Source organism: Pseudomonas sp. CBS (assembly GCF_024734645.1).
GTDB lineage: Bacteria > Pseudomonadota > Gammaproteobacteria > Pseudomonadales > Pseudomonadaceae > Aquipseudomonas.
On the sequence record NZ_CP102929.1, the window covers coordinates 2865489 to 2980831 of the forward strand.

103 protein-coding genes and 5 pseudogenes (2 of these 108 cut by a window edge) are annotated in these 115343 nt (G+C 57.3%); 60 read left to right on the plus strand and 48 right to left on the minus strand.

From position 1 onward, the window contains the following. Together NVB75_RS12985 and NVB75_RS12990 are read right to left on the minus strand one after the other, a co-directional pair. Window positions 1-398 carry the 5' portion of a mechanosensitive ion channel family protein gene (locus NVB75_RS12985; protein ID WP_201139987.1) on the minus strand. 445 nt of this gene lie to the left of the window's left edge, so only the first 398 of its 843 coding nucleotides appear in the window; the start codon lies at window positions 396-398; the stop codon falls past the left edge of the window. 135 nt (window positions 399-533) lie between these two features. Continuing rightward, window positions 534-1019: a YajQ family cyclic di-GMP-binding protein gene (locus NVB75_RS12990; protein ID WP_017475669.1), complete on the minus strand. Its 486-nt coding sequence runs from the start codon at window positions 1017-1019 to the stop codon at window positions 534-536. A 125-nt stretch (window positions 1020-1144) separates the two neighbouring features. On the opposite strand from NVB75_RS12990, the gene NVB75_RS12995 reads away from it, so the two are divergent. Genes NVB75_RS12995 through NVB75_RS13005 form a run of 3 tightly spaced genes read left to right on the plus strand, consistent with a single transcriptional unit; the run spans window position 1145 to window position 4726 of the window. Continuing rightward, window positions 1145-2062: a putative 2-dehydropantoate 2-reductase gene (locus NVB75_RS12995; protein WP_258347424.1), complete on the plus strand. Its 918-nt coding sequence runs from the start codon at window positions 1145-1147 to the stop codon at window positions 2060-2062. Window positions 2063-2108: 46 nt separating this feature from the next. Then, window positions 2109-4145 carry an ATP-binding protein gene (locus NVB75_RS13000; RefSeq protein ID WP_258347426.1) on the plus strand — a complete coding sequence of 679 codons (2037 nt, stop codon included), beginning with the start codon at window positions 2109-2111 and terminating at the stop codon, window positions 4143-4145. A 2-nt stretch (window positions 4146-4147) separates the two neighbouring features. Next, a complete protein-coding gene (locus tag NVB75_RS13005; RefSeq protein ID WP_063027599.1) occupies window positions 4148-4726 on the plus strand; it encodes a cob(I)yrinic acid a,c-diamide adenosyltransferase in 579 nt (192 codons plus the stop codon). A 137-nt stretch (window positions 4727-4863) separates the two neighbouring features. On the opposite strand, the gene NVB75_RS13010 is transcribed toward NVB75_RS13005, so the two are convergent. The 3 genes from NVB75_RS13010 to secA all read right to left on the minus strand — a co-directional run bounded on the left by NVB75_RS13010 (window position 4864) and on the right by secA (window position 10035). Further along, window positions 4864-5808 (minus strand): Nudix family hydrolase, encoded by a 945-nt coding sequence (locus tag NVB75_RS13010; protein ID WP_258347428.1) that lies wholly within the window; start codon window positions 5806-5808, stop codon window positions 4864-4866. A gap of 152 nt (window positions 5809-5960) precedes the next feature. Further along, entirely contained in the window at window positions 5961-7178 is a 1218-nt protein-coding gene (gene argJ / locus NVB75_RS13015) for a bifunctional glutamate N-acetyltransferase/amino-acid acetyltransferase ArgJ (protein ID WP_003209777.1), read from the minus strand. Between the two features lie 121 nt (window positions 7179-7299). Then, window positions 7300-10035: a preprotein translocase subunit SecA gene (secA, locus tag NVB75_RS13020; RefSeq protein WP_258347431.1), complete on the minus strand. Its 2736-nt coding sequence runs from the start codon at window positions 10033-10035 to the stop codon at window positions 7300-7302. A gap of 305 nt (window positions 10036-10340) precedes the next feature. Here secA and NVB75_RS13025 point away from each other — a divergent pair, with 305 nt between their 5' ends. Beyond that, entirely contained in the window at window positions 10341-10796 is a 456-nt protein-coding gene (locus tag NVB75_RS13025) for a DUF721 domain-containing protein (RefSeq protein ID WP_026077754.1), read from the plus strand. Between the two features lie 122 nt (window positions 10797-10918). On the opposite strand, the gene NVB75_RS13030 is transcribed toward NVB75_RS13025, so the two are convergent. Then, on the minus strand, window positions 10919-12397 hold the full coding sequence (locus NVB75_RS13030; protein WP_258347433.1) for a DUF853 domain-containing protein: 1479 nt from the start codon (window positions 12395-12397) through the stop codon (window positions 10919-10921). Between the two features lie 197 nt (window positions 12398-12594). Here NVB75_RS13030 and NVB75_RS33380 point away from each other — a divergent pair. Further along, window positions 12595-13626: pseudogene (locus tag NVB75_RS33380) on the plus strand (cache domain-containing protein); the annotation flags it as partial. A gap of 93 nt (window positions 13627-13719) precedes the next feature. Then, window positions 13720-14484: a methyl-accepting chemotaxis protein gene (locus NVB75_RS33385; RefSeq protein ID WP_375378943.1), complete on the plus strand. Its 765-nt coding sequence runs from the start codon at window positions 13720-13722 to the stop codon at window positions 14482-14484. Between the two features lie 10 nt (window positions 14485-14494). On the opposite strand, the gene NVB75_RS13040 is transcribed toward NVB75_RS33385, so the two are convergent. Further along, on the minus strand, window positions 14495-14695 hold the full coding sequence (locus tag NVB75_RS13040) for a hypothetical protein (protein ID WP_258347437.1): 201 nt from the start codon (window positions 14693-14695) through the stop codon (window positions 14495-14497). An 84-nt stretch (window positions 14696-14779) separates the two neighbouring features. Beyond that, the gene (gene purU, locus NVB75_RS13045) at window positions 14780-15628 is read right to left on the minus strand and encodes a formyltetrahydrofolate deformylase (protein ID WP_003209762.1); all 849 of its coding nucleotides are present in this window, start codon (window positions 15626-15628) and stop codon (window positions 14780-14782) included. 350 nt (window positions 15629-15978) lie between these two features. On the opposite strand from purU, the gene mvaT reads away from it, so the two are divergent. Next, a complete protein-coding gene (gene mvaT / locus NVB75_RS13050; RefSeq protein ID WP_005790963.1) occupies window positions 15979-16353 on the plus strand; it encodes a histone-like nucleoid-structuring protein MvaT in 375 nt (124 codons plus the stop codon). Between the two features lie 91 nt (window positions 16354-16444). Here the strand turns inward: mvaT and sbcB are convergent, their stop codons facing one another. Beyond that, a complete protein-coding gene (gene sbcB / locus NVB75_RS13055) occupies window positions 16445-17872 on the minus strand; it encodes an exodeoxyribonuclease I (protein WP_258347440.1) in 1428 nt (475 codons plus the stop codon). A gap of 189 nt (window positions 17873-18061) precedes the next feature. Here sbcB and NVB75_RS13060 point away from each other — a divergent pair, with 189 nt between their 5' ends. The 14 genes from NVB75_RS13060 to NVB75_RS13125 all read left to right on the plus strand — a co-directional run bounded on the left by NVB75_RS13060 (window position 18062) and on the right by NVB75_RS13125 (window position 32506). After that, complete coding sequence (locus NVB75_RS13060) at window positions 18062-18754, plus strand: RDD family protein (RefSeq protein WP_258347442.1); 693 nt, start codon at window positions 18062-18064, stop codon at window positions 18752-18754. Further along, the gene (locus tag NVB75_RS13065) at window positions 18751-19731 is read left to right on the plus strand and encodes a stage II sporulation protein M (protein ID WP_258347444.1); all 981 of its coding nucleotides are present in this window, start codon (window positions 18751-18753) and stop codon (window positions 19729-19731) included. Before NVB75_RS13060 ends, NVB75_RS13065 begins: the two co-directional genes overlap by 4 nt. Beyond that, window positions 19718-21247, plus strand: a complete 1530-nt coding sequence (locus NVB75_RS13070; protein WP_258347445.1) for a DUF4129 domain-containing protein — start codon at window positions 19718-19720, stop codon at window positions 21245-21247. Before NVB75_RS13065 ends, NVB75_RS13070 begins: the two co-directional genes overlap by 14 nt. Next, window positions 21244-22401 carry a DUF4350 domain-containing protein gene (locus NVB75_RS13075; RefSeq protein WP_258347447.1) on the plus strand — a complete coding sequence of 386 codons (1158 nt, stop codon included), beginning with the start codon at window positions 21244-21246 and terminating at the stop codon, window positions 22399-22401. The genes NVB75_RS13070 and NVB75_RS13075 overlap by 4 nt, the downstream gene beginning before the upstream one ends. Window positions 22402-22534: 133 nt before the next feature. After that, a complete protein-coding gene (locus NVB75_RS13080; RefSeq protein WP_258347449.1) occupies window positions 22535-23680 on the plus strand; it encodes a site-specific integrase in 1146 nt (381 codons plus the stop codon). Beyond that, window positions 23680-25359, plus strand: a complete 1680-nt coding sequence (locus tag NVB75_RS13085; protein ID WP_258347451.1) for a hypothetical protein — start codon at window positions 23680-23682, stop codon at window positions 25357-25359. The genes NVB75_RS13080 and NVB75_RS13085 overlap by 1 nt, the downstream gene beginning before the upstream one ends. Further along, on the plus strand, window positions 25356-27236 hold the full coding sequence (locus NVB75_RS13090; RefSeq protein ID WP_258347452.1) for an integrase: 1881 nt from the start codon (window positions 25356-25358) through the stop codon (window positions 27234-27236). The genes NVB75_RS13085 and NVB75_RS13090 overlap by 4 nt, the downstream gene beginning before the upstream one ends. Then, on the plus strand, window positions 27233-27673 hold the full coding sequence (locus NVB75_RS13095) for a TetR family transcriptional regulator (RefSeq protein WP_258347454.1): 441 nt from the start codon (window positions 27233-27235) through the stop codon (window positions 27671-27673). Before NVB75_RS13090 ends, NVB75_RS13095 begins: the two co-directional genes overlap by 4 nt. A 375-nt stretch (window positions 27674-28048) precedes the next feature. Next, window positions 28049-29080, plus strand: a complete 1032-nt coding sequence (locus tag NVB75_RS13100; RefSeq protein ID WP_258347455.1) for a hypothetical protein — start codon at window positions 28049-28051, stop codon at window positions 29078-29080. Between the two features lie 227 nt (window positions 29081-29307). Beyond that, a complete protein-coding gene (locus tag NVB75_RS13105; RefSeq protein WP_258347457.1) occupies window positions 29308-29625 on the plus strand; it encodes a hypothetical protein in 318 nt (105 codons plus the stop codon). 15 nt (window positions 29626-29640) lie between these two features. Further along, a complete protein-coding gene (locus tag NVB75_RS13110) occupies window positions 29641-30243 on the plus strand; it encodes a hypothetical protein (RefSeq protein WP_258347459.1) in 603 nt (200 codons plus the stop codon). A 220-nt stretch (window positions 30244-30463) separates the two neighbouring features. Further along, complete coding sequence (locus NVB75_RS13115; protein WP_258347461.1) at window positions 30464-30655, plus strand: hypothetical protein; 192 nt, start codon at window positions 30464-30466, stop codon at window positions 30653-30655. Between the two features lie 305 nt (window positions 30656-30960). Continuing rightward, window positions 30961-31887: a DUF6685 family protein gene (locus tag NVB75_RS13120; RefSeq protein WP_258347463.1), complete on the plus strand. Its 927-nt coding sequence runs from the start codon at window positions 30961-30963 to the stop codon at window positions 31885-31887. Between the two features lie 316 nt (window positions 31888-32203). Then, window positions 32204-32506 (plus strand): hypothetical protein, encoded by a 303-nt coding sequence (locus tag NVB75_RS13125; protein WP_258347465.1) that lies wholly within the window; start codon window positions 32204-32206, stop codon window positions 32504-32506. Between the two features lie 100 nt (window positions 32507-32606). Here NVB75_RS13125 and NVB75_RS13130 read toward each other — a convergent pair whose 3' ends face one another. From NVB75_RS13130 to NVB75_RS13145, 4 genes are all read right to left on the minus strand, one after another. Then, window positions 32607-33611 (minus strand): hypothetical protein, encoded by a 1005-nt coding sequence (locus tag NVB75_RS13130; RefSeq protein WP_258347466.1) that lies wholly within the window; start codon window positions 33609-33611, stop codon window positions 32607-32609. A gap of 418 nt (window positions 33612-34029) precedes the next feature. Next, on the minus strand, window positions 34030-34398 hold the full coding sequence (locus tag NVB75_RS13135) for a histone-like nucleoid-structuring protein, MvaT/MvaU family (RefSeq protein WP_258347468.1): 369 nt from the start codon (window positions 34396-34398) through the stop codon (window positions 34030-34032). Window positions 34399-34476: 78 nt separating this feature from the next. Further along, on the minus strand, window positions 34477-34878 hold the full coding sequence (locus tag NVB75_RS13140; RefSeq protein ID WP_258347470.1) for a hypothetical protein: 402 nt from the start codon (window positions 34876-34878) through the stop codon (window positions 34477-34479). Beyond that, window positions 34871-35407: a 3'-5' exoribonuclease gene (locus NVB75_RS13145; RefSeq protein WP_258347472.1), complete on the minus strand. Its 537-nt coding sequence runs from the start codon at window positions 35405-35407 to the stop codon at window positions 34871-34873. The genes NVB75_RS13140 and NVB75_RS13145 overlap by 8 nt, the downstream gene beginning before the upstream one ends. Window positions 35408-35619: 212 nt before the next feature. Here NVB75_RS13145 and NVB75_RS13150 point away from each other — a divergent pair, with 212 nt between their 5' ends. The 4 genes from NVB75_RS13150 (at window position 35620) to NVB75_RS13165 (ending at window position 38841) form a co-directional block, all read left to right on the plus strand. Then, on the plus strand, window positions 35620-35892 hold the full coding sequence (locus NVB75_RS13150; RefSeq protein WP_258347473.1) for a hypothetical protein: 273 nt from the start codon (window positions 35620-35622) through the stop codon (window positions 35890-35892). A gap of 237 nt (window positions 35893-36129) precedes the next feature. Beyond that, on the plus strand, window positions 36130-36264 hold the full coding sequence (locus NVB75_RS13155) for a hypothetical protein (protein WP_258347475.1): 135 nt from the start codon (window positions 36130-36132) through the stop codon (window positions 36262-36264). Continuing rightward, complete coding sequence (locus tag NVB75_RS13160; RefSeq protein WP_258347477.1) at window positions 36261-36896, plus strand: GntR family transcriptional regulator; 636 nt, start codon at window positions 36261-36263, stop codon at window positions 36894-36896. Before NVB75_RS13155 ends, NVB75_RS13160 begins: the two co-directional genes overlap by 4 nt. A 1135-nt stretch (window positions 36897-38031) precedes the next feature. Next, window positions 38032-38841: a DUF5677 domain-containing protein gene (locus NVB75_RS13165; RefSeq protein WP_258347479.1), complete on the plus strand. Its 810-nt coding sequence runs from the start codon at window positions 38032-38034 to the stop codon at window positions 38839-38841. 3 nt (window positions 38842-38844) lie between these two features. Here the strand turns inward: NVB75_RS13165 and NVB75_RS13170 are convergent, their stop codons facing one another. Beyond that, entirely contained in the window at window positions 38845-39609 is a 765-nt protein-coding gene (locus NVB75_RS13170) for a hypothetical protein (protein WP_258347481.1), read from the minus strand. Between the two features lie 674 nt (window positions 39610-40283). Here NVB75_RS13170 and NVB75_RS13175 point away from each other — a divergent pair. After that, on the plus strand, window positions 40284-41810 hold the full coding sequence (locus tag NVB75_RS13175; RefSeq protein WP_258347482.1) for a hypothetical protein: 1527 nt from the start codon (window positions 40284-40286) through the stop codon (window positions 41808-41810). Between the two features lie 136 nt (window positions 41811-41946). On the opposite strand, the gene NVB75_RS13180 is transcribed toward NVB75_RS13175, so the two are convergent. Both NVB75_RS13180 and NVB75_RS13185 read right to left on the minus strand, forming a co-directional pair. Continuing rightward, window positions 41947-42108: a hypothetical protein gene (locus tag NVB75_RS13180; protein WP_375378920.1), complete on the minus strand. Its 162-nt coding sequence runs from the start codon at window positions 42106-42108 to the stop codon at window positions 41947-41949. 39 nt (window positions 42109-42147) lie between these two features. Further along, entirely contained in the window at window positions 42148-43038 is an 891-nt protein-coding gene (locus tag NVB75_RS13185) for a hypothetical protein (RefSeq protein ID WP_258347484.1), read from the minus strand. Between the two features lie 270 nt (window positions 43039-43308). On the opposite strand from NVB75_RS13185, the gene NVB75_RS13190 reads away from it, so the two are divergent. From NVB75_RS13190 to NVB75_RS13205, 4 genes are all read left to right on the plus strand, one after another. After that, window positions 43309-44310 (plus strand): hypothetical protein, encoded by a 1002-nt coding sequence (locus NVB75_RS13190; protein WP_258347486.1) that lies wholly within the window; start codon window positions 43309-43311, stop codon window positions 44308-44310. After that, window positions 44307-45371, plus strand: coding sequence for a hypothetical protein (locus NVB75_RS13195; RefSeq protein ID WP_258347488.1), 1065 nt, complete (start codon window positions 44307-44309; stop codon window positions 45369-45371). The genes NVB75_RS13190 and NVB75_RS13195 overlap by 4 nt, the downstream gene beginning before the upstream one ends. 10 nt (window positions 45372-45381) lie before the next feature. Beyond that, window positions 45382-46056 carry a hypothetical protein gene (locus NVB75_RS13200; protein ID WP_191960268.1) on the plus strand — a complete coding sequence of 225 codons (675 nt, stop codon included), beginning with the start codon at window positions 45382-45384 and terminating at the stop codon, window positions 46054-46056. Between the two features lie 93 nt (window positions 46057-46149). Continuing rightward, window positions 46150-46740 (plus strand): hypothetical protein, encoded by a 591-nt coding sequence (locus NVB75_RS13205; protein WP_258347490.1) that lies wholly within the window; start codon window positions 46150-46152, stop codon window positions 46738-46740. A gap of 124 nt (window positions 46741-46864) precedes the next feature. Here NVB75_RS13205 and NVB75_RS13210 read toward each other — a convergent pair whose 3' ends face one another. Beyond that, window positions 46865-47563 (minus strand): hypothetical protein, encoded by a 699-nt coding sequence (locus NVB75_RS13210; protein ID WP_258347492.1) that lies wholly within the window; start codon window positions 47561-47563, stop codon window positions 46865-46867. Between the two features lie 279 nt (window positions 47564-47842). Here NVB75_RS13210 and NVB75_RS13215 point away from each other — a divergent pair, with 279 nt between their 5' ends. After that, a complete protein-coding gene (locus NVB75_RS13215; protein ID WP_258347493.1) occupies window positions 47843-48322 on the plus strand; it encodes a hypothetical protein in 480 nt (159 codons plus the stop codon). A gap of 282 nt (window positions 48323-48604) precedes the next feature. On the opposite strand, the pseudogene NVB75_RS33135 reads toward NVB75_RS13215, so the two are convergent. The 5 genes and pseudogenes from NVB75_RS33135 to NVB75_RS13245 form a co-directional block, all read right to left on the minus strand. Beyond that, window positions 48605-48727 (minus strand): annotated as a pseudogene (locus tag NVB75_RS33135) (transcriptional regulator); the annotation flags it as partial. A 154-nt stretch (window positions 48728-48881) separates the two neighbouring features. Continuing rightward, window positions 48882-49607 carry a DUF4365 domain-containing protein gene (locus NVB75_RS13230; protein WP_258347495.1) on the minus strand — a complete coding sequence of 242 codons (726 nt, stop codon included), beginning with the start codon at window positions 49605-49607 and terminating at the stop codon, window positions 48882-48884. Between the two features lie 292 nt (window positions 49608-49899). Further along, on the minus strand, window positions 49900-52545 hold the full coding sequence (locus NVB75_RS13235; protein WP_258347497.1) for an AAA family ATPase: 2646 nt from the start codon (window positions 52543-52545) through the stop codon (window positions 49900-49902). A 289-nt stretch (window positions 52546-52834) separates the two neighbouring features. After that, the gene (locus NVB75_RS13240; protein WP_258347499.1) at window positions 52835-54502 is read right to left on the minus strand and encodes an ATP-dependent helicase; all 1668 of its coding nucleotides are present in this window, start codon (window positions 54500-54502) and stop codon (window positions 52835-52837) included. Further along, complete coding sequence (locus tag NVB75_RS13245; protein WP_258347501.1) at window positions 54499-56454, minus strand: ATP-dependent endonuclease; 1956 nt, start codon at window positions 56452-56454, stop codon at window positions 54499-54501. The genes NVB75_RS13240 and NVB75_RS13245 overlap by 4 nt, the downstream gene beginning before the upstream one ends. A 442-nt stretch (window positions 56455-56896) precedes the next feature. Between NVB75_RS13245 and NVB75_RS13250 the strand changes: the two genes are divergently transcribed. Further along, a complete protein-coding gene (locus NVB75_RS13250; protein ID WP_122595320.1) occupies window positions 56897-57655 on the plus strand; it encodes a hypothetical protein in 759 nt (252 codons plus the stop codon). Window positions 57656-57682: 27 nt separating this feature from the next. Here NVB75_RS13250 and NVB75_RS13255 read toward each other — a convergent pair whose 3' ends face one another. From NVB75_RS13255 to NVB75_RS13280, 6 genes are all read right to left on the minus strand, one after another. Continuing rightward, the gene (locus tag NVB75_RS13255; RefSeq protein WP_258347504.1) at window positions 57683-58321 is read right to left on the minus strand and encodes a hypothetical protein; all 639 of its coding nucleotides are present in this window, start codon (window positions 58319-58321) and stop codon (window positions 57683-57685) included. 187 nt (window positions 58322-58508) lie between these two features. Continuing rightward, the gene (locus tag NVB75_RS13260; RefSeq protein ID WP_258347505.1) at window positions 58509-60344 is read right to left on the minus strand and encodes a DUF4209 domain-containing protein; all 1836 of its coding nucleotides are present in this window, start codon (window positions 60342-60344) and stop codon (window positions 58509-58511) included. 351 nt (window positions 60345-60695) lie between these two features. Then, entirely contained in the window at window positions 60696-60974 is a 279-nt protein-coding gene (locus NVB75_RS13265) for a hypothetical protein (RefSeq protein ID WP_258347507.1), read from the minus strand. A gap of 72 nt (window positions 60975-61046) precedes the next feature. Beyond that, on the minus strand, window positions 61047-61430 hold the full coding sequence (locus NVB75_RS13270) for a hypothetical protein (RefSeq protein ID WP_177071326.1): 384 nt from the start codon (window positions 61428-61430) through the stop codon (window positions 61047-61049). 90 nt (window positions 61431-61520) lie between these two features. Beyond that, the gene (locus NVB75_RS13275; RefSeq protein WP_258347510.1) at window positions 61521-61811 is read right to left on the minus strand and encodes a hypothetical protein; all 291 of its coding nucleotides are present in this window, start codon (window positions 61809-61811) and stop codon (window positions 61521-61523) included. A 210-nt stretch (window positions 61812-62021) separates the two neighbouring features. Beyond that, window positions 62022-62417 carry a DUF6957 family protein gene (locus NVB75_RS13280; protein ID WP_191960278.1) on the minus strand — a complete coding sequence of 132 codons (396 nt, stop codon included), beginning with the start codon at window positions 62415-62417 and terminating at the stop codon, window positions 62022-62024. A 257-nt stretch (window positions 62418-62674) separates the two neighbouring features. Between NVB75_RS13280 and NVB75_RS13285 the strand changes: the two genes are divergently transcribed. The 3 genes from NVB75_RS13285 (at window position 62675) to NVB75_RS13295 (ending at window position 65654) form a co-directional block, all read left to right on the plus strand. After that, a complete protein-coding gene (locus NVB75_RS13285; RefSeq protein WP_258347513.1) occupies window positions 62675-63181 on the plus strand; it encodes a helix-turn-helix domain-containing protein in 507 nt (168 codons plus the stop codon). Between the two features lie 153 nt (window positions 63182-63334). Continuing rightward, window positions 63335-64315 carry a MoxR family ATPase gene (locus tag NVB75_RS13290; RefSeq protein WP_258347515.1) on the plus strand — a complete coding sequence of 327 codons (981 nt, stop codon included), beginning with the start codon at window positions 63335-63337 and terminating at the stop codon, window positions 64313-64315. Between the two features lie 7 nt (window positions 64316-64322). Beyond that, complete coding sequence (locus NVB75_RS13295; protein ID WP_258347516.1) at window positions 64323-65654, plus strand: DUF58 domain-containing protein; 1332 nt, start codon at window positions 64323-64325, stop codon at window positions 65652-65654. 17 nt (window positions 65655-65671) lie between these two features. On the opposite strand, the gene NVB75_RS13300 is transcribed toward NVB75_RS13295, so the two are convergent. Next, a complete protein-coding gene (locus NVB75_RS13300; protein WP_258347518.1) occupies window positions 65672-66031 on the minus strand; it encodes a PilZ domain-containing protein in 360 nt (119 codons plus the stop codon). A 226-nt stretch (window positions 66032-66257) separates the two neighbouring features. Further along, entirely contained in the window at window positions 66258-66632 is a 375-nt protein-coding gene (locus NVB75_RS13305) for a tol-pal system YbgF family protein (protein ID WP_258347519.1), read from the minus strand. A gap of 175 nt (window positions 66633-66807) precedes the next feature. Between NVB75_RS13305 and pyk the strand changes: the two genes are divergently transcribed. Continuing rightward, window positions 66808-68259 (plus strand): pyruvate kinase, encoded by a 1452-nt coding sequence (pyk, locus tag NVB75_RS13310; RefSeq protein ID WP_017475648.1) that lies wholly within the window; start codon window positions 66808-66810, stop codon window positions 68257-68259. A gap of 196 nt (window positions 68260-68455) precedes the next feature. Here pyk and NVB75_RS13315 read toward each other — a convergent pair whose 3' ends face one another. Further along, entirely contained in the window at window positions 68456-69205 is a 750-nt protein-coding gene (locus tag NVB75_RS13315) for an enoyl-CoA hydratase-related protein (protein WP_258347520.1), read from the minus strand. Window positions 69206-69235: 30 nt separating this feature from the next. Beyond that, a complete protein-coding gene (locus tag NVB75_RS13320) occupies window positions 69236-70168 on the minus strand; it encodes an iron-sulfur-binding ferredoxin reductase (protein WP_258347522.1) in 933 nt (310 codons plus the stop codon). Window positions 70169-70467: 299 nt separating this feature from the next. On the opposite strand from NVB75_RS13320, the gene NVB75_RS13325 reads away from it, so the two are divergent. From NVB75_RS13325 to NVB75_RS13345, 5 genes are all read left to right on the plus strand, one after another. Next, window positions 70468-71991: a fumarate hydratase gene (locus NVB75_RS13325; RefSeq protein WP_003214142.1), complete on the plus strand. Its 1524-nt coding sequence runs from the start codon at window positions 70468-70470 to the stop codon at window positions 71989-71991. 232 nt (window positions 71992-72223) lie between these two features. Beyond that, the gene (locus NVB75_RS13330; protein ID WP_258347524.1) at window positions 72224-73990 is read left to right on the plus strand and encodes an ATP-binding protein; all 1767 of its coding nucleotides are present in this window, start codon (window positions 72224-72226) and stop codon (window positions 73988-73990) included. Further along, window positions 73984-75309 carry a sigma-54 dependent transcriptional regulator gene (locus tag NVB75_RS13335; RefSeq protein ID WP_258347525.1) on the plus strand — a complete coding sequence of 442 codons (1326 nt, stop codon included), beginning with the start codon at window positions 73984-73986 and terminating at the stop codon, window positions 75307-75309. The genes NVB75_RS13330 and NVB75_RS13335 overlap by 7 nt, the downstream gene beginning before the upstream one ends. A gap of 288 nt (window positions 75310-75597) precedes the next feature. Beyond that, on the plus strand, window positions 75598-76917 hold the full coding sequence (locus NVB75_RS13340; RefSeq protein ID WP_258347527.1) for an MFS transporter: 1320 nt from the start codon (window positions 75598-75600) through the stop codon (window positions 76915-76917). 123 nt (window positions 76918-77040) lie between these two features. Beyond that, on the plus strand, window positions 77041-77673 hold the full coding sequence (locus NVB75_RS13345) for a flavin reductase family protein (RefSeq protein WP_258347529.1): 633 nt from the start codon (window positions 77041-77043) through the stop codon (window positions 77671-77673). A 140-nt stretch (window positions 77674-77813) separates the two neighbouring features. Here the strand turns inward: NVB75_RS13345 and NVB75_RS13350 are convergent, their stop codons facing one another. Both NVB75_RS13350 and NVB75_RS13355 read right to left on the minus strand, forming a co-directional pair. Beyond that, entirely contained in the window at window positions 77814-78062 is a 249-nt protein-coding gene (locus NVB75_RS13350; RefSeq protein ID WP_063027568.1) for a hypothetical protein, read from the minus strand. Window positions 78063-78105: 43 nt separating this feature from the next. Continuing rightward, window positions 78106-78447 (minus strand): antibiotic biosynthesis monooxygenase family protein, encoded by a 342-nt coding sequence (locus NVB75_RS13355; RefSeq protein ID WP_003214130.1) that lies wholly within the window; start codon window positions 78445-78447, stop codon window positions 78106-78108. Between the two features lie 327 nt (window positions 78448-78774). On the opposite strand from NVB75_RS13355, the gene NVB75_RS13360 reads away from it, so the two are divergent. Beyond that, complete coding sequence (locus NVB75_RS13360) at window positions 78775-79704, plus strand: AraC family transcriptional regulator (RefSeq protein ID WP_076017457.1); 930 nt, start codon at window positions 78775-78777, stop codon at window positions 79702-79704. A gap of 150 nt (window positions 79705-79854) precedes the next feature. On the opposite strand, the gene NVB75_RS13365 is transcribed toward NVB75_RS13360, so the two are convergent. From NVB75_RS13365 to edd, 4 genes are all read right to left on the minus strand, one after another. Continuing rightward, complete coding sequence (locus tag NVB75_RS13365) at window positions 79855-81324, minus strand: ATP-binding protein (protein WP_258347532.1); 1470 nt, start codon at window positions 81322-81324, stop codon at window positions 79855-79857. Continuing rightward, window positions 81314-82045, minus strand: coding sequence for a response regulator (locus NVB75_RS13370; protein WP_003214124.1), 732 nt, complete (start codon window positions 82043-82045; stop codon window positions 81314-81316). Before NVB75_RS13370 ends, NVB75_RS13365 begins: the two co-directional genes overlap by 11 nt. 155 nt (window positions 82046-82200) lie before the next feature. After that, the gene (locus NVB75_RS13375; RefSeq protein WP_258347534.1) at window positions 82201-83157 is read right to left on the minus strand and encodes a glucokinase; all 957 of its coding nucleotides are present in this window, start codon (window positions 83155-83157) and stop codon (window positions 82201-82203) included. Continuing rightward, window positions 83154-84980, minus strand: a complete 1827-nt coding sequence (gene edd, locus NVB75_RS13380) for a phosphogluconate dehydratase (protein ID WP_167664441.1) — start codon at window positions 84978-84980, stop codon at window positions 83154-83156. The genes NVB75_RS13375 and edd overlap by 4 nt, the downstream gene beginning before the upstream one ends. A gap of 221 nt (window positions 84981-85201) precedes the next feature. Here edd and gap point away from each other — a divergent pair, with 221 nt between their 5' ends. The 8 genes and pseudogenes from gap (at window position 85202) to NVB75_RS33395 (ending at window position 94225) form a co-directional block, all read left to right on the plus strand. Further along, window positions 85202-86203: a type I glyceraldehyde-3-phosphate dehydrogenase gene (gap, locus tag NVB75_RS13385; RefSeq protein ID WP_003214117.1), complete on the plus strand. Its 1002-nt coding sequence runs from the start codon at window positions 85202-85204 to the stop codon at window positions 86201-86203. A 184-nt stretch (window positions 86204-86387) separates the two neighbouring features. Continuing rightward, window positions 86388-86906 carry an RNA polymerase sigma factor gene (locus NVB75_RS13390; RefSeq protein WP_003214115.1) on the plus strand — a complete coding sequence of 173 codons (519 nt, stop codon included), beginning with the start codon at window positions 86388-86390 and terminating at the stop codon, window positions 86904-86906. 61 nt (window positions 86907-86967) lie between these two features. Beyond that, window positions 86968-87936, plus strand: coding sequence for a FecR domain-containing protein (locus NVB75_RS13395; protein WP_258347537.1), 969 nt, complete (start codon window positions 86968-86970; stop codon window positions 87934-87936). A 118-nt stretch (window positions 87937-88054) separates the two neighbouring features. Further along, the gene (locus tag NVB75_RS13400; protein WP_258347539.1) at window positions 88055-90634 is read left to right on the plus strand and encodes a TonB-dependent receptor; all 2580 of its coding nucleotides are present in this window, start codon (window positions 88055-88057) and stop codon (window positions 90632-90634) included. A 131-nt stretch (window positions 90635-90765) separates the two neighbouring features. Continuing rightward, a pseudogene (locus NVB75_RS13405) lies at window positions 90766-91373 on the plus strand (biliverdin-producing heme oxygenase). A gap of 185 nt (window positions 91374-91558) precedes the next feature. Further along, window positions 91559-91960: a YbaN family protein gene (locus tag NVB75_RS13410; protein WP_258348602.1), complete on the plus strand. Its 402-nt coding sequence runs from the start codon at window positions 91559-91561 to the stop codon at window positions 91958-91960. A 267-nt stretch (window positions 91961-92227) separates the two neighbouring features. Then, window positions 92228-93367, plus strand: a pseudogene (locus tag NVB75_RS33390) (HAMP domain-containing protein); the annotation flags it as partial. Window positions 93368-93469: 102 nt separating this feature from the next. Next, entirely contained in the window at window positions 93470-94225 is a 756-nt protein-coding gene (locus NVB75_RS33395; protein ID WP_371916670.1) for a methyl-accepting chemotaxis protein, read from the plus strand. Between the two features lie 148 nt (window positions 94226-94373). Here the strand turns inward: NVB75_RS33395 and NVB75_RS13420 are convergent, their stop codons facing one another. Further along, window positions 94374-94937 (minus strand): NAD(P)H nitroreductase, encoded by a 564-nt coding sequence (locus NVB75_RS13420; RefSeq protein ID WP_258347541.1) that lies wholly within the window; start codon window positions 94935-94937, stop codon window positions 94374-94376. A 139-nt stretch (window positions 94938-95076) separates the two neighbouring features. Between NVB75_RS13420 and NVB75_RS13425 the strand changes: the two genes are divergently transcribed. The 4 genes and pseudogenes from NVB75_RS13425 (at window position 95077) to NVB75_RS13440 (ending at window position 99977) form a co-directional block, all read left to right on the plus strand. After that, a complete protein-coding gene (locus tag NVB75_RS13425) occupies window positions 95077-96504 on the plus strand; it encodes a di-heme oxidoredictase family protein (RefSeq protein WP_258347542.1) in 1428 nt (475 codons plus the stop codon). 31 nt (window positions 96505-96535) lie between these two features. Next, window positions 96536-97600: an imelysin family protein gene (locus NVB75_RS13430; RefSeq protein WP_076017468.1), complete on the plus strand. Its 1065-nt coding sequence runs from the start codon at window positions 96536-96538 to the stop codon at window positions 97598-97600. Window positions 97601-97602: 2 nt separating this feature from the next. Continuing rightward, window positions 97603-98700, plus strand: a complete 1098-nt coding sequence (locus NVB75_RS13435) for a DUF1513 domain-containing protein (RefSeq protein WP_258348604.1) — start codon at window positions 97603-97605, stop codon at window positions 98698-98700. Window positions 98701-98869: 169 nt separating this feature from the next. Next, window positions 98870-99977 (plus strand): annotated as a pseudogene (locus NVB75_RS13440) (IS481 family transposase). An 889-nt stretch (window positions 99978-100866) separates the two neighbouring features. Here NVB75_RS13440 and NVB75_RS13445 read toward each other — a convergent pair. The 5 genes from NVB75_RS13445 to colR form a co-directional block, all read right to left on the minus strand. After that, window positions 100867-101097, minus strand: a complete 231-nt coding sequence (locus NVB75_RS13445; protein WP_008433604.1) for a hypothetical protein — start codon at window positions 101095-101097, stop codon at window positions 100867-100869. Next, window positions 101097-101813 carry a lipopolysaccharide kinase InaA family protein gene (locus tag NVB75_RS13450; protein WP_134327248.1) on the minus strand — a complete coding sequence of 239 codons (717 nt, stop codon included), beginning with the start codon at window positions 101811-101813 and terminating at the stop codon, window positions 101097-101099. Before NVB75_RS13450 ends, NVB75_RS13445 begins: the two co-directional genes overlap by 1 nt. A 4-nt stretch (window positions 101814-101817) precedes the next feature. After that, on the minus strand, window positions 101818-102498 hold the full coding sequence (locus NVB75_RS13455) for a class I SAM-dependent methyltransferase (protein ID WP_008433602.1): 681 nt from the start codon (window positions 102496-102498) through the stop codon (window positions 101818-101820). Between the two features lie 188 nt (window positions 102499-102686). Beyond that, complete coding sequence (locus NVB75_RS13460; RefSeq protein ID WP_102369809.1) at window positions 102687-103967, minus strand: HAMP domain-containing sensor histidine kinase; 1281 nt, start codon at window positions 103965-103967, stop codon at window positions 102687-102689. Continuing rightward, complete coding sequence (gene colR / locus NVB75_RS13465) at window positions 103957-104640, minus strand: two-component system response regulator ColR (RefSeq protein WP_003208587.1); 684 nt, start codon at window positions 104638-104640, stop codon at window positions 103957-103959. The genes NVB75_RS13460 and colR overlap by 11 nt, the downstream gene beginning before the upstream one ends. Before the next feature lie 201 nt (window positions 104641-104841). On the opposite strand from colR, the gene NVB75_RS13470 reads away from it, so the two are divergent. From NVB75_RS13470 to NVB75_RS13490, 5 genes are all read left to right on the plus strand, one after another. Further along, a complete protein-coding gene (locus NVB75_RS13470; RefSeq protein WP_258347546.1) occupies window positions 104842-106791 on the plus strand; it encodes an LTA synthase family protein in 1950 nt (649 codons plus the stop codon). A gap of 54 nt (window positions 106792-106845) precedes the next feature. Then, window positions 106846-107589, plus strand: a complete 744-nt coding sequence (locus NVB75_RS13475; protein ID WP_258347548.1) for a phosphatase PAP2 family protein — start codon at window positions 106846-106848, stop codon at window positions 107587-107589. A 74-nt stretch (window positions 107590-107663) separates the two neighbouring features. Beyond that, window positions 107664-108362, plus strand: a complete 699-nt coding sequence (locus NVB75_RS13480; protein ID WP_258347550.1) for a response regulator transcription factor — start codon at window positions 107664-107666, stop codon at window positions 108360-108362. Further along, on the plus strand, window positions 108352-109647 hold the full coding sequence (locus tag NVB75_RS13485) for a HAMP domain-containing sensor histidine kinase (RefSeq protein WP_258347552.1): 1296 nt from the start codon (window positions 108352-108354) through the stop codon (window positions 109645-109647). The genes NVB75_RS13480 and NVB75_RS13485 overlap by 11 nt, the downstream gene beginning before the upstream one ends. Before the next feature lie 85 nt (window positions 109648-109732). Further along, window positions 109733-111160 (plus strand): glycosyl hydrolase family 8, encoded by a 1428-nt coding sequence (locus NVB75_RS13490; RefSeq protein ID WP_258347554.1) that lies wholly within the window; start codon window positions 109733-109735, stop codon window positions 111158-111160. Between the two features lie 131 nt (window positions 111161-111291). Here NVB75_RS13490 and groL read toward each other — a convergent pair whose 3' ends face one another. From groL to NVB75_RS13510, 4 genes are all read right to left on the minus strand, one after another. Beyond that, the gene (gene groL / locus NVB75_RS13495; protein WP_003208597.1) at window positions 111292-112935 is read right to left on the minus strand and encodes a chaperonin GroEL; all 1644 of its coding nucleotides are present in this window, start codon (window positions 112933-112935) and stop codon (window positions 111292-111294) included. Window positions 112936-112985: 50 nt separating this feature from the next. After that, entirely contained in the window at window positions 112986-113282 is a 297-nt protein-coding gene (gene groES, locus NVB75_RS13500; RefSeq protein ID WP_003208599.1) for a co-chaperone GroES, read from the minus strand. A 248-nt stretch (window positions 113283-113530) separates the two neighbouring features. Then, window positions 113531-114007 (minus strand): FxsA family protein, encoded by a 477-nt coding sequence (locus NVB75_RS13505; RefSeq protein ID WP_008433587.1) that lies wholly within the window; start codon window positions 114005-114007, stop codon window positions 113531-113533. Between the two features lie 66 nt (window positions 114008-114073). Then, on the minus strand, window positions 114074-114805 hold the full coding sequence (locus NVB75_RS13510; RefSeq protein WP_076015367.1) for a HugZ family protein: 732 nt from the start codon (window positions 114803-114805) through the stop codon (window positions 114074-114076). Between the two features lie 75 nt (window positions 114806-114880). On the opposite strand from NVB75_RS13510, the gene NVB75_RS13515 reads away from it, so the two are divergent. Next, window positions 114881-115343, plus strand: the 5' portion of a protein-coding gene (locus NVB75_RS13515) for an SDR family oxidoreductase (RefSeq protein WP_258347556.1). It continues 296 nt past the right edge of the window; the window shows 463 of its 759 coding nt (coding positions 1-463); its start codon is at window positions 114881-114883; its stop codon lies off the right edge, out of view.

Sequence of the window (115343 nt, forward strand, 5' to 3'; positions counted from 1 at the left end):
ATCCAGTCGCCAATGCGGAACGGACGGAACAACAGAATCAGCACGCCGCCGGCGAAGTTCGCCAGGCTGCCTTGCAAGGCCAGACCGATGGCCAGGGTAGCGGCACCGATCGCGGCAACGAACGAAGTGGTTGCCACCCCGATCATCGAGGCCACGTTGACCACCAGCATGACTTTGAGCGCAATGTTCGCCAGGTTGGTAATGAAGTGTTGCAGCGCCAGGTCAGCATTACGCAGTGCCAGCAAACGCCCCACTCGGTGGGTCAAGACGTTGATCAGCCACCAACCGATGGCCAGGGTGACCACAGCCAGCAAAAATCGGCTGCCGTATTCCATGATCATCGGTAACCACGACTCCGAGCTCTTGATCAGGTGATCCACTTCAGCGTTCAAATCCATCTACATTCTCCTGTTTACCGGATGCTCGGCCTATTGATTGGCCCTGAATACAATTGAGCCCCGTAGGGCTCAATGGTGGGCGCAGGTTCTGGGGCGTGGGACGTCAAAAACGCCCACAGGTTCCCCAACGTGCTATCAGTCGCGGAAGTTGTTGAACTGCAGCGGCATGTCGAAGGTCTTGGCGCGCAGGGCAGCAATGGCCTCTTGCAAGTCGTCACGCTTCTTGCCGGTGATACGCACCTGTTCACCTTGAATCGAGGCCTGGACCTTGAGCTTGGCGTCCTTGACGTGAGCGACGATTTTCTTCGCCAGCTCCTTGTCGATGCCTTCCTTGAGCACGGCTTCCTGCTTCATCAGCTTGCCGGAGGCATACGCATCCTTGATTTCAAGGCATTGCGCATCGATCTTGCGCTTGACCAGCGACAGCTTGAGGATCTCAATCATCGCTTCCAGCTGGAAATCGGCTTCTGCGGTCAGGTTGACGGTCAGCTCCTTTTCCTTGAACTCGAAGCTGCCCTTGCCCTTCAAGTCATAGCGACGATCCAGCTCCTTGACGGCGTTCTCGACGGCGTTGGTGACTTCGTGTTTGTCCAGTTCGGATACCACGTCGAACGACGGCATGTAATTTCTCCAATAAAAAGGGGCGCGGCTCAGTAGAGATGGAGCACGCCCAGGCTAAAATGCCCGGGCATTATAGCGGTTCTTTCGCCTCGTTCACTGCGGGCAGCCTTACGGAGTAAAAACTGATGTCGACCACCTGGCATGTCCTCGGCGCTGGCAGCCTCGGAACATTGTGGGCTGCCCGCCTGGCCCGCGCCGGGTTGCCCGTGCGCCTGATCCTGCGGGACCACACGCGGCTGGCCAGTTATCAGGCCGCCGAGGGCCTGACCCTGGTTGAGCAAGGCGTGGCCCACACTTACCCGGTCGTCGGCGAAACATCCGACAGCCCAGGGCCGATTCATCGCCTGCTGGTGGCGTGCAAGGCCTACGACGCCCAAAAAGCCGTCGCACAGCTTGAACATCGACTGGCGCCGGACGCCGAACTGATCCTGCTGCAAAACGGCCTGGGCAGCCAGGACGCCGTCGCCGCCCAACTGCCCCAGGCACGCTGCATCTTCGCCTCCAGCACCGAAGGCGCGTTTCGCGAAAGCGACTGGCGGGTCGTGTTTGCCGGCCATGGCTACACCTGGCTGGGAGATGCGAGCCACCCTACCCCGCCGCTGTGGCTGGATGACCTGCAAGCCGCCGGCATTCCCCATGAATGGAGCACCGACATCCTTACCCGCCTGTGGCGCAAACTGGCTTTGAACTGCGCCATCAACCCGCTGACCGTGCTCTACGAATGCCGCAATGGCGAGCTGCAAGCCCATCAGTGCGAAGTGGCCACCTTGTGCGCCGAACTCGCCGACCTGCTGGAATGCTGCGGCCAACCCGCTGCCGCGCAGGACCTGCAGAGCGAAGTGGAACGGGTGATCCAGGCCACGGCAGCCAATTACTCGTCGATGTACCAGGACGTGGCCAGTGCCCGACGCACCGAAATCAGCTATTTGCTGGGCTACGCCTGCCAAGCGGCCGCACGCCACCAACTGACCTTGCCGCACCTGCAACAACTCCAGGCCCGCCTGGTACAGCGACTGTCTGCACGCGGATTGCCCAGCGACTGAAGCACGCGCTACCCTGCCTGCCTGTTCCTTTGCAGCGAAAACCTTGATGCCACTGCGCCAGCGTCTCGAAAATCTACCGGTTGGGCAAAAACTGCTGGCGGCCCTGCTGGTTTTGTTGACCACCGTCTTGCTGGTGGCCAACCTGACCTTTATCAGCGCCGCCTACTGGATCTCCCAGGAAAGCATGGCACCCCAGGCTTTGCAGGCCATCGGCCGGCTGGTGTCCAACCCCTCGCTCGCCGCCGAGTCCCTGGACTCACCGCTCAAGGCGCAAACCCTGCTGGATGAACTGACCAGCTACTCACCCTTGCGGGCCGCAGCCTTATATGACGGCGAAGGCACGCGCCTGGCCCAGCTGCAACATCCCAATCGCCTGCACCTGCCAGACAATTACCGGGATATTGAAACCTGGCGCGCCACCGAGTTTCGCAGCAACCAGGTGATCACCCTTCCCCGGGCCGGCCAACCGTCCGGGCATTTGTTGCTGGTGGCCAGCAGCGAACTGCCCGTGGCCTTTTACACCGGGACCTTCACCGCCAGCCTGGGCATCCTGATTTTCAGCGTGCTGCTATGGCTGCTGATTGCACGGCAGATCAAACGCCTGATCACCCGACCAATCCATGAACTGGAAGAATTGTCGCGCCAGGTAACCCGGGAAGAGAACTACGCCCTGCGCGCCGGCCGTGGCAACCACGATGAAATCGGCAGCCTCGCCGAAGCCTTCAACACCATGCTCTCGCGCATCGAAGCCCGCGAGCAGCAGCTCAAGCGCGCCCGGGACGATTCCCAGGCCGCCTACGATCAAGCCCAGGGCCTGGCGGAAGAAACCCGCCATACCAACCGCAAACTGGAGCTGGAAGTCCAGGTGCGCAGCAAGATCGAGAAAAAACTCACCGGCTTCCAGAATTACCTCAACAGCATCATCGACTCGATGCCCTCGGCGCTGATCGCCCTCGACGAGCAGCTCTACGTCACCCAATGGAACCAGGAAGCCACTGCGCTTTCCGGCACCCGCCTGGACGAGGCGTTGAACCAGCCGATCTACCTTGCCTTCCAGCCGCTCAAGCCGTTCCTGCCGCAAATCAAGGCCACGGTGGAGCAACACACCGTGGAGCGGATTGAGCGGGTCACCTGGATCAAGGATGACGAAGCCAAGCACTACGCCCTGACTTTCTACCCGCTGATGGGCGGTGCCGGGCGCGGCGTGGTGATCCGGATCGACGACATCACCCAGCGCCTGTCCCTGGAAGAAATGATGGTGCAGTCAGAGAAGATGCTCTCGGTCGGCGGCCTGGCCGCCGGCATGGCCCACGAAATCAACAACCCGCTGGGGGCAATCCTGCATAACGTGCAGAACATCCGCCGCCGGCTGTCCAACGAACTGCCGAAAAACCTCGAGCATGCCGAACAGGTGGGCATCGACCTGGACATGGTCAACCGCTACCTGCAAAGCCGCGAAGTGCCGCAACTGCTCGACGGCATCCAGCAGGCGGGAGCCCGGGCGGCAAAAATTGTCACCCACATGCTCAGCTTCAGCCGCCGCAGCAACCGCCAGATGGCGCCCTGCGACTTGCCGGCCTTGATCGACCAGGCCGTGGAAATCGCCGGCAACGACTTCGACCTCATCGTCGGTTTCGACTTCAAGGGCCAGGCGATCATCCGCCAGTTCGACCCACAACTGGGCCCGGTCCCCGGCACCGCCAACGAACTCGAACAAGTGCTGCTCAACCTGCTGAAAAACGCCGCACAGGCGATTCACCAGCGTGAAAATGACAGCGAACCAGGCCGTATCATCCTGCGTACCCGGCTCAACCCGCCGTGGGCGGAGATCCAGGTGGAAGACAACGGCATCGGCATGAGCGAGAACGTGCGCAAACGCACATTTGAACCCTTCTTCACCACCAAGGAGATCGGCCAGGGCACCGGGCTTGGCCTGTCGGTTTCGTATTTCATCATCACCAACAATCACAAGGGCCAGATGGAAGTCCAATCGACCCTCGGCCAAGGCACCTGCTTCACCCTGCGATTACCTTTGGCGGGCAGCCAATTGCCCCCTAACGAACTCACTCAACTGGAGCGCTAACCATGGGCTTTCGCCTGTCGAAGATTTACACCCGAACCGGCGACAAGGGCGAAACCGGCCTGGGCGATGGCCGCCGCGTGCCCAAGGACCATCCACGGGTTGAGGCGATTGGCGAAGTCGATGCGTTGAACAGCCAGCTGGGTTTGTTGTTGGCGGGTCTTGAGGAACAGAGCGGGCAGCATCCGGCGTTGAAAGATGTGATCGAGGTGCTGACGCCCTGCCAGCATCGACTGTTTGACCTGGGCGGCGAGTTGGCGATGCCGGTGTACAAGGCGCTGAATGCGGCGGAAGTCGACCGGCTTGAAGCGGCGATCGATCGCTGGAATGAAGAGGTCGGGCCGCTGGAGAACTTCATCCTGCCGGGTGGTTCGGCGTTGATTGCCCAGGCTCATGTGTGCCGCAGCCTGGCCCGCAGTGCGGAGCGTCGGTGTCAGCACCTGAATGCGGTGGAACCGCTGGAAGGCGTGGGGTTGGCGTATATCAACCGGCTGTCGGACTTGCTGTTTGTGGCTGCCAGGGTGATCGCCAAGCGTCAGGGCGTTGCGGAGATTTTGTGGCAGGCGGCGGCAAAGCCGCACTGATACTTACTGACCGATTGCAACCTGTGGCGAGGGAGCTTGCTCCCGCTGGGCTGCGTAGCGGCCCCAAAAAAGCGGGAGCGCTGCGCACTCCAGCGGGAGCAAGCTCCCTCGCCACAACAAGCTCACCAGCCTGGTCCTTACACCTCAGGCCAGAACGCCCGAATCCCCGCCACACCTTGAGCCCCGGCTTCCCAGGCCTTTTCCCGCTCAGCAGGGCCAACCCCACCGAGCAAGAACACCGGTTTGCTGAAACCACTGATCAACTGCTGCGCCTGCTCCCAACCCAATGGCTGGGCATCCGGGTGAGTCTGGGTCGGCTGCACCGGTGACAAAGTGACGAAATCCACGTCCATCAACTCCGCCAAGGCTAATTCCTCAGCATTGTGGCAAGACGCCGCCAACCAGCGATCCTTCGGCAAAGGTCGCCCCTTGCTCGCGTATTTGCGCAGTTGCGCCGAGGTCATGTGCCAGCCGGCTGCGGGAAAATCCCCCAGCCATTCAAACGGCCCTTTCAGCATAAGCTGAGCCTTGCCCGCACACAGGCCCACGGCGTCCACCGCCAGGTCACGGTACTTGGGGTCGTAACCGTTGGGGGCACGCAACTGAACCAGCTTGATGCCGCCAGCGATGGCCTTTTGAATCCCGCGCAGCAGTGTCGGCGTTTCCAGCTCACCCGGAGTGATCAGGTATTCAGCCGGCAAACGCGCTGCCGCGACGATCGGCGCGTTGGCCGCCGGAAACTCATAGTTAGGCAGGTCCCGTTGGGCCACCCACTCAAGGGGTTGCCCTTCGGCACCGTGAGGTTCGCCGGTAAAGGCCGAGACTTCCCAGACATCCAGCAACACCTGCTTGTCCGGGTAATCATGCTGCACCTTGATCAACGGACGAGCTGCCGTAACCTCGATACCCAGCTCTTCCTGCAATTCACGGGACAGCGCGGTAGCAACCGACTCATCGGCCTCCACCTTGCCACCCGGAAACTCCCAGAGGCCGCCCTGATGCTGGGTATCGGCGCGGCGCGCCAGCAGAATCCTGCCGTCGACACCCCGGATGACCGCTGCTGCTACATGAACTCGTTTCACCGCATTGTTCCTCTAAACGTAAATCCACCTGTAGGAGCGAGCTGGCTCGCGAAGGTCGTTAACGATAACGCGGGCTTCCTGACTCAGCGGGGCGCCCTCTGGTTTTTCGCGAGCAAGCTCGCTCCTACAGTGATACCCGCAATACCTGCGTATCAGGTGCGGTATTCCGCGTTGATCTTCACGTACTCGTGGGACAGGTCGGTGGTCCAGATGGTTTCGCTGCACTCACCGCGGCCCAATTCGATACGGATGGTGATTTCTTCCTGCTGCATCACCGCAGAACCCTGGGCCTCGGTGTACGTTTCGGCACGGGCACCACGGCTGGCGATGCACACCTCGCCAAGGAATACGTCGATCTTGCTCACATCCAGGTTCGGCACACCGGCACGACCTACCGCAGCCAGGATACGGCCCCAGTTCGGGTCGGAGGCAAACAGCGCGGTCTTGATCAACGGCGAGTGGGCCACGGTGTAGCCCACATCCAGGCATTCCTGATGGTTGCCGCCACCGTTGACTTCAACCGTCACAAACTTGGTAGCGCCTTCGCCGTCACGCACGATGGCCTGGGCCACGTCCATGCACACTTCGAACACCGCCTGCTTCAAGGCTGCGAAATACGCGCCGTTGGACGAGGTAATTTCCGGCAGGTCGGCCTGGCCGGTGGCGATCAACATGCAGCAGTCGTTGGTCGAGGTATCGCCGTCGATGGTGATGCGGTTGAACGACTTGTTGGCACCATCGAGCATCAGGTTTTGCAGCACATCGCGGGAGACTTTGGCGTCGGTGGCAATGTAGCCAAGCATGGTCGCCATGTTCGGGCGAATCATGCCAGCGCCTTTGCTGATACCGGTAACAGTGACGGTGACGCCTTCGTGCACAAACTGGCGGCTCGCGCCTTTGGGCAGGGTATCGGTAGTCATGATGCCGGTAGCCGCAGCCGCCCAGTTATCCACCGACAAGTCATCCAGTGCGGCTTGCAACGCGCCTTCGATTTTCTCGACCGGCAACGGCTCACCGATCACGCCGGTGGAGTACGGCAGCACTTGGCTGGCATCTACGCCGGTCAGCTCCGCCAATTTGGCGCAAGTGCGGGCAGCGGCAGCCAGACCAGGCTCGCCAGTGCCGGCGTTGGCATTGCCGGTGTTGGTCAGCAGGTAGCGCACCGGGCCTTCAACCCGCTGCTTGGCCAGAATCACCGGAGCCGCGCAGAACGCGTTCAGGGTGAACACACCCGCGACGGTCGAGCCTTCGGCACAGCGCATCACCACCACATCCTTGCGCCCCGGGCGTTTGATGCCGGCCGAAGCGATACCAAGTTCAAAACCGGCAACCGGGTGCAACGTGGGCAAAGGACCAAGACCAACAGCCATGAATGCGCTCCTAACAATAGTGGATGTGTATTCCGTCGTTATCGACGGTGACAAAATGGCAAAACGCCGCGACGGCTGATGCCGGTCGCGGCGCGGGGTGTTGCAGCGTCAGGCGAAAATCTTAGTTGATTTCGCCGTGGCAGTGTTTGAACTTCTTGCCCGAACCGCACCAGCACAGCTCGTTGCGACCCAGCTTCTGCTCATTGCGCACTGGCGCCTGGGCCAAGGCCACATCGACCTCTTCACCCAAGACTTCCGGAGCTTCAAGACCCGGTGCTTCGTCGTGCTGGAACTGCATGCGCGCAGCCAGTGCCTCGGCTTCCTGACGCAGGCGGGCTTCTTCCTCGATCGGGTCTTCGCGACGCACCTGAACGTGGGACAGCACACGAATCGAATCGCGCTTGATCGAATCCAGCAGCTCGGAGAACAGCGTGAACGACTCGCGCTTGTACTCCTGCTTCGGGTTCTTCTGGGCGTAGCCGCGCAAGTGGATGCCGTGACGCAGGTGATCCATGGTCGACAGGTGGTCTTTCCACAGATCGTCCAGTACACGCAGTACGATTTGCTTCTCGAAGGTGCGCAGTGCTTCGGCACTCGCCTGCTCTTCTTTTTCGTTGTACGCGGCCAGCAGCTCGGTCATGAGCTTCTCGCGCAGGGTTTCTTCGTACAGGTGGTCGTCATCGTCGAGCCATTGCTGGACCGGCAAATCGACACCGAAGTCGCTCTTCAACGCGGCTTCCAGACCGGCAACATCCCACTGCTCAGGCAGGGACTGTGGCGGAATGTGTGCGCTGACGGTGGCGTTAAGCACATCCTGGCGGAAATCGGCAATGGTCTCGCCGATGTTGGTGGCAGCCAACAAACTGTTACGCATGTGATAAATCACTTTACGCTGTTCGTTGTTGACGTCATCGAACTCGAGCAGTTGCTTACGAATGTCGAAGTTGCGGCCTTCTACCTTGCGCTGTGCCTTCTCGATGGCATTGGTCACCATGCGGTGCTCAATCGCCTCACCGGACTGCATGCCCAGGGCTTTCATGAAGTTCTTCACCCGGTCCGATGCGAAGATACGCATCAGGCTGTCTTCCAGGGACAGGTAGAAACGGCTGGAACCGGCGTCACCCTGACGACCGGCACGACCACGCAACTGGTTGTCGATACGGCGCGATTCGTGACGCTCGGACGCGATCACCTGCAAGCCGCCGGACTCCAGCACTTGCTGGTGACGCTTCTGCCAGTCGGCCTTGATCTGCGCGATCTGCTCTGGGGTCGGGTTGTCCAGGGAGGCGACTTCCACTTCCCAGTTACCGCCCAACAGGATGTCGGTACCACGACCGGCCATGTTGGTGGCGATGGTCAGTGCGCCCGGGCGACCGGCCTGGGCAATGATCTCGGCTTCTTTTTCGTGGAACTTGGCGTTGAGGACCTTGTGCTCGATGCCTTCCTTGGCCAGCAAGCTGGACATGTGCTCGGAAGTTTCGATGGTGGCAGTACCCACCAGCACCGGACGCCCCTGGGCCATGCATTCCTTGATGTCGGCGACGATTGCAGCGTATTTCTCGTCGGCGGTCAGGAACACCAGGTCGTTGAAGTCTTTACGCGCCAGCGGTTTGTTCGGCGGGATAACCATCACCGACAGACCGTAGATCTGGTGGAATTCGAACGCTTCGGTATCGGCTGTACCGGTCATGCCGGACAGCTTGTTGTACAGACGGAAGTAGTTCTGGAAGGTGGTCGAGGCCAGGGTCTGGCTTTCAGCCTGGATGTTCAGGGCTTCCTTGGCTTCGATCGCCTGGTGCAGGCCTTCCGACAAACGGCGACCCGGCATGGTACGACCGGTGTGTTCGTCGACCAGTACGACCTGGCCGTCCTGCACGATGTATTCAACGTTGCGATGGAACAGCTTGTGAGCACGCAGGCCCGCATATACGTGGGTCAACAGGCCCAGATTGTGCGCCGAGTACAGGCTCTCGCCTTCAGCCAGCAGGCCGATCTGGGTCAGCATGTCTTCGACGAACTGGTGACCGGCTTCGTTGAGTTCGACCTGGCGGGTCTTCTCGTCGATGGTGAAGTGACCTTCTTTGGTCACCACGCCTTCCACTTCCTCGATGTGTTGCTCAAGGCGCGGGATCAGCTTGTTGATTTCGGTGTACAGGCGCGAGCTGTCCTCGGCCTGACCGGAAATGATCAGCGGGGTACGGGCTTCGTCGATCAGGATGGAGTCGACTTCGTCGATCACGGCAAAATTGAGTTCGCGCTGGAATTTTTCTTCCATGCTGAACGCCATGTTGTCGCGCAGGTAGTCGAAACCGAATTCGTTGTTGGTACCGTAGGTGATGTCGGCAGCGTAGGCGGCGCGCTTCTCTTCCGGCGGCTGGAACGGCGTGACAACGCCGACCGTCAGGCCGAGGAATTCATACAGCGGACGCATCCAGTTGGCATCCCGGCGGGCCAGGTAGTCGTTCACCGTAACAACGTGCACGCCCTTGCCGGACAATGCGTTGAGGTAAACGCCCAGGGTAGCTACCAGGGTCTTGCCTTCACCGGTACGCATTTCGGCAATCATGCCTTCATGCAAGGTCATGCCGCCGATCAACTGAACGTCGAAGTGGCGCATGCCCATGACACGCTTACCGGCTTCACGGGCGACCGCAAAGGCTTCGGGAAGCAGCTTGTCGAGGGTTTCACCTTTGGCTATGCGGGCCTTGAACTCTTCGGTCTTGGCGCGCAATTGCTCGTCCGAAAGGGCAACCATCTGCTCTTCGAAGGCATTGACCAGCTGCACCGTCTTGAGCATGCGTTTGACTTCGCGCTCATTCTTGCTTCCAAAAAGTTTCTTTAACAAAGGCGCAAACATATCGGCAGGTTCTTCCACACATAGGGATGGAGGGCGCCCCGTGAGTCGCCCGAGCAGCCCTCACGGCCGCATGCGAACGAGCATTCTACCCGGAAACGTGGGTGAGGAAAGTGGCGTTATTCCACGATGCAGGCACGGCGCTCTCAGAGGGCTTGTTTAAAATAAGGGCTTTTTGCTGAACTTCAACCCATTCGGGTAATAAGTTACTCGTTGATTTAATGGATAAACTGCCGGTAATGCAATGGCGGCGGTGTCGCAGACGCTTTCTGCTACCATGGCCTCTCTGTTACTTAAGGTGTCTAGTCATGGCATTTCGCCCTCTTACGGCCCGAGCTCCCGCCGTGTTGCTTCGCGAAGCCAAGCCTTTAAAAGCCATCTTCGGCCATGCGCAACGCCTTGGTCATCTGCAACGCCTGGTAGAAAGCCAACTGCAACCCGCCGCTCGCGAACACTGCCATGTGGCCTCGTGGCGCGAAGGCAATCTGCTGCTGATCGTCACCGACGGCCATTGGGCGACGCGCCTGCGCTATCAGCAAAAACGGCTGCAGCGCCAATTGATGGCCTTCGATGAGTTCACCAGCCTGACGCGCATCCAGTTCAAAGTACAACCGCCGACCGTGCCGCAAGGTGCGGTGGGGCATACGATGGACTTGTCGGAGATTGCAGCCGAAACCATTCAGGCAACAGCCGACGGGATTACCGACCCGAATTTACGCGCGGCACTGGAGCGGCTGGCCGCTCACGCCAAACCCAAAACCTGAGACCTGGCGCATAACCAAATGTGGGAGCGGGCTTGCTCGCGAAGGCGGCGTGTCAGTCACTGCATATATTGACTGATCCACCGCTTTCGCGAGCCAGCCCGTTCCCACATTTGATCGCATCGTTATTTACGTTTGCTGCCACCCAACAACGACCCCAATAACCCGCGCACCAACTGCCGGCCCATCTGATTGGCCGCCTGTTGCATCGCCGATTTCAGTGCCTTGCCTGCCGTAGTCCCCAGGAACGCGCCGGCCTTGTCGGTAAAGCTCGGCTCTTCATCTGCGGGCGTCGCCTCTTCTTGCGGCCCCAGGTCCTTGCGCGCCATCAAGACTTCGTACGCCGACTCCCGGTCAATCGGCTTGTCATACCGCCCCAGCAACGGCGAACCGGCAATCAACGCCGCCCGTTCGGCTTCGCTCAACGGCCCGATCCGTGATTGCGGCGGCGCCACCAGCACGCGTTGGACTACCTCAGGCGTGCCCTTTTCCTGCAAGGTTCCCACCAGCGCCTCACCCGTACCCAATTCGGTCAGCACCGCCAGCGCATCAAACGCCGGGTTGGGGCGGAAGCCATCGGCCACGGCCCGCAGGGATTTCTGTTCTTTGGTAGTGAACGCCCGCAGCCCGTGCTGGATGCGCAGGCCCAACTGAGCGAGCACGGTGTCTGGCAGATCCCCCGGAGACTGAGTGACGAAATACACCCCGACCCCTTTCGAGCGAATCAGCCGTACCACTTGTTCCAGGCGATCCTGCAGGGCCTTTGGCGTATCGGCGAACAACAGATGCGCCTCATCGAAAAACAGCGCGAGCAGCGGCTTGTCCGCATCACCGCGCTCCGGCAATTGCTCGAACAGTTCAGCCAGCAGCCAGAGCAGGAAGGTCGCGTACACCTTCGGTGCCTCATGCACCAGGCGGCTGGCGTCCAACAGGTGAATACGCCCGCGGCCGTCACTGGCCGGCTGCAGGATATCTTCCAGTTGCAACGCCGGCTCGCCGAACAACGCTTCGGCGCCCTGCTGCTCCAGCACCGCCAGGCGCCGCAACAGCGCCTGGCTGGAACCGGTGGTCATCAAGGCCGCGTCTTCCCCCAGCAATTCCGGGTGGTAGCGCAAATGATTGAGCAACGCCTTGAGGTCCTTCAGATCCAGCAGCAGCAGGCCTTCGCGGTCGGCCACCTTAAAAGCTGCATAAAGCGCTGATTGCTGGCTGTCGGTGAGTTCCAACAGGCTGCCGAGCAACAGCGGGCCCATTTCACTCATGGTGGTACGCAGCGGATGACCGGACTCGCCGTGGATATCCCACAACGTCACCGGATACGCCTTGGGCGTGTAATTAAGGAAAGGCATGCCGGCGATCCGCTCGGCGACCTTGCCTTGAGGGTTGGCCGCAGCGCCCAGGCCACACAGGTCGCCCTTGATGTCGGCGGCAAATACCGCGACGCCGGCATCGCTGAAGGCTTCCGCCAGACGCTGCAACGTGACGGTTTTGCCAGTACCGGTAGCACCCGCGATCAGGCCGTGGCGGTTGGCCAGGCGCATCGACTGGGCGATCGGCTGACCTTGAAGGTCTGCACCAATAATGAGTTGCGAGGAGTCAGGCATTTTGTCACCCATGGTTAATCTTTAGCACGGCGTGGTCGATACAGTTAAAGCGAGAGACCCAAGAAGTCTTAGAAAAAACGGGCCGGATAATTCCTGCAGGAGCAGATGGAAATATCACACTTTTTTTGACGCAGCCATTTTGCGCGCCCCAAAAGGACGTGCATCGGATATTAAGACCATAGCGGACCCCACAAGCCATGAATAAAAATCTGCGTTTCAGCCATAAAATCCTGCTTGCCGCCGCTCTTATCGTCATTGCCGCCTTTGCGTTGTTTACCCTCTACAACGACTACTTGCAGCGCAATGCGATTCGCGACGATCTGAACAACTACCTGCATGAAATGGGCGACGTCACCGCCAGCAACATTCAGACCTGGCTCACCGGGCGCATTGTGCTGATCGAAAGCGCCGCCCAGAACATCGCCATCAACCCGGATTCAACTAACGTCGCGAGCCTGCTGGAACAGAAAGCCCTGACGTCTTCGTTCATGGCCACGTACCTGGGCGACAGCAAAGGCGGTTTCGTGATCCGCCCCGACACCAAGATGCCCGACGGCTTCGACCCGCGTGTACGCCCCTGGTACAAGGGCGCACAGGGCAGCAACGGCTCAACCCTGACCGAACCCTACATTGATGCGGCCACCGGCCAGTTGATCATCTCCATTGCCACCCCCAGCAGCAAAGCCGGGCAGAGTGTTGGCGTGGTGGGCGGCGACCTGAGCCTGCAAACCCTGGTGGACAACATCGGTGCCCTGAACTTCGGCGGCATGGGTTATGCCTTCCTGGTCAGCGCCGACGGCAAAGTGCTGGTGCACCCGGACAAAAGCCTGGTGATGAAAACCCTGGCTGACGTCTATCCAAAAAACACCCCGAAGATCAGCAGCGATTTCAGTGAAATCGACGTCGACGGCAAAACCCGCATCGTCACCTTTACCCCGATCAAGGGCCTGCCCTCAGTGAACTGGTACCTCGGCCTGTCGGTGGATAAAGACAAATCCTTCGCCATGCTCAGCGAATTCCGCACCTCGGCGATCATTGCCACGATCATCGCCGTGGTCATAATCATCGCCCTGCTGGGCATGCTGATCCGCATCCTCCTGCAGCCACTGCACGTCATGACCCGCGCCATGGAAGACATCGCCGACGGCGAAGGCGACCTGACCCGCCGCCTGACCATCCAGAACCATGACGAATTCGGCGTGCTCGGTACCGCGTTCAATCGCTTCGTGGAGCGGATACATACCTCGATTCGCGAAGTGTCCTCGGCCACTGAGCACGTCAATGAAGTGGCCTTGCGGGTGGTCAGCGCCTCCAACTCCTCAATGGTCAATTCGGACGAGCAGGCCAACCGCACCAACAGCGTCGCCGCCGCCATCAACGAGCTGGGGGCAGCCGCTCAGGAAATCGCCCGCAACGCCGCACAGGCCTCTAATCAGGCCAGCGATGCGCGGCACTTGGCCGAAGACGGTCAACAAGTTGTCGAGCGCAATATCAAGGCGATGACCCAGTTGTCGCAAATGATCAGCGCGTCCAGCACCAATATCGAAGCGCTTAACAGCAAGACGGTGAACATCGGGCAGATTCTGGAAGTGATCACCAGCATTTCCCAGCAAACCAACTTGCTGGCCCTCAACGCGGCGATTGAAGCCGCACGGGCCGGGGAAGCCGGGCGCGGGTTCGCGGTGGTGGCCGATGAAGTGCGCAACCTGGCACACCGCACCCAGGAATCGGCGCAGCAGGTGCAGAAGATGATCGAGGAGCTGCAAGTGGGCGCGCGGGATTCAGTCAGCACCATGAGTGAAAGCCAGCGTCACAGTCAGGACAGCGTGGAAATCGCCAACCTGGCGGGCGAGCGCCTGAACAGCGTGACCCAGCGCATCGGTGAGATTGACGGGATGAACCAGTCGGTGGCCACCGCTACCGAGGAACAGACTTCGGTGGTGGAGTCGATCAACATGGACATCACCGAGATCAACACCCTCAATCAGGAAGGTGTGGAAAACCTGCAATCGACGTTGCGTGCCTGTTCCGACCTGGAACAGCAGGCAGCGCGCTTGAAACAACTGGTGGGCAGTTTCCGGATCTGATTCAACGGCGTCAGTGGCGGCCTTGCGCAGCGGCTGACGCCTGTTCTTCCGGCGAATCGGATGGGTCCTGCAGTTGCTCCCACAACTCAGCGGCGCCTGGAAACTCGGTGCCGTCTTCACTGCTCAAGTCATCCGGGTCATATCGACTCAAACAACCCTCTCCCAACGTCGCAGGTGCTTTGGACGTGGCTTTATCAAGTGGATCGCTCATTCTCCAATCCTTTCCCGTGGCAAAAAAAAGGGCCTGTAGCGATTTAACGCCCAGGCCCTTGATTCTTCAATCAGAACACTTCAATCAGAACACGACGGTCTTGTTGCCGTGCACCAGCACCCGATCTTCCAGGTGATAGCGCAGGCCGCGAGCCAGCACCATCTTCTCGACGTCACGGCCAAAACGGACCATGTCTTCGATGCTGTCGCTATGGCTGACGCGCACCACGTCCTGCTCGATGATCGGACCTGCGTCCAGCTCTTCGGTGACGTAGTGGCAGGTAGCGCCGATCAGCTTTACACCGCGCAGGGATGCCTGGTGATAAGGCTTGGCGCCCACAAACGACGGCAGGAAACTGTGGTGAATGTTGATCACCTTGCCAGCGTATTCACTGCACAGTTCCGGCGGCAGGATTTGCATGTAGCGCGCCAGCACCACGACGTCTGCGTCGTGCTGTTTGACCAGGCGCGAGACTTCGGCAAATGCCGGCTCCTTGTCCTGCGGGTTGACCGGGACGTGGTAGTACGGGATGCCATGCCACTCGACCATGCTGCGCAGGTCGTCGTGGTTGGAAATCACGCAGGAAATCTCGCAGTCCAGCTCGTCGCTGTGCCAACGGTGCAGCAAGTCTGCCAGGCAGTGAGACTCACGACTGGCCATCAGGACCACGCGCTTTTTCTGTTCCGTGTCGGTAATGCGCCAGGTCATCGAGAACTCTTCGGCGATCGGCGCAAATGCCTCGCGAAATGCCTCAAGACCAAAGGGCAGCGTATCGGCACGAATTTCGTGACGCATGAAGAACCAACCGCTGAGATTGTCCGAGTGATGGCTCGCTTCGGTGATCCAGCCGTTATGGGAAGCCAGAAAGTTACTGACCTTGGCAACGATGCCAACCCGGTCCGGGCAAGCAATCACCAGCCGAAAAGTGCGCATTAGGGGGAAACTCCAGAACTTCACAAAGGCCGCCATTCTAGCGATTGCGCAGAAAAACTGCAGTATTCCTTAACCGTTATTCTGATCGCGAGCGTCAGCCCTGCCCCTTAATAGCGTAAGGTTTTACCCATTGTATGTGTGCAAACCCGTGGACTCAGGCAGTAAGCCAAGACTTAGCGAGAGTATCTTTAGCCTGTCGCGGTTACTAATTAACTAAATTCCACGCTTTTGTCACAAACAACCAAAGTAAATTACATAAATGCAGTCTTAAATGTTTACTTGAGCAAACTGTCTGACTATTATTGGGCCACTATCCCCTTTCACCCAGCGCCCTACATAAGGTAGTCCTCATGTCCCTGATCAACGAATACCGTGCCACCGAAGAAGCTATCAAAGAGCTGCAAGCCCGTTTGAAGAACCTGTCCCAAGACGACAAACTGCAAACCGAGCTGGAATTCGAAGGCAAATTGCGCACCCTGATGGGCGAGTACTCCAAATCCCTGCGTGACATCATCGCGCTGCTGGATCCAGAGTCGAAAGTTAAGGCTCCACGTGGCGCCGTAAAAACTACCGGCACCAAGCGTGCACGCAAGGTTAAACAATACAAAAACCCGCATAACGGCGAAGTGATTGAAACCAAAGGTGGCAACCACAAGACGCTGAAAGAGTGGAAAGCCAAGTGGGGCGGCGACGTGGTTGAAGGCTGGGCTACCCTGCTGGGCTAAGCCTCGCCAGGACGCCGCGTGATACGCAACGCAATAAAAAACGCCAGCTAGCTGGCGTTTTTTTATTGTCCGTATTTTACCTGTGCGCCGATTACAGGCTCATGCGTGCGGCTAAAGAGTCAACATACTCCTGCCATTCATCAAGCACCCGCTGCTGAAACGGTGTAGCACTAACAGCCAACTCAAGACGCGCCTGCTTAAAAGCCTCAAGGGTGTTTGGCGCGCCCCATTGCGGGTCTGACAAACGTTGCTGACAGAAAACTCTCCAGCGTTGTTGCTCCTCGTTATTCAAGGTGCCAGGGAAGTTACGCGCACGATAGCGAAATAATAATTCAGGCAAACGTTCATCATCGAAAGGCCATTGCTGACGCGCTAGTTGCGCAGGCTCGGCGACTCTCACTTGTTCACATAAACGTCGATCACGGTCACCGATAAAACCATCGTATAGCTGCTGCTCAGGATCAGCGGTTGGCGCAAAATCTTCCTCGGCGTAAATCAGCGCTAATTTATCGCGCCATAGTTCCTGTGCGTCGGTTAGCCGCAGGGCCCGCGCCTCACACTCATCCATATCCAGTTGCAGACGCTCGCGGTCTTGGGCCCGAAGCACGCTCAACGGTGCGACCACCGGGCAGCGATTGATGTGCAGCAATTTGAGCGGTACCGGCAACTCACCTTCGGCAAGGTCGTCCCGACGGGTATATAAGCGCCGGCGCAACGTATCGGCGTCCTCGTCCAACAGCCCTTGGGGATCGAGCCCCAGGTCGCAGACGATCAACGCATTGCGATTGCGCGGGTGCCAGGCCAGAGGCAGCACCACCCCCAGGTAATGACGCTCGGCAGAAAAGCGACCGGAAATGTGCACCATCGGCTGCAACAAACGAATCTGGTCCATAACCCGTTGCTTACTGCGCAGTTGAAACAGCCAGTCATAGAGCTTGGGTTGTTTCTCGCGGAGCAATCGTGCCAGGGCGATGGTGGCGCGCACGTCGGACAAGGCATCGTGGGCCTGGCCGTGGTCGATGCCGTTGGCAGCCGTCAATCGTTCAAGCTTGAGGGTGACGCGCCCGTCCTGTTCCGGCCAGACGATCCCGTCCGGGCGCAGGGCGTAAGCGGTGCGTACCACGTCGATCAGGTCCCAACGGCTGTTGCCGCCCTGCCACTCCCGGGCATAGGGATCAAAAAAGTTGCGGTACAGACTGTAGCGCGTCATCTCGTCGTCAAAACGCAAGGTGTTGTAGCCGGCTCCGCAGGTGCCCGGGGCGGCCAGTTCGGCATGTACCCGGGTCATGAAGTCGGCTTCGGCCAGGCCTTTTTCCGCCAATACTCCGGGTGTGATGCCGGTGATCGCGCAAGCGGCCGGATGCGGCAGGATATCCTCGCTGGGCTGGCAGTAGAGATTGACCGGCGGCCCGACCTCGTTGAGTTCAAGGTCGGTGCGAATGCCGGCTACCTGCAGCGGGCGGTCGCTACGCGGGTTGATGCCGGTGGTTTCATAGTCGTACCAGAAAATGGTGGTCACGGGCTATTCCTGTGCTGAAGACCGGCAAAGTCTAGGCGCTTGACGGCACCGGGGGCCAGCGCTGTGTTCACTGTACAAACATTCAGTAAATCGTTGAGTGGTTGCTTCCACCGTCGACACTGCTAGCATCCGTCTTTCCAACCCCGCCGCTGCCGCCCAGGCGCCAGCGCCGCACTGCCAAGGACCGCGATGCCATCTGCGCCACTGGACACCCGCTACCAGATCGAGACCCCGGAGGGCATCGACTTGCCTCTGCGCCCGGCCGGCCTGCTGGTGCGCTCACTGGCCTTTGCCTTCGACCTGGGGTTGCGCGGCCTGATTCTCGGCATCCTGTTCATCGCCCTCGCGTTTCTTGGCAATCTGGGCATTGGCCTGGGCTCGCTGCTGCTGTTTCTCGTCAGTTGGTGGTACATGGTGCTGTTCGAAGTGCTCAACCAGGGCTGTTCGCCCGGCAAGCAGATCATGGGTCTGCGGGTGGTACAGGACGACGGCACGCCCATCGGCTGGTCGGCCTCGCTGATCCGCAACCTGCTGCGCTTTGTCGACATGTTGCCGTTCGGCTACTTCCTCGGCGCCATCAGTTGCCTGCAACACCCCAACTTCAAACGCCTGGGTGACCTGGCGGCCGGGACGCTGGTGATCTATCGCGAACAACCACTTTCCCGTCCGCAACTGCCGCAAGCCCCGGCGCTGCGCCTGCCGTTCGCCCTGGAGCTGAACGAACAACGGGCGATTCTCAGCTTCGCCGAACGCCAGGGCGAACTCTCCGCCGAGCGAATCAACGAACTGGCTGCGATCCTGGCCACGCCCCTGCAGGTCTCTCCTGCCCGCGCCGTGGCGGAACTGAACGGCGTGGCTCGCGGATTGTTGGGGCCAGCATGAAGCAGAGTCTTTTCGAAAGCCGCCACCAGGCACAATGGCAAGCCTTTGCCACGCAACTGACACTGCTTGAAAAAGGCAACGCCAAGCGCGCTGACTTCACCGACTTCCCGCATCAGTACCGGCAGTTGTGCCAGCATCTGGCCCTGGCCCAGGAGCGCGGCTACAGCAGTTATCTGGTTGATCCATTGCAGCAGCTCGCCTTGCGCGGCCATCAACAGCTGTACCGGCATCGCAGCCAGTTGAGTGCAAACGTGCTGAGCTTCCTGCTGGCCGACTTCCCCAGGCTGGTTCGCGCGCAATGGCCATTCGTGTTGGCCGCCAGCCTGCTGTTCTTTGGCAGCCTGATCGGCATCGCGCTGCTGGTGTACCTTTTTCCAGACCTGATCTACAGCATCGTCAGCCCCCAACAAGTGGCTGAGATGCAAAGCATGTACGACCCGGATGCCAGCCGCCTGGGCCGGGCAGCCGAACGTGCCTCCAGCGAAGACTGGATGATGTTTGGCTACTACGTGATGCACAACATCGGCATCGCGTTCCAGACCTTTGCCGCCGGGCTGTTGTTCGGCCTGGGCAGCGTGTTTTTCCTGTTCTTCAACGGCCTGATCATTGGTGCCGTTGCCGGGCACCTGACACAAATCGGCTACGGCCAGACCTTCTGGTCTTTCGTGATTGGCCATGGCGCCTTCGAACTCAGCGCCATTGCCCTGGCTGGCGCGGCCGGCCTGCAACTGGGCTGGGCCTTGATTGCGCCGGGGCAACTGACGAGAGGTGAATCCCTGCGACTGGCCGCGCGTAAAAGCGTACAAATGATTTGCGGTGTGATGGTGTTCCTGCTGATCGCCGCGTTTATCGAGGCGTACTGGTCTTCCACCACTGCGGTAGCGCCGTGGATCAAGTACCTGGTAGGCGCCGCTCTCTGGTTGCTGATGGCCGCCTACCTGCTGTTTGCCGGACGGAACCGCCATGCGCCTGAGTGATGCCAGCGTCGTGATCCGCCCGCGTACCTCCTGGGAAGCCATGGACCTCGGCATCCTGCTGGCCCGCGAGCATCGTCTGCTGCTGATGAGCAGTTGGGCCATCGTGACCTTGCCGATCTTCGCCCTGTTCAGCGTGCTGCTGTGGAATCACCCCTCTACCGCACTGTTGCTGTTCTGGTGGTTGAAACCGGCATTCGACCGCCTGCCGCTGTATATCCTGTCCAAGGCCCTGTTCGGCGAAACACCCAGCCTGAAACAAGTTCTGCGTCACTCGCCGAGCCTGCTCAAGGGCCAACTGCTGGCCAGCCTGACGTGGCGACGCTTCAGCCTGAGCCGAAGCTTCGTGATGCCGGTGGTCCAGCTCGAAGGCCTGCAAGGCCAGGCGCGCCAACAACGTCTTGGTGTGCTGCAACAACGCAATGCCGGCGCCGCGCGCTGGCTGACCCTGATCGGGGTGCACCTGGAAATCGCCCTGTGGTTCGGGTTGATGGCCGTGTTCTATTTTTTCCTGCCGCAAGAGGTCGAACGGGACTGGGACTGGCAACAGTTGGTGCTAACAGCGGGGCACGACTGGCTGTGGCTGGAGCACCTGACCAACGCCTTCTATGCGCTGATCCTGGTGTTCTGGGAGCCTATCTATGTCGCCTGCGGTTTCAGCCTGTACCTGAACCGCCGCACCGTACTGGAAGCCTGGGACCTGGAACTGGTGTTCCGCCGACTGCGCCAGCGCCTGAGCAGTGTGGCCCCGGTCCTGCTGCTGGTCATCGGGCTGATGCTGGTTCCGGCGCTCCCATCGGCATGGGCCGATGAACCGGCGCCCCAAAAGCCCCTGAGTACACAATCGGCCAGTCAGTCGATCAAGGCGCTGTTGGAGCAGCCACCGTTCAAAAACGCCGAGACCGTCACCCGCTACCGTTTCGGCGAAGAAAACACTGCGGACAAAAACAAACCGAAAGGTGAAGGCAAGTTGCCGGCCTGGCTGGAAGCATTGCTGAAAAACCTCAACAGCGATTCGTTCAAGCACATCGCGAAGGGCCTTGAAGTGCTGCTTTGGGGATTGCTGGTGGGTGGCCTGGCACTGGTGATCTGGCGCTATCGCGACTGGCTGCATGCCTTTGTCAGCCGCCGCAGCCCCCGCAAGCCCAAGGCTGCCAAGCCCGCTCCCTCGCAGTTGTTCGGCCTCGAGCTGGGGGCAGAGACCCTGCCCGAAGACATCGCCGGCACTGCCGAACAGCTCTGGGCGACGCAGCCCCGGGAAGCCCTCGGCTTACTTTACCGTGGGTTACTCAGCCGCCTGCTGCACGACTTCAACCTGCCGCTGAAAAGCGCCGACACGGAAGGCCAGGTCCTTGAGCGTATCCGCCAACTGCAGCAACCGCAGTTGCTGGCATTCAGCGATGAGCTGACCCGCTACTGGCAAAACCTTGCCTACGGCCATCGCCTGCCGCCTGCCTTGGTGCAACAACAGCTATGCAGCCGTTGGCGAGCCCTGTTCGGGCCGGGAGCTGCACAATGAACCGGCCATTGCTGTGGGTCGGACTGCTTTTGGCGTGCCTGCTCGCAGCAGGCGGTTTTTATGCCTGGCACAAGGCGATCCCCTATCAGGAGGTGGTCGACCGCGGCCCTTCGCCCGAAGCCCTCGCCAACCCTTACCTGGCGGCGGAACACTTTCTGCGCCAGCAAGGCCTGGTGGTGGAACACGCCAACAGTCTGGAACGGCTGGCCAGTCTTTCGCCCAAAGGTAACAGCCTGCTATTGCTGGGCGAGCGCAGCAGCATGAGCCCGCCGCAGGTCGAGCAATTGCTGCAATGGACCCGGGCTGGCGGCCACCTGCTGCTGGTCGCCGAGGCACTGTGGGATGAGGACACCGGTAAAAGTGGTGACCTGCTGCTGGACCGCGTGCAGATACACCAATCCTTCAGCGAAGCGTTCGACGCTCCAGCACCCGCGCGTAAAAAGAAAACGCCGGACCTGACCAAACTCTATGTGGACAACGAAACGGCCCCGGCCTATTTCAGCTTCGACACCGACTTCAATCTCTCCGACCCCAGGCACCTGGCGCAATTCTCGGCCAACAGTGCCAAGTCGACGCACCTGATGCAGATTAACCTCGGGCAAGGCCGTGTGACCGTGGTCACCGACAGCGACCTGTGGAAAAGCCCGGCCATTGGCCAATACGATAACGCCTGGCTGCTCTGGTACCTGAGCCAGGGGACACAGGTCACGCTGCTGTTCAACTCCGATGTCGAAGATCTGTTCAGCCTGTTGCTGCGCTATTTCCCCCAGGCTTTGGTGGCACTCGCCGCATTGATCGCCCTGGGGTTATGGCACGCCAGCCTGCGCCAGGGCCCGATCCGGCAACCCGCCCCCAAGGCACGTCGGCAATTGCAGGAACACTTGAAAGCCAGTGCCGACTTCCTGCTGCGCCGCAGCGGCCAAAACAGCTTGTTGCAAGCCTTGCAGCGCGACATCCAACGCACTGCAAGGCGTCGTCATCCCGGGTTCGAACACCTCGACACCGCCGAACAATCACGGGTGCTTGAACGCCTGACCCGCCAACCCTCCCTCGTCATCAGCCAGGCCCTCGGCCCACTCCCGGCAAAACGGCTCTCCAGTGCCGATTTCAGCCGCCAGGTGGCTAGCCTGCAAACCCTCAGGAATGCCCTATGATCTGGAGCGTTGCGGTCGTTAGATCCATGTGATATTAGAATCTTAGTTCTGTCCATGGGGAGTGAAGCGTCGCAGCAGTAGCCATCACACAGCCCAAGCAGACAGAGTGACATAGCCGACGACGGGATGAACGATGGAGCTTGTATGGGGCAGCAAGGATTTCGTGATCGCAGGGCAACCTTATCAAGGGTTTCCGATTCTGCTGTGGGACTCGATGGAGAGCTGCACTCAAGCCAATCTATTCTTCCGTCGTTACCTCCTTCGTGGGGAGATCGGCTCGAAGGAATCCTGGCCGAATACCGGACGAGCGCTGTACGATTTCTTCAGCTTCCTCCAAGCCCATGACCTTGACTGGCGGGACGTAGATCGTGGTGAGGCCAAGAGTCTTGTTGCTGCCTATCGGGACTACTGTCTGGTGACGTGCGGACTGGCACGCAACACTATTCGCCAGCGACTGACGTACATCTGCAAGTTCTACGAGTTCGCCTTGGAGAAAGGTTGGGTAAGGCGCCTGCCTTTCGGTCATGAAGAACGAATTGTGCCACGCGAAACAAGCTTCCTTGAACATGTCGACGCTAGCGGTGGCAAGGCGCTGGTGAACGATGTGATGCCGCGTAGTCACAAGCCCCTGCCTAAATACCTGAGCATGTCCCAGGCGAAGTCTCTTCTGTCCATGGCGGGCAATCCACATCACCGAATCATGATTCAGTTGGCCCTTCGCACAGGCCTACGTCGTAACGAACTGGCTACCTTCCCGGTGACATATGTTTTCGACCCGGACAAGGCTGGGCGAACTGAGCGCAATTTGAGCATTCGACTTGATCCTTTCGACGGCACTGGCATGGAAACCAAGGGCAGCAAGAAGCGAGATATCTGGATCAGTCGCAAGTTCATGGCCGAACTCTATCGCTACGTGACGAAGCTACGCGGTGAGCGGGCGTCTCTGGGTAAGGATCAGAAGGCCCTCCTTCTCAACCACCTCGGGGAGTCTTACGGCAGCGACGGCAAAAGCCTGAATCGGATCATCGTCGAGACAGGGAGGCGAGCAGGCATTGAAGTGCACACCCACATGCTGCGACACACTTATGCGACCTACACGCTGGTTAACCTTCAGCGCAACCCACAGCAAGGCCTTGACCCCTTGGTGTTCCTTCAGCGGCAGCTTGGCCACAGCTCGATCCAAACCACCATGATCTACCTACACCTGATTAACGAGATGGCCGACGAGGCCGTGCTGGCGTATGACGACGAACTGAACGAAATGGCGGGAGCGGTCTGATGGGGAAGCGGAAAGTTTTTACCAAGACTGACATCAGCGTCCCGCAAGTCGAGCACGACATCGATACCGAAGGCAATGTGGTTATCTGGCCCGAGGCTATCCCTCCAGCACACACAGTGGTCTCATTCGAGCGCAGCCCAACTAGCCAACGAAAATTCGATTTTGCCCGATGGTACGGCTCAGGTGTCGACCCTATCACCTACGCCTGTCAGCGACAAATTGAGCGTTTTCTAGCAGGACAAGAGGGCACTCTGTCGGTCGCTACTGTAGTGAGTTATTGCAACTGTGGGTTAGTGAGTTTCCTTGATTTTTGCGTGCTCCAATCGATGGCCTCTGAGCGTGAGTTGACGCTGAATGATGTCAATCGAAGTCTTATCGACGGCTACCTTCGTCACATATCTGGACTGGTTGTAGCAACCACCAGCCAGAAAAACTACTACTCTAAAACCAAGCCGGTGCTTGTTGCTCTCGGGAGGCGTGGCATTTTTCCATTAGTCACGTCTGGCGATGATGCCACCTTTCCGCGCAACCCATTTCCGAACTCCAATCGCAAGTCCAAGGGCGAGACACCCCTATCCAAGCGTGAGCGACAAGAGTTCGCAACGGCATTGCGGCAAGCCATAAAACCCATTTTTATCAATGACACACCGCCAACCAGTGACCTATTGGCCTATAGCTTGCTGGTCGTGGCTCTACATACCGGACGTAATGCCACTCCATTGCTAGAGATGGGCCGCAATTGCTTACGTCCACATCCCAAAGACGACACCGTCTTCCTGGTGCTATGGAAGCGCCGTGGCTACAACACCAGCAAAGTAGCTGTTCGAGCTGAGTCGAAGACCGAGCGCGTGCTGGAAGCAATGCCCAGCGTCAGGGTCAACGTGGAACGCCTGATCCGTCGCGTGATGGCGGTGACTGAACCCCTAGATTCAGAAGCTCCGGACGACCTCAAGGGCCGCGTGTGGCTTTATCGCAGCCGCTCTAAAAACTCAACGAGTCTGGTCACGTCACTGACTCAAAGGATGTTGGAAGCAGGCACGGCCCGTCTTGTAGCTGAGTATGGATTGAAGGACAGCGACGGAAACCCGCTGCGTATCAACATCGCTCGCCTGCGTAAGACTTTTGCAAACCGCATCTTTGAGCTAACTGATGGAGACCTCGCAATCACCGCCGCTGCTCTAGGCAACACGCCACGAGTAGCCGACCAGAATTATCTAGCCCCAAGCGAAAATGACCGTCGAAACTGGCGGTTCATGGGAGAATTGTTGGTGGAGGAGCTTCTAACTGCGACCATTGGCGCAACCTACAAAGAAAACCCCTTGGGTCGCTGTGCAGATCCTGTAAACGGCCAGTTCGCCCCGAAACGCGAAGGCGCAACCTGCATGAACTTCATGAACTGCGTGCGCTGTAAGCACTATGCAGTGACCGCCGAAGACCTCTACAAGTTGTTCAGCTTCTACTTCCGAATGCTGAGTGAGCGCTCCCGCATGGATAAACGTCGGTGGGCACGTGAGTTCGCCCACATCCCTCGCCTCATTGACGACTACATCATCGCTGAGGGACTTCGCCGTGGCAGCTTCAAGTTTGCAGCCGTGGAGGCCGCGAAGAAGCACGCTCGCACCCAACCACACCCGTTCTGGTCTACTGATCTCATTGCTAGCCTGGAAGTCTTCTCATGATTGACGACATCTCAGAAGAACTACCTTTCGCGGCCATCACCGCTCAACCTGGGGATGTGCGCGGTCTGTCCGATTCAGAGCGCGACAGGCTGATCATCAGTGCAAATCAAGTTGATGGGCATTGGGTGATTATCAGCAGATATGGTGATGACGTCTGGTATCTCACCGGTTTCCCTAAGAACGTTGCTTTAAGCGATAGACGGATCGCTTTCGATACAGTGCCACCGGTATTTCGTCAGGTGGTGAAGGCAGTTTTTTATCGTTATCTGAGACGAGGTCGGGACGGAACTGATCGGCCTAGGGGTGCGACAATTACCGGTCTCTTCACTGGTTTGTCACCCTTCCTACGGCACTTGGACTCGCTGAAACTCAACCAGCTCGGTAGTGTGACACCTATAATCGCGGCCACGTATGTCACGGCCTGTAAAGCTCATTTACAACCTGGCAACGGTGAGCCGTTATCAGCAAGCGGCTTGCTCGCTCGATACAAGGCTGTAGAGGCGCTGTATGGGTTGAGCCAATACACCGAGGACAAGATTCCACAGCATCCTTGGCCTGATACTTCTGCAAAAGCAATGGCGGGAACTCTCGGCATGCTCAACGTTGGGAAGACACCACTGATTCCCGACAATGTGTTCTGCGCCTTATTCGAAGAGGCTCATCAGCAGGTGGAGGGAGGTAAGCTACTGCTAGATCTGCGCGATGACTTGGATAATATCGCCTCGAAAGCCGGAGTTCAGAAAAAATTCGACGTAATACGATCTAAAAACCAGCGCTTGCGTGAGATGGGCTGGGAGGGTGGTCTTAGGAAGTTCAATAGGTCGCTGTTAGGTCTACGCACAGCCTGCTACATCGTTCTGGCAAGCACCTCAGGCTGTCGTAATCACGAACTGGCTAATCTGCAATCGGGGGCGCATCGGCGCACCGAGGATGATGACGGGACGATTTACCACTGGATGCGATCTGAGTCAGAGAAGACTGATGAAGGAATCCATAACTGGATGATCCCAGAGGCAGGAGTTCGGGCCCTCCGCGCCATGGAGCGCTGGGCTACGCCGTACCAAGCGATGATTTCCGACGAAATCATCAAGCGACGTCTAATCAACCCGCAAGATCCACAGATCACTGAAGCCCATGCGCATCGTAACTCTCTGTTTCTGGGAATTAACTCCAGTGAAGGTATTCAGGCTCGTATACTGTCTAACGCATCTTGGGACGGCGCTTTAAAAGCATTCGCCAAGGAATGCGGGTTGAAATGGAAACCAACCAGCCACCAATTCAGACGCAAATTCGCTAACTACGCGGCACACAGCCGTTTTGGCGACCTGCGCTACCTCAAGGAGCATTATGCTCACTGGTCGATGGATATGACCTTGGGATACGCCATGGACGAAAGCTGGGGACAGCATCTGGATCTTGAACTGTACTCGGAAATCCAAGATGAGCTGGAGGACATCAAACTCGGCGTCGTCGACAACTGGATGGGCGATGAATCGTTGGCAGGAGGCTATGGACGCTCCATCAAGGGGTGGAAGCGGGAGCCGGAGAACCTGCTGATCTTCAAAGATCGCGCCTCTATGCTGAAATCCATTTCCGAGAGCACAGCCATCCGCAGCAATGGCCACGCCTGGTGTACAGCGGACAATGACGGCTGCGTTGGCAATACCCTTGAACGCACCCGGTGCACTGGCTGCGACCACTCGGTGATCGGGAGTATCCACGCTCCCATCTACCAGCGACTCTACGATGATCTGAAAGAGCTGCTGCTCTGCAAGGACATTGGCGAAGGAGGTCGCCTACGCGTGGAGCGCGACCTGAACCGCTGCCGGGAGGTGTTAGTGCAAATGGATATGCCTCCTGAGGATCTGAGTGCATGAAGAGCAAGGACAAATCATCCAACTACAAGCCTGCTGTGGATCGAGCGAAGGATCTGAGGCTAGCCATCTATGCGATCCAAAAAGGTCGGGCTCGTACTGGTGAAACTAAGGTGACCATCGCCGCTGTGGCCCGTGAGGCCGGAGTATCGACGGCGCTCATCCATAATCATTACCCAGCAATCGCTGAGGAGATACGACAGATCCAGGGGCGATCTAGTCGTGCCATGCGAGATGTAAAACATCAGGATCTGATTGCCGAGCGTCAGAAGTCTAAGGGCTACCGTCATGAGATTGAGGAGCTTCAGGCCAAGCTCGCCAGACTCGCATCCATCAATGAGGTACTGCTGTACGAGAACGAGACCCTAAAGGCTAAGGTGAAAGAGCGAAACGTGGTTGAACTGGTTTCGTCCACCCGCATGGATAAATCTCGCATCTGACGAAGTCCTCCGTTCATTGACATCAAACGAATCCGAATAGTCATCGAAGCTACTGTTGCCGTGGCATACCCCTGAGCGGACGGCTGTCGTTAACCAACGCTGTCTACGACGAGTCTTAGCCCTGCGGGCTTCCATCCTCATGCTCTGCGCGCTCCGCTTGCCTTATCAGTCACGTGGACGCATCTAGGTTGTCCATTTGATCCAATAGACAAGCGCTACGAATATGCTAACTTGACCGCCTCGGTTCCCTAGTCGAGATCGGGCGGTCGGTTCGCCAAGGCGGTATAGCCACAGGGTGCTTCACCTCTTCTGCTTCACATGCATTCCGACAATAGTCAGAGGGCAGCCGACACCGCTGGCGAATTGGAGGATGCTATGCGCGTACCAATCTCTCTTGCCGACCTTCGTGTCAAATACGGCTTCAACCGTATCGCCAAAAAGCTCCAGCGCAATTGGCGGAGCACTTTTTCCCTATCCCTCGCATCCTCGCAAGAAATCCTCTCGAAGGGTCTTGGCTATCAGGATCTTCATGATCTGCAAAAATCGGCTAATGAGCACGCCAAGACTGTCGCCGTGCCTACTCAGGATGAAGTCAGGGACGGGATCAGTAACTCTATTACCGATTTCTGTCAGTCGAAGAAAGTAACTGACATGAGCGAGCGCGACGTCAACCACTTAGTAAGTTTGCTGCCCCTACACGAGCTTACCGTGTTCCAGACTTCACGCTCACAACAGGCTGGTACTCTCGCTTCTCAGTCCGTCTTTGAGTTAATCACAGGGCCAGCCAATGACCTGGCTGTGGCTGCCAATCAGGGGAAGTCGAAGCGTCCCGCACACTTACGCGACGATCTGAGTGCAGAGCTTCTGAAGCCACCAGCAGATCCCATCAGCCAAGAAGAACTGAAAAGCTTTTGGGAGGTTGTAGAGCGCAAGGGTAGTCTTCATGACCAATGTTTGTGCCTGGGTTTGCTGCAAGGTATTCGCCCGCTTGAACTGTTAAACGTGAAAGCTCATGACGTTTACACTACTGACCAGCACTCTCTCCTACGGATCAAGAATTTTAAAACGCGCAGTCGTAGTGGTCAGCTATTTATGCCTTCCGTATTCAGTACCCTTATTGATCAGTACGTGCGCCAAGCGAAGATTCCTCCAATCGGTTACCTCTTTCCTTCTCCGAAAGACAGCAATGTCCCTATGTCGCTCGAGCAAATGCATCGGATTATTGGAGTCTATCTGCGAGAGGCCATAGCTAATCCATCTCAGAGGCGTGCATCCTCCATTCGCCAATCCATGCTCCACGTTGCTGCGAAACATATTCTCGAGCGGATAGCGCAAAACATGGGACATCAGGTTAGCGGGATGACGATGAAGTATCTGCGCATTCCGAAATCAAGCACTCAGAAGTGATGATTTGGCAGGGGCCACGTTTAATTTATGCCGTGCCCTAGCGGGCCGGCTGTCGTGAACCAGGCCCGGCGATACTCGCCGTTGTCCTGGCCCTGCCGGGCTTCCATCCTCACGCCTGCGCGCTCCGCTTGCTTTTAGTGATCAGACTTTGGCTTGGATGCCCCCCGCCTGCAAAAAAATGTCGCATCAGGCTCAAGGTTTTCTAAAACCAACCGTTTGTCATAGGTATGTATCGCTTCGAGCGAATCGCTTTGATCCCACCAACCGACGACTACGCACAGCGTTTGGGTGCCGCCATTTCGTTTCCCAAGACGATCCTGGGCAACCGCCAGCGCAATGCCTGGCAACGTCTGATCCGCGTCATCAAGTCTTCAGAAACCCTTTCTGCATTTGATAAAGCAGCAGCTTATGTAGAGGGCTACGCACATGCACTGGTCGACAGCGACCAGATCGACATTTCCATCGAACGAGATGTGTTGATCATCGAGACTGTCGACGCTTGGCGATGCGCCCGTTTTGACTCCAGCACCTCCACCTATTTGTAGCCACCAGTGAGTACCATGACTTCTATTTTTCAACGCTATGCCGACGACGAACCGTCTGAATTACGCATCCAGATGCCGCTGCGGGTTCTGGCTACAACCGTCAGTCATTACCCAATTGATGTTCTGGTAGGTCACTGGGAAAAGTATTTGGTAGACCCCTCCTCCGCTCGCGATAGGTTTCCATGGGCTGCACGATTTGTCATGGGCACACCCGTACCAACATGGGCGCGCTGCGTGCAGTGGAACGTCGGCCAGCAGGCTCGTTTCATTACCGCTGTTTGGGCGGGGCTAGACCTGGGAAGCTATCTTACAAACGACTGGTGCGAGCCTGCGAGCACTGGCAGGGCATTTGCGGAGAACAGCGAGATTCTCATTGATGGCCAGCAACGGCTTCACAGCCTTGAAGAGTATTTCCTTGATCGTCTTGCGGTGCCGGATGCACAAAGTCAGCCGAGGGTCTGGTCTGAACTCGGTAATGGCGAGCGGAAACGTTTTTTGTCGACGATCTTTACGCAGGCCAGGGTTTCTTCTGGCGACGAAGCAGCATTGCGAAAAACGTATGATCTTTGCGCGCAGGGAGTTGTGCCTAGGTCATTTGAACAACGAGCTGTTCGGTAACATTTGCGTTGACAATAGTCGGGCGGCCCCCTTCGGGGGCGGCTGTCGTGAACCGAGTCCCGCTACGACGGGTCTCGGCCCTGCGGGCTACCATCCTTCCGCTCTCCGACCATCGTGGTCTGCGCGCTCCGCTTGCATCTGATCGGGCTCAATTCTAGCCTGGACATTTCCTGCTGCTCTCACATACTTGCCCCATCCAATCCGGAACGAGGCTGAGAAAATGGCATGGTCATTTTGGAAGGACAAACGTCCTGAATGGATTCAGGCTGAGGAGCGAGCGTTCATCAAGGCAGCCAACGGCTTGAAGACACTGCAGGTGACACCACGAGGCGGTATGCGAATTGACCCAGAGGAGATTCGAGACCAGATTGTTTCCGCCCGAGAGCTGTATAAAGGCTTGGTTGAGAAATAGCTATCGCTAGGATCAACCACCTTGTGGTGCAGATAAAGGCCTGCGAGTCGGGTACAAAACGTCCACGATCTTAGGCCATACCACGGCAGGAGTAGCTAGGCGGCTTTCGGAAGCTGCTCTGCCTTCACCGCCTACTTACCAGAGATTTGATCCTGTCGCCTAAACAAGCCTTTCGTGCTCTAGGTCGTAGTAACATTATCCGGAATTTTTCAGCTATGTTTCGGTTAGCCTTCCATATCGCAGTGCTGCATCCTGTGCTGAGACATCTGGTGCATCGCGCCGGGGTAGACATATAGGAAGCGCCAATGCTTAAGAATGCGATCAAATTTCTGCGCGACTCTCTACTGGAGGACTTCGGCCAGCCGGCGACCCTGATAAACTTGCTTCGTGCAGACGTCGGCCTGAACAGGCACTTGGTCGAGCATGAAAAGGGTATCAGCGCAAGCGAAGTGGTGCGTTGGAACAACTTTGGCGACTTGGGGTACGAGACCAGTCGGATGTACCTGCGGAGGCTCAATGGATGGACACGCTCCCCTGGATCCTATCAAAACTATGCCTCGACCAGTCTAGTCCGAGAGGATCTTCTCAGCTTGGGTACAGTTAGGGAGATCAAGCGATGGAACTGCGATATTCAGCAGGTCGACGGCTTTTCCGCATCGAAGTCAGAGCTGCGCAGGTTCAAAAGCATGGACGCCATGGTTGAGCGCAACTCCCAGCCAATGATCACACCTGTTACCCAAGAAAAACTTGAAGAGAATCTCCGATGGGACGAGATCCGGATCATCTCTAGAGAAGATCACGATTACTTCTCCACTTGGGAATGGGACGGACGAGTGTTCTTGATCAACAGCGGAGGCTCCCACCACTTCGCAGCGGCCAAGTACATCGCGAAACGGATCGGGGTCAACGTCCCACTCACAGGTCGGTATAAGGTTTACGGAATTAATCAGGTCGCCTTGGCGAGCCTAAGACGCGATTTCGACATGTTTGTGGTGTCATGGCACTGCAAGCAGCAAATGGACTTTCACCGAGCCATGCAGAGGTTCGAGGCTACCTACTACTGGAAGGATCTCCCACGTCCATACACTGACCAGGCGGCGATTTTCCTGCCTAAAGCGGAGAAGCGCGCTGGGAAGGTATCTGAGGTACTGCGTGAGGCTGGATTTCAAGATTTAGGCCTTTACCTCCAGAAGCTGGCTAATGCTACGGCTCATCATGTCTCGGTCGTCTAGCAGCCTTATGTGCATCTAAACGCCGCATCTCAGCCTGCTATTGAGTCAGAAATTTGTCCCAACCATAGGCGTACGGGCCATCGAACAGACGCGTCGAGCCGGTGCTCGCTTGCAGAAAGCGCTCATGGCATGGCTGGGGAATACCTGCCTTGCGCACAATGCTGATACCGGAACTGTGGCGCTCAATCAGAACTGCTTTGCGGGCAGCATTTAATCGTCGCCTGGATTACTCTGGTTACCGAGCGCTTGATCATGTCGGATCGCGGGAAGCCGCTGGAATGGTTTATCTCTCACCCGTCGGCCATGGATGGTTGGGATGCAAGCCTCTGACACGCCGCTGGCTCGTCTTGATGACAACCTGTTTGATCCTTCATGTGCCGGCGACTCGCTATCGCAAAATAAGTCTGACCAGTTATTCTGCGGTAGGAACCAGCCAGGGATCGGAGCTGCTATGGCCATGAACGATTATCCAAAGCGTGTCAGGGACAACATCATTCCGCTTTCTGTAGGAGATACCTTGCCAATGGATACCACTGTGCTGATGCGTGGTTTACACACCCTGGCAGCCAACTTCAAGGAAACGTCGGATCAGCCAACCTCTGCCGGTGGTTTTTACTGACGACACTCATGTCCGGAGGTGACAATCGTCGCCATCTGGATCTGAGCGCCACGCTAGTCTGCCCGAGTAAAATTGCAGCCGATCACAGTGTCGATTGCGCTCATAGAAGGGAATTCGGACGGTAAACCGGGTACAGACCGTAGGCGCGGTAATCTTTAGTCCCGGCGTAAAAATGATCGAACAAATATCTAGCCAGATGGCGGGCATTGTCGCGCCAACCCCTAGTGTTTCCGTTCGCCCCGAGGATCGGTGTACTCCAAGCCGCGTAGAGCGACATGTACTCTCCGTCAGCGAACTCTTCGCTACTGGTACAACTGGTAATAGCCGAGACAAAAATCCCAAGGACAGAGCCAAAATCAGCCAGGTAAGGGTAAGACTTCGCCCAACCTGGATATTGCAGGTTGAAACTGCTTACTCCCTGAGGATCAGCTCCAGCTCCCTGGAAGCGACTGTACATCTGGGCGTCCTGCAAGGCGTCGTGAACATATCTGAATCGGTCGTACCAATCCTTCGGAACCCGGTTGGTCGAGAAGTCCCAGCTCAATAAAAAATCAATCGATTGTTCGATTGGGATGTATTGAGCTACCAAATTTTTGGCCACATTCTCCGGCAGCGCAGCCTCATATTGGGTAGCCATGACTCGTTGGACAGCGGCATCCACGGCGCTTTGGATACCTGGCAATCCCAAATACCACTCCTTGAGCATGGGATGTGAATTGATTTGCATCTCGATATCTTGCCAGCCGACCAGCTTTACCGGGAACAGCCCCTGCGCCACGCGGGCGTTGCTGAGCCGCCAGACTTCATTCGACAGATCAGTGCTTCGGTCACACGCAACGAAGATGTGATACTCCAAGATTGGATGCGGGAAGTCGACAGTTTTACCCACCTCAGTAACCGCTTCGCTAAAGCTGAATGACTGAACGTTCTTGGCCTGAATGGCGATCTGAGACCCCGAGAAGTAGTGATCGACGCCAAACTGCGCTTGCCCCTTGCGCCCGTAATGCTCAGCCGTCGCCGGCAAGCCCATGATCAGAGGTGATGTCCTCCTGACCAGCTCTTCAAAGTTATCTTCGTGCTTCGGACGTGGAAGTGTGTAATACAAGACGCGGGCTCCTGCTGATGAAATCTTCCTTCACTGATTTAGTTTGACTGCTACCGAGCAGCCAAGGCAAGGGAGGTTTGCCAGGCGGAAGCAGGCGGGCACTAATTCCGAGGAGCTGTCCCCTCCTCTTAGGAAAGAGAAAGCCTCACGTTGTCGGCGCTGATTGAAAACTGACCCACCCTGCCGATCAGCCGACAGAAAAAGGGATGACACCTTAGCAGACGTGAATTGCTGGGCTAATGGGATGTGGAGTTCCAGACATCACAGGGCTCAGCTGTTCTAAAGACCCTCCTCCGTGCAGCCGATAAGCTGGCAGCATGGGTCACCTACTTGGTGCTAGCCCTCAGCTTACTAAGCATGGCCATTTCCATCGGCTATTGAGCCAAGGAAGGCCGCCCTCCATTTGTACTCAAAAGCCTTACTGGGCCAGCCAGCTCTCGACCTTGTCAGAACCGTACTGAGCCTTCCATTCTTTCAATACCTTGTGGTTGCCGCCCTTAGTCTCGACGACTTCGCCCGAGTGAGGATTCTTGTAAACCTTTACAGCCCGAGCCTTACGGGAGCCCTTGGTTTCAGGAGCTGCTGGAGCACGGCGGTTTGAAGAGTGCGGATCGAGAATCGCGACAATGTTGCGCAAGCTGTAACCATACTCACCTAGCAGGTCACGAAGTTTCGTTTCGAATTCAATCTCACGCTTCAGACCATCATCGTTTTTCAGTGTTTCAAGCTCTGCCAATTGGGCAGCAAGCTGTTGTTCAAGCGCGCGGAATTCAGCGAGACGGGACATGTAACACCTCAGATATTTAGTGTTGCCAGTATAGTCAGCACTATCCAAAGCAGACAATCGAAGGTGCCCCTCCGACGCCTAACGCTGACGCTCACGCCTTGCAGACATGTGAGCATCCAAGTGCTTCATTTCAGCCTGCCATTGAGTCAGAAATTTGTCCCAGTCATGGGCGTACGGGCCATCGACCAAGCGCGTCGAGCCGATGCTCGCTTGTAGAAAACGCTCACGCCACGGCTGCGGAATACTGGCCTCGTCAACGATGTTGATACCGGAACTCTGGTGCTCAATCAGGACTGCTTTGCGGACAGCATCAATATCGAGATGTGGATGACTCTGGTTTAAGTTAACGCGCTCTTGGTCTTCAATGTCGTCAAGCACATTCAAAATAGCGACAGCTTGTGGGTCGCCCGGCACCAGGTGCAAAAGTGTCCAGAGGGCTTTGCGCCTAACAGACTCACGCGTACGAAGATCATCAGCCATGTTCAGTGCCTCGATTGGAACCGGCAGTCAGTCGACGATAAAGGTCGGCTAAGAGGCGAGCATCCAGCAGCGCGTGATGGGGAAGTTCCGGGAGCGTCACGTTGCCGATATCATCCGCTTCGAGATGCCTGAACAGCAGGATCAGGTTGGTCGCGCGATTGGCAACGTTAACTGGCCAACGATGATTTACGTAGGCCAGTTGGCAGAAGAGATCCCAGTCCCAGTCCGGAGCGTCCGAGCAAATCTCGAGCGGGACTTCTAGATGGCTCAGGAAAGCGAGCAATGAGGTTTGGGCTTCGACCAAGGTTTGCCCGTGCGCAGCCAGGTTGAGCTGAGGCAGGACGTTCTGGATCACGAAGTCGCTGCAGTCTCCGACTAGGTAGGTGTCTGTGAGTTCGACGTAGTATTCATGGCTGGCTTCGGACACGAGTGCCAGGGAAATCAGCTTCGTATCTCGGTTGAGCTGTGTGAACTCACAGTCCAAAAATAGCTTCATCTGCTCCTCCCTGTGAGTACCTGGTTCATGCATGGCGGTGTACCTTTGGCAAAACGACCAAAGCCGACTGGTTTCTTTTATGACTTTAACCTATTGCCCTGACGAACCTTTGCCTGCACTCACAGCAAGGGAGGTTTGCCAGATGCTGCGCGATGCCGTCTTGGGAGGCGCATGATGGTTACCCTGGTGGACGAGAGGCATTGATCGCATGGGCTTGATGGCCGAATTATCGCATCGATGTATAGATGCCCAAGATCTTCTTTTATTTTGGGAAACCCGCCCAAAAAGGCCCATTTTCTGCGGCCTATGATTACCTCTCACATGATGAGGTACTGAAGATGTTTGATTTTCTGAAAAAAAGACGCGAGACCGAACAGCAGCGCAAAATCAAACGAGTCATGGATGCTCAAGAAGCGTTTTTGGCTCTGTATGAGACGTCCACGCCGATCACTCTGCAGGAGGAACTCAATGCCGTTGCTAAAAGTTTTGAGCAAGGACGGCGCGATGACCGAGAGTGATTTGGAGTGACATAGTAATACCAGTTTTGGCATTCACGGGTCGCTCAAGGGGGTAATGAGGAGTAAATTAGGGGTAATTCGTATACCTCTCATTGCCCCCTAAAAAGCTCTAAATTACCTTTTAACCACATGATATATAACGTATTTTCTGCAACTAGAAACTATAGGCATCTCTAGAAGCGTCCCTGCGCCTTGAAGTACAAAGGAGCCAACGTAGAGCACGCAGGGTTAGCAACCATGTTGGAATTAGCTAAAGAGATTGTAAGTAGCGGGCCTTCGGGAGTTATCGCCTTGCTGGCATTCGCAGCATTCGGCGTAGCTTGGAAAGCTCTATCAGTGCTGGAATCAGTGAAAAAGAAGGACAAGGAATGAGGCCCTGGTCGAAAGTGCCGGCATGGTGGTCTGATGAGATTGCGCTCCTTCGAGGAGGGGTTCATGCAGGTCGGTCTCAGGCGATGCTTCGTGTCGTCTTCGCGCTGGCGACAATGACCCCTACGGCGAAGACATACACAGTCGTCTCCTCTGTCAGCGAGCTGATGGAGCGCACAGGATTAAGCCGGCCAATGGTTCGCCAGGCCTTGGTTGACGTGGAAGCGCGGGGGTGGATTCGACACAAGCCTGGTGGAGGCAAGCTCAAATCCGAGTACACGCTGGCATGCCCACATTTCGAGGCAGAAAAGGACGGCTACTACTACAAAATCCCAAACAAAGAGGTTGTTAAGAACCTTCCGAAGATCTCTCGCCGAGGGGAGAAGGCGCTTGCGGCGCTTAAGATCTACGCCGTGCTACTGATCGTCCGACCGAATCAAGCAAGGATCTCGAGCATCAATGTCGAGAACTTGAGAAATAAGGCTGCTGTGCAGTGGACTTCTCTAAGAGACGGCTTATCGATCCTCGCTACGCACGGCATGATCGTTGTCGATAAAGCCCCAGGTGATGATGGTGAGTACGTGAAAAACCAATACGTGATCAAGGGGGACATTGTTAGAGAAATCCCGGCATGATCCATGGCAGCGCTAGGTGAGGTAGTATTGTCGCCGGATGACGTGTGGAGACGCGAGATGAAGGCCCCCAGAACGATATGCCAAGCTGATCTACAATTTGACCACATAGCAATCGGGCTATGTGGTCAAAGGAGGCGAAATGAGTTCTTTCGACGCTACTTGCAGCTGTCATCTAGACTTCCTGATAAACCAGTTTTGCATAGCTTGCGATGGTAGCAAGGTACGCAACAAAGATCGCGAAGCTACTATTCTCCGTAATCGAGACAGAAAGCGTCCAACACAAATTGAGTATTTGGAATTTGACGGCGGTCACTGCAAGCAGAAATATAAGTCTTTAACCGAGGATTGGCAGTGCCCGTGTTGCAACCGGACTAGATTCCAGTTGCTTCGCTGGACTATGAGATTTCCTAAAAGCCCATCACGGTTTGAAGGTTGGGTTGTTGGTCTTCATACACATCATGATCATGCCAGTGATGCCTATGGAGGGATGTATACCTTTCAAGGAGCTGCAGCCGCGAGATTCGCCCCGGTAATAATTTGCGAACAGTGTAATTCCGCAGATTCCTCAGCAAAGAAAAAGCTACGACTGCCTGAAAACTTTACCTTTACCCCGATTGAGATTAAAAGCTTTATTTATCCCACTGCACACGGTTGGCACATTATAAATTACACAGTAGCACAGGATGTGTATAACAAATTCGTAGCGTCGAGGGCTTTACCAAAATTCTTTTGAGTCAATTTGGATGGAGTTTAATTTATTTTCAAAAAAGGCTCAATTGAATGGCCAGCTTGGTGATGACGACACCAAATAAAGGACAACTATGAGAAAACATAACGTCCAATGTCTTCACCTTTATCATCGACCTTCTTAACATCATTCTTCTGGCCGCCAACATCACTGTAGCCATCGTTCCACCTACCGTACCTACAACTCAACCAATCCCGATCATCCTGATCACCTACCACCACTGTTAATACTACCCCCCCCGGCTCAACTGGGTGGCTAGGTTCCGACATTGCGTTTGATCCGCAGGAAGAAGGGAGCATCTGCCTAGTAATGCTTGAATACAGGCCACGCCTTCCTCAGCTTTTGCTAACCTAGCTGATTATGAAATCACCAGGCAGGGAGATCCATTTGAGCACCGAAGCGACAGGGGTTACCGGATTTAGCATCCATGGATTTTTGACTAGCGACATACAGGAAACGATTGATCATGTTACTGGAGAAAATCCAGAGTGGTTTTCTCTGCTCAGGGATATCAACCAGCTCCTGCAGAAAATAGTTATTTCAGGATTTGAAAGGCATCATGGCAATACCATGGATGTGAAGGTGCTCACAATGTTCTCTGCCCTGAGGTCACTAAGCAATTTTCAGTCAGCTATTATGAATCTTGAAAGAGGCATGGTAGTAGAAGCAAGGATCATGGCTAGGTGTCTTTATGAAAACTCATTTTGTATCGGCGCCTTGGTAGACAATCCTGATACATTTATCCCATTACTAAAACACGACAACGTAGCTGCAAAGCGGGGTCAGGCTGTAGCATTGAAAGAAGGCAGCTACTCTTTAACTGCCGACATTGAAGCAGCGATGGATGAGCGGATATCTGGAGACAAGGGGAAGCACTTGAAGTGGAAATATATTGCCGAATTGTCTTCACTCTCTAGTAATTATCTTATGTACAAGCATCTTTCTGACGACGCTATGCACTATTCAGCCTCTTCGCTAAAACGCTATATAGTCTCCGACAAAGAAAGTAATACCTGGAGTGGTTATAGGTTTGGGCCCGCTACAAAAGATGAGGTGATTCGTGCAGCTAATTTTTGTGTGTCACCTACCCTGGCAATCATGATTGGCTTTCTCGAGGCAACAGACGATACATCATATGATAGAGAGGTAAACCTGGTGCTGGACAGATTTACCTCTATCACCTCCAAGGGCTTGTGAGATTTAATCCTGCTTATCTGATTCGAATGCTGTGATAAATATTCTTTTCCCGTCAGGTGTTCTCATGACGATGCCGCCATTTCGTAGTACCTTGGCATCTTCAATTTTCTCTAGCAACTCTTCTCTTTTATCTTTGTTAGTTTTATATATTGCGCCAACCGACTTTCGATATATGGCATCATACATATCATTCATTAGCTCTACATGTTCACCAAGAATTACTTTTAGATCTACTTCGGTATGTTGCAGGGTTGTATTGTTGTAGTAATCACAGCGCATACCTGAAAGGGTAAATCTAACTGGAACAAAGCTTTCAGTGTTTCCAGCCTCGCGATTAGCATAATCTACACTATGCGCGCCAAGTTTATTCCTGACTTCACGTACCTGAAGGTTTGCCACTTTGCTCTCGATGTCACGAAGGTTCATGACATTTGCAATCCGGTGTAGGTTGAGAAGGGCTTGTTGCTGGATGTACGTGGCGTTCAATACGCCATACAAGCGGATGTATTTTTCCCCGAAGTCGTCATACTTCGTGGGGCCATCAAGGCCATACTTGCAAAAATGCTCAATGCCTAAAAGGCTGTCATTGATAATGTCCATCGATGAGCAAATGAAGCCCCAGTCTTCGGGCTTTGTAAGCTTGAGCGCAGATTGAATAAAGACCTCGAAGTCGCCGTGATCAGGCGTGTGCCGCATCGCTTTTTCGTTGATCAGTTCGCGGTATGCTTCGTTGTAGTGATGTAGCGCTTTGAAGAGCGGTTCGATCATCAAATTGGACTCCCTCTTGACTGTTCAGACTACATCAATGCATCGAGGACACCAATGTAGCTATCAGGTAGAGCATTATGATCTTCAACGACTGTGATGAACTCGACTACTGCGAAGCGTGTGTGAGCCCGGATGCACGCCGCTGGTCATTCAACTCCGGAGATCGGTTTGGCACAAATCCCATTGCGCTGCTATCTGTGTGAAGGCATCAGCCGCTTGAGAACCTGCTGAATGCGCTCTGAAAACCACATCCAATGGTGAATGCCTTGCTGGGTTGGCTGTAGTGAACCAAGCCATGTCTTGACCCGAGAAGCTTCAACATTCACGCCTTCGGATTCGCCGGCTTGGCTCACATGAATAGAGAGGGAATTCATTACCTGCATCTTGGTTGGCTAGGGCATCGGCGGGTGGACGACCAACAGGTTTGAGATCTGCGACACCCTCCAAGATCGCTTCGATTCAGACAGACACAAGTCTCCCAGATCGGCTTCACCACCATGCGATGTGAAGCACTAACCTGTTAGTTGGGGCTTTCAGGTATGCAGCGAAGCTGGATCTAGTACCAAAGCAGATTGATAACGACTACTATTCCTCCCTAGCAGTAATAGCCACACGAAATCAGATATTACTAAATTCCAAACACTGAGTTAGCTTAGCAAAACGGAGGTTGCAGCATGAACATTTACGGCTCCGATGATAAAAACAAGGTTTTCAAATTAACCTTTGACGACATTGGGGAAAACTTTTTAAGCGCGGTTATTCTTAGCAAATTAGAGACGGACTCCGACCAAGAAACTACAGAGATCGAGGTAGAATTAAGCGATATTTTTTACCTCGATATAAACCCGCCCCAGCATGAAAAATATGAAATTTCGGTACCATCTAAGAGTGCCATAGCCTCAGATATAGAAAACCTTTTTCATATGATGCTTGGAATGGAAAAGCCAGTAGAAAAATTCAACACAGTAAGCTATGAGGATCATTTTGGCTCTTGGTTTACACGCACACTTGGCTATCTAAAAAATGGTGACTCGAGCGGAACCAAGCCGGTAATTGACTCATTCGAAAAAATTGGCATCGACCATACCGGAACACCTAAATTCAAAGTATCAATAACAAAAGCCAAGTTTATCAAAAATTTCAAAGACAACATTTTGAGCCAGGTTTACTTCGGCGAAGAATCCTACTCCAAGCTAATTAAATCCATTGCCTTCTCTATACCTGCCATATCTGCTAGCAAGCAGCTTGGATACCTGCGGACATTTCTTGAAAAAAGATCAGAATTAACAGGTGAAACAAAATTCAGCTTTCTCCTAAGTCAATTCAACTTCCGAAAGGCAATGATGCAACTCGATCTACCGAGCGGTAGCGCAATGATGCCCTCTCCCCTTACATCAGGTTCTGGCACCAAGGCCGCTCTGCCACTGCTTCTCGCCGTACAAGGTGAACTTGATATTCAGCAAATAAGAATACAATCTTCCGCCAATAACCTTCAAGACATTGACATTCAATTTTCCATACACAAACCGGCAGTCAATAATATATTCGGCGCAAACTACTGCTCGCTACCTCACGAAACTCGCGAACGCATGAGCACAGTAGAAATCGTTAACTATGAAAAAATCTCGAAAGTCTTGCAACAAAATTACTGCTTTCACGGAAACCCACAGTTAGAAAAAGATTTTATTCAATTCTCCACCTGGGCACTTAAGCAGGTATCACATTGTATCGAGGAGCCATCTTACCTGAAGAGTAAAGCAATTGCCTGGAGACGTGATAATGAAGAAAAAGGGTATAAAAACATGGAGGATGATTTCTTCCTTCCATTTCTCTACGAAAAATTACGCGACCGATTCGACGACAAAGTGCAGAAAAAACCTGAAAGATTTGGCGGAAATGTAGATATCCTTTTCGGGCAGGTACCAATTGAGCTCAAGGTTAGAAAAAACCACAAAGGAGCCTTGATAGACAAAATCGTCGACGAGTCCTACAAACCGGCTAGCCAGGCGGCAGCATACGCGGCAATTACACGCCTGGGTTGCGTTCTAGTCCTTGACGTACCCACGAGCGAGCCTAAAGTTACAAATATAACGGCATGCATTAAGATTGTTACTAAGAAATTTGAGGAAGCCGACCTGCCTACCTCCATCGTTGTATTTATATTTCAGTGCAACACCCCAAAGCCCAGCAGCGCCGTCTAAATATCTCATACAAAAAATCTCTGCTTGTTGAATGTAGACTGCGCTAGCCGCCTGCATTTCACGACAGCGAAAAACCCCCAACTAAACTAAGTAGTAGCGGGACGAAAATTCATCGTCCCGCTAAACACACACTTTCTTATGAGTGAGCCAACCTGAAGTCTATTTCATCCGAGCCATACTGAGCCTTCCACTTCTTCAGCAGTGTGGAGTTGCCACCTTGGGTCTCGATGATTTCCTCATTGTGCTTTTTTGTACTGCTTGACCTGGCAAGCACGCCGGCTGTCTTTTCTGCTGCCACAGGAGCGGCGTTACTCAGGTGGGGCGCAAAACTCGATCACTAATCACAGACATCGCGAGACATTGCCATCTCCAAAAGCTCCTTGGAAAATTGCTTCTGCACCCTTTCACGAACGGCATCCTTGCGACTTTGCATTGCACCAATGAGGTACTCAACCGTAAATTCAAACTCCCCGTAGCCTCGCGAGAGCTTTTGCATGGCATCCGAAATAGCGACAATTGAGCATGCCAATTGCCGACATCCTTCAGGTGAAACCGCATTCCATGCAAAACGTGGTGAATAGCGGAGCATGGTATGACATGACACCAGTCGTCTAACCACTTCATCTAACGCCATTCCGCTGCGCTGAGACTCCAGCAATGACTCGGGTGCGTACCAAAGCCATTCATCAACCGTTTCGCCCGTCAGAGGGTTGGTAAGCCCGTGAAAGGACTCACGAGGACGTTTCAGGAGGATCTCAGCAGCAGTGTCTGCATCTGTAAACACTCGCATTCCCTTGCCCATGGTCTCGTAGCTCGCTGCTCTCGTCACAGCATCGCCAACAATGAAGGCTCCAATAGTCCGATCAATTTTATTCGGTTCGTGGATATCTCCAAAGGCAAGACCGCCCCGACATAACAATCCTGCCTCAATCGCTTCGTGCATCAAGAAGCGTCCTGCGTCTGTAACAGCACCAAGATCCTCAGACCAAAGAAATGCACAGTCTGATAATTGTGCAAGCTTCACGGTTTTGAATCGGCGACCTGTTCGCATCAGTATCTTTCGAAAAGATAGCAAAATCTGAGCAGCAAGCAGCTGATGGGGAAAGTTTCCTTCAGGCGTGATTTTCCATGGGGTGTATTCTGACTCCGTGAGCTTGAGTTTCCCTCGAGTGAGAGCGCTGAATCCAAGCATATCTACAAACAACACTGCCCCTTGAAAACTACGCATTCTTCCCTCCTGTTTTCTCATGTACCTGATAAACAACGTAGCAGCTCAGCGACAAGTGAGGTGAAGGCTGAAGGTGACCAGAACACGCTACCTCCTTGCTTTCGTGCAACCAGCAGGAATCTCCATTCCAGATGGTTTGTCACCGACCAAGCTCCTGCAGGGAACCCATTGATCCGGATCGACAAGCGCCTAGGCAGTACAACCCCCCTGAGGACTGCTATGATGGCAAATAGCCTATAGGCCAACCCGGAAATTTGCTAGGGATGCACCATGTCGGAAACAGTAAATATTGGCGAAATTGCTGAGGCGCTAGTCCAAGACATATTTTCTTATTTCAAATGGGAAATAAAACCCCGCTGGAATGAAAACTTTAGTTGCCACTGCCCTCACCATCTTACGCCTACAAAAAAACCCAAGGACAAGCATCCTGGCGATGTGATTTTTTTCTATGAAGATCCATACCTTGGATCGACAATCTACCTGCATTCCGATTTGAAAGCTTACAAAGAAGAATCAATCACCAAAACAAAGGTTCGCGACGCTTTTAAAGCATTGGCAATGACTATTGAATGCGCGCAGGACTCAGAGTCTTGGAGAAGCACTTTCAGCATAGATACGTCTGAAGAGCATGAAGTTCGCGGACTACTGATCGTCCACAATCATGATCATGGCTATCAAAAAGCGTTTGGCGACCTGATCGAAAATATAGGCTTCGATTCCATCCCAATTCCGGCCAATGTTTGCCTTCACTTCTTTGGCCCTGAAGATTTGATGCGCTTATACAGCATCGCAAATGACATTATGCGATTAATGCACCAGCGCAAAATATCGCCTGACTATACATTCTATTATCCAGACTTAGTAATGCGACACCGGCAGGGTGATGTTTGGGGTCAACCCGCAACTGTAGAAGCTCTTACCAGCCCCTACCTTATTCTTCAGCACAGTAACCTACAGTCAGGGAACAACTCACAGGCCGGATACGTCGTGTATTACAACAGACCTGGCGCATCGCCTGAAGAGTTTGAATACCTTCTCGACAGTCTGTCCAGATACCAAATGCTAGAATCGGGAAAAGAAGTCCAGATCCGTGTTACCCATAAATCCCCACATCATGATGTAACGGCAAACTTCAACCTTGCGAAAACAAAGTACGCGAAAATGTGGGGATTCGACCCTATACGCGAGCAGGTTCTAAACGACATAAAAATCTCCTCTATCACATCGATGGTAGATGGTTACAATATCGCATGGATGGGGTGGAGAGAATGAAAAAGAGAAAATTTGGCCCCGCACTGTACTTCGCATCTGACAAAAACGTCTTTGATGCGCTCGTACAGAAACATAAAGTTGACGCGCAGACGTTGACAACTCTATTTAGAAATAGAAACACTATCGTCTCCAAAGCAACAGACCGCGAAGTATTGGCTGACTATTTTTCCCGACTTACTCATGACTACTATGATCACAAGCTCATTTCCGAAAAAATCGGAATAGCTCCACGTAGGGAGCGCTCAACAACAGTGGAGCTCCTGGGAGAACTGGACGTCAACGATGTACGCTCAGCTATCGAGGAATTAAAACGTGAGATTATCGAATCAGGAGATAACGCTTACATCTCACGAGATGGTGACAATTTTAGTTTAACTATCCAATACTCCAGATTCGATTACAAAAAATCTGAGTTCGCACAGCTCGTTGTTAAGGATGCAGTAATCGAGTTTACTAAAACAGGAAACGGATATAGTATTGTTTCGCCCCAGAATGATTTCACCAACGAAATTCGGGATGAAATAGTATCAAGCATAACGACGCAAGCATCTACCCAGATTGAAAAGTTTATCGTCACACTTTTTGACAAACCATCACCTCAGGTAAGAACGAAATTCTTTATTGACTTAATCGATGGCCTTGACGGTTTTAACAAGCGGGATGTTACGGATGTTTACGTGTATAAGCCTAAGCCATCCGATGACGATAGAGACGACCTAACAAGCGACGAAGACGAAACGCACATAGAAAAAGTATTGCTCCGTGGAAACGGTGTGAACAGGTCAGGCATCCTTAATGACCTAGTATCATCGGACACTTACTTTATCGTAAAAATTTGCTGGCTAACCAAGCGAGTATTAGGGAACGGTGATATTTATAAGCTCGAGGCGTCTTTTGCAGACCCTAAAGACTGTCATAAATTCTCTGTTCTGTTGAAGTCAGTCCACCCAAACATTGATGGAAAATTCCCTCGTTCCAGAACTCCTTTAAAACCTGAAATTGATGAACTATCCAAGGCGATTGAGACGTCCGCTAAAAAAGCCATGTTAGCTATAAAATAGTGAGGCAAGCATGATCTCAAGATTCAAGTGGTATGCCGTTCGAGTTCCTTGTTCTGTGGATGAGTTTCTACAGAAACTGGCGCAGAACCGATACGATCCCTCACTAAATAGTGGTTTCATAGTAAATATTCCAGATCGCTCATTCCAATTTTTTTGGAGAACATCTTTATATGCTACGTCCATAGACCTTGACGGTATCAGCAAGCAAAATGAAGTCGTGTCAACGTGTAGCCAAAAGGTAACACTACTTGGTACTGATCAGCTGATGTTCCGAATGGAAGACCCGCCCCGCTCCTCTAAAGAGCTTCTCAACAGTTTAGACAAAATACTTGGCTTCGGATTTAGCTGCGAGCAAATATTTGTCACTGATAAAATAGTCAAAGACTCAATCAAAAGCTTCCAGACGATCACTCTGAACTCGTTAAAACTATCCGGATCCATTAGCTCCATTGCTGCAACCGCACGTGTTGAGATCGCCTCCAAGGTCGGAATTGATCCCGAGAGCGTCGAAGGTTTTGGTTTGTCGCATTCAGTCGTCGACGCAGGATCCTACTCCGTGCGCTACAAAGGTCTGACGGGCCAGGTAGGGTTCACGAGAACCGGAATTTGTAAGCTGAGCGGTGACCTTTCCCCTCGAGTGCAGGCGTACATTGAGACAACTTTAATGGCCCGCCTCAAGAAATGAATGCATCCCGGCAGAAATTCGGTAGTGAGATCTGCCTGAGTCATCCTCGGGGAGATCTCTGGTTCCATTGTTGAACATACATTAGGCAAGACGATGCGGATATATATTGGATACCAGGACGGCACAGGCACAGTCACAGAGAGGGAAATATCAGACCTGCGCAAGGAGGCCGATAAGACTATCGATGCTTTTTGCCACCTTCGAAACGACCGTAGAAGCTTCAATCTTGACCGAATAATATGCTCGGTGGCAATTGATACTGGCGAGGATCTCAACCCCTATCAGCTAGTCCCGCTGATGCGAGAGCCTGACTCACTTGACTCGCTCACCTGGAGAGTCAGACCAGCTATAAAGGCTTTGAAGTTTTTTAGCCTAACCACCCGAGGCTTTTCCAAGAGGGAGCGTCAGCACCTGAACAAATTCGTCAAAGAATTGGTTACCCTTCCGCAAAGCGAGGAGGAAATCAGTGACTGGGTCTACGATCTTTGGTGCGCTGATTTGTACCAGTACCGTGACGGGGACGAAAAAGAATACAAAGGGCTACTGGAATACATCCCTCCCTCGCTTCTGGAAGTATGCCGCGCATACGCTATTAAAATAGTAGGAGGGGCCGCTAACAAACCAGAAAACTCAGGATGGGGTGAAAGAATTGATGAAGAATTCGGGCCACACCCGCTGTTCTGAACCCTTAATAACGGTGCCGTGGCTGTTGACGCATAGAAACATCCAGCCATGGTACAATTATGAGCAATCTTAATCGCTGATCTACCGCGAGGTAACGCTAGCTAGCCAACCAATCAAAACATAGCTAGTTAATTTCGCCTAAGTAGCCGCAGACCACTGCATATACTGCAGGTTCTTGGATATAAATAACGGCCAAACTTAGGAATATCATCCCAAAAATCGCGGACACCACTCCCCTTACGATACCGAAGTCATTGACGCCTCGCTGGAGTTTTACCGAGCAGACGGTAAATGCAAGGTAAAATACGCCGATCAAAAAGTTCGACGTCCTCGAAACAGAACTTGCGGATATCGCTGCAGTGACATTCGCTCCAAATTCCCCAAGCTCACAGCTATGCGATAAAGCGGTCATTCTCGAACCCAGCGCTGGCATCTCAGCGATCTTCATGAAGACTAGGCAAATCGAGATATAAAAAAATGAGTTGATCGTAGAAAACAGCGATCCTTTTCCAAGCATGAAACGTGCGCCAAACCAAAAGCAAGCTCCATAGAGGATTAGGAACATGCAATTCAGGACAACCATGACGGATACAAAGTCCTTACTGAGCTCTATCCCAATCCCTTTCAGCGATGGAAAGCTTAGTAGTGATAACGCAACGGCCATTACGAGCCCGATCACGCTGGCTTGCGCACACCAGTAATTACGCAGCTTCATATCTTTGAAAAATTCGGTCGGAGTAATTATAGAACCCTCTAGATCTTTAGCTCCAGCCACGAACGTGGGAAAAACACTCTTGATCACAGAAAATATACCGTCAGACACGCACAGACCCTTAGCTAATTAGTGAACATATATCATCGGCGGCACTCACTAATTCCTTAGCGAAACTAAAATATTTTTTCACTGGTATTTTTCGAGCGCTACCTGTTCGTTCGCAGCATTCTTCTCAATGCGTAGAGATATGCCACGCGCTTTAATACGGTTATGATTTACATCAACTAGAACAGCGCGATCCTCCACCCTTCGATGGGGCGCTATACCACGAACTGGGGGTGTGCTCCAATTAACCGAATCGGCGCTCAAAAATTCAGGAAAGCCCTCATGGCCCAGCCGCTTTTCGACTTTGACCTCAAATGCGTCTCGCACCAGCACTACATAACAGGGAAAGCTGCCATCAATTTCCCCTATCTTGGGAGCAGCACAGGGGGATGGCATTTCCTTTCCTATTTTGATCGGGAATCGGGGGTGGCTAAGGTGTCGTTGGCAGGTATCCATTATCCTGACACCACAGCCTACTTTGGTGACCTTGGCATCATCGACGTGACCGATGAGCTAGCAAAGCGTGGATGGTCTGTTGAAGGACGGCGGCTGTACATGGCGGATCACTACAGAGCAGCTGCGGACATGATCGTGAGATGGGCATTGAGCGAGTCCAACCACTGCAGCGTCGAGATTGATGATTGGTTCCCCTCTCGAGCTGAAAGGCAGCGACTGCTTGAGATTCTAGATATAGGAAGGTCAAAGCTTTCCGAGGTTGGTAGATTGCAAAAAGTGGAAGCGTGGCTTCGTACGCAAACCTGAATCTCGGGTGTATAGGTATTTACCCAGCGTGTGCTCCACAGACCAGCACGGCGGGGCAAGCACAGACGGTGAGTGCAGCCTTCTGGCCCCCGCGCCTCTCCCTACACTGTCAGCTCAGGTGTCCGCGTGCTGTGCCGCCGGGCAAGCAGAGACCACCAGAAAGTCGTCGCTGGAGCTCAAGCTGCACAGACCTGTGCCTGCGGGTAGCAACAATGCATCACCGGCCCTGGCTTGGATTACAAAGCCATCAGGGCCGCCCAGCATCAATCGAGCGTGGCCATTGTGATTGCCGCCCTTGGTCTCAACGACTTCGCCGGTGTGAGGATTTTCATAGACTTTTAACGTGCGAGGTCTGCGGCTACCAACTTTGGACTCTACGGCTGGAGCACGACGGCCTGCTTCGGATTCCAGCACTCTAAATATTCGCGACCTGAACATTAGAGTAGGTTTGGAATTGCGCAAAACCTCGCTGACCTAGTCCGAGAGCATTAGCCGAGCACGCGGTGACCCTGCCTGAAGGTTTTGCGAGACTGCGCTGAGCTAATCGCTTTCAGCAAGTTCACATTCCATTAATCCCACGGTTATAGCTCACACTTACATTGTTTCCAACTCGCCTAACGTTTTTCCGCATTATTGCGACTTCCCGTAGAGTTAGAATTCCGCATCTCCATGGAAAGTGGAGAACTAACTCATCAAACAACCTTATCTGGTTTTCAAAATTTTGAACGAGAGCCTCAACATTTAACAACTGCTGCGCATCTACCGCGAAGTCATTTTGATCTTTTATTATGTTGTACAGGTCACGCATGCTGGTCAGGATCTGTCCAATATCTTTGGACGCAGCAGGGGAAACCAGCGCCTGTAGTTTTGCTTTGCATGCCAGCGTCAACTCGTCAGAAAGCAAGTCTATGGTAATGATCTGCGAGACCCCGCCGCTTTGGTAGCATTCGGTCGCAGTCACAGGCGTCCAGTAAACCTTGTCCTTACTCAGGTCGACGCACACAACAATAATTGGCAAACAAAACTTTTTCCAATATTGAATATGATTGCCTTTTACATAAATTTTCTTCGAAGTGGTTTTCGAGATTGAGTTGAACGATTTTACCTGAACCTTGATAATATCTGAGGTTGAAGCACCCTTGGCATCAAGAATCTCAATCTCACCATCTACGCCCAAATCCACATCCAACATTCGATACGGCCACTGCAGCACCTTAGTGAAACGGTGGGCGGCCAGATACTCCCCTGCATTGCCATTGACAGACCGCTTTTTATATTCCTTCATACTTCATGCTCCTTTTTAAACTAATCCCAGGATGGCCAAGCGCCGCACTGGCTCGCCTCTATAGTAGATGAACTAGAGACTCAGGCGCTGGATAAATATTTAGATGATAGCGCCAGCAGCATTATCGCTCCAGTTAGGTCGATTAGATACAAAATCGCCCAGCCTAAAAAATGTGTAATTCTACGAACTAGCCAAGTCTACTGAGTCTGAGCCCACCACCACTGCGGAGCTAGATTCGTTTTCCAGAATCGCATTCCAAGCGAACCGGTATCGTCAGCGGGATCCATCTATTTCATCGCGCACGCAGTGGTAAGGCACTCAGCGATTCAAGGGTGTGCACCACCAACTCCACAACTCCTACATCGAAGTCTTCACGGTTCGCCTCTTCATGGGTTCCCTTGTTAAGGTACGTCCAGATTAGAGATTGCTCGGGGATGCCTAAGATGTGATCGAGCGCTTGAATAATGGGTGCCTTGTCAGCATGTTCAAAATTCGGCGCCCCCCTCAGCTTCGCTCTGATGCCCTCGCATAGATTACGAAGCGCAGGTTCTGCTCCAGAGCCTGCGATCTTCAACGTGAGCGTGCCTTGCTCACAGCGCCCTAGCCAACCCCACACCTTGTTGCTGAGCATTTCCAATGCTTGCCGCGCAAAACCTAGTGCCGCCCGATCATCCCCCCGCTCTAAAGCTGCGCGAGCGTTGAGTAGGTAAGATTGAGTCGAGGCATTTCCCAAAACACGAGGATGATAGTTTCCACTGTGATGCCTGAACGCGTAAGCAGCCCAGTGCTCCGACGCGACATGGTTCTGGATGTCTTTGATAAATTCGTTGCTGTGGCAAGTCACGATGATCTGAGTGCCCGCGAAACGGTTGCTTTCAAATATCGCCTCTCGTATGCCTTGGCGGTGCTCGTGATCGATAGCGTTAATCGCATCGTCGAACACGATCACAGGGGCTCTGATGCTCAGACTTTTTGCTAACAAAATTGAAAGCCCCAAGCATCTGACGTGACCTTCACTAAGAATCTGCAGTGCGTCAACGCGAGCACCAGGCGTGCCACGAAAGCTCAACTCAATACGCCCTTCCCCTGTCACTGGAAGGTACAGGGCCGACAATTTGTCTGCGTCCAGGTCGCGCACATTGAACTCGTTGTAAAGCTCCAGAGTCAGGGCATTTAGGCCGGCCATTAAAGTACCTGGCAGTTCGGTACGGTAACGGCGCAAGAGACTTAAAAACTGGTCGTAGGCGTTGCGTATACGTGTATCGCGAGCAATCGCTTCCACCTCCTCAGCAACCTGCTGGATAAGCGGAGAGTTGTCAGCAGCGAACGCCGCGATTCTACCTCTGGCACCAGCAAGGGCCTGCAAGGTTTGCTGACGATTGGAAGCCAATGTGGTTACACCGATGCGAGCCTGATTGAGCCTGTCGCGCTCGTCGATTAGACCTTGTCGATCATCAAGGATCACTCGAGATGCGACGTCGCGCGCTTCGAGTTCAGTCGCCCAATCAACTGCTCTCTGGGCCAACGACTTCCCTGTTTCATCAGGTTGGAAACCATCCACCCACCACGCCCGCTGAGCATCGACACCTGGATCCGCAAGATAGCGTTGCACAGGTAATGGACTCTGAATCGTTGCTCCTACACGTTGCGCGAAGGTAGCTAGAAATATCCGCAATGCTTCCGACGCAGCGTTCCGCGTAGCAATTGCAGTTCGCTGACGAGCTTGCAGTTCAGCCAGCTCCCTCAAACCTGCCAGGCCATCGTGCGCCTTTTGATACGGGTTGTGGAGGGCACGATAGTCACCGGCAAGCGGGGTATCACAGGCAGGACAGTGGTCACCTACGACCTGCTGAAGACCCAGTACAGCTGTATACAAATCCTGAAATGAGATGTCGTTACTGCGCTGTGCTAGCTGACCTTCAAGATCATTTAGAGCCCTTTGCGCCGTTTCCGCTGCACTGTAGGCATCAATGAGGCCGGCAGCACTCACTCCAAAGATCGGAGGGGCTGGCTGGTTGATTGCCTGTTCGAGCTCCTGCAATCGCCCCGGATGTTCTGGACTGCCTATAGCAGCCAACAGCTGCGCATAGCTCATTCCTGGACTGTATGAGTTGGCGTAGTTTTGCTCTGCCTGAGCATGTCGGATTAAGGCCGCGCCCTCGTCTGCAACGGTCGCATTATCTTGATTTAACGTCGCTTGCTTGGCCAAAAGCTCTTGGTTTTTGACCGCCACCAACGTTAGTTGGCCCTCCATAGAATCATTGAAGTGCCCAACGAAATCATTGAACTGATCCATACCGAAGAGAGCAGCTATCAGCTCGGTTTTCTGCCCTGCAGGCTTTGCAGCTATGCGAGAGAATGCGTCTATTCGATTCTTCTCGACGAAGCAGAAGCGGTACGCGTCTGCGTCCGCCACCACAGGTGCCTGCCGGCCATCAAAATCGGTTGCGAGTAATACTGGCCGGGCAAAACGGCCCTCGTGCGAGTTGGAAAGATAACGGTCAGCGGCAATCCGTTTGATGTCGCCCTCATCCACAGCCCCGAGCAAGGCAAACTCCAGCGCTTCACACAGGCTGGTTTTCCCGCTGCCATTCGGGCCGTAAAACATGACAATCCGTTTTTGCAACTCGAATGGCTCAGGGTGTCTGAACCCTCGAAATGGCCCAACTGTAAGATGATGCAGCTTACGAAAAGCCCATCCCGCTCTGGCCTCTGCAGCCTGGGGCACTGGTTCTGCCGGGGATGTGGCAGGCAGGGATAAGCGTGCTAATTCGCTCAGCACAACGGATCGTTGGCTGCGCTGCCTGGAGCTCGCTGCGACGTCTGGAAAATTCTCCGACACTAAATTGGCGAATCGACGAGCGTCTTCGGAAGCTCCGCTATCTGGACGGTGAAGCCAATGAACGAATTGCTGGAAATCCTGCAATGCCGACGTCATCCATTTCTCCCGGCGCTGCACATGAGCGCGATGGCTCACATTACATCGGGCAGCAAAACACGCATACACTTAAGACTGTGAAGGAGAACCGCCGCTGGAAAATATGAAGCTGTTACTTTGGGCGTTGGTGGCCTAGGCGAACAGGGAGCAAGCCTTTTGCAGATCAAGGGTGCATCAATTTTTGCAGTAATAGCTGGCCAATCTCACTGGTTTGGCTCATCGATAGACAAGTCAGTACGTCTTTCAGATAGATCATCAGAGATCAGTGATAGACCAAAGTTTTTCAGATTTAGTTAGAGTGGGTTCTCCAAAGGTTCACATACCCCAAGAATTCTGCCTGAGCTGTGCGAGGTAATTTCCAGTAGTTAACCTGCCCAAGGTTTTCTCTACGACGAGCCGTTGTCACGACAAGTCTTCTTTCTGCACGCGATACGCCGACGAAAAACGTGCACTGAACTTCATGATGATCCTTGCCGAAATAGGCCTGGTCTTCGACACCCAGCAAAACAACCGTATCGAACTCCAGCCCCTTGCTCTTGTGCACGGTTAGGATTCGAATCGACTGGTCATCAGATAGCTGAGCCAACGCTTTCAGAAGATCAGGCTCTTTCGCCAAAGCTTCGTCAATGTATTTCTTGACGTCCTCAATGAGCTCGCGAAGGTGCTCCCTGGACTCGTAATCGTGGGAAAGCCCGGCTAGCTGCGTCGGCCCAGCCATCGCGAGGAACTCCTCCAAAAGTGTCCATCGTTGGGCAAACGTTTTGGTCGCCATATCAGCTGAAGCAGACTTGCGTGCTTCTTTGATGTATCGGCTCCAATTGGTCTTCAGCTTCCCTTCTGCATCGTCCTCTACCGGAATGATGCGACGGGTGAGACGAGTCCAAGCTTTAGGCTCTCTAAGCCCGTAGATGCACAACAGGTAATCCACGATGACTTGGGCGATGGGCTCAGTCGAAATGTCTTGCGCCTTGTTTTCGTTTCGATAGCTAATCCCCCAAGCATCTAGCTCAGCGGTCAGTCGCATGCAGTAAGCCTCCGGCTGGATTCGCGTGAGTATGGCGATTTTGGCAGGAGCAATGCCTTCCACGTTGACCCAGTGGGAGATGCGCTCTGCTAGATCACTGGCCTCCTCCTCACAATCCGCATAGGACAACACGTGTACCTCTCCCCCCTCACCGGCGAGTAAGTGAGCAGGCATTTCTGAGTCCGGATCTAGAACTTTGATGATCTCGTTCTGGAGTTTGAGCAGGTGCGGCAGCGAACGGAAGTTTCGATAGATGTTGAGGTGCTCGGCTTCGAAATCATCGACGAACTCGGCGAATATCCCTTCCAAGGCGCCAGCCCACCCCATGATTTTTTGCTTTACGTCTCCCACCGCAGTTACGCGACGACCTGATCCTTTAAACAGCCTCGTCACCAGCTCATATTGCTCATCCGTGCAGTCTTGGAATTCGTCCAGAAAGACGTCGCTGTAGGTCTGGCGTACTGCGTTAATAGCCGCCGGATAGGCATCCAGAATCTTAATGGCAAGCGGGATGAGTTCCTTGAATTCAGTTTGAACCGGGTGAGCCTTGCCCTTGACGACAACTTTGAAACCCGAGTTCAAAGCATCGTCGCCAGCTAATACTGGTCTGAAGCGCTCGATGATCCTCTTCGCCAACCCGTGGAATGTGTAGCTGTCGAACCGACCTGCATACGTCGCGCCGCAGCGACGCCGGACGCGCTCCTTCAGGTTGTTACTGGCGTCGACTTTGAAAGCGATGGCCAGAATGCGTTTTGGATAACGGCACACGCCTGTTGTGAGCAGGAAGTCGGCACGCTGAGCAAGCAGCTCTGACTTCCCGGAGCCAGGGCCAGCAGTCAGGGCCACGCAGCGCTTTTGCTCCTTCGCTGCAAACTCTGCATTGGGTTCAAGCACGATTCCATGGGATGGTTTCCAGGCTTCGACCTTGATCATTCGTGAAGCTCCCTGGCCATCTTGATCACATGATTGACCAGTCGTTTGAGCGACGGCGGCATCGCCTCCCTCAGATCATCATCAGTGAGATTGGAAAGGGCTTCGATGTGCGATTTAGGCTTGCTGTCTAACTTAAACAATTTGTGGTACGCAGCGAAATAACTGCGCTCTGACACGGTGTACTGCTTCTCGTCATAGAAGCTGTCACCCAGCACCGATCTGAGTTGGCCAACTTTCGGCGTCACAAGATATTTGGCCTCGACACCGAACGCCTTTGGGAACGCGCAGAGCATGGCGAAATCCAAGTCCATCGGGCTGGAGAAAAAAACCTCAAATGGTTCTAGCTCAGCGATATAGCTCCTCAAACTACGGTCTTTCTCGACTTTGAGAAGTTTATATTTAGGATTATTCCATTTCGGAAGTTTCTCAAGCTGGTCGCCGGGCATGTATCCCTGGTTAGGACGGTGATAATTGAGCTGCGTCGCAACGTAGTGAATTCTCCCCCACCCCCCGCCATGTCTTGCTACATCGAGATCCAGCAGGGTCACATATGGAATTTCAAGCCCGCTCAAAAGGCGCCAGAAATGGTTCACATGTCGGCCACCAAGCGGCGCAATGCAAACCGCAGCCTCATCCACCATAAGCCCTTCAGCGGCAAGTAATCGAGGGAGCACAATTTCCTCGCTGTCCCCCTCCCCGAGTACGACCAGCCTTGAAAAATAGATCTCGGGAAAAGCTTGCACGGCTTCCCTAACAAACTTGTAAGCCTCACCGTTTTTGTCCGGTGGCATCTTAATCTTGGCAACCACCGTGCAGCGCGATTCATCAAGCCTGAGATATCGAATTTGCTCTGGCTCTACCCGACGCAACATCGAAGGGGCATGTGTGGCAATCATCGCTTGCGCATCTGAGTTTTCTTTGCCGAGCACTAGAGCTTTCAGTGACGACACAATCCGGCCCAGATAATGAGGAGATAGACTGTTTTCCGGCTCCTCCAAGGCTATCAGGGTGAATACGGCAGGCTTAAGCTTGTCCATATCGAACGAGTCATCATCGCCCTTAAGCACTGCTCTGCCGATTGCCTGGGAGGTCAGTACCAATGCCAGGTAAAGCATCGACTTTTGTCCATCGCTCAGACGAGAGAAGTCGACCTGCTGTTCCCCGTGACCAGGGGTGAATGACACTGAGAGATGCCTCAGCAGCGCTTCGATCTCATGGGTTACGAAAGTCAGACTCGGGTCTTTGAAAAACTTGCCTTTGTGCAGTTTCCCCCAAGCGTTAGCTATTCCGTCCCCGAGGTTGATGACCGACTGGTTCGTGCTGAGGCTATCGGAAATATCTGCAGACAGTTGGCTGATTTTTTCGCGTTGCTCCGTCCAGTTTACTGCCCGCAACAGTCGGCCTAAAAGCGCATTAGTCCCATAGGTGATGTGCTCTGCCGGGTCACGACGAGCAGGTAGATAGTGCACCTGTATCTGATTGCGCTCATCACGCGGTACGGGCGACGTTGCAACTGGATTCCCGTCCTCGTCGACCTCAGAGACATAGCGCAGGGTCTGCTCGATATCATCGTCCAGTCCTAGTGAGGCATCCAAACGGTACCGTACGCGCGGCACGCCTTTGATGTTATCCAGCCGCATGTGCCCAAAGTTGCACGGGATGGTCGGGTGCTCCTTGCTCTCATCGGCAATTTCAGGGAAGTAAAAATCCGCCTCGATCCACAGAGTTCGCTCATCCGGCCTTTCTTCTTCATCATGTGCGACGAAGAAATCAGATTTGCGCAGCCGCCGTTGATTGGGGTCAATTGAGAAAAGGCGACAGAGCGCCTGCAACGTAGCCGTTTTTCCAGAACCGTTAGGCCCGATCAGGAAGGTTAGCTTTCGGAAATCGATAATCACCGGCTCTGCGCCGAACGATTGGAAACCACACACGCGCATCTGCTTGAGTATCAACGCTCGAATCCCTTCTAGCTAACCATGACCGGCGGCTGAGGCTCTCAGGCACGCCCTGTTATAAGTGAAGCTGCAGCGAGCCAATCCTAGCGTAGGCAGTCACCCAGTAGTAGCCAAAGAATGGCAAAAAGCAGCTTAAGGTTGGGATAGGGGCGCGGGCAGCCAGCAACACTGCAAGACACCTAGTCAGTAAAGAAGTACCGATACGTGGAAGTGGTTTCGGTGAAAGCAATGTAGGCTTGAAGGTAGGTAGCGCCTTTCAGTTGGCGCCAGTGCTGAATGTGGTTAGACGCGTACTTCCAGCTATTGCACGCTACTCATTGGGCACTGATAGCATGCGACCATAGCAATCAGCCCGCTAACTAACGAAAAATTCGTACTCACCAATTTCTTGAACATGCCCGGCTTCTCTACTGAGTCGGTCTACTGAAGGCGCAAAAAGATGTGGCCACCGTTCCCCGTCGAGAATCTTGTTTCATCTGCCGTCGAGGCGCTGAAAATCCAAGGAGATGCTAGAGCCATCGCAGTGCTGGTAGCTGGACAATGCTCTCTCGATTCGGATGAAGGCAACATGAACATCAGCTATTGGATACTCTCAATCAGCTTGGACGTGAAAATTTTCTTCGCCATGACGGAAGAAGATCGAGAAGCAGTGAAAACCGCAATCACCGGCGTTATTAGTCCATTTTTCGCCTCGACTCCCGATCACGCCCTAAGCTTCGTGAACATATCCCCGCTGGTGAACGAGCCTGAGGATGGATGGCGAGAAGATGCCATGAGGTTTGTTCAAGGTGAAGGTGTGACCAATCAGGGCCGTGTCCGTAGCGACAATATCGCGTCTAAAGAACATCAAGGTCTCCTGTTTAGATCCCAAGCGGAAATCACTCTTTTCAAAGCCCTCTGCCGAGCAAAAATGGCTGTGGCCCCGCTCCCAGTTTTCGTTAGGCATGGAAAACGATACAACCGCCTTGAGCCCGATTTTGTGGTGATTTTCCAAGGGCTGACATTCGTCATAGAGGTTGATGGAGACACCTACCATCACGAGACGCCCGCACAAGCAGACCAGCGTCTGATCCCTCTCACCTACGAAGGCGTCGAGGTACGTAGAGTCCAAGCTTCAGAGCTGAGCGACGATAATTCTGCAGATGCGGTAGTAAAAGATCTTCACGATTTTATGGCCCGTCGAAAAGGATCACGATGAATACTTACCAATCTGCCCGGGCCGCATCTATGGGGCGTACTGGGCGATTGTCCGGTCGACGTGTGCATCGGCTAGCCGATAGATATTCGTCATTTCAACATCAAAGGCCTGAGCTATCTCTTCTAAGGTTGGAGAGTCACCCACTCGGTCAAACGTACGTCTTAGGCGGGATTTCACTTTTTCGTAGACTCTGCCAAGCACTTGGTCACTCTCCAGATACCTTCTCAAGCTAGAAAGCTTGTAAGGATCAGTAAATCTAGATGCAGCATCCTGAACCATCACCTCGTATTTCGATGTATCTATCGAAAACGCTGGGACGGTGTAGAAATGGTAGGCACACGCCTTCCTGATGCGCTCATCGTGCTCATAACTTTCCTGCTGCAGCTCTTGATGCTCGCGGTCAGCCTCCTCCTCTGCAGCTTCGTTATCACGAATCATGCTTTCGACTTGCATCTCGGCTTTCGACGCGAATGCAAGCAGATCTAGATCGTCCTCTTGGTAGGCTACCTGCTTCAGGAAGGTCGCTATCCCCATCACCTTATATTCCAGGAAAAAATCGTAATCCGAATAGGGGTCATAATCCGAATGACGGTCGTGCTCTGTATCCTGCAGAGCCTCCAGCCGGTTCATCCACGTCTGCAAATGAGCTTTGAGCGTAGCTTTCATCAATGTCCTCTTTACTCTGAAAATCAAACCCGCTAGCAGGATCTAATCGACAACGTGCCGGTCAGTGCTGCCCGTGGAGCAGGAAATATGGGGTACAGGCGCAATCTTGTTGCCCCCCGCATGCGGCTGTCGCTTTGCATTGCGGATCTACCCGCAGCATGCGACAGAGCCATCGACTGGGGCAGCGCTACGCCCTAGGTACCGTCTCCCAAAATGGCCCCGAGATGTACTTGAGCATGAACCACCAGGCGTAGACGATAGATTCTGAGTAGAACTGGTCGTCGCAAAGCAGACCATGCGCAAAGGTGTTCCTGAGATTCGGGCCATACGGGCTGCAGAACACAGCTTTGATTTCAAAAGCTACGTCATGGCCAAGCAGCTCGGTGACACCTTCGACATCCATTAGGGTGCTCAATCCATTTTCGGTAACGATGCCGTCAGCACTGGACGTCGAAGTGTTGAGACCAGCTTCCTTCATTCTGTGTCGAACGATTGCTTCCATCTGCGGTATGAGGAAATGAGCTGCCATACCAAAGTCCCCTACGAATCCCCAGTACAACCCCTTACCGATCATCTGAGCTCGATTTGGAGGAACGAAAGCAGATGCTTTGGCCAGCTCAACCATGTCGATCTCTTTGACACAGTGCGATTCTGAGATGATCGCAAGCGCCGGCAAAACTCCTCCCCTCACCGTAAGCTTGATGAAGTGCAAGTGTTCGCTGACCATCTTGGCCTGGATTGTATATTCATCCTCCTCAGTTAGTTCGCCGCCGAAGGACAGTGGAGGTCGTTTCGCAATCACTCTACCAGTCTCATCAAAGAAGACTGCCTCTGTCAGGGAGCTCAATATCCCTGTACGTAGTGACTTTATCGCTGCCTGCCGGGATTCAGCAGGAGAGCAAAACGGGTACATATTTGCGAGATTATAAAGGGCGGTACCAAAGGACTGGCCTTCGATAAGGTGTTTGGTACGGTCAACCAAGTTTGTGATATCTGTGCGCGTTGAGAGCTTGTGCATCTGCTCCACCACGCGGGCACCGGCCTCAGCAATTCTCTTGCGCAGAACAGGCAGAACCTTGTCTACCTCGAATTCAGCTCGAAACGCTCCTGGAATAGATCGGTAGATTTGAAGAGCATTCTCTAAAGCGTTTTGCGCCACAATCGGGTGAGTTTGCTCCCCCCTAAGCTCCGCCTCTGATACCCACGTCTGCGCTACGGCGACCGTCATTTTTACAGCAAACAGGTCGCGGTTGGACAACGCAAAACCTTTGCTAGCTGTCTCGAAACACCTACGAGCGCTAAACACATCATTCTTGCTCTGGAAGCGTTGCCCGAGCTCAGCCATCATTTCAGGTAATTCTGGCACCTCGGGGTGGTCAAGCCTGTACTCAATGACCGTCTCTACCAAACCCACGGAGAATGCTAGTTCTTGGTGGATCGCCTGCTTGGTTGCGTCCATGATCATCTGAGTAAGGGTCGTAAGCCGCCCCTCAGCTCCAGGCCCAATCATCTTCGCCAGGGATAGCGCTCTTTGGAAACACTCACGACCCTCTTGGTACCAAACCTCATCATTCAGTGGAACCGTCGCATAGCAGTCAATGGCGGCCCGGGCGTGCCGAATGTGCTTGAGGCCAGGTGTAATCCAGAGTAGATCGGAGACTCTCGCCTTCAAGAGGCCGTTAGGGAGGCAGTCGACCAAGTCCTTGAAGAACACGTACTCTTCATCGACCATGCTGGCCGGTGACATCGAATGCCGGTCACCAATGAGTAGGTAGGGCCTGAAGGGCTCATTTCTGTTGCTAGTGTCCAGCATCATCATGCAGAGATCCGCCAGCAGCCACCAAACCCTCGCGGCCTCGAACTCCTGGGCTTCCGAGGCGGCCTTCGCCAGTCCCGTCAGCGCTCCGGAAAGGGCAGAGTAAGTTGGCTCAATGCCGGACGTGGCACGTTCATGATCGGACTGGCTAAATGCGCCGAGACGCAATGGAGTATTTTCAGGATAACGAGGGGCTTGCTCCGACACGACGGTCTCTCAAGGGACGATGGTAGAGCAATGTTTACGACGCGGCGTTTATAAAAGCAAAAGGTTTTGGCCTAAAGCATTGTGCGCCAGCACTCGACCGTTAGTGAATGTAAGACTCGCTTCCGATCCAGCCAAGAGGGTTCGGCATATGACCCTACGAGTCAAAGCAAGCGGAGCACGCAGGCCGCTAAGCCGGAGACGTGAGGATGGGAGCCCGCCAGGGCCAAGTCACGCAGGGCTTGGTGCATGACAGCCGTCCCCGGAGAGGCACGCAATGAACTGTCGGTGCCCGACTTAACCTCCAAAGCCGTATTCATTGATAGTGCTTGAGAACTAATCTCAAACGACCAATCACAAGTCCTTCTTCTCCTCCGTCAGCTCAACGTCACCCAATGACCCCAAGTGAATTCGTCGACAAGGTAGCTCGACAAGGAGACCTTGCTCAACAAGCAACCGAGGAAGCCCCCAAAGCAATTCGGTGATCTCCCAAGTTTCCGTGACAGCAGATACGGTCTCGGCAACGGATGCGCCAAGGTCGAAATCTTGGGTCGCTACAAACGGCCCTTCCCGGCTGTAGGCGTCAAAGATAGCGGAAGCAATGGAGACGACCTCGCCTTTCTTCAGGAGCATGAAGCCACCTTGATCCCAAAGTCACAACAGTAGGCCGAGACATTCCCTCCCTCCCGCCCTCCCGATGAAATATCACTGCAAGATCCGAGGGGTCGGATGGTACTGCCCATTAGTGGTACGCAAAAAATCACGCAAGCTGGCGCGGCCATTTTGGCGCTGAAAAGTTGCTAATACATAACGGCTATTCTCCGTCGTCATAACCCAGAATCTGCCTTCGCGCTCAACTTTGAGTACGTCAGAAGTGCGGATCAAATGGCCGTCTCCGAACCGCCCGTATTGGTCTTTCCGCTTGTGGCCAAACACCACACCGATGCCTGCGCGCGCCCTTATGGATACGCCACATAGGTACGCGGTAACCGGTAAGTCGAAGCCCTGCTCTTGCGCTTTTATGATTCGCAAGAGGTCGAAATCTGTATGGCGCTTTCCGTGGAAATTTACATCTATCGTGTCGAGCATCATTGCCCTCCGGCTGCGTTCTGTATGGAGATATCAGGAATTGCACACGCAACCAGGCGCGTTGGTATCGTGGGGGATTACTGGTAAATTTCAGGCTAATCGAATCATGCTTGAGAGAAAGACGGGCCTCAGGTTGGCCAGCGCTTCAATCTGGAAGTCTCTCTGGTGTGAGGTGTGATACACCGCCCCCTTAGCCACTTCCAGCAAGCAAACCTCAGAACCAGACCTGTCCTCACCTACGGTTACTCTGGTTAACCGCTCCATCTGCCAGCCCCCGGACTTATTCATCCAAGATGGCGTCACAGCCATAATCTCGGTGATAGCTAAATCCGCACCTTGGCTTACCAACATTTTTTGAAGCTGGTGGGTGTCGTCAATCATCACCGCGCACTCGCTGAGCCGCCCCTCGTTTTCGACGCTAAGGGTTAAGTGATACCAAGGCGTTCGGAGCAGCCTTGAGACTCCGCGCCAATGGGACACGCCTTCCCCGAACATTCCTGGGACGCCTATCAGGTCGTTGTCTAAGGTTCTGAACATGTGTCGCCTCAAGCTGCTGGAGCATGTCAGTTGCCCAGCAGAACCGGTGGGTAATCAGAAAAGGGAAAATATCGCTTCGATAGAAGCAGACTTACGGTGGCCTGGCCCGAGCAAAACGTAGACGGAGTTGCGTGTTTCGAATAGGTAGCCTTCTTTGAAAGCGGTGCCCATGCTTGAGCGCACCCAATGACCTGGTTCGAAACGGCGCTGCTCATCGTCGACAACTTTGTGGGCAAACATGAAGATTGGTTGGCAGCCTGCGGCGGCTACTTTAGCTCGCTCGTCGTCGGTGACGATGGCGTCTAGGATTGTCCATTCTTCTACGGCGCAGAGGGGCATCCATTTGTAGCGCTTTCTGGCTGCAGCCATTGCGTCTTCCAGACTGAGTTCTGAGCCAACTAAAGGAACTCCACTGCCTTCCAAAAGCCCCTCATCAATAACTTCAACCATGTGCAGCCTCTTGAATTGGTTAGGAGCGATAGATCGTCCGCACGAGGCTTTGAGGCTCACTGAAGGGCCAGCCCGCTGCACTCCATGGCGGCTGACCGCTCACCTACATTTTCCATAAATTGCCAAGAACGACTTTGCGGATGCATACAAAGGGCTGGTGGATTCTGCTTTCAAATCAAGCTATGCGCAATACTACCTCATTTTGATATTTAACGGAAACCCTCCTGTGTGGCTATATCCTGACTTTTGAGTGAGCCATGCAACTTAGAATCGCTCTCGCAGGCGCAATCAGGGCCCTGCGCCTGCAGCGTCAGCTTCGACACGAAGATCTTTCCGACGCCTCCGCGAAATCCAAGCTCAGCGCCCTCGAGCGTGGCGAAACAAGCATCACTCTTGAGAAGTTCGAGAGCCTTGCTGAGGGCCTTCGAATAGACCCTCTAGCGCTCCTAGCTCTATGCATGTCCAAAAAGCTAAATACCCCCTATCCCGCTCTTATGGAGACTGCTTTAAAGCAGCTCCGTGCTTTCGAGAAAGAAGGAGGTCTGGGAATTCTTGCTGAACAGCTCCCTGACGGAGAGGTCGCCCACCGTAACCCAGGCAAGCCTCAGAATAGACAGAGCGAAAGCGTCGTTCGCGAGCTTAAAGCGGCAGGGATGAATCAATCGCAGATTGCACGCGAGACCGGCCTAGCTCTATCGACTGTCCATCGATACTGGAAGAGGATTAATGCTAACGATTCTGGCGCGGATGAGGGGGTGGAGTAGGTTACCGTTAGCGGTCTACAAGAGTTGTGAACGTGAGCACCGTTACCAAAAAAGGCGTACCGGCCAAAATCTTACCTAAAACCGTTAGATTGAGTAAGTGATTGATTTATGGAAGATAATCCAGACCTAACAGTTAGCAAGGCTCCGGAACCAATGAGCGAATTTCCAGCCGCAGACCCGATACAGCGCGCCAGCCAACTGGCCCAGGCCTTGCGCGTCGAACTGCGCAAGGCGGTCATCGGCCAGGAGCAGGTGATCGATGACGTGCTCACGGCGTTGATCGCAGGTGGCCACGTACTGCTTGAAGGTGTTCCTGGCCTGGGCAAAACCTTGCTGGTACGAGCCCTGGCGCGCTGTTTTGGTGGAGAGTTCGCACGTATCCAGTTCACCCCGGACCTGATGCCCAGCGACGTGACCGGCCATGCCGTGTACGACCTGCATACCGAGCAGTTCAAGCTACGCAAGGGGCCGTTGTTTACCAACCTGCTGTTGGCTGACGAGATCAACCGTGCCCCGGCGAAAACCCAGGCGGCGTTGCTGGAAGCCATGCAGGAACGCCAGGTAACCCTCGAAGGCGAGGCGCTGCCCATCGGCCAACCGTTCATGGTCCTGGCCACCCAGAACCCCATCGAGCAGGAAGGCACTTACCCGTTACCCGAGGCCGAGCTGGACCGTTTCATGCTCAAGGTGCGCATGGACTACCCCGACGCGCAGCAGGAACTGGACATGGTGCGCGAAGTCACCCGTTCGTCCCGGGCCGACATGCTCGACGTGCAACCCCTGCGAACGGTGCTGCACGCCGAAGATGTGTTGCAGCTGCAACAGATCGCCAGTGAACTGGCGCTGGATGAGCAGGTACTCGACTACGCCGTACGCCTGGCCCGCACCACCCGCAGTTGGCCAGGCCTGACCATCGGCGCGGGCCCTCGGGCCTCCATCGCCCTGGTGCGTGGCGCCCGAGCCAGGGCCTTGCTGCGCGGGGGCGAGTTCGTTACCCCGGACGACATCAAAGGCTGCGCCCTGGCAGTGCTGCGCCATCGGGTGCGCATTGCCCCGGAGCTGGATATCGACGGGCTGGAAGTCGACCAGGTGCTCAAGCAACTGCTGGACCAAGTCCCGGCGCCTCGGCAATGACACGCCCATGAGACCGACCCGCCTGCTATTGATCTGGCTCGGCATGCTGCTGGGCCTGAGCATCCTGCTCGGCACACTGGGGGCGCTGCAGGTCAAGGTGCCAGATACCCTGCACGCCGTGACGTGGGGTCTGTTGCTGGCCCTGTTGTTACTGGCCGTGCTGGATGCCGGCCGCTTGCGTCGCCGCCCGTCCCCGCGCGTGCGACGGCAGATGCCCGGGAGCCTGGCGCTGGGTCGCTGGGGTGAGGTGCGGGTGACGCTGGACCACGACTGTTCCCAGCCACTGGTGGTCCAGGTATTCGATCATGTACCGGACGGTTTGACGGTGGAGAACCTGCCACAGTCCATCGACCTGCGGCCCGGCGAGCAGAGTGAATTGGGCTACCGGTTAAAACCTCAAAGGCGCGGGCATTTCAGTTTTACCCGGTGCGAAGTCCACCTTCCCAGCCCACTGGGGTTATGGTCGGCACGGCGCTTGATAGACGTCAGCGATGCCACCCGGGTCTACCCGGACTTCGCGCGCCTGTATGGCGCGCAGCTGCTGGCGGTGGACAACTGGCTCAACCAGCTCGGCGTACGCCAGCGCCAACGACGCGGACTGGGCCTGGAGTTTCATCAACTGCGCGAGTTTCGCGAGGGCGACAGCCTGCGCCAGATCGACTGGAAAGCCACTGCTCGGCAACGCACGCCCATTGCCCGCGAGTACCAGGACGAGCGCGACCAGCAGATCATGTTCATGCTCGATTGTGGCCGGCGCATGCGCAGCCAGGACGCCGAATTGTCCCACTTCGACCACGCCCTCAACGCTTGCCTGCTGCTCAGCTATGTCGCCCTGCGCCAAGGTGATGCCGTGGGGCTCTGCACGTTTGCCTGCGACCAGCCGCGCTACCTGGCCCCGGTCAAGGGCAGTGGCCAGCTCAACCTGCTGCTGAATGCGGTATATGACCTGGACACTTCCCGGCGTACGGCCGATTACCAGGCAGCCGCCAACCAACTGCTGGCTCGACAGAAACGCCGTTCGTTGGTGATCGTAGTGACCAATTTGCGCGATGAGGATGATGAAGAATTGCTGAGCGCCGTTAAACGCCTCAGTCGCCAGCACCGGGTACTGGTTGCCAGCCTGCGGGAGGAGGTCCTTGACCAGTTGCGCCAGGCCCCCGTGCAAACCCTGCCCGAAGCCCTGGCCTATTGCGGGAATGTCGACTACCTCAACACCCGGGACGAACTCCATGACCGCTTGAACGCCCACGGCCTGTCGGTTCTGGACACACTGCCTTCGGAACTGGGGGCTGCCCTGGTGACCCGTTACCTGGGCTGGAAAAAAGCCGGCGTGCTATGAATGCTGGTGCACGGCGCCTAGGCAGAGGCCTGCAAGGGATCAAAGCTGAAGTAACTCAACAGTGCGTTGATCACCTCTGCATATTCGGCGGGCGCGTGGGACACACTGAACCCGGAGTCGTAATGCATGGGGTTTATATCCTCATGGCACCACAGGCAGGCAGCCGTGAGGTCTACCGACTGTACCTGGCCCTCAGGCCCCGGGATCTTCAAGCGCAGCTCGAACTCCACGTCGACCATCATGGGCAATTGGCTGATCAACATCAGCCCCTGCGCGGAGACATTGCCCAAATAGCCAATGGGCTTGTCCGTCAGGCGATTGAACACTTGAAGGAAGCAAGGTAACTGATGTCGCTCGATCCGTCGGGGAGTAAACATGATGAGGTCGCCATCCAATGGCCATGATTGTGGCCGCTCCAGTGATTCGAAACGAGCCCAAAGGCCCGCTCTCCCCGAATATTGGTGCGACAACCGCAAACGCGTTGCCACTTCTACAGCTGCCAAATCCGGGAACTCCATCCGTTTGAATAGAAACTTATACAAACTGACATTCAAAGGTTAGCCCAAGACTGGCAACGAGCCAGCTACGGCATGACAAATATCATCACAACGACGCGGGACGCGGCTGGGCGGCGCTCGCACCGGAGTAATGCCCCAGTTGTTGCAGGGTGTCCAGGCGAGCGCGGGCACGGAAAGCGTACTCGCTCGCCGGGTACTGGCTGATGATGAACTGATAGGTTTGCGCCGCATCGACGAACAATTTCTGGCGCTCCAGGCACTGCCCGCGCAGCATCGAGACTTCCGGCTGCACATAGCGCCGGGAACGGCTCTCACGGTCGACCTGGGACAACTCAAGGGTGACCCGTTGGCAATCGCCGACGCCATAGGCGCGGTACGCGTTGTTCAAATGATGGTCCATCGACCAACGGGTGCAGCCGACAACACTGACGGCCAGGGCAGCAATGATCACGATTCGCATGGGGGTTCTCCTGTCTTGTGCAGTGTATCGACCCTTCATCGAAAATCTTCAAGGTTGTTCATCTGTTCCTGCAGAGTGAAAACAAGCGAATCATCGATAAGTAGTGCAAACGAACAATGACTACAACCAAAGAGCATAGTAGCCTTCCTCAGCGCTTGAACTCAGGAGTCCGTGCATGTCCGTCCGTCGTACCAAAATCGTCGCCACCCTTGGCCCGGCCAGTAACTCGCCGGAAGTCCTCGAACAGCTGATTCTGGCTGGCCTGGACGTTGCCCGTCTGAACTTCTCCCACGGCACCCCGGACGAGCACAAGGCTCGCGCCAAGCTGGTGCGTGACCTGGCCGCCAAGCATGGCCGCTTCGTTGCATTGCTGGGTGACCTGCAAGGCCCGAAAATCCGTATCGCCAAATTCACCAACAAGCGGATCGAGCTGAAGATCGGTGACCAGTTCACTTTCTCCACCAGCCATCCGCTGACCGAGGGCAACCAGCAAGTCGTGGGTATCGATTACCCGGACCTGGTGAAAGACTGCGGCGTCGGCGACGAGCTGCTGCTGGACGACGGTCGCGTGGTGATGCGCGTCGACACCGCAACCCCGACCGAACTGAACTGCACCGTGATCATCGGCGGCCCGCTGTCGGATCACAAAGGCATCAACCGTCGCGGCGGTGGCCTGACCGCTCCTGCCCTGACTGAAAAAGACAAGGCCGACATCAAGCTCGCCGCCGAAATGGAAGTGGACTACCTCGCGGTCTCCTTCCCGCGCGACGCCGCCGACATGGAATACGCCCGTAAACTGCGCGACGAAGCCGGCGGTACTGCCTGGCTGGTGGCGAAGATCGAACGCGCCGAAGCCGTGGCCGATGACGAAACCCTCGACGGCCTGATCAAGGCGTCCGACGCCGTGATGGTTGCCCGTGGCGACCTCGGCGTGGAAATCGGTGACGCAGAGCTGATCGGTATCCAGAAGAAAATCATCCTGCACGCACGTCGCCACAATAAAGCGGTGATCGTTGCGACCCAGATGATGGAGTCGATGATCCAGAACCCGATGCCGACCCGTGCCGAAGTGTCCGACGTGGCCAACGCCGTGCTCGACTACACCGACGCCGTAATGCTCTCGGCTGAAAGTGCGGCGGGTCCGTACCCGCTGGAAGCCGTGCAGGCCATGGCGCGCATCTGCGTCGGCGCTGAAAAGCACCCGACCAGCAAGACCTCCAGCCACCGTATCGGCAAGGTCTTCGAAAGCTGCGACCAGAGCATCGCGCTCGCCGCCATGTACACCGCCAACCACTTCCCGGGCGTGAAAGCGATCATCGCCTTGACCGAAAGTGGCTACACGCCGTTGATCATGTCGCGCATCCGCTCCTCGATCCCGATCTACGCATTCTCCCCGCACCGCGAAACCCAGGCCCGCGCGGCCATGTTCCGTGGTGTCTACACCGTACCGTTCGACCCGGCATCGCTGCCGCCTGAGCAAGTCAGCCAGGCCGCGATCGACGAGTTGCTCAAGCGCGGCGTCGTGGAGAAAGGCGACTGGGTCATCCTGACCAAGGGCGACAGCTACCACACCATCGGCGGCACCAACGGCATGAAGATCCTGCACGTTGGCGACCCCATGGTCTGAGTGACAGGCTGAAAAACAAAAGCCCCGCCATGTAAATGGCGGGGCTTTTTGCATTCCAGATTGGCTTGTGTGTTGGCTTTACTGGCCTCTTCGCGAGCAAGCCCGCTCCCACATTTAACCGCGTACATCCTGAAGAAATGCGGTCGAATGTGGGAGCGGGCTTGCTCGCGAAGACGTCCGAACAGTCACCACACACTCATCGCCGAACGATAAACGCCGACAACGCCGCAATCGCTTCCGGCGACTTCAACCGCTGTGTAAACAACGCCCCCTCCTCCTCGATCACCCTGCGCAACTGCTCGCGATCAACGCTTTTCATCAGATGCTTGCTAACCTGCACCGCGCCCGGCGCCAGGGTTTCAAAGCGTGCGGCGACTTCCCGCGCCTTGGCCAACGCCGATTCGCCGCTGCCCAATGCCTCGGTTGCAATGCCCCAAGCGGCAGCCTGCTCACCGGTAAAACCTTCACCCAACAGCAGCAACTCCGCTGCCTTGGCATGCCCCAGCAAGCGCGGCAGGATCAAGCTGGAACCAAACTCCGGACACAGCCCCAGGTTGACGAACGGCATGCGCAGCCGCGCGTCCCGGCTGACATACACCAGGTCACAATGCAGCAGCAGCGTCGTACCAATCCCCACCGCCACGCCCGCCACTGCCGCAATCACCGGCTTGCGGCAATTGAGCAAGCTGCGCATGAAGTGAAACACCGGAGTGTCGAGATCAGCCGGCGGTTGTTCAAGGAAGTCGCCAATATCGTTACCGGCGGTGAAGCACTCACTGCTGCCCTGGATCAACACGGCGTTGACGCTGGTATCGGCATCCGCCTGCTCCAGTGCTTCGGCCAGTTGGCTGTACATGGCGCGGGTCAGGGCGTTTTTCTTGTCCGGGCGGTTGAGCTGCAGGATCAGCAACCCGCGTTCGCGTTGCTGCAGGATGGCATCGGTCATGGCAAATCTCGCGGCTGGAAAATTCAGCGCTCAACCACGGGGCAGGAACACATCGGCCAGCAGTTGATTGCGCGGCAGTCCGGCCAGGAACAGGCGCTTGGAGAAGGCCTCGACGCTGGCAGGGTGCCCGCAGAGTAAGGCCAGAGTTTGCCGGGAAACAAGCCGCAGTTGCGCCAAAGCGTCAGTCGACCCGGCCGCCGTCCATAGCTCGACCGTCACGTTCGGATGCGCCGCAGCCAACTGCGCCAGTGGCTCGGCCAGATAATGACCGTCAGCGTCATGGGCCAGATGAATGACCCGGATGGCGCCTTGGTGATCCTGGCGCAAGGCCTCACGTAGCACGCCCCACAAGGGGCCAAGTCCGGTGCCCGAGGCCAGCAGCCAGAGCGGCCGGGATTGCCAGTCGGGGTCGTACTGCAACGCCCCGCCCCGCAGTTCGCCCAGGCGCAGGCTGTCACCGGCCTTGAACTGGCGGGCGGCGTCGCTGAACTCGCCGGGCAGGCGGCAATCGATGTGAAACTCGAGAAACGGATCGTCCTGGGGCAGGCTGGCCAGAGAGTAAGGCCGCGCAATGCTGCCCGCCCACAGCACCAGATGCTGCCCCGCCCGGTAGCGCAAGCTGCGCTCGGGTTGCAGCCGCAGACGTAGCACCGTCGGGTTCAACCAATCGACGCTCAGCACCGTCGCGGGCAGCCCATCACGCAGTGGGTCAAATGCCTCGACCTGCAAATCAGCCACGACCTGGCACTGACAGGCCAGGCGCCAGCCGTCCTGGCGTTGCGCCGGGCTCAGGGCATCGGGTTGATTGTCCTGAAGGTCCCCCTGGCAACGCACCAGGCAGGCATGGCAGCTACCGGCGCGGCAGCTGTAGGGCACAGCCACACCCGCCTGGTTCAGGGCATCCAGCAGGTTGCTGCCGGCGGCTACCGACCAGTGGCGTGCGCCGACGTGAAGTTCAGGCATAAAACTCTTCAACTGTAGGAGCGAGCTTGCTCGCGAAGGTCGCTAACGATAACGCGGGCGGCCTGACGAAACCCACCAGATTCACGTTTTTCGCGAGCCAGCTCGTTCCTGCAGTGAACCGGGACCGGCATTCATGACCATAGTCGGGTGTATCGGCCACCGCGGCGGGTTATACTGCCGCGCCTTTTTAGCGTCGCGCCAGCACCATACGGCGTGCCTTGGAAAGGTGCCTTCAGCCGACCGATTCACCCTACTGAAGACACCTTTATTGAATGTTCCCTTATAGAGGAGCGCGACTCATGACCGTGATCAAGCAAGACGACCTGATTCAGAGCGTTGCCGACGCCCTGCAATTCATTTCCTACTACCATCCCGTTGACTTCATCCAGGCGATGCACGAGGCCTACCTGCGCGAAGAGTCGCCAGCGGCCCGTGACTCCATGGCTCAGATCCTGATCAACTCGCGCATGTGTGCCACCGGCCACCGCCCGATCTGCCAGGACACCGGCATCGTCACCGTATTCGTACGTGTCGGCATGGACGTGCGCTGGGATGGCGCCACCATGAGCCTGGACGACATGATCAACCAAGGCGTGCGCCAAGCGTACAACCTGCCGGAAAACGTGCTGCGGGCTTCGATCCTCGCCGACCCGGCCGGCGCGCGTAAAAACACCAAGGACAACACCCCTGCCGTGATCCACTACTCCATCGTCCCGGGTAACACCGTGGAAGTGGACGTGGCCGCCAAGGGCGGTGGTTCCGAGAACAAGTCGAAAATGGCCATGCTCAACCCGTCCGACTCGATCGTCGACTGGGTGCTGAAGACCGTTCCGACCATGGGCGCCGGCTGGTGCCCGCCGGGTATGCTCGGCATTGGCATCGGCGGCACCGCCGAGAAAGCCGCTGTAATGGCCAAGGAAGTGTTGATGGAATCCATCGACATCCATGAGCTGAAAAAGCGCGGCCCGTCCAATCGTATCGAAGAGATGCGCCTGGAGCTGTTCGAGAAGGTCAACCAACTGGGCATCGGCGCCCAGGGCCTGGGTGGCCTGACCACCGTGCTCGACGTGAAAATCATGGACTACCCGACCCACGCGGCCTCGCTGCCGGTGTGCATGATCCCCAACTGCGCCGCCACCCGTCACGCGCACTTCGTGCTCGACGGCTCGGGCCCTGCGTCGCTGGAAGCGCCACCGCTGGACGCCTACCCGGAAATCGTCTGGGAAGCCGGCCCGTCGGCCCGTCGCGTCAACCTCGACACCCTGACCCCGGAAGACGTGCAGAGCTGGAAGCCGGGCGAAACCGTACTGCTCAACGGCAAGATGCTCACCGGTCGCGACGCGGCGCACAAGCGCATGGTCGAGATGCTGAACAAGGGCGAAACCCTGCCGGTGGACCTCAAGGGTCGCTTCATCTACTACGTCGGCCCGGTTGATCCGGTACGCGAAGAAGTGGTGGGGCCTGCCGGTCCGACCACGGCCACGCGGATGGACAAGTTCACTCGCCAGATCCTCGAGCAAACCGGCCTGTTGGGCATGATCGGCAAATCCGAGCGCGGCCCGACCGCTATCGAAGCGATCAAGGACCACAAGGCGGTTTACCTGATGGCAGTGGGCGGCGCAGCTTACCTGGTGGCCCAGGCCATCAAGAAATCCCGCGTCGTGGCGTTCGCCGAGCTGGGCATGGAAGCGATCTACGAGTTCGACGTGAAAGACATGCCGGTCACCGTTGCAGTGGACAGCAAGGGCGAGTCGGTACACATCACCGGTCCTGCCATCTGGCAGAAAAAGATCAGTGAAAGCCTGGCGGTAGAAGTGCAGTAAGCATTTCCCCTGCAAGGATAAAAGGCGACCACTACGGTCGCCTTTTTTGTGCCATGCACCTCTCACTGTGGCGAGGGAGCTTGCTCCCGCTGGACCGGGCTGGCGCTCCAGTGCGTAGCGCTCCCATTTTTTTGGGGCCGCTACGCGTCCCAGCGGGAGCAAGCTCCCTCGCCACAACAACCAGGCGCTGCGTGCTATGGTGCTCGCCCCTAATTGCACTGTTCATCTTCGTATGATTGCGATTCCCCGCCCGCTGCGTTTGACCTTCTACTCCTTGCTGATCATCGCCGGCGCGGTACTGGCTGCCGCCCTGGCCACTCGCCACGCCGAACGCCTGGCCCTGGTGGATGACGCTGCCCGCGCCAATCAGCAGCTCATGCTCTATGGCAACTCCCTGCACACCCTGATCGAACGTTACCGCGCCCTGCCCGCCGTACTGGCCCTGGACTCGGAAATGATCAGCGCCTTGAAGGGCCCGCTGGACGCCGCCACCCAGGATTTGCTCAACCGCAAGCTCGAGCGCATCAACGGCGCCGCCCAGTCTTCCACCCTGGAACTGATGGACCGCAATGGCCTGGCCGTGGCCGCCAGCAACTGGAACCTGCCCAGCAGTTATGTGGGGCACAACTACGCGTTTCGCCCGTACTTCAGCCAGACCCTGAGCCAGGGCACCGGGCGGTTTTATGCCGTGGGCGTGACCACCGGGATTCCGGGGTACTTCCTCTCCAGTGCGGTGGTCGGCGAGAACGAACAATTCCTCGGCGCCATGGTGGTCAAGCTGGAGTTCCCGGAACTGGAACGCGAGTGGGCCCAGGGCAACGACCTGCTGCTGGTCAGCGATGCCCGGGGCATTGTGTTTATCGCCAATCAGCCGGGCTGGCGCTACCGCGCGCTTCGCCCACTGTCGGACAACGACCATGCCGAACTCAAGGCCACCCGCCAATACGACAAGAAACAACTGCTGCCGCTGGACGCCGAAGTCCTGCAGCGCTTCGACGAAAACAGCCACCTGATGCGCGTCGACGGCCCCGACGGCAAGGCCAACTACATCTGGGAATCCCTGCCGCTGAAAGCCGAAGGCTGGACCTTGCACTTGTTGCGCAAACCACAGGTTGCCTTTGAGGACCAACGCAACGCCGGCCTGGCCGCCGCCGGTTCGTGGCTGGCGCTGGTGTTCCTGGTACTGTTCCTGACCCAGCGCTGGCGCCTCGCCCGCCTGCGCCAGCGCAGTCGTGAGGAACTTGAACAGTTGGTGGAGGAACGCACCCGCGCCCTGCGTACCGCCCAGGACGGTTTGGTGCAGTCCGCCAAGCTGGCAGCGCTGGGGCAGATGTCCGCGGCCCTGGCCCACGAAATCAACCAGCCACTGACCGCCCAGCGCATGCAGTTGGCGACCCTGCGGCTGCTGCTGGATCACGGCCGGGTGGACGACGCCTACCAGGCCCTGACCCCGCTGGACGACATGCTCACCCGCATGGCCGCCCTCACCGGCCACCTCAAGACCTTCGCCCGCAAGAGCCCCAGCGGCCTGCGCGAACGCCTCGACCTGGCCACGGTGGTGGACCAGTCCCTGCATTTGCTCGACGCGCGCCTGCGGGACGAAGCCATCGGCACCGTCCTGGATTTGACCCGCCCGGCCTGGGTACGGGGCGACGCGATCCGCCTGGAACAGGTGCTGATCAACCTGCTGCGCAACGCCCTCGACGCCATGGCCGACAAACCGCGCAAACGCCTGGAAATCCGCCTGCATGCCGATCAGCAGCTGTGGTGCCTGACCGTCAGCGACAGCGGTGGCGGAATTGCCGAGGAAAACCTCAACAGCGTGTTCGACCCGTTCTTCACCACCAAGCCCGTGGGCGACGGGCTCGGCTTGGGGCTCGCCGTGTCGTACGCTATCGTCCACGAACTCGGCGGCCGCCTGAGCGCCGGTAATCACGGTGACGGGGCGATCTTTACCCTGACCTTGCCTATCGCGCTGGAGACGCCAGACCTATGTTGAATTCGGTGATTGTGGTCGATGACGAAGCCAGCATTCGCACGGCCGTCGAGCAATGGCTGAGCCTGTCGGGGTTTGAGGTGCAGTTGTTCAGCCGTGCCGAGGAATGCCTGGCGCAATTGCCCAGGGACTTTCCCGGGGTGATCCTGAGCGACGTGCGCATGCCCGGCCTCAGCGGCCTGGAGTTGCTGGCTGAAGTGCAGCGGCGCGACGCCGACCTGCCGGTGATTCTGCTCACCGGCCACGGCGACGTGCCGATGGCCGTCGAGGCCATGCGTGACGGCGCCTACGACTTCCTCGAAAAACCCTTCAGCCCCGAGGCCCTGCTCAGCAGCCTGCGCCGGGCGTTGGACAAGCGCGGGCTGGTGCTGGAAAACCGCCGCCTGCATCAGCAGGCCGATCACCGGGCCCAGTTGGAATCGAGCCTGCTCGGGGTGTCGCGCGGTTTGCAGAACCTGCGCCGGCAAGTGCTGGACCTGGCGGGCCTGCCAGTCAATGTGTTGATTCGCGGCGAAACCGGCAGCGGCAAGGAACTGGTCGCCCGTTGCCTGCATGATTTCGGCCCCCGGGCGAAGAAGCCATTTGTGGCGCTGAACTGCGCGGCGATTCCCGAGCAACTGTTTGAAGCCGAGCTGTTCGGCCATGAAAGTGGTGCGTTTACCGGCGCCCAGGGCAAGCGTATCGGCAAGCTGGAGTATGCCGACGGTGGCACGTTGTTTCTCGATGAGATTGAAAGCATGCCCCTGGCCCAGCAGGTGAAATTGCTGCGGGTGTTGCAGGAGCAAAAACTCGAACGGCTCGGTTCCAATCAAAGCATCAAGGTGGACTTGCGGATCATCGCCGCCACCAAGCCCGACCTGCTGGACGAAGCCCGCGCCGGGCGTTTTCGTGAGGATTTGGCCTACCGCCTGACCGTCGCGCAACTGCGCCTGCCACCGCTGCGGGAACGCCGGGAAGACATTCCGCTGCTGTTCGAACACTTTGCGCAAAGCGCCGCCGAACGCCTGGACCGCAGCTTCACTCCATTGAGCGGGCCGGCCCTGGGCCGCCTGCTCAGCCATGACTGGCCGGGCAACGTACGAGAGCTGGCCAACGTCGCTGAACGCCAGGTGCTGGGGCTGGGTGAACCGGAGCCGGAAGGCATCGAAGCCGGGCAATCGCTGGCGGCGCAGCAAGAAGCGTTTGAAGCCCATTGCCTGAAAGCCGCGCTGACTCGGCACAAGGGCGATATCAAGGCGGTGCTGGCCGAACTGCAGCTGCCTCGGCGCACCTTCAATGAAAAAATGCAGCGCCATGGCTTGGCGCGAGACACGTTCCTCTAACCCGATCGTTCCCACGTTCCGCGTGGGGATGCAGCTCTGGACGCTCCGCGTCCGCCTTAAAATCGTGACGCGGAGCATCACAGGATGCACTCCCACGCAGAGCGTGGGAGCGATCTTCGTCGGCGGATTTCCGCTCATCACCCTTTAATCATCAGCAACTTTCCGCTCAAAAAAATCCTGCAACCCCTCTAGACCGGGCCTTCATCTGATTGGCACAGCTCCTGCTATAGCCCAGCCAGGCTGCGCTTGGGCGCGCTCCACAAAAACAATTAGATGAAGGATCCTTAAATGGATAACTCCAACTCCCTGCCTGTAGGGTCGGCGGCTGCGCCGGCAAAAGAACGCACCACCTCCAACCGTATCAGGTCGATCTTCAGCGGATCGGTCGGCAACATGGTCGAGTGGTACGACTGGTACGTCTACGCTGCTTTCTCGCTGTACTTCGCCAAGACCTTTTTCCCGAAAGGCGACACCACCGCCCAACTCTTGAACACCGCCGCGATCTTCGCCGTGGGTTTCCTGATGCGTCCCATCGGTGGCTGGCTGATGGGCCTGTACGCCGACAAAGTCGGGCGTAAAAAGGCCTTGATGGCCTCGGTGTACCTGATGTGCTTCGGCTCATTGCTGATTGCCCTGAGCCCGGGCTATGAGGCCATTGGTATCGGTGCGCCGATCCTGCTGGTCTTTGCCCGTTTGCTGCAGGGCCTGTCGGTAGGTGGCGAATACGGCACCTCCGCCACTTACCTCAGCGAAATGGCGACCAAGGAACGTCGTGGTTTCTACTCCAGCTTCCAGTACGTGACCCTGATCTCCGGCCAGCTCATCGCCCTTGGCGTGCTGATTGTGCTGCAACAGACCCTGACGACCGAGCAACTGTACGACTGGGGCTGGCGCATCCCGTTCGCCATCGGCGCCCTGTGTGCGGTAGTGGCGCTGTACCTGCGTCGCGGCATGGAAGAAACCGAGTCGTTCACCAAGAAAGAAAAAGCCAAGGAAAGCGCGATGCGCACCTTGATGCGCCACCCCAAGGAACTGATGACCGTGGTCGGCCTGACCATGGGCGGCACCCTGGCGTTCTACACCTACACCACCTACATGCAGAAATACCTGGTGAACACCGTCGGCATGAGCATCTCCGACTCCACCACCATTTCGGCAGCGACACTGTTCCTGTTCATGTGCCTGCAACCTATCATCGGCGGGCTGTCGGACAAGGTTGGCCGCCGGCCCATCCTGATCGCCTTCGGCGTTCTCGGCACACTGTTCACGGTGCCGATCCTCACCACCCTGCACACCATCCAGACCTGGTGGGGCGCGTTCTTCCTGATCATGGCCGCACTGATCATCGTCAGCGGCTATACCTCGATCAACGCCGTGGTGAAGGCTGAACTGTTCCCGACTGAGATCCGCGCCCTGGGTGTTGGCTTGCCCTATGCGCTGACCGTGTCGATCTTCGGCGGCACCGCTGAATACATCGCGCTGTGGTTCAAGAGCATCGGCATGGAAACCGGCTACTACTGGTACGTGACGGCCTGTATTGCAGTATCGCTGATGGTGTATGTGACCATGAAGGACACCCGCAAGCATTCGCGGATTACCACGGACTAAGGGTTCTGCCGAGATAAAAAAGGGGCTGCGTCAGTGCATGACGCAGCCCCTTTTTCATTGGCGAACACTCCACCTGAGTGCACTATGATGCCCTTCCCCGAACCACCAGCAGGAAACCCGGCCATGTCCGACGATATCCATTTCTACGAACCCGCCAACGGCCACGGCCTGCCCCATGACCCGTTCAATGCGATCGTCGGCCCGCGCCCGATTGGCTGGATTTCGTCCCACGACAGCCAGGGCCGCCTGAACCTGGCGCCCTACAGCTTCTTCAATGCGTTCAACTACATTCCGCCGATCATTGGGTTCTCCAGCGTCGGGCGCAAAGACAGCCTGAACAACATCGAACAGACCGGCGAATTCGTGTGGAACCTGGCCACCCGCCCGCTGGCCGAACAGATGAACCAGAGTTGCGCGCCGGTCTCTCCCGAGGTCAACGAGTTTGAATTGTCGGGCCTGACGCCGGTGGCTTCAAAGGTGATCGCCGTGCCTCGCGTGGGTGAGAGCCCGGTGTCGTTCGAGTGCAAGGTGACGCAGATCATTCAGCTGCAGCGCGCCGACAAGGAGCTGGTGCCGAGCTGGCTGGTGCTTGGCGAAGTGGTCGCGGTGCATATCGCCAAGTGGCTGTTGAAAGACGGGGTGTACGACACGGCTGCCGCCGAGCCGATCCTGCGTGGAGGCGGCCCGGCGGATTATTTTCAGTTGGGGCCGGAAGCGCTGTTCAAAATGTACCGCCCAGGCGCCGCGAAACGCTGATTGGAATGCGATAAAAATGTGGGAGCGGGCTTGCTCGCGAAGGGGGCGTGTCAGTCAATGCATAGGCCAACTGATTCACCGCATTCGCGAGCAAGCCCGCTCCCACACAAGCCCGCTCCCACATTTGGATCAGCGGTGTTTTAGTTGGCGGAAGTTGCCCAGGAAAGCTGACCGTCTTCATCTACATTGACCAAGCGCTCCAGTTGCAGAGCGGCGGCATCATCAGCGTCATCAGCGGTCTTGAATTTCTGTCCATCGAGGATCTTGTGAAAGCGCGGTGCGCCCATGCCATCCAGCGCCTTGACGGCGATGGCGGCGCTATAGCCACCCTCTTCTTCACGCACCAAGGCGGAAACGGCTTCGTGGTGGGCAAACTCTTTACGTGCCATGTTGCAGGTCCTGGCCAATGGGAAAGGCGGCCATTCTAAAGCACTAACCCGCCAGTTGCAGGTACTCGCCGTAGGCGTTGGCCGCCGAGGCGTCAGTGAAGGTCTGGAAGTCCATGCTGCGAACCACCATGTCGTTCAACAGCTCGGTGAACACCATCAGCGCCGGTGAGCTGAAGTAGGCACTCATTGCCTGCTCGCTGCTCCAGAAGCCCGACACCAACCACACATCCGGGTCGGCCAGGGAGTGCTGCAACGAGAATTGCAGGCAACCCTGAGCCTGGCGGCCCGGTTCGATCAAACTGCTCAAGCGTGCACCCAGTTCGGTGCTGTACCCGGTACGGGCACGGATAAAGGCCATATGGCTCGCGGGAATGGGGGTGGACATGTTCGACTCTCCCGTTGAGAAGTGATGCTCGGCAAGCACTGTGAGGGCGTGTTGCCACAGGATCAAAGATACGGGCGCGGGTGTGGATGCGGTTAGTCAATTCCTGCCGGCTTATTGCACAATCCTGCGAGAAGCGTAGAGATAGCAATCGGCCTGCGGGTTTTATTCCCGGCATGACTGCCGTATTTCAGGGGCATGACAGCCCTCTGCTTGCCTGATTCACGATTTATCGCAGGATCAGGCAAGGATTGTGCAGAATCGAAGTACCGCTTTTTGCAAAGCCGCCTTTAAGCTGTGCCCATCGTCAAAAGCACCAGAGGATGTCCCATGCCGTCGCCCGACCTTCGCTCCACGCCCCTCGACGCCGACATGGAAAAGCAGCGCGCAGAACTCGCCGGCATCGTACGTCGGCACACTTGGGAGGACGGTTCCTACGGCACGGCGATCACGTCGCTGTACCTCAACCGCCATAACACCCCACGGGAATTCACGCCTGTGCTGGTAGAACCCGCGCTGTGCATCCTGGCCCAGGGCAGCAAGGAAGTGCGCCTGGCGGATGAAGTCTTCGCCTACGACCCGCTCAATTACCTGGTGTTTTCGGTAGCGATGCCGGTGGCCGGGCGCATCCTGGATGCCACGCCGGAAGACCCCAACCTGTCGATTCGAGTGAATATCGATCCGGCACACATCACCGCACTGATTGCCGAAGCCGGACCGATGGGCGTGCCCCCGCGCCCGACCTCCCGAGGGATGTATGTCGACCGCCTGGACAACCAGCTACTGGACGCCGTGCTGCGCCTGACCCGATTGCTGGACACGCCGAAAGACATCGCGATGCTGGCGCCGTTGATCAACCGGGAAATTCTTTATCGTTTGTTGCGTGGCCCGCAGGGATATCGGCTGTATGAAATCGCCGTCGCCAACAGTCAGAGCCATCGGGTGAGCCAGGCGATCACCTGGTTGAACGGCAACTACGAACAACCCCTGCGTATTGATGACCTGGCCAAGGAGGTAAACCTCAGCGTTTCGACCTTGCACCACCGCTTCAAGGCGATGACCGCCATGAGCCCGTTGCAGTACCAAAAACAGTTGCGCTTGCAGGAGGCTCGTCGGTTGATGATCGCCGAGGGGCTGGAAGCCTCGGCGGCGGGGTATCGGGTGGGCTATGAAAGCGCCTCGCAGTTCAGCCGCGAATACAGCCGGTTGTTTGGTGCGCCACCATTGCGGGATCTGGCCCGGTTGCGCCAGAGCGTATAACCACAGTTATAACGCCGGACTACTAATGTGGCGAGGGAGCTTGCTCCCGTTGGGGCGCGAAGCGGCCCCAAAAGAGGGGACTGCTGCGCAGTCCAACGGGAGCAAGCTCCCTCGCCACAAGTACTCAATCAACTGCGGTATGGGTGGCGTTCAATCCAGGCCACGAGGCAGTTGCAAGGTCACCCGCAAGCCGCCCTCCCGTAGATTCTGCAAACTCACTTCACCGCCATGGCTGTGGGCGATATTGCGAGCGATGCCCAGGCCCAGGCCGTAACCCTGTTGCTGCCCGGCCAGGCGGAAGTGCGGCTCGAAGACCTGCTCCAGGCGCTGTTCCGGCACGCCCGGGCCTTCGTCGTCGACGTGGAGGATGAACTCCGCGCCATCGTCTTCAATATGCAAATGGGCGTTCTGTCCGTACTTCAACGCGTTGTCGATCAGGTTGCCGATGCAGCGCTTGAGCGCCAGCGGCTTGCCCGGGTAAGTCGTGAGTGCCCGGCCAGTTTGGGTCACGCGGCCATTGCCGTTGGGTGCCAGGTACGGTTCCACCAGGCAGTCGAGTACGTGATTGAGGTCCACCGGTTCGATGTTTTCGTGAATGTCGGTGTCTTTCACACACTGCAGCGCGCCTTTGACCAGCAACTCCAGTTCATCCAGGTCGCGGCCGAACTTGGTTTGCAGGTTCTCGTCTTCCAGCAATTCCACCCGCAACCGCAGGCGCGTGATGGGTGTGCGCAGGTCGTGGGAAATGGCGCTGAACAGTTGGCTGCGTTCGGTCAGGTAACGGCTGATGCGTTCGCGCATGGCATTAAACGCGCGGCCCACTTCCACCACTTCGCTGCCGCCGCCTTCGGCCACCGGCTCCACGTCGGCGCCCAGGGACATGTCCCGCGCCGCCCTTGCCAGGCGCTTGAGCGGACGGCTTTGCCAGTGCACCAACAGGCCGATGAACAGCAGCAGAAAGCCGCTGGTGAGCACGATAAACCACACCTGCTGGTACGGCAGGCCTTGCTCTTCGAGGCTGGTGTAGGGTTCGGGCAGCAAGGAGGCGATGTAGAGCCATTCGCCCTGGGCCAGTTGGATCTGGGTCACCAACACCGGCGGATTCACCGGCTCCAGGGTCAACGCGTAATGCGCCCAGGAGCGCGGCAATTCATCGAGTTTCAAACCGGCATTGAAGATGCGCAGGTCTTCGGCGCTGACGAATTCCACCGAGACATGCACGTCGCTGCCCAGGGTCTGGCGCAACACTTCTTCGACAGCACCGAGCACCGCGTGCTTGCGCGGGGTTTCCGGCAACACGGCCATGTCCAGGGGCTTGTCGTTGAGGGTCACGACAAAACGTGTGCCGCCCATGCTACGCAACTGATCGAGCACCAGCGGCCGAAAGGCCACCGGCAAGGAACGGAAATAACTGACACTGGCGGTCATCGAATGCGCCAGGCTGCGGGCAGCGGTCACCAGGCCTTCGAGCTGGGTGGCGCGCAGTTGTGACACCCAGATCACGCTGGATAACGCCTGGGCAAACAGCACCGCCAACAGGGTCAGCAGTAACATCCGCCCCAGCAGCGAACGCGGTACCGGGATCCGCCGGCGCAGTTCACGCAGGCGTTCAGTGGGCATTGCCGGCAACCACGCTGGCTGCCAATTGATAGCCACTGCCGCGCACGGTACGGATCAGCCGGGGTGGTTTTTCGGTATCGCGCAGGCGTTGGCGCAAGCGGCTGACGGCCATGTCGACAATCCGGTCCAGGGGCATCAGGTCGCGGCCACGGGTGGCGTTGCCAATGGTGTCGCGGTCGAGGATTTGCTGGGGATGATCGAGGAACAATTTCAATAACGCGAAATCGGCACCGGAGAGAATCACTTCCTCGCCGTCGACGTGGAACAGCCGGTGGCTGACCATGTCCAGGCGCCACTCGCCAAACACCAGCACCTCGCCGCCGCTGCGCTCCTGGCCAAACTGGCAGCGCCGCAACAGCGCCTTGATTCGCGCCTGCAACTCGCGGGGACTGAAGGGTTTGCCGATGTAATCGTCGGCGCCCAGTTCCAGGCCGATCACGCGGTCGGCTTCGTCGGAACTGGCGGTGAGCATGATGATCGGCACCTGCGCCTGGCGCGGGTGCTGGCGGATCCAGCGGCAGAGGCTGAAGCCATCTTCGTCCGGCAGCATCACATCAAGGATCACCAGGTCGCACGGCGCTTCGTTCATCGCCTGGCGGAACCCCGCGCCATCCGGCACGCCACGCACCTGAAAACCGGCGCGGCTGAGGTAAGTTTGCAGCAACTCGCGGATTTCCTGGTCGTCGTCGACCAGGAGAATGGATTTACTGATTACGCTCACGGGGCCCCTCCTTGTTGTTATGGCCAAGCTTAAGTCATTTGTTGCCCTTGAGGCCGCCTTCGCGAGCAAGCCCGCTCCCACATTCGACCTCATTCATCCAGTTGGAATGGGATTGAATGTGGGAGCGGGCTTGCTCGCGAAGAGGCCATCACTGCCTACGCAAATGCCTGCTCAAGCGCCACACCAGCACCTGTCAACCCTGAATACGGTGCCGTCACCAGCCACACCGGAATGCCTTTGAAGTAGTCGCTCATGCAGCCTTTGTCGCAAAAACTCTTGGCAAAACCACTCTTGATAAAGAAATCGGCAAAGCGCGGGATCACGCCGCCAACGATATAAACCCCTCCACGACCGCCGGTGGTCAGCACGTTGTTACCGGCAACACGGCCCAGCCAGATACTGAACTGGTCCAGCACTTCCAGGGCAATCGGGTCGCCCGCCAGGCCAGCGGCAGTGATGGCCTCGGGGGTTTCCAGCACGGCTTCATGGCCGTCCACCGCGCAGATCGCCCGGTACAACCTCGGCAGACCGCCACCGCTCAAAGCGGTTTCAGCGCTGACATGGCCGATCTCGTTGTGGATGTGCTGCCACAGCTGGGCTTCCCGCGGGCTGCTCACCGGCAGGTCGACATGGCCGCCCTCCCCCGGCAACGCGGCCCAACGGCCATGGCCGAGGTCGAGCAAGGTGCCTACACCCAGGCCGGTGCCCGGGCCAATCACCACCGCAGGCCGCAACGGTTCCGGCGTGCCTTCGCACACCACACGGAATTCGTCCGGTTTCAGGCGGGTCATGCCCAGGGCCATGGCCGAGAAATCATTCACCAGCAGCAGCTCGTCCACCTGCAAGGTCTCGCAGAACTTAGTCTTGCTCAGGCGCCAGTGATTGTTGGTGAATTTAAATTCATCTCCGCTCACCGGCCCCGCGACCGACAGGCACACCGCACCAATCGAGCCGATGGCCAGGCCTTCTTCCTTCAGATAGACCTGGATCGCCTCTTCAGGGCTGGCATGATCCGCCGTCGCGTGGACGCGGATCGAATGCAGTTCCTGATCACGCCACAATGCAAAACGGGCGTTGGTACCCCCAATATCACCGACCAGCGCAAGCTTCACTTAAGTGTCTCCAGGGCAGAGGTAAAGGCGCTGGCGCCCTGCTCTGCGGAGCTTGCGGCCAAACGCATAAACGCAAACAGCTCGCGACCGGCCCCCACGTTATTGCCCAGAAGGCCCGTGGCAGGCACGCGCGCTGCAAATTCTTCGGCGTCCACCTTAAGCTCCAAGGTGCCTTTGACGCCATCCACGCGAATAATATCGCCATCGCGCACACGTGCCAGTGGCCCGCCGCTCTGGGCTTCGGGGTTGACATGAATCGCGGCGGGAATCTTACCCGACGCGCCGGACATACGCCCGTCTGTTACCAACGCCACTTTGAAGCCACGATCCTGCAACACGCCGAGGAACGGCGTCATCTTGTGCAATTCCGGCATGCCGTTGGAGCGCGGGCCCTGGAAACGCATTACCGCGACGAAGTCTTTTTCCAACTGGCCGGCCTTGAAGGCGTCCGCCAGGTCTTGCTGGTCCTGGAACACCACGGCCGGGGCTTCGACGATTTGATGCTCAAGGGCCACGGCGGAGACTTTCATCACCCCACGGCCAAGGTTGCCTTCCATTACGCGCAAGCCGCCTTCCGGAGAAAATGCACGGGCCACAGGGCGCAGGATGGTTTCGTCGAGGCTTTCGATCGGGCCTTCACGCCATACCAGCTCGCCGTCCACCAGGAACGGTTCCTGGGTGTAGCGGCTCAGGCCGTGACCGGCCACGGTGTTGACGTCGTTGTGGAGCAGGCCGGCTTCCAGCAGTTCGCGGATCAGGAACGACATGCCGCCCGCCGCCTGGAAGTGGTTGATGTCGGCCTTGCCGTTTGGATACACGTGAGACAGGGTCGGCACGACTTCGGAGAGGTCGGCCATGTCCTGCCAGGTGAGAATGATGCCCGCCGACATGGCGATGGCCGGCATGTGCAGGGTGTGGTTGGTGGAACCGCCGGTGGCGTTGAGGGCGACGATGGAGTTGACGATGGATTTCTCGTCGACGATCTCGCCGATCGGCGTGAAGTTACCGTTGGCCTTGGTCAGGCGCGTGACCTGGTGCGCGGCTTCACGGGTCAGGGCGTCACGCAGCGGCGTGTACGGGTTGACGAACGAGGCGCCCGGCAGATGCAGACCCATCACTTCCATCAGCAACTGGTTGGTGTTGGCGGTGCCGTAAAAGGTGCAGGTGCCCGGGCTGTGGTAGGACTTCATCTCCGATTCCAGCAGCTCTTCGCGGGTGGCCTTGCCTTCGGCGTAGCGCTGGCGCACGTCGGCTTTCTGTTTGTTGGAGATCCCCGACGGCATCGGCCCGCCCGGCACGAAGATCATCGGCAGGTGGCCATAGCGCAGGGCGCCCATCATCAGGCCAGGGACGATCTTGTCGCAGATGCCGAGCATCAGCGCGGCGTCAAACATGTTGTGGGACAGCGCTACCGCCGTGGACATCGCAATCACTTCGCGGCTCAGCAGGCTGAGCTCCATGCCCGGCTCGCCCTGGGTCACGCCGTCGCACATGGCGGGGGTGCCGCCGGCGAACTGGCCCACGGAGCCGACTTCACGCAGGGCGGTTTTGATTTGCTCGGGGAAATGTTCGTACGGCTGGTGGGCCGACAGCATGTCGTTATATGACGAAACAATTGCCACGTTGGCGGCGTTCATCATGCGCAGGCTGTTTTTGTCTTCGGTGCCGCACCCGGCCACGCCGTGGGCAAAGTTGGCGCATTGCAGCTTGCCGCGCATCGGCCCGTCGCTGGCAGCGCCGCGAATGAGCGCAAGGTATGCCTCACGGGTTGCACGGCTGCGGGCGATAAGCCGTTCGGTGACCTCAAGTACGCGGGGATGCATGTATAGAACTCCAGGCTAACGGATGTGGCGACCTGAGAGTCTATGCTGGTCAAACGCCCGCCGCGAAGAGGTTGGCAGGGTGTTGCTTGACCAATCGGACCAGTTGATTCAGGTCACTCGTTGTAGATTGAACAAAATATTGCCACTAAAAAGGCTTGTTTTCTATTTTTATGCGAATAATCTTGTAATTCTTACAACAAATCGACGACAGGCACCTTCCAATGACTCTACGTATCGCTATCAATGGTTTTGGCCGTATTGGCCGAAATGTCCTGCGCGCACTTTATACCCAAGGCTACCGCCAGGATTTGCAGATCGTCGCCATCAACGATCTCGGCGACAGCTCGATCAATGCCCACCTGCTTAAATACGACACCGTCCACGGTACTTTCGACGCAGAGGTCGCTCACGATCAGGAAAGCCTGACCGTGAACGGTGACCGGATTGCCGTGAGTGCCATTCGCAACCCGGCCGACCTGCCGTGGGCTGCCCACAAGGTGGACGTGGTGTTCGAGTGCACCGGCCTGTTCACCGACCGCGACAAAGCCGCCGCCCATATTACCGCCGGCGCGCGCAAGGTAATCATCTCGGCCCCGGCCAAGGGCGCCGACGCCACGGTGGTGTATGGCGTGAACCATGACATTTTGCGTCAGTCCCACCAGATCATCTCCAACGCTTCCTGCACCACCAACTGCCTGGCCCCGGTGGCCCAGGTGCTGCACCGTGAACTGGGCATCGAAAGCGGCTTGATGACCACCATCCATGCCTACACCAACGACCAGAACCTGACCGACGTCTACCACACCGACCCATACCGCGCGCGTTCGGCCACCCAGAACATGATTCCGAGCAAAACCGGCGCCGCCGAAGCCGTGGGCCTGGTGCTGCCGGAACTGGCAGGCAAGCTGACCGGCATGGCCGTGCGGGTACCGGTGATCAACGTGTCGCTGGTGGACCTCACCGTGCAGCTGAAAAAAGAAGCCAGTGCCGAGCAGGTCAACGCACTGCTTAAAGAAGCCAGCCAGCACTCGAAAATCCTCGGCTACAACACCCTGCCGCTGGTTTCCAGTGACTTCAACCATAACCCGCTGTCGTCGATCTTCGACGCCAATCACACCAAGGTCAGCGGCAAGCTGCTGAAAGTGCTGGCCTGGTATGACAACGAGTGGGGCTTCTCGAACCGCATGCTGGATAACTGCCTGGCGCTGTGCAACGCCGAGTAATGCTCGGCCTGTAGGAGCGAGCTTGCTCGCGAAAAACGCAAAACCACCGCGTTTATTCAGGATGTCAGCGTTATCGTTGACGCCCTTCTCGAGCAAGCTCGCTCCTACAGTAATCCAAAGTGCCACTTGCCATTTGCGTTGATGATAAGCATTATCATTCGCTGCAAATCGGTCTGGTATCACTGTGAGCCAATCTCGCTTCAACCAAGTCTTCCTCACCCAGCGGGTGATTCTGCTGCGCACCTTGCAGCGGATGGTGAATAACCACAGCACCGCCGAGGACCTGCTGCAGGAAACCTACCTGCGCGTGACCCGGGCCTTGAGCGAACGGCCGATCGATCACCTAGAACCCTTCGTCTACCAGACGGCGCGCAACCTGGCGCTGGATCATCTGCGCGCCCGCAGGATTCAGGCGCGCACCCTGCAGGAAGATGTCCCGCTGGACGTCCTGCAAAGCGTCGCCTCCCCCGTCAGCACTCCCGAAGACGCGACACAGGCCGAGCAATTGCTCGAGCACCTGAGTGTCAGCCTCGGCCAGTTGAGCGCCCGCCAGCAGCAGATCTTTATCCTCAGCCGCCTGCACGGTTGCAGCTATCAGGAGATCGCCGACAAACTCGACGTGTCCCTGAGCACCGTGCAAAAGGAACTGAAATTGATCATGGCCATCTGCATAGGTGTGGCCGAAAGACTGGATCGCCCTTAAGCTTTGTCGGCACAGTCTGTAGGACTATTGATTAAAACGTGGCGAAGACCCGAGGAACACCGTGACGGATCCGAATAAACTGCGCCCCCATGAGCTGGCTCATGAGGTGTTGCAAGACACGGCTATGGACCAAGCCCTCGACTGGCTGATCGCCTTGCAGTGCCCGCAACCCGGGCAGCAGGCGGAGTTTGAAGCCTGGCTCGCCAGCGACCCGTCAAACGCCGAAGCCTTCATCAAGGCCCAGGCCGCCTGGGGCGGCGCGCCGGTGCACAGCGCTGCCGTCGCCCTGAATGCGCCGCGCAAGCCCAGCGCCTGGCGCCGTATCAAACCTCACTGGAAACCCCTGGCCACCGCCGCCGTGTTGTTGTTGGGCCTGTTCAGCTTCAGCAACCTGCCGATGCGCCTGCAGGCCGACCACTTGACGGTGGTGGGCGAGCGCCAGCGCCTTCAATTGGACGACGGCTCAAAAGTCTTGCTGAACACCAATTCCGCCTTCTCCAGCAGCATCAAGGACCATCAGCGCATCGCGCGCCTGTATCAGGGCGAGGCATTTTTCGAAGTGCTGCCCAGCCGTGGCCTGCCCCTGGAGATCGACGCCGGCCCGGTGCGCGCCAGCGTGCGCGATACGTCCTTCGCGGTGCGCTACTTGAACGGTGAAGCCCAGGTTCAGGTACAACGCGGCGACGTCGACCTGAGCAACACCTTTGACGATGCCCGGGTACGCCTGAGCGCCGGTGAAAGTATCCGCATCGGCCCCAAGGGCTTCAGCCAACCCGCCAAGCTGGACACCACCAAGGACCTGGCCTGGGTCGACGGTCGGTTGATCTTCGAAAACTGCCCGATGAGCGAAGTGCTGGCCGAATTGCGGCGCTACTACCCGGGCTGGATCGTCAACAACAACGACAAGCTCGCCAGCGTGGCGGTCACCGGCAATTACCGTCTCGACCAGCCTCTCGACGTCGTGCGCTCCCTGGCCCACATCACTTCCGCCAAGCTCTCGGAATACCCGGCGCTGGTGATCCTGAACTAAATGAGAATTATTTTTACTCGATAGCCTGCGCAGGTTCGTCTCGTTATAGCCAATGCAACTGATTCCTATTTGATTCAGTGTCGCAACTATAAGATTCGTACCTTACGGAGCGCTCTCGATGTCGTCTCGTTTCAACCGCCGGTCCTCTTCGCCCGTTCGCCGCCACGGCTTGTCCCTGCTGACGGCCGCAATCCTGTTGGCCGGTGCGCCCGTCATGGCCGCCACCGCTGCCGAGCCTGCTACCCGCAGCCAGGGCAATTACAGCTTCAGCATCGAGCAGCAATCCCTGGTCTCGGCGCTGAATGCCTTCACCGCAGTGACCGGCTGGCAAGTCGGCCTGCCCGCCGAGCTGGGCCAGGGTGTGTCGTCCCCTGGCGTGCGCGGCTCGTTGCCGGCAGATAAAGCCCTGGACCGGCTGTTGGTGGGGACCAACCTCGGCTATCGCAAACTGAGTAACAACAACATCGTGCTGGAAAAACGCGCCGCCGGCAGCGCTATCACCCTGCAACAAATGACCATCAGCGCCACCCGCCAGGAACAGGCCGTAGACAGCGTGCCCAGCACCGTGACCGTGCATGACCGCGAAGAACTGGACCGCCAGAACGTCAACACCATCCGCGAACTGGTGCGCTACGAGCCAGGCGTGTCGGTGGGGGGTGCCGGTACCCGCTCCGGGAACGCCGGCTACAACATTCGCGGCATCGACGGCGACCGCATCCTGACCCAGGTGGACGGCGTCGAAGTCCCCGACAACTTCTTCAACGGCCCCTACGCCAAGACTCGCCGCAACTACGTCGACCCGGAAATCGTCAAGCGCGTGGAAATCCTCCGCGGCCCGGCCTCGGCGTTGTACGGCAGCAGCGCCATCGGCGGCGCCGTGAGCTATTTCACCCTCGACCCCGACGACATCATCAAGCCCGGCCAGGATTTCGGCGCGCGCCTGAAGACCGGCTACAGCTCCGCCGACGAAAGCTGGCTGACCTCCGGCACCGTCGCCGGTCGCGTACAGGACTTCGACGGCTTGCTGCACCTGAGCCAGCGCAACGGCCACGAAATGGAGTCCTACGATGGCAATAACGCCACCGGCCTGGCCCGCACCGGCGCCAACCCGGAGGATGCGCGCACCACTAACATCCTGGCCAAGCTCGGCTGGAATTATGGTGAAGAGAATCGCCTGGGCCTGACCTACGAGAAGTTCAAGGATGATCGCGACACCAACCTGAAAAACGCGGTGGGTGGCCCGTTCGTCGGTGGCCAGGGCTTTAACTTCTACCGTGGCCGTACGGGTAACGACACCATCACCCGTGAGCGTTTCGGCATAGAAAACACCTTCGCCCTTGACTCGCCGATTGCCGATCACATCAAGACCAGCCTCAACTACCAGATCGCCAAGACCGACCAGGCCACCGCAGAGATCTACCAGCCATCGCGCAAGGTGCTGCGCACCCGCGACACCCTGTACGAAGAGAAACAGTGGGTATTCGACGCGCAACTGGACAAGGCTTTCAGCATCGGCGAAACCGATCACGTAGTGACCTACGGCACCACCCTCAAACAGCAGAAAGTCACGGGTTCCCGTGAAGGCTCCGCGACCTGCCTGGCGGTTGGCAGCGGCTGCACCGCCATCGGCGCACCAAGCCCGTCGGCCGCCGACAGCGTGAAAAAGGCCAGCGACTTCCCGGATCCGACCATCAACTCCTACGCGCTGTTTGCCCAGGACCAGATTGCCTGGGACAAGTGGACCTTCCTGCCCAGCGTGCGTTACGACTACATCCAGCTCAAACCCAAGCTGACTCAGGAATTCCTCAACACCGTTGACCCGACACGCATCTACGACCACAGCAATTCGGAAAAGAACTGGCACCGTGTAACGCCAAAATTCGGCGTGACTTACGCACTGACCGAGCAATACACCTGGTTCGGCCAATACGCCGAAGGCTATCGCACGCCGTCGGCCAAGGCCTTGTATGGCCGCTTTGAAAACCTGCAACAGGGCTACACCGTCGAACCCAACCCGGACCTCAAGCCGGAAAGCAGCCGGGGTGTCGAAACCGGAATTCGCGGCAACTTCGACTCAGGCTCGTTTGACGTGGCGGTGTACTACAACAAGTACCGTGATTTCATCAACGAAGATGCCTCGGTCGCTGGTGGCACGGTTCAGCAGTTCGAAGCCAACAACATCAAACACGCCACCATCAAAGGCGTGGAAGCCAAGGGCCGCTTGAACCTCGATGCGTTTGGCGCGCCGCAGGGCCTGTACACCAAAGGCTCGATTGCCTACACCTACGGGCGCAACGACGACAACGGCGAACCGCTGAACAGCGTCAACCCGCTCAAGGGCGTATTTGGCCTGGGTTACGACCAGCAGAACTACGGTGCCCTGGTCAGCTGGACCCTGGTCAAGAAACAGAATCGCGTCGACAGCACCACCTTCTTCGCCCCCGACGGCAACAGCGCCAACGGCCCGTTCAAGACCCCGGGCTTCGGCATCGTGGACCTGACCGGCTTCTACAAGGTCACCAACGACGTGACCATCAACGGTGGCCTGTACAACCTGACCGACAAGAAATACTGGGACTGGGACGACGTTCGCAGCTACGACAGCGTCGGCGAAGCCGGTGTGACCGGCCCGGCCAACCTGGACCGCCTGACCCAACCGGGCCGCAACTTTGCGATCAACCTGATCTGGGACATCTGATCAAGGGAGCCTCGCCCCGCCGGAATTTCTTCTTGCGCGGGGTGAGGATTTTTTACTGTGACGCGTCTTCTGGTTCGTCTAGTTCATAACAGCCTGGCAACCAGACGCATCCTCTTCTCAAGGACATCTTCATGACCGCTTCTCCTACTGCTGAACGCCCAAGCCTGCGCTCTCAACGCCTGAACCAGATCACCAACGAACCGCACACCAAGCTCGACGCGCTGGTAAAGGCCCATGCACCGTTTGAAACCCAGGCCAACTTCGCCCGCTTCGTGGTCGCGCAGTACCTGTTCCAGTCGGAGCTGGTGGCGCTGTACAACGATGCAGAACTGATCAAGATCGTCCCCGACCTGGCCGAACGCTGCCGTGCCGAAGCGGCCAAGCTGGACCTGGGCGACCTGGACACCGAAGTACCGGCACCGGTGGCCGGCGCGGTGAAAAACCCGAGCAAGGCTGAAGCCCTGGGCTGGCTGTTCGTGTCTGAAGGCTCCAAGCTGGGCGCCGCGTTCCTGATCAAGCGTGCCGTGGGCCTGGGCTTGAGCGAAACCTTCGGCGCCCGTCACCTGGGCGAGCCGGCGGGGGGCGCGCTGAAGGCTGGAAGCGCTTCACCCGCACCCTCGACGCACTGGAATTCACCGCTGAAGAAGAAGCCGAAGTGGAGAAAGGCGCGATTGATGCGTTCGTGCGCTTCACCGTGTTGCTGGAACAGGCGTACGCTAGCGCCCCTGAACTGGCCTGATTCCCTGATTGGAATGCAATCAAATGTGGGAGCGGGCTTGCTCGCGAATACGGTGTGTCAGTCAATACATGTACCGACTGATCCACCGCATTCGCGAGCAAGTCGAATCGTCGCACCGCCGCTCCCACATTTTGATCCGGTTTCACTTTGAATCCTTCGTAAATCCATCCATGCAAACCGCACCCATGACCGGCAAAACCCAATCCTCATCCAAAATCGCCCGTGTCCTGTTCGGCCTGCTGGCCTACGTCAGCCTGGGCATCGGTTTGATTGCGATTGTGGTTCCGGGCTTACCCACCACCGAATTCATCCTGCTGGCCGCCTGGGCCGCCACTAAAAGCTCCCCGCGACTAAGCGCCTGGTTGGAAAACCACCGCCTGTTCGGACCGATCCTGTTCAATTGGCGCAACGGCAAGATCATCGCCCGCCGGGCCAAAGTCAGCGCCACTGTGAGCATGCTGCTGTGCGCCGGCCTGATGCTGGTAATGCTCGACCACGGCTGGCCGATCTACCTGGCCATCGCTGGAATGAGCTTGGGCAACCTGTGGATCTGGTCGCGACCGGAACGTCTCCCGCAACCCACCTGACACCCCCACTACCGCTCATCGGCTCCCGCTCATGAACTACCGGCCCAAGCCGATGTTCCGGGCATAGCGCCGAATGGACTTGGCAATGCTGCGTGCATACCAATAAGTCTATTCGCGGGTAAACCTATGTTCGACACCCTCTCCATTCGTTTGAAAATCGTGCTGCTGTCGGGGCTCTGCCTGCTGGGGGTGATCGCATTGGTGGTCAGCATGAACCTGTACCAGACCAATCAGAACGATGAACTGATCAGCGATTCAAGCTCGCGAATGCTCACCGACAGCGTGCAAAACCTGCTGCAAGCCAAAGCCGCCGAACAAGCGGTGCAACTGCAAAAAACCTTCGGTGAAAGCCTGTTGGTGGTCACAGCCCTCGCCGACCAAGTCAAAGACCTGCGCAACCTGGCCGGCAAGCGCTCGCTGGACGCCGCCGCCTTGCGTGAAGAGCTCAACCACAGCCTGAAAACCGCCTTCGACCGCAACAGCAAGGTGCTCGGCATCTGGCTGTCGTTCGAGCCCAACGCGCTGGACGGCAAAGACAGCGAATTCGTCAACGACGCCGCCCGTGTGTCCAACGAAAAAGGCCGCTTTTCCAGCTACTGGAGCCGCGCCGGTGGCGAAGGCCTGAACACGGTGATGGTCGAGGACGACTTGACCAAGACCACCCTCAACCTCAACGGCACCCCCTACAACATTTGGTACACCTGCCCGCGGGACACCAAAAACACCTGCCTGCTGGACCCGTATGAAGACACCGTCGCCGGCAAACCGGTGTTGATGACCACCATCTCCCTGCCCCTGCTGGTAGAGGGCAAAGTGATTGGCGTGGTGGGTGTCGACCTCGCCCTCAACACCCTGCAAGCCGCGACCGACGCGGTGCAGAAAGAGCTGTTCGACGGCGCAGGGCACCTGGAGATTATCTCCAGCACCGGGTTGATCGCCGGCTACAGCGGTGAACCCGCTAAAGTCGGCAAAAACCTGATCGACACCCTGGGCGCCGAAGGCAAGGAAATCGTGCAGCTGTTGGCCAGCGATACCCGCAAGATTCGCGAGGAAGACAACACAATCCGCGCGGTGTACCCGGTCAAGCCGATTGCCGACGCCAAATCCTGGGGCATCGTAATCAAGCTGCCCAAACAGGTGCTGTTGGCAGACGCCCACAAACTCCAGGCCGTGCTCGACAACGCCCAGGCCAGCGACACTTTCAAGGCGTTGCTGGTAGGCGCATCGGCTGGCCTGCTGGGCCTGTTGCTGATCTGGCTGGCTGCCACCGGCGTGACCCGGCCGATCAACAGCGTGGCGGCCATGCTCAAGGAAATCGCCAGCGGCGACGGTGACCTCACCCAGCGCCTGGCCTACACGAAAAAGGATGAACTGGGGGAACTGGTGAACTGGTTCAACCGCTTCCTCGACAAGCTGCAGCCGACCATCGCGCAGATCAAGCAAAGCATCACCGAAGCCCGTGGCACCGCCGACCAATCCTCGGAAATTGCGCGCCAGACCAGCGAAGGCATGCAGGTGCAGTTCCGGGAAATCGACCAGGTGGCCACCGCCTCGAATGAAATGAGCGCCACCGCCCACGACGTGGCGAACAGCGCCTCCAACGCCGCCAACGCCGCTCGCGGTGCCGACCAGTCAGCCCGTGAAGGCATGCAGATTATTGAACGCAGCACCCGCGACATCACCACCCTGGCCGAAGAAGTCAGCAAGGCCGTGACCGAAGTCGAAGCCCTGGCGGTGAACAGCGAACAGATCGGTTCGGTACTGGAAGTGATCCGCAGCATCGCCGAACAGACCAACCTGCTGGCCCTGAACGCCGCAATTGAAGCAGCACGGGCCGGGGAAAGCGGGCGAGGTTTTGCGGTGGTGGCCGACGAGGTGCGCAACCTGGCCAAGCGCACCCAGGATTCGGTGGAGGAGATTCGCCTGGTGATCGAACGCATCCAGACCGGCACCCGTGGGGTGGTGGCAACCATGCATTCGAGCCAGAGCCAGGCGCAAAACAATGCCGGGCAGATTCATCAGGCGGTGCAGGCTCTGGGCAAGATCAGCGATGCAGTGACGGTGATCAGCGACATGAACCTGCAAATCGCCAGCGCTGCCGAGCAGCAGAGTGCGGTGGCCGAAGAGGTCAACCGCAACGTCTCGGCGATCCGCACGGTGACCGAAACCCTCACCGGCCAAGCCACCGAATCGGCAGCCATCAGCAGCCAGCTCAATGCCTTGGCCAGCCAGCAGATGAAGCTGATGGATCAGTTTCGGGTTTGACCCGAGCTTGAATCCAGTGAGGACCCAATGTGGGAGCGGGCTTGCTCGCGAATGCGGTGGATCAGTCGGTACATGTATTGACTGACATACCGCATTCGCGAGCAAGCCCGCTCCCACACAAGCCCGCCCTCATTAGAGTTGCGGTGCTTTATTGACCCGTCCAGGCTGCCACAAACGGCGCCAGGTCTTCTTTCGGGGCCGTACGCGGCGGGTTTTGTGGGGTGCCCAAGTAAAGGAAGCCAATCACTTCCTCATCCGCCTTCAGCCCGAGGCCTTTGGCGACATGGGCCGAGTACGACAACTCACCGGTGCGCCACACCGCGCCGATCCCCTGGGCGTAAGCCGCCAGCAGAATCCCATGGGCCGCACAGGCCGCCGCCAGCCGCTGCTCGGATTTTGGCACTTTGAAATGTTCTTGCAGGCGGGCAATCACTACCACCACCAACGGCGCACGCAGCGGGCCGTTCTGCGCCTTGTCGATCACGGCCTGGGGCGCCTCGGCGTCTTGCAGGCGGGCGGCTTCGGCCAGCAGCGTGCCCATGCGCTCACGTGCCGCACCTTCCACTGTCAGGAAGCGCCAAGGCCGCAGCTGGCCGTGGTCGGGGGCGCGCATGGCTGCGGCGAACAGCAGGTCGCGCTGCTCCTGGGTCGGTGCCGGGTCCAGCAGTCGCGGCACGGAAACACGGTTGAGCAAAGCGTCGAGAGCCTGCATTGGCCACCTCCAGAGAAAAATGTGCGGTCATTCTAGCGGGAATGAATCGGATACCACCAAACGATAATTGCTCTTATTCAATCCGCCCTGCCCTGTTAGACTTTGCGGCCTTGTTTTCAGCCTCCGTTCAGGAAACCTGATGCCCCGTTCGCCCCTTCGCCTGTCTGCGCTGTTGATGGTCTTGAGCCTGAGTGCCTGCGATGACGCCCCGCGATTCACCAAAGCGGAGCCGGGCGAAGCGCGCGCGGGTGGCGCGACAACGGTGAGAAAAACCGACCAGAACGCCTTCTCGCTGCCCTCGGCCAACCTCTCCCCGACCCGACGCCTGGACTTCAGCGTGGGCAACAGTTTCTTCCGCAGCCCCTGGGTGATAGCCCCGTCTACCACCACTGCCCGCGATGGGCTGGGGCCGCTGTTCAACACCAACGCCTGCCAGAACTGCCATATCAAGGATGGCCGTGGTCATCCGCCGCTGCCCGATGCAGCCAACGCAGTATCGATGCTGGTGCGCCTGTCGATCCCCGATGCGCCCCCCTATGCGAAGGTCATCGAGCAACTGGGTGTCGTCCCCGAGCCGGTCTACGGTGGGCAATTGCAGGACATGGCCGTGCCCGGCGTCGCCCCGGAAGGCAAGGTGCGGGTCGACTACACACCGGTCAACGTCAGCTTCAAGGACGGTACCGTCGTCGAGTTGCGCAAGCCGGCGCTGCAAATCACCCAGCTGGGTTATGGCCCGATGCACCCCGACACGCGCTTCTCGGCCCGGGTCGCCCCGCCGATGATCGGCCTGGGGCTGCTGGAAGCCATCCCCGACGCCGACATCCTGCGCAATACCGACCCGAAAACCGCCGACAAGGAAGCCATCGTCGGACGCGCGAACTGGGTCTGGGACGACGCGCAGCACAAGACCGTGCTGGGTCGATTTGGCTGGAAAGCCGGGCAACCGAACCTCAATCAACAAAATGTTCACGCGTTCTCTGGTGATATGGGCCTCACCACGTCCCTGAGACCGTTCGATGACTGCACCGATGCACAAGTCGCCTGCAAACAGGCGCCCAACGGCAATGGCCCGGACGGCGAGCCAGAGGTCAGCGACAACATTCTGCGCCTGGTGCTGTTCTACACCCGCAACCTGGCCGTCCCCGCCCGCCGCGACGTCAACGCGCCGCAGGTGCTGGCCGGGAAAAACCTGTTCTACCAGGCTGGCTGCCAGGGCTGTCACACCCCGCAATTCACCACGGCGCCAACAGCCGCCGAACCAGAATTGGCCAACCAGGTGATTCGCCCCTACAGCGACTTGCTGCTGCACGACATGGGCGACGGCCTGGCCGACAACCGTACCGAATTCAAGGCCAGTGGCCGCGACTGGCGCACCCCGCCGTTGTGGGGCATTGGCCTGACGCAAGCCGTCAGTGGCCACACCCAGTTTTTGCATGACGGCCGCGCCCGCAACCTGATGGAGGCCGTGCTGTGGCACGGCGGTGAAGCCCAGGCGGCGCAGCAGCATGTGTTGTCTTTTAATGCCGAACAGCGCGCAGCGTTGCTGGCATTCCTGAATTCTTTATAAGCTTTGTCCTAATTACAGAAGGGAGCTCGACATGTTCCGTCCCAAGTTGTTGTTCACCAGCCTGGCCGCCCTCGCCCTCGGTGCGTGCTCGCCCCAGGACCCGCAAGCGGTGACCTCGGCGGCCATTGCCAAGCAAGTGATCCTGCCGACCTACAGCCGCTGGGTTGAAGCCGACCGTCAATTGGCCGTCAGCGCCCTGGCCTACTGCCAGGGCAAGGAAAGCCTGGAGACCGCCCGTGCCGACTTCCTGCACGCACAAAAAGCCTGGGCCGAGCTGCAACCGCTGCTGATCGGCCCCCTGGCCGAGGGCAACCGCTCGTGGCAGGTGCAGTTCTGGCCGGACAAGAAAAACCTGGTGGGCCGTCAGGTCGAGCAACTGGTGACTGCCCAGCCGCAGATCGATGCCGCCGCACTGGCCAAATCCAGCGTGGTGGTGCAGGGCCTGTCGGCCTACGAATACATCCTCTACGACGCCAAGACCGACCTCGCGGACGAGACGCAAAAAGCCCGTTACTGCCCGTTGCTGGTAGCCATCGGCGAACGCCAGAAACTGCTCGCCGAAGAAATCCTCTCGAGCTGGAACAGCACCGACGGCATGCTGGCGCAGATGACCAAGTTTCCTAACCAGCGCTACGCCGATTCCCACGAAGCCATTGCTGACCTGCTGCGGGTACAAGTGACTGCACTGGACACCCTGAAGAAAAAACTCGGCACCCCGATGGGCCGCCAGACCAAGGGCATCCCGCAGCCGTTCCAAGCCGATGCGTGGCGCAGCCAGTCGTCCCTGCAAAGCCTGGAGGCCAGCCTGGCTGCCGCCCAGACCGTATGGGTCGGCGTCGACAACAAAGGCTTGCGCGGCCTGCTGCCTGCCGATCAAAAGCCGTTGGCTGACAAGATCGACGCCGCGTATGCCGCGTCCCTGAAACTGTTCGCCAGCAATCAGCGCTCGCTGAACGAACTGCTGGGCGACGATGCCGGGCGCCAGCAACTCAACGACATCTACGACAGCCTCAACGTGGTCCACCGCCTGCACGAAGGCGAACTGGCCAAGGCGCTGGGCATCCAACTGGGCTTTAACGCCAACGACGGTGACTGATGATGCTCAGGCGACAGGCTTTGGCCCTCGGCAGCGTGCTGCTCAGCGCAATTACCCTGGGTGGCTGGACGCTGTTCAAGCAGAAGGGCAAAAGCCCGCTGCTGCTCTCAGCGCGCGACGACGGTGATGGCAAGCACTACGCCGTCGGCTTCCACCTGGACGGCAAGCAAGTGTTTGCGACCCAGGTTGGCCAACGTTGCCACGACATCATCAACCACCCGACATTGCCGATTGCGCTGTTTGTCGCCCGCCGGCCGGGCACCGAGAGCTACCTGATCGACTTGCGTGACGGGGCGCTGCTGCAGACCATTACGTCCAACGCCAATCGCCACTTTTATGGGCATGCGGTGGTGCACAAGGATGGCGAGTGGTTGTATGCCACGGAGAACGACACGTCCGATCCGGGTCGCGGCTTGCTTGGGATGTATCGGTTCGAGGGTGAGCGGTTGGTGCACACCGGGGAGATTTCTACCCATGGGATTGGGCCGCATCAGGTGTCGTGGATGCCTGATGGCGAGACGCTGGTGGTGGCTAATGGCGGGATTCGTACCGAGGCAGAGAGCCGGGTCGAGATGAACCTGAATGCCATGGAGCCGAGCCTGGTCCTGATGAAGCGCGACGGGACGCTGTTGAGCAAGGAGACCCTGAGCCAGCAGATGAACAGTGTGCGGCATATGGGGATTGCCAGCGACGGGACGATCCTCGCGGGGCAGCAGTTCATGGGGGCGTCTCATGAGCGGTCGGAGTTGCTGGCGATCAAGCGACCGGGGCAGCCGTTTGTGGCGTTTCCGGTGGCGGATGAGCAGTTGCAGGCCATGGGGCATTACACGGCCAGCGTTGCGGTGCACAGTGAGTTGCGGCTGGTGGCGTTGACGGCGCCTCGGGGGAATCGGTTCTTTATCTGGAACATGGACAGCGCGCAGTTGCTGCTGGACGGGCCGTTGCCGGATTGTGCCGGGGTGGGTGCGGTGGCTGACGGGTTTGTGGTGACTTCCGGGCAGGGGCGTTGCCGGTTTTATGATTGTCGGCAGGTGCCGTTGGTGGCCAAGCCGCTGGAGTTGCCGGCGGGGCTTTGGGATAACCATCTGCATCTGGTTTGATTGGGGGGCTGATGGGGGGCATATCCGTTGCTGCGGTTATGGCTGCTATTGGTTCCGCTCTTACAGCGGCTCACTTTTGAACAGCGTGTACGGACCGGACACATGGTTGACGGATGTACGGGGACATGGTGGACACTTTTCGGCGAGCCAACTTCGCCGGAAATCCATCATGCCCTGGGACACGAGAGACGCCATGAGCCTGAAAGAAGAGTTCGTTGCCTTAGCCCGGCAACCCGGCAGTAATAAACGAGAGCTGTGTCGACGATTCGGGATCAGCCCCCAAACGGCGTATAAGTGGCTCAAACGCTACGAGGCCCAAGGCCGGTCGGGGCTGCAAGAGATGTCCCGCAAACCTATCACCAGCCCCAAGCTGACCGACCCTGCTCTAGAAACGGCGGTCATAGCGCTCAGGCAAGACCATCCCGCATGGGGTGGGCGCACGATCAGCAGCATTTTGAAAAAGCAGATTGCTCCCAGCACCGTCACCAATGTCCTGCATCGGCACGGGATGATTAAGCCTGCGCAGAAGGAACAATTGGCGAAGCTGAGGTTTGAGCACGATGCGCCTAACGATCTTTGGCAGATGGACTTCAAAGGGCATTTCCCGACGCAACAAGGCCGATGCCACCCCCTGACGTTGCTGGACGATCACTCGCGATTCAATTTGGCTATTCAAGCGTGTGATAACGCGCGTGGGGTTACGGTGAAGGAGAAGATGATCGAGGTATTCGGCTCGCATCAACGTTGATAACGGCCCGCCATGGGGCTCTCCCCGCAACCCTGGAGAAATTACTGAGTTGAGTATCTGGTTGATTCGCTTAGGAATTCGGATCAGTTTCAGCCGCCCTTACCATCCGCAAACCAATGGAAAGATTGAGCGTTTCCATCGATCACTCAAGGCCGAAGTGCTTGATGGGCGCCAGTTTTCCACGATCAAGGAGGCTCAAACAGCGTTTGATCGATGGCGCGAGGTTTATAACCTGCAACGCCCCCATCAAGCATTGGACTACAAGGTGCCGATGGACCGGTATCGGGCCAGCCCCTGGGCTTATCCGCAGCAACTGCCAGAGTTTGAATACGGACCTGACGACCTATTGGCCAAGGTTTATGACAGTCGATTCCGCTTTCAGAAACGTTATTTCAGTATCGCCAAAGGCCTGGCTGGGCAGCACATCGCGATACGCCCAAAGCCTGAAAGTGAGGGGCTATTTGACGTCTACTTCTGCCATCACTTTTTGCGGACCATAGACGTGAATAAGCCTGATTACGGACCATAATGTGTCAACCATGTCCCCGCACATGTGTCCACCATGTGTCCGGTCCGTACAAACAGCGCAAAAGTAAGCAAAACGCTCTTGCCCCACCACTCGGCACCTCGCCTAGGCTCGGAGTGCCCTCACTCCGGCTTTGGACCGTGGGCCGCCGCGATGGGCCATCCTTGGCCCAGCGCGGCTAACCCGGCGTCCTGCCGGGTTACCCACGCTCCAAAGCCTGCGTTCGGCCAGCGTGGTTTAACGGGGCGCCTAAGATCAAAATCAAGATCAAAAGCAAAAGCACAGCGGCCTACCGGCCGGCTTGAGTGTGGTGAAGCAAAAGCCAAATCAAAAGCTAAAGCGGGCACAGTCCAAATGTGGGAGCGGGCTTGCTCGCGAAGGTCGTTAACGATGACGTGGGCATCCTGATTCAACGCGGCGCTCTCAGGTTTTTCGCGAGCAAGCCCGCTCCCACAGAAAAAAGCAGAGCCACCGCGCCCGTAGCAGCTGTCGAGCGCCAGCGAGGCTGCGTGCCTTTGATCTTGATCTGCTTTTGATTTTGATTTTGATTTTGATCTTAGGCGCCCCGTTAACCACGATGGCCGCAAGCAGGCACGGTGGAGCGGGTAAATCGGCAGGGAAGCCGATTTAGCCGCGCCGGGCCATGGATGGCCCGTCGCGGCGGCCCGCGGAACCGGGCCGGAGTGCGGGCATGCCGAGCCTAGGCGAGGCACCGAGTGGTGGGGCAAAGACCTTTTGGTTACTTTTGGGGCGTTTGCCAAAAGTGACCCGCTGTAAGAGCGGAACCATAAGCCGCCGTTACCGCAGCAACGGATATGTACTCGATCAACCAAACCAAGCCCAAATAAAAGGCCTCGAACTAGCGAGGCCTTTTATTTGGGCTTCAATCTCTTCAACTCTGTGGCCTCATCCCTTGGGACATCCCAAACATGAACAACAACAACTCATGATCAGGCTTGGCCGCGACACCGACCTTGGCGATCCGCGGCATCGGGCATTGCTGCCCGACACCCTGCACCGCACTGAGAACTTGTGTCCGGGGCTGCTCCCAGGCAGCCAGGGCCAGGGCAGCTATGCCCAAAGCCCCCAACAGAAACAAACCTCGTGCAATTTCTAGCTTCATTACGTTAAACCTTTGATAGCGCTGCCAAACGCCGTCTCGTAAAAGTAGCTGAGTTTCTGCCAGTCCGTAGCATTCCACGACGAATGGCGGCGTAACTGCAACATGTCATGCCGGGCCGCCCGCATAGCCGTCAAACGCTGGCGGCACTTCTCGAAGTCCAGCAGCGCCACTTCAACCTTCGCCGCGTCACCCTCACCCGTCACCCGCACAAAGATATGCTTGATATACAGGCAACCATGCTGCCAACGCCCCTTGTGCATCCGCGCCAACGTACCCGCGAGTTCCTTGAGCAAACGCTCATGCACCAACTCGCCATACTGCTCACGACCACCCGCGGCGTACCAGTTTTCGATCTCGTCGAAACCGTCCAGCGACGCCGTCACCAACAACGCCTTCCATTGGTGCTCAGGATCGCGACGGGCCTCGCAGAACACCAGCTCCGGCACGCGTACATCCAGCAAACGCAGGCCCTTCAGGGCGTCACGCTCACGCAACACAGTGGGGCGCCCAAACGGATGGAGCCAACTACGATAGATATGACCGGTCTGGCGCTTGCTGTAGAGCAAACGACCATGGGTGCCCGTCACCCGTTGCACACCACTTTCACCGCCGCGACGACGATTAGGCTCTTCGACCCACTCGCCCTGCTGGCGCCAGAAATAATCAAATCGCTCCTCGGGAGCTACTTCACTACCTGGTAAACACTCGACAGCCATCCTGTTACCTCTTGCGCAATACATACACTCGCCACATGGCGTAGAGCGGTATGAAGTCCAGAGATTCCTGAACACGGAAACCGGCTTGTTCAAACTCTGCCTCAACAGTAGCAGCCGGTAACACAAACCGATTTTGGTAACCTTCCTGCTCACCTTTGTTGCGACGGCGCACTTCGGCACGCTTGCGTTTCCAGGCCTTGAAATTGCCGTCCACCCACAACGAGATAATCACGCTGTCACGGGTAACGCGCTGAAATTCGCGCAGTATTGCCAGCCTGTGCTCAGGATCACCGATGTGGTGCATCAAGCGCATGCAGAAAATACTGTCGACCGCGTTATCTGGCAAATCGATATCAAAGGCAGACGTCTGCAAGGGGCGTACCCGTTTCACCACATCCGCCGGTTGGGCGACCGTGGCGATCTTCAACATCGACGCTGAGTTATCGGCGCCGATGATCACACGGTTGGGCTTTTCGGCCAGCAGTGGCCAGAAGCGCCCGGCACCACATGGCAGGTCCAGCACCAGGCCAGGCTCACCGGCCATGGCCAACGCACCACGGGCCAATTGCTCGTCGCGTTTGTGGGACAACCGGCGAGCCAGATTGTCCTGATGTTTGAGCAAATAATTCTGCGCGTGCTGATCGTCGTACTTTTCGGAAAATTCGAGCTTGATTGGGGTAGGCATCACCGGGTCTCCAGTTACTAATGCCTACAACCTTAAGAAGAATCCTGTGATCAACAGGTCAACACGTTGTGAAAAACTTGTCCTGTCGAATCGTATACATTACAAAACTTTGCAGACACAAGTCGTGGCATGATGCCATCTTCGGCGAAAATCAGGAAGTCTGCCGCAGCTTAGCGGCAGCGCAGGCATCAGGCTTTGACCTGACTCAATTCGACGTGAAAGCGGCAGCCGTTGGGCTCCATGGTGCTGAGGCTGACGCTCCAACCCTGGTTCTCGCAGATGCGCTGAACCAAGGACAAACCCAGGCCAAGGCCTTCTCCACGCTTTTCACTGCCGCGCACAAACGGTTCGAACATCGCTTCGCGCTTGTCCTCGGGAATGCCAACGCCAGTGTCTTCCACCACAAACCCGCTCGGTTCCAGGGTAAGGCGGATCAAGCCATGCTCCGTGTAGTGCAGGGCATTACGCAACAGGTTGCCCATGACCGCGTGCAGGAAGGTCGCGTTGTAGCGGGTATCCAGCGGATTGCCCGGTTGATAGATCAGCTCAAGGCCTTTGCGCTCGATCGGCTCACGCCAGATCCCCAGCAAGTCCTCGGCCACCTGGGCCAGGTTGGCCTGGGGCGACATGCCGGCCTCCTCGCGCTGGGCACGGGCCAGCATCAGGAAGGTCTGTACCAGTTCGCGCATTTCTTCACAGGCCCGCGCAATGCGCTCGACCTGCTTGCGGCCGCGCTGATCAATCGCCGGGTTCTCCAGCAACAGCTCGCAGGAGCTGGCGAGCACCATCAGCGGGGTGCGCAATTCGTGGCTCACGTCACTGGTAAACAGCTGCTCCCGGGACAATGCCTGGCGCAAACGGCCCAGGGTGGCGTCAAAGGCCACGGCCAATTCGCCAACTTCATCCGCGGCGTAATCCGGCGCCAGCGGTGGCGCCAGGCCGAGTAACTGGTCGCGGTGCCGCACCTGGCGAGCCAGGCGTACCACCGGCGCCATTACCTTGCGCGCCAGTACCCAGCCGAGGAACACCGCCAACGCCAGGCTGAGCACAAACCCCACCAGCACCACGGCAAACAGCACGCGCTCGCGCTCTTCGAAATCGCTCTGGTCTTGCAACAGGACATAACGGCGGCCGTCGACCACCTCGACCATGGCATGGTAGGACAGCGCCTCCCGAAACACCTCGTGAAAACCAGGCTCCAGATGGCGCAAATCCTTGGGCAGCTCGAAATCGCCGGGACCGCCGCTGAAATAGAACAACTGGTCTGGCTCGGGACGGTGGCTCCAGTCCTCGACGCTGTCCATCAGCAACAGGCGTTGCAAGTCACCGCCCAGGCCTGCCGAAATGAGTTTTTCTTCCACCAGGTGCACCGTGGCGACGATGCCCATGGCGAAGGCCCCCGCCACCAACGCGCTCATCAAGGCGAAGGCGATGATGATCCGTTGGGCAAGGCTTTGCTTAAACTCCATCACGACCCTCGGCCAGGCGATAACCCACACCGTGCACCGTTTGCAGCAACGGCTTGGCGAAGGGTTTATCGATCACCTGACGCAGTTGATGGACGTGGCTGCGCAAGCTGTCGCTGTCCGGGCAGTCATCGCCCCACAGGGCTTCTTCGAGAATCTCGCGGCGCAGCACGTGGGGGCTTTTTTGCATCAGCACCGCCAGCAGTTTCAGGCCCACCGGGTTGAGCTTGAGGAGGCGCCCTTCGCGGGTGACTTCCAGGGTGTCGAGGTCGTAATTCAGGTCACCGACTTGCAGTGCACGGCGACCGCCGCCCTGGGCACGACGCAGCACCGCTTCGATGCGCGCGGCCAATTCCGACAGGGCGAATGGCTTGAGCAGGTAGTCATCGGCGCCGGACTTGAAGCCCTGCAGCCGGTCATCCAGTTGGTCGCGCGCAGTGAGCATGATCACCGGCGTGTCGCGGCGCGCGTCTTCCCGCAGGCGTTTGCACAAGGTGTAGCCGTCAATGCCGGGCAGCATGATGTCGAGCACGATCAGGTCGTAATGTTCGGTGGCAGCCAGGTGCAGGCCCGACAAACCGTCCTGCGCACAGTCTACGGTGTAGCCCTTCAGCCCCAGGTAATCCGCCAGGTTGGCCAGAATATCGCGGTTGTCTTCAACCAATAAAATTCGCATGGGCAGTGTCTCCGTACGCGGTAACGGCCGTGTTGGCTCGCGCAGCTTAAGGCCAAGTATGGCTCACGGCTAGGCCTGAAGGCCGCACCGATTACTGTTTTCAACCGATTGGGGAACTTAACGAGTTTTTCACTATAGGTTCACAAGCTGACTACAGTGTCAGCGCGAAGATCGCGCCCATCGTAAATAAGGAACATTGACATGGGTTTTCCAAAAACGGCGCCAATGCGCTATTTGCTGTTGGTGACCGGTGCCTGGCTGGTGGTTTTTCTACTGACCCGCATTCTGCTGCTGGTAACCCATCTGGATGAAGTCAGCGGTAACCTGCTGCCGGTATTCGGCGTGGGCCTGCTCTATGACCTCGGCTTCCTCGCCTATGCCGCCCTGCCTTTGGGCCTGTACTTGCTGCTGTGCCCGCCAGGCTTGTGGCGTCGCCGCGGCCATCGCTGGTTCCTGCAAGCGGTACTGACCGTCAGCCTGTTCGCCATGCTCTTCACCAGCGTGGCCGAATGGTTGTTCTGGGACGAGTTCGGCGTGCGCTTCAACTTTATTGCCGTGGACTACCTGGTGTACTCCAAGGAGGTGCTGAACAACCTGCTGGAGTCTTATCCAATCGGCAAGTTGCTGAGCCTGCTGGCGGTGCTGGCGATTGTCTTGAGCCTGGCCTTGCGTAAGCCGTTCAACGCGGCGATGAACTCGCCGTTGCCTGCGATGCGCAAACGCCTGCTCAACGCCCTTGGTTTGTTGGTGGTGGCCGGCCTGAGCCTGCAACTGATCAACCAGGACAGCCCGCGCAGCCAGGGCGGTAACGCCTACAACAATGAACTGGCGAGCAACGGCCCGTATCAGTTTTTCGCCGCCTTCCGTAATAACGAGCTGGACTACAACCAGTTCTACAAGAGCCTGCCCACCGAGGTCGTCGCCAAGCAGCTGCGCGCCGAGCTCAGCGAGCCCAACGCGCGGTTTATCGGCACGGATCCGCTGGATATCCGTCGCGCCATTACCAACCCGGGCACGCTGCGCAAACCCAATATCGTACTGGTGACCATCGAGAGCTTCAGTGCAAAGTACATGGGCAGCAACGGCGACCCGAATAACCTGACGCCCAACCTCGACGCGCTGCGCAAACAGAGCCTGTACTTCAATAACTTCTACGCCACCGGCACCCGCACCGACCGTGGCCTGGAAGCTATCACCCTGGCCATCCCGCCAACGCCCGGGCGCTCCATCGTCAAGCGCATCGGCCGGGAAAGCGGTTTCGGCAGCCTGGGCCAACAGCTCAATGCCATCGGCTATGACAGTGTGTTTGTCTACGGCGGCCGTGGCTACTTTGACAACATGAACGCGTTCTTCAGCGGCAACGGCTACCGCGTGGTGGACCAGAGCAGCGTGCCTGAAGCGGAAATCAGCTTCAAAAACGCCTGGGGCATGGCCGACGAAGACCTCTATAAACAGACGCTGAAACTGGCAGATGCCGACTACGCCAAGCAGCAACCGTTCCTGCTGCAACTGATGACCACCTCCAACCACCGCCCGTATACCTACCCGGCAGGCCGCATTGATATCAAATCCGGTGACGGCCGCGACGGTGCGGTGAAGTACACCGACCATGCCATCGGCCAGTTCCTGGAGGCGGCGCGCCAGAAGCCATGGTTCGACAACACGATCTTTATCTTCGTCGCCGACCACACGGCGGGCAGCGCGGGCAAGGAAGACCTGCCGATGGTGAATTACCAGATTCCGTTGTTCATCTACGCCCCCAAGCTGGTGGACGCCGGCGAGAACGCGAAGCTGGCCAGCCAGATCGACCTGGCGCCCACCCTGCTGGGTTTGCTGAACCTGAGCTACGAGTCGACGTTTTTTGGTCGCAACCTGCTGCAAGACAACCCGCTGCCGCCACGGGTAGTGGTGGGCAATTACCAGTACCTGGGGTTGTTCGACGGCAATGACCTGGCGATTCTCAGCCCACGCCAAGGCCTGCGTCGCCATGACCAGGCACTGGGGGACAGCCATGAAACCCGCGCAGGTAGCGATGACCCGTTGATCCAGCGGGCCATCACCTACTACCAGGGCGCCAGTTATGGCTACAAACAACAGTTGCTGAGCTGGAGGGTACCCAAGGACGAGGCTCCCAAAGTGAGTACACGCTAACCAAAATGCCCCGGCCAGGTCTGACCGGGGCTTTTTTTAGAGTCTGAGTTCGCCATGCAAGCAATCGCTGTTCGTCCGGTATCCCACCCCCTCAACTTCTGGCTGTGCCTCGGCGTGCCTGCCGTGCTGGCGGTGGCCATGCTGCTGCTGGAGCTGACGTCGCTGGACATGGACATCGCCAAGCTGTTTTACAACGCTTCCGAAGGCGGCTTTGTGGGCCGGCACAGTTTTTTTCTGGAGGACATTCTTCACGACCGCGCCAAGCAGATGGTGATCGTGTTTTCGGTGCTGGCGATCGCCGGGTTTGCCGGTGCCTTTATTGTCGAGCGGCTTAAACCCTTTCGCCGGGAACTGGGCTGCCTGGTGCTGTCGCTGGCGCTGGCCACCTCGTTTGTTTCGCCGTTGAAGACGATGACCGGGGTGCAGTGCCCATGGAGCGTCAAGGAGTTTGGCGGCCAGGAAACTTACAGCGAGTTGCTGAGCCCGAGGCCAGCGACCGACAAGCCGGGCCGTTGCTGGCCGGGCGGGCATGCGGCGACGGGGTTTGCCTTGTTCGCGTTGTTTTTTGCCCTGAGGGATCGTCGGCCGCGGATGGCGCGCTCGGCGTTCATGTTTGCACTGGGGCTGGGCACGGTGCTTTCGGTGAGCCGGACGATGCAAGGGGCGCACTTTCTTTCCCATAACGTGTGGACGGCGATTTTCAGCTGGCTGATTTGTTTGGGCGCCTATTACTTCTTGCTGTACCAGCCGGTGAAAGCACCGCAGCCCGCCTTCCAGAAGCAGCCCGCAACGCCTTGATGAACAGCCCTTGCCTCGCCGGGGGCAAGGGCGCAACACTCTGCGCACTTTTTTGGCAACGATCCCGCTGAGCCATGTCCGATACCCTGCTGCTGATCGAAGACGACCTGCCCCTGGCAGCACTGACGGCCGAGTTCCTGCGCGCCGAAGGGTTTACCGTGGCGGTAGAACACCGTGGCGACCGCGCGGCCCAACGTATTCACGAGGAACAGCCGGCGCTGCTGATCCTTGATGTGATGCTGCCGGGCATGGACGGCTTTACCCTGTGCCGACAGATTCGCGACCACTACCCCGGGCTGATCCTGATGATGACGGCGCTGGACGAGAACGCCGAACAATTGGTGGGGTTTGCCGCCGGGGCCGACGACTACGTGGTCAAGCCGATCGACCCGCAATTGTTGTTGGCGAGGATCCGCTCGCTGCTGCGCCGCCATCCTCAGGCACCTCGCAGCTACTATCAGTGGGGCGCTTTTCGGCTGGACCTGAACAACCACTTCGCCTGGCTTGGCGAGGCGCCCTTGCAGTTTTCGGTGGCCGAGTTCGAGTTACTCGCCATCTTCGCCCGCCATTGCGGCGTATTGCTCACCCGGGAAAAACTGCTCCAGCGACTGCGCGGCCTTGAATACGACGGCCTGAACCGTTCGATTGATATGCGGGTGTCGCGCTTGCGCAAGAAACTCATGAGCCTTGAGTGCCCCGTGACCATCCAGACCATCACGGCGCAGGGATACCTGTTCGTCGAAATCCCGAGCGGGAGTCAACATGCTGTCTAAAGTGCGCCCCTGGATGGCAATCGCGGCCGGCACCAGTTGGGCCGCCCTCACCCTTTACCTGTTGTGGCTGTGCACCAACGCTGCGGTGTTTATCGGCGACTACAGCTTTCTGCGCCTGATGGCCGGGCCGGGTTATCTGGTTGCCGAGCAACTCAAGACCCTGCCCCCCGAACAATGGGAGGCGCGTGTCGAGTCGCTGCAAGCACGCTTTCAGTACCCGGTGAGCGTGGTGAAAAAGGACGATATCGAGCTGCCACCCGAAGCCATTGTGATGCTCGACCACCACCAACCCGCGCAGAACAGTGACGAGGACGTCACCTACTTCCCGCTGGACGATGACACGGTGATTCAATTCGGCCCCATGTGGGGAACCGCCGAAGTGGAGGACCTGCTGCAATATCCGGTGTATTGGGTGACCGCCTGTGTCGCCGGCCTACCGGTATTGCTGTTTCTCTGGATCGCCCTGCGTGCCCGACGCAAATACACCCACGACCTCAACACCCTCAACGCGAGTATCACTGCCCTCGCCCGCACGCCCAACACGCTGCTGCCGGCGATGAGTCAGGAATGGACGCCGCTGCTGCAGACCTTGCGCAAGCATGCCCAGGACATCACCTCGATGGGTGAACGCCACCGGGAGGTTTCCCAGGCGGTGTCCCACGAACTGCGCACGCCCCTGGCCCGGATGCGGTTTGCTCTGGCACTGCTGAGTAAAAGTGCCGACCCCGATACCCGCACCCGCCTGCAAGAGCGCCTGCAAACCGACATCGAAGAGCTGGAGTCGCTGGTTCGCGCCAGCCTCGCCTTTGCCCGGCTGGCCGACGCACCCAGCGACCTGCAGCATGAGCCGATCAACATCCATGACTGGCTGCAGCAAGAGTTCGCCCTGCTGGACGGGCACCATCGCTTGCTGACCCTGGACACCCAGCCGGCCGAGCTGGAGCTGATCGGCGACCGCGCCCTGCTGCACTTGATCGTGCGTAACCTGTTGAGCAACGCCATTACCTATGCCCGCGAACGGGTGAACGTCAGCGCTTCGTGCCAGGACCAACACCTGGTGCTGCATGTGGACGATGACGGCCCCGGCGTGTTGCCGGAAAACCGCGAAAAGATCTTCGAACCCTTCGTGCGACTGGCCATGGGCGGCGACGAGCCCAGCGGGTTTGGCCTGGGCCTGGCGCTGGCCAAGCGCGCCACCCATTGGCACCGTGGGGAACTGTCGATCACCCGCAGCCCGTTGGGCGGCGCACGCCTGACCCTGACCCTGGCGCTGCGCCCGGGTTAGGCTGTTACAGCCTGTGACAGTGAAACATCCGCGCTGCCGCTAACCTCGCGACCTTGTCCTTTGGATCAGGTTGGAGAGTCAGTTCATGCGTCACCCTAGACGGCATCTGCCCACGCTGCTGTTATCACTGTGCATGGCCGCCGGTTCATGGTCAGTCAGCAGCGCAGCCCAGACTGCTCACGCGCCCTACTACCCCGGCACCATCCTGCCTAATCGCCAGACCCAGGCGAACATGGATAAACAATTGGTCACGTTCTACAAGGACTGGAAGGCGGTGTATCTCTCAGGGGAATGCGGCAGCGGTCGGTATTTCGTCAAGGTCAACGCCGACCACAAACCGGTAGGAGGTGGCGCCGCGCCCAACACCATCACGGTGTCCGAGGCCCATGGCTACGGCATGCTGCTTACGGTGATGATGGCCGACTACGATGATGAGGCCCAAAAAATCTTCGACGGCATGGTGCGCTACTTCCAGGATCACCCGGCAGCGTCCGATCCCGGCTTGATGGCCTGGAACCAGATCGAGGGTTGCGGAGACTCCACCGACCCTTTCCGCGGCGACGTCAGTGCCACCGACGGCGACCTGGACATCGCCTACGCCCTACTGCTGGCCGACCAGAAATGGGGCAGCCAAGGCACCATTGACTACCGCAGCGAGGCCAACACGGTGATGGCGGCGATCATGAAACACGAGGTGCACCCCAGGACTCAGCATCTGATGCTCGGCGACTGGGCCGGCACCGACGGCGACCCGGAGCTTGAGTACACCACCCGCAGCTCGGATTTCATGCAGTCGCACCTCTACAGCTTTTTCGCCATGACCGGGGATAAACGCTGGCAGACGGTGCGCGACAAGACCTATTCAATCATCAGCGACTTTACTCAGCGCTACAGTGCCAAAAGTGCTTTGGTGCCGGACTTCATCAGCCATTTGGACACCTCGCTCACACCTGCACGGCCCGAACTGGTGGAAGGTCAATACGACGGCGGCTACTCGTGGAACGCGGCCCGTTACCCGTGGCGCATCGGCTTGGATTACCTGATGTACGGTGACCCTCGTGCGCTGTACACCTTGACCACCTTCAACCGCTGGGCACGCGCCACCACCCACGATGAGCCGGGCAACTTCAACAGTGGCTACCGAATCGACGGCAGTGCCATTGAGGAAGCGCACAATGAGCCGGCCTTTGTGGCGGCACTCGGGGTCAGCGCAATGATCAGCCCCGATAATCAGCTGTGGCTCAATAACATCTGGGACAACCTGCAACGCCAGTCCATCCGGGACCATGACTACTACGGCAACACCCTCAAACTGCTGGGCATGGTCGTCATGTCCGGCCATTGGGAGCGGCCCCAACCGGCGCCCCTCAAAAAAACCGCAAACGTGCCTGTCCATCCGTCATCCGGCACTGCGGCACCAGGACCCGTGGCATCTTTGCCGCCTGCCTCACAGCTGATGCTGGCTCGCGGCTTTATGTTCAAGAAGCTACTGGGGCGTCGCGGCGTCAGCTGAGGCGTGCGCGTAAAGAGAGACGCGGAGCGTCCCTGGCGGCATTCCCACGCAGAGCGTGGGAACGATCAGCATAAAAAAACCCCGCCTGCATCGCTGCAGGCGGGGTTTTTCAGTATCGGGGTAAGGCTGGCTTACATCATGCCGCCCATGCCGCCCATACCGCCCATGTCTGGCATACCGCCGCCAGCTGGAGCATCTTCTTTGATCTCGGCGATCATTGCTTCAGTGGTGATCATCAGGCTGGCAATCGACGAAGCCGCTTGCAGAGCCGAACGAGTCACTTTAGCCGGGTCCAGGATGCCCATTTCGATCATGTCGCCGTATTCGCCGGTAGCAGCGTTGTAACCGAAGTTACCCGAACCCTGCTTGACCTTGTCGACAACGACGCTTGGCTCGTCGCCGGAGTTGGCAACGATCTGGCGCAGAGGTGCTTCAACAGCACGACGCAGCAGAGCGATACCGACGTCCTGGTCAGCGTTGTCGCCTTTCAGCTCGGAGATAGCCTGCAGAGCGCGAACCAGTGCCACGCCACCGCCAGGTACCACGCCTTCTTCAACGGCTGCACGGGTAGCGTGCAGGGCGTCTTCAACGCGGGCTTTCTTCTCTTTCATTTCAACTTCGGAACCCGCGCCAACCTTGATCACTGCAACGCCGCCGGACAGCTTGGCCAGACGCTCTTGCAGTTTTTCACGGTCGTAGTCGGAAGTGGTATCAGCCACTTGAGCGCGGATCTGGGTAACACGTGCCTGGATGTCAGCTTCAACACCAGCACCGTCGATCACGGTGGTGTTTTCCTTGGTCACGGTGACGCGCTTGGCATTACCCAGGTGTTCCAGGGTAGCGCTTTCCAGGCTCAGGCCGATCTCTTCGGAGATAACGGTACCGCCAGTCAGAACAGCGATGTCCTGCAGCATGGCCTTGCGACGATCGCCGAAACCAGGTGCCTTGACAGCAACCACTTTCACGATACCGCGCATGTTGTTCACAACCAGAGTCGCCAGGGCTTCGCCTTCAACGTCTTCGGAAACGATCAGCAGTGGGCGACCGGCCTTGGCAACAGCTTCCAGAACTGGCAGCAGTTCACGGATGTTGGAGATCTTTTTGTCAACCAGCAGGATCAGCGGGCCGTCGAGCTCGGCGGTCATGGTGTCTGGCTTGTTGACGAAGTACGGGGACAGGTAGCCACGGTCGAACTGCATGCCTTCAACAACCGACAGTTCGTTTTCCAGGCCCGAGCCTTCTTCAACGGTGATCACGCCTTCTTTACCGACTTTTTCCATGGCTTCGGCAATGATGTCGCCGATGGAGCTGTCGGAGTTGGCCGAGATGGTGCCGACCTGAGCGATGGCTTTGGTGTCAGCGCATGGCTTGGACAGGGACTTCAGCTCTTTGACAATGGCGATGGTCGCCTTGTCGATGCCGCGTTTCAGGTCCATCGGGTTCATGCCGGCAGCGACGGCTTTCAGGCCTTCGTTGACGATCGACTGAGCCAGAACGGTAGCGGTGGTGGTGCCGTCGCCTGCGTCATCGTTGGCACGGGAGGCAACGTCTTTGACCAGCTGCGCGCCCATGTTTTCGAAGCGATCTTTCAGCTCGATTTCTTTGGCGACGGAAACGCCGTCCTTGGTGATGGTCGGAGCGCCGAAGCTCTTCTCGATGATCACGTTACGGCCTTTAGGGCCCAGGGTCGCTTTTACTGCGTCAGCCAGGACGTTCACACCGGCGAGCATTTTCTTACGGGCGGAATCGCCGAATTTAACTTCTTTAGCAGCCATGATCGATATTCCTTAAATACTTTGTAGTAACGGGAAGATGAACGGGGAAATCAGCCTTCCAGAACAGCGAGAATCTCGTTCTCAGCCATTACCAGCAGGTCTTCGCCGTCGATTTTCACAGTGTTGCTGCCGGAGTAAGGGCCGAAAACAACCTTGTCACCCACTTTCACAGCCAGCGCACGTACTTCACCGTTTTCCAGGGTCTTGCCTGGGCCAGCAGCGAGAATCACACCGTGGTTGGCTTTTTCAGCAGCCGAACCTGGCAGCACGATACCGCCAGCGGTTTTCTTTTCTTCTTCACTGCGACGGATGACGACGCGGTCATGCAGAGGACGAAGCTTGCTCATTGTCGATCTCTCCTAATTGTGTTTTTCATCGGCCGGTGTCAATTCCGGCTAGTTAAATTCCGGCGGTGCCGGTCGCGGTTCGCGGTGCGAAACGCGGAAGTCTGTCTGGTGTCGCCACCAGAAACCTTGCGGTGACCGTTACATAAGGGCGCATAAGCTTATTTCAAGGGTGCAGAGATGAAAATTTTTGTGTCGGGGACGTGTTCAAAAGCCGCACGGCACCCGCGGGTGCCGTGCCAGTGAGGGGATTACTTGGGGTCGCGGTGTTCGAACTCGCCTTCGATCACGTCACCTTCACGCCCCAGTGGCTGGCGCGGGGCCGGGCCACCACGGGGTTGCAGGTCGTCGGCGAAGGCGCGCTGGCGGATCGCAGCCTCTTCGGCACGCTGGCGCATCTTGCCCGCCAGCAGCTTGCGAGTGAATGGCAGCAACATCACCAGGCCAACCACATCGCTGATGAAGCCCGGCAGGATCAACAGGCCACCGGCCAACGCCATCATCAGTCCTTCAAGCATGGTCTGGGCCGGCAGTTCGCCGCGATTCAGGCTTTCACGGGCACGCAGCGCCGTAGCCAGGCCGGCGACGCGCAGCACCAGAACGCCGAGCATCGAGCCGAGAATGATCAGCAGCAGCGCCGGGAAAAACCCGATGGCCCCACTGACTTGTACGAATACGAACAGCTCCAACACGGGGAACAACAAAAAGAGCAACAAAAAAGGGCGCATCAAATGGTTCCTCAACGCAAGAATGCCTTGCTACTTCACCTTAGATGACGTCGCCGTTTCGTGAATTCAAGCTTCAGCGGCTGCTTTTTTCGGCCAGACCTCGGCGTGAGCCAGGAAAACCAAGGCTTCGCGTACTTGTGTCGGCGTATTGCAAGGCTCGGCAAAGGGCAGCCAGTAGAGTGCCTGGCCAATGCGCAAGTGCATGCCTTCGCTGTCGATACCGGCCAATTGTGCAGGCTCGGTGGTCGGCAGGCCGGCCAGTTCGACATAGTGGGCAATGGCCTTGGTGTGGTCGCTGTTCATGTGCTCGATCATGCTCAGCTCGGCCTTGCCGGCGAACGGGTTGGCCAGGGTCAGTTGGTCGACCCAGTGAATCGCGCCGAACCCGCCGATGTAACGGTGACGCACCGGCTTAAGCACCCAGAAGTCAAAATCATGGGCCTTGTGGTAGTTGGCCGAATCCGGGAAGTAGCGGTAATAACGCTCGGCTGCGGCTTCAATCGCGGCGCTGTCTTCGAGCTTTTCGGCCTCGGCCAGGTAGGTCAGGCGCCCTACCGCTTGCACGTCGTCCGCCTCACGCTCACCCACCAGCAGGGAGCACTTGGGGTCTTTCTGCAGGTTATGGGTGTGCTGGGCGATACGGCTGATCAGGATCAGCGGCCGGCCCTCGGCATCCAGGCAGTACGGCACCACTGAGCCGAACGGAAAGCCGGGCATGGCCTTGGACAAGGTGGCAAGTGCCCCGCGGTATTCCTTGAGCAGTAGTTCTCGGGCATTCTTGGCAACGTGCGCGCTCAACTTATGACTCCTTTGATAAATTCCGTCAGAAAACAAACTTGGATAGCCGATTAATTCTGCCCACAGGACTTGCGAATGGATCTCAACGACAAAGTAATCATTATCACCGGCGGTTGCCAGGGTTTGGGCCGTTCCATGGCCGAGTATTTTGCAACCAAGGGCGCGCACCTGGCGCTTGTAGACCTCAATCAGGAAAAACTCGACCAGGCGGTAGCCGCCTGCCAGGCACACGGCGTAACGGCCCGGGCCTATCTATGCAATGTGGCGAATGAAGAACAGGTGTGCCAGACGGTGGCACAGATCGCCGAAGACTTCGGCGCGATCAACGGTTTGATCAACAACGCGGGGATTTTGCGCGACGGCTTGCTGCTCAAGATCAAGGATGGGGAGATGACCAAGATGAGCCTGGCCCAATGGCAGGCAGTGATCGACGTGAACCTCACCGGCGTGTTCCTGTGCACCCGCGAAGTGGCAGCAAAAATGGTGGAGTTGAAGAACCAGGGCACCATCATCAACATCTCGTCGATCTCCCGCGCCG

Bases quoted from the DNA above. Each gene is read 5' to 3' on its own strand.
- NVB75_RS12990 (WP_017475669.1), bottom strand. From the start codon at position 1,019: ATGCCGTCGTTCGACGTGGTATCCGAACTGGACAAACACGAAGTCACC.
- NVB75_RS12995 (WP_258347424.1), top strand. From the start codon at position 1,145: ATGTCGACCACCTGGCATGTCCTCGGCGCTGGCAGCCTCGGAACATTG.
- NVB75_RS13000 (WP_258347426.1), top strand. From the start codon at position 2,109: ATGCCACTGCGCCAGCGTCTCGAAAATCTACCGGTTGGGCAAAAACTG.
- NVB75_RS13005 (WP_063027599.1), top strand. From the start codon at position 4,148: ATGGGCTTTCGCCTGTCGAAGATTTACACCCGAACCGGCGACAAGGGC.
- argJ (WP_003209777.1), bottom strand. From the start codon at position 7,178: ATGGCTGTTGGTCTTGGTCCTTTGCCCACGTTGCACCCGGTTGCCGGT.
- secA (WP_258347431.1), bottom strand. From the start codon at position 10,035: ATGTTTGCGCCTTTGTTAAAGAAACTTTTTGGAAGCAAGAATGAGCGC.
- NVB75_RS13025 (WP_026077754.1), top strand. From the start codon at position 10,341: ATGGCATTTCGCCCTCTTACGGCCCGAGCTCCCGCCGTGTTGCTTCGC.
- NVB75_RS13030 (WP_258347433.1), bottom strand. From the start codon at position 12,397: ATGCCTGACTCCTCGCAACTCATTATTGGTGCAGACCTTCAAGGTCAG.
- NVB75_RS33385 (WP_375378943.1), top strand. From the start codon at position 13,720: ATGGTCAATTCGGACGAGCAGGCCAACCGCACCAACAGCGTCGCCGCC.
- NVB75_RS13040 (WP_258347437.1), bottom strand. From the start codon at position 14,695: ATGAGCGATCCACTTGATAAAGCCACGTCCAAAGCACCTGCGACGTTG.
- purU (WP_003209762.1), bottom strand. From the start codon at position 15,628: ATGCGCACTTTTCGGCTGGTGATTGCTTGCCCGGACCGGGTTGGCATC.
- mvaT (WP_005790963.1), top strand. From the start codon at position 15,979: ATGTCCCTGATCAACGAATACCGTGCCACCGAAGAAGCTATCAAAGAG.
- NVB75_RS13060 (WP_258347442.1), top strand. From the start codon at position 18,062: ATGCCATCTGCGCCACTGGACACCCGCTACCAGATCGAGACCCCGGAG.
- NVB75_RS13065 (WP_258347444.1), top strand. From the start codon at position 18,751: ATGAAGCAGAGTCTTTTCGAAAGCCGCCACCAGGCACAATGGCAAGCC.
- NVB75_RS13070 (WP_258347445.1), top strand. From the start codon at position 19,718: ATGCGCCTGAGTGATGCCAGCGTCGTGATCCGCCCGCGTACCTCCTGG.
- NVB75_RS13075 (WP_258347447.1), top strand. From the start codon at position 21,244: ATGAACCGGCCATTGCTGTGGGTCGGACTGCTTTTGGCGTGCCTGCTC.
- NVB75_RS13080 (WP_258347449.1), top strand. From the start codon at position 22,535: ATGGAGCTTGTATGGGGCAGCAAGGATTTCGTGATCGCAGGGCAACCT.
- NVB75_RS13085 (WP_258347451.1), top strand. From the start codon at position 23,680: ATGGGGAAGCGGAAAGTTTTTACCAAGACTGACATCAGCGTCCCGCAA.
- NVB75_RS13090 (WP_258347452.1), top strand. From the start codon at position 25,356: ATGATTGACGACATCTCAGAAGAACTACCTTTCGCGGCCATCACCGCT.
- NVB75_RS13095 (WP_258347454.1), top strand. From the start codon at position 27,233: ATGAAGAGCAAGGACAAATCATCCAACTACAAGCCTGCTGTGGATCGA.
- NVB75_RS13100 (WP_258347455.1), top strand. From the start codon at position 28,049: ATGCGCGTACCAATCTCTCTTGCCGACCTTCGTGTCAAATACGGCTTC.
- NVB75_RS13105 (WP_258347457.1), top strand. From the start codon at position 29,308: ATGTATCGCTTCGAGCGAATCGCTTTGATCCCACCAACCGACGACTAC.
- NVB75_RS13110 (WP_258347459.1), top strand. From the start codon at position 29,641: ATGACTTCTATTTTTCAACGCTATGCCGACGACGAACCGTCTGAATTA.
- NVB75_RS13115 (WP_258347461.1), top strand. From the start codon at position 30,464: ATGGCATGGTCATTTTGGAAGGACAAACGTCCTGAATGGATTCAGGCT.
- NVB75_RS13120 (WP_258347463.1), top strand. From the start codon at position 30,961: ATGCTTAAGAATGCGATCAAATTTCTGCGCGACTCTCTACTGGAGGAC.
- NVB75_RS13125 (WP_258347465.1), top strand. From the start codon at position 32,204: ATGCAAGCCTCTGACACGCCGCTGGCTCGTCTTGATGACAACCTGTTT.
- NVB75_RS13135 (WP_258347468.1), bottom strand. From the start codon at position 34,398: ATGTCCCGTCTCGCTGAATTCCGCGCGCTTGAACAACAGCTTGCTGCC.
- NVB75_RS13140 (WP_258347470.1), bottom strand. From the start codon at position 34,878: ATGGCTGATGATCTTCGTACGCGTGAGTCTGTTAGGCGCAAAGCCCTC.
- NVB75_RS13145 (WP_258347472.1), bottom strand. From the start codon at position 35,407: ATGCATGAACCAGGTACTCACAGGGAGGAGCAGATGAAGCTATTTTTG.
- NVB75_RS13150 (WP_258347473.1), top strand. From the start codon at position 35,620: ATGCCCAAGATCTTCTTTTATTTTGGGAAACCCGCCCAAAAAGGCCCA.
- NVB75_RS13155 (WP_258347475.1), top strand. From the start codon at position 36,130: ATGTTGGAATTAGCTAAAGAGATTGTAAGTAGCGGGCCTTCGGGAGTT.
- NVB75_RS13160 (WP_258347477.1), top strand. From the start codon at position 36,261: ATGAGGCCCTGGTCGAAAGTGCCGGCATGGTGGTCTGATGAGATTGCG.
- NVB75_RS13170 (WP_258347481.1), bottom strand. From the start codon at position 39,609: ATGATCGAACCGCTCTTCAAAGCGCTACATCACTACAACGAAGCATAC.
- NVB75_RS13175 (WP_258347482.1), top strand. From the start codon at position 40,284: ATGAACATTTACGGCTCCGATGATAAAAACAAGGTTTTCAAATTAACC.
- NVB75_RS13185 (WP_258347484.1), bottom strand. From the start codon at position 43,038: ATGCGTAGTTTTCAAGGGGCAGTGTTGTTTGTAGATATGCTTGGATTC.
- NVB75_RS13190 (WP_258347486.1), top strand. From the start codon at position 43,309: ATGTCGGAAACAGTAAATATTGGCGAAATTGCTGAGGCGCTAGTCCAA.
- NVB75_RS13195 (WP_258347488.1), top strand. From the start codon at position 44,307: ATGAAAAAGAGAAAATTTGGCCCCGCACTGTACTTCGCATCTGACAAA.
- NVB75_RS13200 (WP_191960268.1), top strand. From the start codon at position 45,382: ATGATCTCAAGATTCAAGTGGTATGCCGTTCGAGTTCCTTGTTCTGTG.
- NVB75_RS13205 (WP_258347490.1), top strand. From the start codon at position 46,150: ATGCGGATATATATTGGATACCAGGACGGCACAGGCACAGTCACAGAG.
- NVB75_RS13215 (WP_258347493.1), top strand. From the start codon at position 47,843: ATGGCCCAGCCGCTTTTCGACTTTGACCTCAAATGCGTCTCGCACCAG.
- NVB75_RS13230 (WP_258347495.1), bottom strand. From the start codon at position 49,607: ATGAAGGAATATAAAAAGCGGTCTGTCAATGGCAATGCAGGGGAGTAT.
- NVB75_RS13235 (WP_258347497.1), bottom strand. From the start codon at position 52,545: ATGACGTCGGCATTGCAGGATTTCCAGCAATTCGTTCATTGGCTTCAC.
- NVB75_RS13240 (WP_258347499.1), bottom strand. From the start codon at position 54,502: ATGATCAAGGTCGAAGCCTGGAAACCATCCCATGGAATCGTGCTTGAA.
- NVB75_RS13250 (WP_122595320.1), top strand. From the start codon at position 56,897: ATGTGGCCACCGTTCCCCGTCGAGAATCTTGTTTCATCTGCCGTCGAG.
- NVB75_RS13255 (WP_258347504.1), bottom strand. From the start codon at position 58,321: ATGAAAGCTACGCTCAAAGCTCATTTGCAGACGTGGATGAACCGGCTG.
- NVB75_RS13265 (WP_258347507.1), bottom strand. From the start codon at position 60,974: ATGCTCCTGAAGAAAGGCGAGGTCGTCTCCATTGCTTCCGCTATCTTT.
- NVB75_RS13270 (WP_177071326.1), bottom strand. From the start codon at position 61,430: ATGCTCGACACGATAGATGTAAATTTCCACGGAAAGCGCCATACAGAT.
- NVB75_RS13275 (WP_258347510.1), bottom strand. From the start codon at position 61,811: ATGATTGACGACACCCACCAGCTTCAAAAAATGTTGGTAAGCCAAGGT.
- NVB75_RS13280 (WP_191960278.1), bottom strand. From the start codon at position 62,417: ATGGTTGAAGTTATTGATGAGGGGCTTTTGGAAGGCAGTGGAGTTCCT.
- NVB75_RS13285 (WP_258347513.1), top strand. From the start codon at position 62,675: ATGCAACTTAGAATCGCTCTCGCAGGCGCAATCAGGGCCCTGCGCCTG.
- NVB75_RS13290 (WP_258347515.1), top strand. From the start codon at position 63,335: ATGAGCGAATTTCCAGCCGCAGACCCGATACAGCGCGCCAGCCAACTG.
- NVB75_RS13295 (WP_258347516.1), top strand. From the start codon at position 64,323: ATGAGACCGACCCGCCTGCTATTGATCTGGCTCGGCATGCTGCTGGGC.
- NVB75_RS13300 (WP_258347518.1), bottom strand. From the start codon at position 66,031: ATGTTTACTCCCCGACGGATCGAGCGACATCAGTTACCTTGCTTCCTT.
- NVB75_RS13305 (WP_258347519.1), bottom strand. From the start codon at position 66,632: ATGCGAATCGTGATCATTGCTGCCCTGGCCGTCAGTGTTGTCGGCTGC.
- pyk (WP_017475648.1), top strand. From the start codon at position 66,808: ATGTCCGTCCGTCGTACCAAAATCGTCGCCACCCTTGGCCCGGCCAGT.
- NVB75_RS13315 (WP_258347520.1), bottom strand. From the start codon at position 69,205: ATGACCGATGCCATCCTGCAGCAACGCGAACGCGGGTTGCTGATCCTG.
- NVB75_RS13320 (WP_258347522.1), bottom strand. From the start codon at position 70,168: ATGCCTGAACTTCACGTCGGCGCACGCCACTGGTCGGTAGCCGCCGGC.
- NVB75_RS13325 (WP_003214142.1), top strand. From the start codon at position 70,468: ATGACCGTGATCAAGCAAGACGACCTGATTCAGAGCGTTGCCGACGCC.
- NVB75_RS13330 (WP_258347524.1), top strand. From the start codon at position 72,224: ATGATTGCGATTCCCCGCCCGCTGCGTTTGACCTTCTACTCCTTGCTG.
- NVB75_RS13335 (WP_258347525.1), top strand. From the start codon at position 73,984: ATGTTGAATTCGGTGATTGTGGTCGATGACGAAGCCAGCATTCGCACG.
- NVB75_RS13340 (WP_258347527.1), top strand. From the start codon at position 75,598: ATGGATAACTCCAACTCCCTGCCTGTAGGGTCGGCGGCTGCGCCGGCA.
- NVB75_RS13345 (WP_258347529.1), top strand. From the start codon at position 77,041: ATGTCCGACGATATCCATTTCTACGAACCCGCCAACGGCCACGGCCTG.
- NVB75_RS13350 (WP_063027568.1), bottom strand. From the start codon at position 78,062: ATGGCACGTAAAGAGTTTGCCCACCACGAAGCCGTTTCCGCCTTGGTG.
- NVB75_RS13355 (WP_003214130.1), bottom strand. From the start codon at position 78,447: ATGTCCACCCCCATTCCCGCGAGCCATATGGCCTTTATCCGTGCCCGT.
- NVB75_RS13360 (WP_076017457.1), top strand. From the start codon at position 78,775: ATGCCGTCGCCCGACCTTCGCTCCACGCCCCTCGACGCCGACATGGAA.
- NVB75_RS13365 (WP_258347532.1), bottom strand. From the start codon at position 81,324: ATGCCCACTGAACGCCTGCGTGAACTGCGCCGGCGGATCCCGGTACCG.
- edd (WP_167664441.1), bottom strand. From the start codon at position 84,980: ATGCATCCCCGCGTACTTGAGGTCACCGAACGGCTTATCGCCCGCAGC.
- gap (WP_003214117.1), top strand. From the start codon at position 85,202: ATGACTCTACGTATCGCTATCAATGGTTTTGGCCGTATTGGCCGAAAT.
- NVB75_RS13400 (WP_258347539.1), top strand. From the start codon at position 88,055: ATGTCGTCTCGTTTCAACCGCCGGTCCTCTTCGCCCGTTCGCCGCCAC.
- NVB75_RS13410 (WP_258348602.1), top strand. From the start codon at position 91,559: ATGACCGGCAAAACCCAATCCTCATCCAAAATCGCCCGTGTCCTGTTC.
- NVB75_RS33395 (WP_371916670.1), top strand. From the start codon at position 93,470: ATGCAGGTGCAGTTCCGGGAAATCGACCAGGTGGCCACCGCCTCGAAT.
- NVB75_RS13420 (WP_258347541.1), bottom strand. From the start codon at position 94,937: ATGCAGGCTCTCGACGCTTTGCTCAACCGTGTTTCCGTGCCGCGACTG.
- NVB75_RS13425 (WP_258347542.1), top strand. From the start codon at position 95,077: ATGCCCCGTTCGCCCCTTCGCCTGTCTGCGCTGTTGATGGTCTTGAGC.
- NVB75_RS13430 (WP_076017468.1), top strand. From the start codon at position 96,536: ATGTTCCGTCCCAAGTTGTTGTTCACCAGCCTGGCCGCCCTCGCCCTC.
- NVB75_RS13435 (WP_258348604.1), top strand. From the start codon at position 97,603: ATGCTCAGGCGACAGGCTTTGGCCCTCGGCAGCGTGCTGCTCAGCGCA.
- NVB75_RS13445 (WP_008433604.1), bottom strand. From the start codon at position 101,097: ATGAAGCTAGAAATTGCACGAGGTTTGTTTCTGTTGGGGGCTTTGGGC.
- NVB75_RS13450 (WP_134327248.1), bottom strand. From the start codon at position 101,813: ATGGCTGTCGAGTGTTTACCAGGTAGTGAAGTAGCTCCCGAGGAGCGA.
- NVB75_RS13455 (WP_008433602.1), bottom strand. From the start codon at position 102,498: ATGCCTACCCCAATCAAGCTCGAATTTTCCGAAAAGTACGACGATCAG.
- NVB75_RS13460 (WP_102369809.1), bottom strand. From the start codon at position 103,967: ATGGAGTTTAAGCAAAGCCTTGCCCAACGGATCATCATCGCCTTCGCC.
- colR (WP_003208587.1), bottom strand. From the start codon at position 104,640: ATGCGAATTTTATTGGTTGAAGACAACCGCGATATTCTGGCCAACCTG.
- NVB75_RS13470 (WP_258347546.1), top strand. From the start codon at position 104,842: ATGGGTTTTCCAAAAACGGCGCCAATGCGCTATTTGCTGTTGGTGACC.
- NVB75_RS13475 (WP_258347548.1), top strand. From the start codon at position 106,846: ATGCAAGCAATCGCTGTTCGTCCGGTATCCCACCCCCTCAACTTCTGG.
- NVB75_RS13480 (WP_258347550.1), top strand. From the start codon at position 107,664: ATGTCCGATACCCTGCTGCTGATCGAAGACGACCTGCCCCTGGCAGCA.
- NVB75_RS13485 (WP_258347552.1), top strand. From the start codon at position 108,352: ATGCTGTCTAAAGTGCGCCCCTGGATGGCAATCGCGGCCGGCACCAGT.
- NVB75_RS13490 (WP_258347554.1), top strand. From the start codon at position 109,733: ATGCGTCACCCTAGACGGCATCTGCCCACGCTGCTGTTATCACTGTGC.
- groL (WP_003208597.1), bottom strand. From the start codon at position 112,935: ATGGCTGCTAAAGAAGTTAAATTCGGCGATTCCGCCCGTAAGAAAATG.
- groES (WP_003208599.1), bottom strand. From the start codon at position 113,282: ATGAGCAAGCTTCGTCCTCTGCATGACCGCGTCGTCATCCGTCGCAGT.
- NVB75_RS13505 (WP_008433587.1), bottom strand. From the start codon at position 114,007: ATGCGCCCTTTTTTGTTGCTCTTTTTGTTGTTCCCCGTGTTGGAGCTG.